This window comes from Citricoccus sp. NR2 (assembly GCF_027594385.1).
Taxonomy (GTDB): Bacteria; Actinomycetota; Actinomycetes; order Actinomycetales; family Micrococcaceae; genus CmP2.
This window is the reverse complement of the sequence record NZ_CP115154.1, coordinates 1,027,704-1,143,046: the sequence shown is the minus strand read 5'-3', so window position 1 is coordinate 1,143,046 and position 115,343 is coordinate 1,027,704. Positions and strand designations below refer to the sequence as shown.

The following is a 115,343-nucleotide window of genomic DNA, read 5'->3' as shown; positions in this document are numbered from 1 at the left end:
GGATGTACTCGACGAGCGATTCCTCGTCGTCGCCCACCTCGGGGCCGGGGAACAGTTCGGTGGCACCCCATTCCTCGGTCAGCGGAGCCTGTGCGGCGATGGAGCGGCATTGGCGCAACGAGAACAGCATGGAGTCCAGGTCGGTACGCTCGGCGTAGGCGTTGAGGTCCACGCGCACCGGGTCCTCCGGGGCGGGCCCGGACAGCGTCAGGGCGCCGCGCGAGAGCGGGCGCACCATGCCGGCCAGCAGCGAGAACCCCTCCTCCGGTCCTTCCATCAGCATGCCCGCTGTGTTGGTGTACATCGGCACCGAGAACAGGATCGGCTGGGTGTCGGGCACGGGCAGCTCGGGGTCCGATTTCGACCAGAAGTGCACCTGCGCGGCCGCCACCTCGGGTGGCCCCTGGGGCTTTTCGGTGGTGCAGATCACGGGCACCAGCAGATGATCATGCAGGTTCTGGCCGACGCCGGGGAGGTCGTGAGTCACCTCGACGCCGACCTCGTTCAGATGCGCGCTCGGGCCGATCCCGGAGCGCAGCAGGATCTCCGGGGACCCCAGCGCCCCGGCGGTGAGCACCACCTCGTCCGCGGTGACTGTGAGGGTCTCGCCGTCGGCGTCAGTAAATTCCGCTCCGGTCACGGTGTCGCCGTCGAGTAGCAGCCGCCGCGCCGTCGCACCCGTCAGCAGGGTCAGGTTCTCGTGGTCGGCCATCGGCTTGAGATATGCCCGCCAGGTGTTGAGCCGCTTCTGGTCGCGCATGGTGAGTTGCATCCAGCCCACGCCTTCGACGTCGCCGGAGTTGTAGTTAGGATTTTCGGGCACCCCTTCGGCCACCACCGCATCGTAGAGGCTCTGTTGGATCGCGTGGTGTGGGTATCCGTCCTCAGTGATGTCCAGGTTCGACTCGGCCGCCTCGAAATAAGGCACGACGTCGTCCCAGCCCCAACCGGTGCAGCCCTGCTCCGCCCAGGTGTCGTAGTCCCAGCGGTCGCCGCGCACCCAGATGGTGGCGTTCAGCGCGTGGGATCCCCCCATCACCTTGCCGCGCGGCAGGTGGATGCTCCGGCCGTTGAGTTCGGCCTGCTCGGTGGTGAAGTAGTTCCAATCCTCGGCAGCGCCCCACAAGAAGCCCAGCCGGGAGACATCGTCGATGTCCGGGTTGGTGTCCGCGCCTCCGGCCTCCACCAGGGTGACCCGGTGTCCGGCGTCCAGCAGCCGCCGCGCCAGCACACAGCCGGCAGACCCGGCGCCGATGATGAGGTACTCGGTGGTTTCGTTTCTCGACATAGCATCCTCCTGAAGTCGCTCCGATGATCCCAGACTAAGGTGATGCTGATCACGTCGGCTTGGCTTTGCGCGCAGGGTGCTTGACGATGCGGCCATCCGCGCCGATCTATACCCCTAGGGGGTACTTGCGCGCGGCGGGACTCCGTGCGCATGATGGAGACCCCACCCCAGGAGGCACCACCATGAGCCACAGCCACGGCCACGGGCACTCACATAGCGCCGGGAGCACACGCGGCCGCCTCGCCATCGCCTTTGTCGTGACCACCCTGGTGCTGATCATCGGGGTGATCGGTGCCTGGATCACCGGTTCGCTGGCCCTGCTCGTCGATGCCGCCCACATGCTCACGGACGCCGGTGGGTTGCTCGTCGCGCTGATCGCCGCCACCCTCACCCTGCGCCCGGCCTCGGGCCAGCGCACCTGGGGCTGGCTGCGCGCCGAGGTGCTGGCCGCGGGCGCCCAGGCCACGGTGTTGCTCGGGGTCGGCGGCTTCGCCCTGGTGGAGGGTGTGCGCCGTTGGCAGGATCCGCCCGAGATCGCGGGCCCGGAGCTGCTGATTTTCGGCGCCATTGGCCTGGCCGGCAACCTGGTCTCGCTCCTGGTCTTGCTCTCCGGGCGCAACGCCTCACTGAACATGCGCGCGGCTTTTCTCGAGGTGCTCAACGATGCCCTGGGATCCGTGGCGGTGATCGTCTCCGCCGTCGTCATCACCACCACCGGCTGGACGCGGGCCGACGCCGTAGCGGGCATCGTGATCGCCCTGCTGATCATCCCGCGCGCCTTCGTCATCCTGAAAGAAGCTGGCTCCGTACTGCTGGAAACCGCGCCGAAGGGGCTCGACGTCGAGGCGGTGCGCGGGCACATGGAACGCAAGGACGGTGTCCTCGACGTGCACGACCTGCATGCCACCCGCATCGACACGCGCACCGTGGTGGTCACCGCCCATGTGGTGGTCGAGCCGCAGCGCTTCCACGACGGCACTGCCCCGCAGATTCTCGACGATCTGCAAGAGTGCCTCACCGAGCACTGGGGTATCCCGGTGGACCACGCCACCATTCAGCTCGAACCCCCGGAACACCAGCGCCACGAGCCCGAGCTCAATCACTGATCCAGGTCCTGCACCATCGCATCCACGGTGCGGATCAGCACCACCAGCCAGGCGAAGATGATCCCGGCGAAGGCCAGCTCCAGCGCGGTCAGGTTGTAGTACCCCAGCGGCTCCCACAGCACAACCGCCACCACGCCCAGCCCCAGCATCAGGTAGCTCATCGCGTACAGCGCCGCCGGCACCCCGGGCAACCAGATCGGGATGGTGAGCAGCATCAGAATGAACACCACGGCCAGCACTTGAACAAAAGCGGTGTGAATGGGGTCGTTCACGTTGATCTGCACCCAGGACAGTCCGATCATGCACACACCGATGATCATCATCCCGCCCTTGAGCACGCGCACATGCGCCCGGCGGCCCCCGGTGGCACGCCGATGCTCCGCCCAGGCGTAGAGGTCCTGGGTGATGAAGTTCGCCAGGGTGATCAGCATCATCCCGGAGACGGTGATGGTGGTGTTGAACGTCCAGAAGGAGAGCACTCCGGCCTGCCCGGTGCCCAGCTCCGAGAAGAACGCGTGCCACCAGTAGGGGTTCTCGGCCAGCAGCATCGAGGCGAGCATGCCCGCGCCCATGAACAGGGCAATCAGAATAGACAGTGACGACGTCGACGCCCGGGCCGCAGAGTTGAAACCAAAGTACGAGGCCGCCGCAGAAACCACCGCCAGCATCACCGTCGCCGCAATCGCATCGACTTCGAGACCCTGGAACGCCTGCTGGAACAGTCGAAAAGTACTCAGGGCGGCCAGCGTTGCAATAGCAGCGTGGATGATAACCAGCCCGATGAGGTCGACCATCCACCACACCCAGAGCCGACGGCGCATCCACCCCAGGGTGCCCAACTGCGGTCCGGTGACGATCAGCAACCCGATGAGCGACGAGATGCCTGCTCCGATCGCAGCCGACCAGCCGGCCACGGTGCCCACCGAGAACGTCGCAGACAGCGGAGTGAGCTGACCTCTGAACAGCAGGGTTCCGAGCCCGGCCGCCAGTACGGCCGCGGCGATGGCCACCCAGATCGCCCACGATTCCAGCCGCGAGGAGGATTCGTGGGTGGAGTGCGCCGTGGGCACGGCCCGGTCCGGGCCGCGGTAGCCGGCAATATGCTCGGTCTCGGCAGGCGTTGTCTCCACGCCCCCCATCCTAGAACCTGAAATCCGCCCCACCTCAACCCCTCACTGGTCCGTCACCTGGGCTCGACTTAAGACCCCCTAGGGGTATACGATGGCAGCGTGAGCACCACCGAACCCGCCCCACCGCACGGCTACACTCCCGCCAAGGACGCCTACCTGAAGCGCCTGCGCCGCATCGAGGGTCAAGTCCGCGGCATCTCCCGCATGGTCGAGGAGGACCAGTACTGCATCGACGTCCTCACCCAGGTCTCCGCGGCCACGAAAGCGCTGCACGCCGTGAGCCTCGGCCTGCTCGAAGACCACCTGGGTCATTGCGTCACCGAAGCCGCACAGCAGTCCGCCGCCAGCGGTGACGACACCCTTATCGCCGAAAAAATCGCCGAGGCCACCGCCGCCATCGGCCGCCTCGTCCGCTAATTCACCACCGACCGAAGGAACCACCCATGAGCACCAACACCACCATCTCCATGACCGGCCTGACCTGCGGTCACTGCCAGCAGGCCGTCACCCGTGAGCTCTCCGCCCTGAACGGCGTCACCGACGTCGCGGTAGACCTGGTCCCTCATGGGGTCTCCACCGCCACCGTCACCTCGGCATCCCCGCTGAGCCAGGAACAGCTGCGGGACGCCGTCGCCGAAGCCGGCTATACCCTCGCCTGAATTCCCCTACCTTCTGGAAGGTCGGACTTGTCCCGATGAACACCTCGACTCCGACTCCTGACACCAGCCGCCAGCTCACCCTCGACATCACCGGCATGTCCTGCGCTTCGTGCGTCGCCCGCGTCGAGCGCAAGCTCACCGGCCTGCCCGGGGTCGAAGCCACCGTGAACCTGCCCTTGAACCGGGCCTCGGTCACCGCCCCGTCAGACATCGACGACAACGCCCTGATTGCGGCGGTCGGCCGTGCCGGCTACGAAGCGCGCGTCGCCCCCGACCCCCACGCCCGCCACCAGCACGGCGAGCATCACCACCAGCACGGCGAGCATCACCACGAGCACGGTGACCACAGCGAGCACGGTGAGCACGACCCGCACGACCATATGAACCACGGCCCCTCAGCGTCCACGCTGCAACCGCGGCTCATCGTCGCCGCCGCGCTGACCCTCCCACTGTTCATCATCTCGATGTTCCCTGGCGCCCAGTTCCCGCACTGGGCCTGGGTCGCATTGGTCCTGGCCACCCCCGTGACCTTCTGGGCGGCCTGGCCCTTCCACCGCGCCGCCGCCAAAGCAGCCCGCCACCTCTCCTCCACCATGGACACCCTCGTCTCCATCGGCGTCACCGCGGCCTGGCTGTTCTCCACCGTCGAGCTGATCCTCGATCCAGCCATGACCGCCCACGCCGGTGCCCACACTGACGCCGCCTGGTGGGACATGTCCGCCATGGCGCACCACCAGCTCTACTACGAGACCGCGGCCGTGGTGACCACGTTCCTACTGCTCGGCCGCTGGCTCGAAGACCGCGCCAAAACCCGCGCCGGCGCCGCGCTGGACTCCCTACTCAGTCTCGGCGCCCAAACCGCCACGGTGCTGCGCGACGGCGTCGAAACCACCATCCCCGCCTCGGAGCTCCAGGTCGGCGACGAGTTCATCGTGCGCCCTGGCGAAAAAATCGCCACCGACGGCACCGTCGTCTCCGGCCGCTCCCACGTGGACGCCTCCCTGGTCACCGGCGAGTCCCTGCCCGTCGACGTCGCCGTCCACGACGACGTCATCGGCGCCACCATCAACACCTCCGGCCGCCTCGTCGTTCGCGCCACCCGCACTGGCGCCGACACCACCCTGGCGCAGATGGGCCAACTCGTCTCCGATGCCCAGTCCGCCAAGGCCCCCATCGCCCGGCTCGCCGACCGCATCTCCGCGGTTTTCGTGCCCATCGTCCTCGTCATCGCGATCATCACCGTGGTCGCCTGGCTCGCCTTCTCCGGCGACATCCACGCCGCCTTCCGCGCCGGGGTGGCCGTGCTCGTCATCGCCTGCCCATGCGCCCTTGGCCTCGCCACCCCGGTCGGCCTGCTCGCCGGCACCGGTCGGGCCTCCCAACTCGGCATCCTCATCCGCGGCCCCGAAGTCCTCGAAGACACCCGTTCCGTCGACACCATCGTGCTCGACAAAACCGGCACCGTCACCGAGGGCGTCATGGCGGTCTCCGCAGTGCAGTCCCTGCCCGATTCGCCCGTCGACGACGACGCCCTCCTGTTGCTGGCCGGCGCCGTGGAGTCCTACTCCGAGCACCCGATCGCCCGCGCCATCGCCGACGCCGCACGCGAGCGCACCACCGATACCGCCCTGCCCGAGGTCAACGATTTCGTCTCCACCGCCGGCGGGGGCGTCACCGGCACCGCCACCCTCAACGGCACCGAGCACCGGGTCGCCGCGGGCCGGTCCACCTTTATCACCGAGCAGCTCACCGCCGGCGACCTCACCCAGGCCCAGCACCAAGCCCTCGCCGACGCCGAGGCTCAGGGCGCCACCGCCGTCTGGGTGAGCATCAATGGCACCCTCGCCGGGATCATCTCCCTGCAGGACACCATCAAGCCCACCTCGGCCACCGCCATCGCCGAATTCCGCGAACTCGGGCTCCGTCCCATCCTGCTCACCGGCGACAACGCTTCCGTCGCCCGCCAAGTCGCCGCCGAGGTGGGCATTCACCCCGACGACGTGTTCGCCGGGGTCCGCCCCGAAGACAAGGTGGCCAAGGTCCGCGAGCTCCAAGAATCCGGGCGCGTGGTGGCCATGGTCGGTGACGGCGTGAACGACGCCCCGGCGCTGGCCCAGGCCGATCTCGGCATCGCCATGGGCTCCGGCACCGATGTGGCCCGCGACGCCGCCGAGATCACCGTGATGGGTTCCTCGCTCACCCAGGTCGCCCAGTCGGTGCGGCTGTCCCGGAAGACCCTCGGGGTGATCAAGACGAACCTGTTCTGGGCGTTCCTCTACAACACCGCCGGCATCCCCGTCGCCGCCCTGGGCTTCCTCAATCCCATGCTGGCCGGCATCGCGATGGCTGCGAGTTCGGTGCTGGTCGTCGCCAACTCCCTGCGCCTCACCCGCTTCGGCCGGGGCTGAGCCCACGTCAATTTCTGAAGGCTGCCTCCAGAACTCACTCCCGGCATCTTGTGGTCTGACCACAGAGTGATATGATGCCAATCACAGTACGGGAGTCCCACGTCTAGGAGGCAGCCTTCACCATGATTCGTCGTCAGATTCCGCAGCCCAAGGAGCTTCTCGAGCTCATGCAGTTCAAGAAGCCGAGCCTGGACTTTACCGGCAACCGCCTGCAGAAGGCACAGTCCATCGCCGACCTGCGCCGCATCGCCAAGCGCCGCACGCCGGCTGCGGCCTTCGACTACACGGACGGCTCCGCCGACCGGGAAATCTCGCTGACCCGCGCCCGCCAGGCCTTCGAAGACGTCGAATTCCACCCGAGCATCCTCAACGACGTCTCCCAGCTCGACACCACCACCACGGTGCTCGGCAAGGAGTCAGCCCTTCCATTCGGCATCGCCCCCACCGGCTTCACCCGCCTCATGCAGACCGAGGGCGAGTTCGCCGGTTCCACCGCGGCTGCTGATGCCGGTATCCCCTTCACCCTCTCGACCCTGGGTACCACCTCCATCGAGGATGTGAGAGCCGCTGCACCCCACGGCCGCAACTGGTTCCAGCTGTACGTGATGCGGGATCGCTCTATTTCGTACGGTCTGGTGGAGCGCGCCCGCGACGCCGGTTACGACACCCTGTTCTTCACCGTGGACACCCCGATTGCGGGCAACCGCATGCGCGACGCCCGCAACGGCTTCTCCATTCCGCCACAGCTCACCTTCAAGACGGTGCTCAACGCCGTGCCGCGCCCGTGGTGGTGGATCGATTTCCTGACGACGCCGACGCTGGAGTTCGCCTCCCTGCAGTCCACCGGCGGGACCGTCGGCCAGCTGCTCAACAACGCGATGGATCCCTCGATCAACTTCGGCGATCTCAAAGAGATCCGCGCCCTGTGGCCCGGCAAGATCGTGATCAAGGGCGTGCAGAACATCGAAGATGCGAAGACCCTGACCGAGATGGGCGTGGACGGCATCCTGCTCTCCAACCACGGCGGACGCCAGCTGGACCAGGCCCCGGTGCCGTTCCATCTGCTACCTGACGTGGTGCGCGAAGTCGGACAGGACACCGAGGTGATGGTCGACACCGGCATCATGCACGGCTCCGACATCGTGGCGGCCATGGCGCTCGGTGCAAAGTTCACCTTCATCGGCCGCGCCTACCTGTACGGCCTGATGGCCGGCGGACGCCGCGGTGTGGATCGCACCATCGAGATCCTCAGCGGCGAGATCGAGCGCACCATGAAGCTGCTTCAGGTGGGCGCCATCGACGAGCTGGAGCCACGCCACGTCACCCAGCTGCGGTCACTGACCGCGGTCGAGCGCCGCATCGGCGAGACCTCGGCACACTGACCGCCGCCACTATCACCTGAGACACAACGGGGCGCCGCACTTTCGAGTGCGGCGCCCCGTTGTTCTAGTTTCGTGTCGCGACGGTCAGGTCGATGGAGACGCAGTCCGGGCAGCGGTGACGAAAGCGCGGATTTTCGCGTGGTCCTTGGTGCCGCGTTCGGCTTCCACACCGGAGGACACGTCCACGCCCCAGGGCCCGGCCTCGGCAATCGCCTCGGCGACGTTCTCTGGGGCAAGACCGCCGGCCAGCATCCACTGACCGGTGGGGGCGGACTCCAGCCGGCTCAGGTCCCACCGGGATCCGGAACCGGGCGTGGCAGAATCCAGCAACAGTGCCTCTTCGCCCAGCGCACCGACGTCCAAGGGTCCGTGATCGATCGAGGCGGCGCGCCACACCCGCGGCAGCTCGGCGCAGGCTCGGCGCACGTCCGGCTCGGAGTACCCGTGCAGCTGGACGACGTCGACCCCGGTGCTGCGCGCGGCGGCCACCACGTCGTCGATGCTCAGATCATGCACCACCAGCACGGTGGTCAGCTCAGGAGTGCCCTCCGCGATGAGCTCCCGAGCCGTCTCCTGAGAGACAGCGCGCGGGCTGGTCTGCGAGAGCACCACGCCCATGGCGTCAGCCCCGGCGTCACGAACCACCGCCACGTCGTCGAGCGTCTTCAGCCCGCAGATCTTAACGAACATGCTCAGAGTTTAGGCCAGGACGTCAGCCTTAGGCGAAGGGAGCGGAGGCGGCGTCGAGGCGGGACAGCTCGTCGTCGCTGAGCTCGACCTCCACCGCTGCCACCAGCTCGGCCAGCTGCTCCGGCGTGCGCGCCGAGACGATCGGGGCGGTGATGCCGTGGGCAAGCTGCCAGGCCAGGGCGATGGCGGCGGGCTGCACGGCATGCGTCTCGGCGACCGCCACGAGCTCGGAGACCACCTCCAGCCCCTGCTCGTTGAAATAGCCCTGCACCATGCCGGCACGATCGGCGCCTTCAAGATCGGCTTCGGTGCGGTATTTGCCGGTAAGGAAGCCGGCCGCGAGCGCGAAGTACGGGAACACGGCGAGTCCGTGCTGCTCGGCGATGGGGCGGTAGTTCGTCTCGAATTCCTGACGGAACACCAGGTTGTACTGAGGCTGCAGCGCCACCGGCTTCGCCAGGTTCTCGGCCTCGGCCACCTCCAGCCAGGCGTTCAGCCGCTCCACCGAGTAGTTGGAGACGGCGATGTGGCGGATCTTGCCGGCGGTGACCAGCTCGTCGAAGACGCGGGCGATCTGCTCGATCGGGGTGACCTCGTCGTCGCGGTGGGCGTAGTAGAGGTCCACGTAGTCGGTCTGCAAGCGCTGCAGCGAAGCGTCGATGGCACCGCTAATGTACTCCGGGTCCTGAGTCTTGTGGTTCGGGTGGTCCCCGACCTTGGTGGCCAGCACGATCTGGTCGCGGTTGCCGCGGGCGGCCAGCCAGGTGCCGATGATGGTCTCGGATTCGGTGCCGGTGTTGCCGGGAACCCAGGCGGGGTAGGACTCGGCGGTGTCGAGGAAGTTGCCGCCAGCGGCCACGAAGGCGTCGAGGACGGCGTGGGCGCTGGCCTCATCGGAGGTCCAGCCGAAGGTATTGGTGCCGAGGTTGATGGGGTATACCGAGAGGTCGGTGCCGGGAATCCGCACGCGTGCGCTGGTCATGAAAGTCCTCCATCGTCGGGTTTGATCGTCCGGATGATCCGGCGTCAACCATGGCAACGTCGACGACGACGCTTCTATTTCCGGTGCGGAGACTACTGCTGGCGCCGGACCATCTCGGTGATCCATTCCGGGGCGAAGGGGGAGGTACAGTTCGGCGGGGTCGAGTAGTCCTTGAGCACCTCGAGCCGCTCACCGATGTCCAGGGCACGGGCGCGCAGGGACTCATGGTGGATCCCGATCATGGCCAGGGTCGAGTTCATCTCCCACTGCGGGCGTTCGTCGGCGTCGGTCATCTCGGCCTCGAGGGTGTCGAGGAGGCCGGGAAGATCGAGGCGGTCCGGGTGCTTCACCACGGTATCGGCGGTGAGCGCCCACCCGGCGGCGTACACCTCGGGGTGCTCGGGCTCGGCCAACCACCGAGTGCGCAGTTCCTCGATGTGGGCGGACTTCAGCACGAGATAACCGGTGAGCCAGGCGGTGGTCTTTGCGGCACGGGATTCACGCAACATCGCGTCGAACTCGTCGGCGGTGAAGTCACGCGGGCGCACGATCAGCAGGGCGACCAGCCGCAGCGGGGTTTCTCCGGTGTTCCACAGGGCGAGACCGACCTCATGCACGGCGGCGGTGGCGGTGGCGGTGGCGGCTGTGGCGCCGTCCGTGGTTGCGGCGTGGGCTTTCACCTCGGCTTTGAGGTTCTTCGCCACGGCGCGCAACTTCGTCAGGTTCACCCCGTGGTCATCCCCATGGCGCTCGTTCACCGCGCGGATCTTGGGATCCTCCAGCGCTGCGAGCTCGTCGCGGGTCTGGGTGACGAAGTGATCGGGAGCTGCGACGTGATCGGTGCTCATGGGTTCACTGTAGGCTCACTCCAGCCCGCGGGCCACCAAGGCGTCTCCGACGTCGTCGGCGTGTTTGAGGGTGAGCACCAGCACGGGCACCACCCAGGCACTGCCGAAACGCCACACCGACAGTTTTGCCCCGCGGGAGCGCTGCGCCATGCGCACCTGGGCGATCACGGCGGAGAGGTGGCCGATGGAGGTCATGGCCAGGGCCAGGGCGAGCCCGACCTTCTCCGGGACGTGGGGGCGCAGCCCGACACGGTGAGCCCCGGGAATGCGGGTGAGCGGGGTGAGGATGCGCACCACGGTCTCCACCATCACGGAGACGCGCGTGGTGTGTGTGAGCAGCCCGGCCAGCAGCACGAGTCCGATGACCCGGGAGGTGTTGGCGGCGGCGTGCACGACGTCGAGAAAGATCAGCTGGGTGGCCAGCAGGAACGCGAGCAGGAACACCAGCTGGCGCAGGTTCAGCCAGAGGTGACGCAGCGGGATGCGAGCGATCGCGTAGCCGGCCACCGGCAGCGCCAGACAAACCAGGGCGGTCCACCAGGCGATGGGCAGCAGGGACACGGCGACGGCGATCAGCGCCAGTCCGAGCAGTTTCGCCCCCGCGGGTGCGCGATGCAGCACGGAATCCCCGTCGAGGTACAGCGACAGACTCATCGGCTTACCGGACTTCCCGGGCGAGCACCTGCTCGTACTCTGCGATGACGTCGTCGGGGGCACCCTGGGCGGCGAGTTCGCCGTCGTCGATCAGCACCGCCTCCTCGCAGCGGCGTGCCAGCTCGAGATCGTGGGTGACAAGCAGCAACTGCGGAGCGTGCTCGAGCAGCCGGGCAGTGACGAGGCGGGAGTGCCGGGCGTCGAGCAGGCTGGTGGGCTCGTCGGCGATCACCAGGGACGGCTCCCCCACCCACACGGAGCACAGGGCGAGGCGCTGCAGCTGCCCGGAGGACAGGGAGAGGCAGGGGCGGTCGGCGAGCTCGGTGAGTTCGTGCTCAGCTAGGGCGTGCTCCACCCGCGCGCTGACCTCGGCTTTCGCCAGGCCACGGCCGCGCAGGGTGAGGGCGACGTCCTCGCGCACGGTGGGCATGATGACCTGTGCGGCCGGGGAGGCGAAGATGAACCCGACTTCACGGCGCAGCTGCTTGGCCTGGGACACCGTGTCGATCCCGTTCACGCTGATGCTGCCCGACGACGGCGCCTGCAAGCCGCCGATCGCCCGGGCGAGGGTGGACTTGCCGGAGCCGTTCTCCCCGATGACCGCGGTGGTGCGGGCGGTGAGCTCGGCGGTGATCCCGTGCAAGAGCTCGGTGGAACCGGTGCCGGAGCTGGGGTCCTCGACGGCGACGCTGAGCTGTTCAATTCGGATCATGGCAGGGCCCCTGGTTCGCCGGGGTCGCGGGGCTGTCCGGATTCTCGGGGGTCCATACGCTCGAGCAGCAGGGCCGCACCCATGCCCCCGCCGATGGCGCAGGCGGCGAGCCCGAGGGTGCCGGGCGGGGTGTCGGCGAGGCGGTCCAGTAACTGCACCACCGCGACCGCTCCGGAGGCGCCCCACGGGTGGCCCAGGGCCAGCGCCCCGCCGTGCGCGTTGACGCGGGGGTCCACGGCGGCGGAATGCTGCGGACCGGTGAGGCCGAGTTCGTCGAGACAGGCCAGGGCCTGAGCGGCGTAGGCCTCCACGATCTCGATCGCGGCGACGTCGTCGAGATTCCGCCCGGCGGTGGCAAGTACGGCGCGCACGGCAGACACCGCGGCGATGCCCGGCACGTCGGTGCTGGCCCCGGTGAGCTGGCTGGCCAGCACTCGGCAGGGTGTTGGGGTGGTGAGTTTCGCGGCGTCGCGGGCGGGCAGCATCAGCACGGCGGCGGCACCGTCGGCGATGCGGGCGGTGTTGCCGGGGGTCACCGTGTGGTCTGAGTTCTCGCCGAACAGCGGGGCGAAGCGGGCCAGGGTCTGCGGCGTGAGGTCACGGGGTCCATCGTCGACACTGATGCTCGCTGTCTGCACTGTCTGCACTGAGCTCTGGGCGGCGCGGGCCAGTCGGTGGCTGCGGGCGGCGAAGTGGTCCTGCCGGGTGCGGGAGATTGTGCGGATCCGGGCCAGCTCGTCGGCGGCCTCGGTCATATCCGGGTCGGGGAAACCCTCGGGGACGAAACGGGCCTGGGTGATCGTACGGCCGGTGGTGACATCGATGCGCTGCGGGGCGGTTGAGGGGCTCTCCGCTCCCCCAGCGATCACCGCGGATCCGGTGCGCTGCACGTGCTCGAGCCCCTGCTGGATGGCCAACAGCCCGGAGCCGCACTGCGCGTCCACACCCCAGCCCACCACGGCTTCGCCGCAACCGGCACCCAGGGCCGCGAGCCGACCGATATTGCCGCCGGGTCCGGTGCAGTTGCCCAGGATCACCACGCTCGGGCTCACCCCGAAGGCCGACACCAGCTCACGCACGACGGTCGCACCCAGCTGATCGGCGCGCAGCTCGGCCTGGGCACGCGAGCGTCCCGTGATCGGGGTGCGGGACCCCGCCACGATCACGACGTCGTCATTCATCGTCGCTCCCTGACTGGTCTGATGGGGCGGTCTGGACTGTAGCCGCCACCCGCAGCACCTTACCGGAGGCGGTGCGCGGCAGGACATCGGTGAGTTCCCAACGACGCGGCCGCTGCGCCGGGGTGAGCCGATCCCGGGCGAATCGGCGGATCGCGCGCAGAATCTCATCAGGTGCTGCATCGGTCGCGGAGTCTGTCGCGCCGCCGGAGCGTAGCTGAATCCGGGCGCACACCCGCTGCCCCAGCACCGGATCATCGTGGCCGTACACCAGCGCCGCCGCCACCTGCGGGTGCCGCGTCAGCACGGCCTCCACGTCCTCGGGCACCACGGTGGCCCCGGCGGTCAGAATCGCGCCGTCACTGCGCCCTTGCGGAACCAGCGCGCCGTCGTCGTCCCAGCGCACCCGATCGCCGACACTCGCCCAGCCGCGCGCATCCACCACCGGTTCTGCCCCGGCCGGAGTCACTCGGGCCAGGGCGCACTGCTCACTGCGCACCCACAGCACGCCGTCGCGGTCGTCGAGCTCCACCCCGGGCCAGGCGCGCAGCCCGGAACCCTGATCCACCGCCACCAGCGACAGTTCGGCCGCCCCGTAGTACGACACCACCCGCAGTCCGCGCCGTTCGGCCCGAGCCCGCAGTTCCGGTGCCAGCCGGGCCCCACCCACGAGCGCGACGCGCAGGGTGGTGCGCGCGCCAGAATCCAGCGCATCTAGCTCGTCCAATTCGTCCAATTCGTCCAGAATCTCCCCGAGCTGCAGGGGCGTGCAGTGCACCGCACTCGGTCCGTACAGATCGGCGGCACGCACCCGGTGCCGTCCGGGCACGGCGATCTCCAACCCCTGGTGGTGGGCGTGTGCGGCGGCGAACAGCGCCATCGATGAGACCGGGTGCACCGGAATCAGCATGGTCTCCCCGGCGCGCACCCCGAGCATCCGACTCAGCGGCGCGAACGCCACCTGCCACGATTCCGCGGTGCGCAGCACCACTTTCGGCGCCGCCGTGGATCCCGAGGTGAAACTCAGCCACCTGCGCTCCCCTGCTGCGGCGTCGGCGAGCGCCTCCTGTTCCAGCCCCGCCTGCTCCAGCCCGGCCCGCACCTGCGCCACCACGGCTTCCCAGTGTTCAGCGCTCCAGCGTTCGTCGCCGACCAGCGGTAGCCCGCCGTCCTCGTGCACCTGCAGCGCCCGCGACAGCACCTCCCGATGGTCCGCACCGCGCAGCGGCACCAGCTCCAGGGCGCTCACCGCCCCACTCACACCCGCCGGAACGCCCGGGGGTAGGCCCGCCACAGCGCCATGGTCACCACCGCGGCGAGTGCCACCTTGATCAGGTCCCCGGGCAGAAACGCGAGCGAGGTGAGCGCGGTCGGTCCCAGGCCGAGCCCGGTCACCATCGCCTGCACCGGAATGCCGAACGCGTAGATCACCAGGATGCCACCCACCGCGGAACCGAGAATGCTCTTCAGCCAAGTCGGACGCACGGTCCGCGACGCGCGCACTCCGTGCACAATAAGCCCGACGACGACGGCGCCCGCAATCCAGCCGATCAGGTAGCCCACCGACGGACCGACGAAGACACCGAGTCCGCCGCGGCCCCCGGAGAGCACCGGCAGCCCCACCGCCACGAGCCCGAGCAGCAGCACCACGGCGGCACCGCCACGCCACGGTCCGAGCACGGCCCCGGCGAGCATCACGCCCAGGGTCTGCGCGGTGATCGGCACCAGCCCGGGCACCGGAATCGCGCCCATCAGCCCGAGCGCGGCAATCAGCGCCGCGAACACCGCCACTTGCGCCACGGCCCGACCCGCACCGGCACCAGCACCGTCGCCGGCGTCGGGGACCCCTTGGGGACCGTGAGAGTTCGATGTTGCCGGAGTCGCCGGAGAAGACGTCATGGATGCTCCTGGTCGAGATGTGGTGAAAAGTGAGTGGAGTACACCGTTGCTGAACAGTGTTCAATGAACGGTGTTCAGTACACTGTAGAACCATGGCACGACACAGCACAACACCGGCCATCTCGGTGGAGTCCCTCGTCGGCACCGCGCTGCAGATTCTGCAGGACTACGGGCTGGCGGATCTCTCCATGCGCCGCGTGGCCGGCCAGCTCGGCGTCCAGCCCAGTGCCCTGTACTGGCACGTGCCCGACAAGCAGTCGCTCCTGGCGCTGGTCTGCGATCGGATTCTCGACGACGTCGCCACCCCCGAGCTCACCGGCGACTGGCGCGACGACGTCCGCACGCGCGCCTTACTGCTCCACGATGCCCTGCTCGCCACCCGCGACGCCGCCGAACTCACCGCCTCGGTCGTGGCGCTCGGCACCGGCGGACATCGGCTGCGCGAGCTGATTCACGACGCTGCCGCCCCATCTAGTCAGCCCAGCCAGCCCGAAGAACCCGAACAGCCCGCCGACACCGCAGTGCTCATCGACGCGCTCGTCGCTCTCCTCCTCGGTGACGCCATGATCGCTCAGCAACGCAGCCAGGCGCAGCTCCTCGGTCTGTTGCCTGCAGAACCTGAGCCAGAACCTCAGCTGTCTCCGAGCCCCATCACGGCCGATTTCTCCGCCCGACTCGCCCTGCTGCTCCGCTAGCGCTGCATTCAGGACGACGGCGGCCCCGACATGATCCGCAGGCCGGGTTTGCGCTGGTGCACCGTGAGATAGCAGAGCCCCTGCTTCCCCGTCTGAAACCCGCGCGTCGAGCGCTTCGGCAACCACACGATGTCGCCCTCAACCAAGGGAATCTCCGTCGCGTCGCCGTCGTCGTTGTGCGTCAGCAGCACGCCGGCCCCACGCAGCACCGTGATCAGCACGTCCAGCTCCGGCCCTGTGTGCGGCGCAATAGCGTCCCCCGGAGGCAGCACGATCACGTTGGAGTCCAGATCCCGGGCGGGCCGGTCGAGGTTCCACACCGCTCCGCCCTGCGGGGACGCAACGTTCGCCGCCTCCCGGTCATCCATGAGTTTCTGCGCGTTGGTGAGCACCTCAGGAGTTTCGGTCATACCTGCACCCTAGCCCTCACCCCCTAGACTGGCTCCATGCCTGACACCCCCGACCGCGCTTCCGAGCACGAGCACCGCATCAATCCCGACACCGGTCTGCCCCAGACGTCACCGCAGGCCGCCTGGCCCGAGCGGGTGGAGGCCGGGACCATGGCGATCAGCTACGCGATCACCGTGAACGCGGACGCCGACGAGTTGTGGCGCCTCCTCGCCGACCCGCACCGTCACCACGAGGTCGACGGCTCCGGCACCGTGAAGCCGAAGGTCACCGGCCCGCACCAGCTCAGCGTGGGCGACGAGTTCTCGGTGCACATGGTGATGTACCGGGTGCCCTACGTGATGAAGCTGGTCACCACCGCCGCCGAGCCCGGTCGCCTCATCGAGTGGAAGCACCCGGGCGGGCACCGTTGGCGCTGGGAGTTCGAAACGCTCGACAACGACACCAACGATGCCGAGGCCGCCCCGCGCACCCGGGTGACCGAGACCTTCGACTACAGGCAGGTGAAGCCCGTGGTGGCCCGCGGATACCGGCTGCTGCGCCGCACGAACGAGAACGACAAGGGCATCCGCTCCTCACTCACCCGGCTGGCCGGATACTACCTGTGAATCCGCCGGAGCTCAGCGCTACCCGCAGCACGAGATAGCCTTCCCGGTCGAGCGGATCCGCACCCACCAGCTGTTCCACCCGTCGCAGCCGCTTGCGCACGGTGTTGATATGCACGAACAGCAGCTGTGCGGTCAGATTCAGCGACCCCTCCGACTCGATGAAGGCGGACACGGTCCGCACCAGATCTGCTCGGTGAACGGCGTCGTATCGTCGTAACGGGTCGAGAAGATGCGTCCGGAACGGTGCCACCTGCTCGGGCGTGAGCGCCATCAACAGTCCGTCAACGCTGGCCAGGTCGTGACCGTGGGCGGCACGCCCCCGTCGACGAGCGATCTCGGCGGCGTACCAGGCCTCCGCGAGCACACCGCGCACGAGCGTCCAGGGCTGCGGTGATCCCACACCGTAGGGGGCTTGCATCGGGTCCAAGCACCTCCTGCGGTATTCGTCCAGCGCGTCCGGTGTTCCCACCACGATGATCTGACGATCTCGCTCACCCCAGATCAGCGCGCCTCGGTATTCATCCAGGCACCGTTCGGCGACCGCCATCCGCCCGTCACTCAGCAGATCCGCGGCGTGGCACACCGCGCCGACCGCACGCTGAGATGCGGACCAGCCGGGGGCGGCGTCGGAGAGAATCGACACGTCCGCATGGCCTCGCCGCACATGCTGCAGCAGCGCCCCAACCTCCCGTCGCTGCGATCGCGAGCGCCGCGCCTTGGCGTGGGCGGCATCCACCCATTCCACGATGCACAAGAACGGCGTGCTGATCGGCACGTGCACGAGCGGCACGCCCCGCTCACGCGCCGCCTCCACCAACGGCAGGGGCAGACTCGGTGCCCACGGACCGGTACCGAATCCCACCGCGGCGACACCGACCTGTGCTGCCGCGTGGATCATCGTCCGAGCGGCCTCAGCGCGGCGCGTCTCGGTGACACCCCAACCGATTCCGGTGGTCAGTAGCAGTTCGCCTCCGCGCAGAAACTCGCTCGGATCCGTCATCTCCGAAGCGAAAGCCACCCGTAACCCACGGTGCGCCACCGCTTCCCCATGAACCAGGCGCACGTCAATCCGCTCGTCGTTGACCATCTGCTGCACGGTCGGCCAGAGCCATTCCTCCGACAGCACCGACATGGATGCTTCCGCGGAGGCCCTGTCATGAATCACGGGTTCGGGCATGTTTCCACGGTAGGGGCCGAGTGTTTCCCCCCCGTTTCCGCGCGGTGTCGATCTGCACACCATTCGCGCACAACAGTGTTCGCACCTCTCCATTGTGTTTCATCACGCCCCGCGAGCTGCCCGTCACCCCTAGCGTTCACGGAGTCAGAACTCACCGCACGCCCCCCACGATCCCAGGAGACGTCATGACCACCCTCTCCACTCGACGCCGACCGCCGTCCACGGACGGTCCAGGTGGTACTGCTCCCGACTCGACTCTCACCCCGGTGATTGACACCGACTACCCGGACGGCCCCGTCCCTCGCTCCGCGCGACGGCCCACCCTGTCCCTGGTGATCGTCGTCACCGGGTTCTTCTTCTACACCCCCACCATGGTCACCGGCGGCACCGTGGCGGCCCAGTTCGGGTTCGCCCCGTACCTTGGACTTGCGCTAATCGCCACGGTGATTCTGGCGGCCTACATCGCGCTCCTGGCCGTCGCCAGTGCTCGCACCGGACTCACCACGGTGTTGCTGGCCCGCCTAGTCCTCGGACGATGGGGCGGCAAGTGGGCCTCGCTCATTCTCGGCGGCACCCAGGTCGGGTGGTACGCCATCACCATCGGCATTCTCGGCGACCTCGTGGCGGCGGCCTTCGGCTGGTCGATCAGCTGGCCGGTGATCCTGCTCGGCGGGGTGCTCATGGCCACCACGGCCTACGTCGGATTCAAGGGGATCGAAGCGCTGTCTTGGATCTCGATTCCGGCGATGGCGATTCTCTGCGGCATCGTCTTCGTTCGCTCCATGGACCACGTCGGCGGCTGGTCCGGGCTGATGGCCACCACCGGTCTCGGCGAGATGTCGGCCGGCCTCGCCATCACCCTGATGATCGGCACCTTCGTCAGCGGCGGCACTCAGATCGGCAACTGGAGCCGGTTCGACCGCGGTTCCACCACACGCGTCCTGCTCATGACGGCGGCCGCCGTGATCGTGGTGCAGTTCGGCATGCTGTTCTTCGGCGGCATCGGCTCCGCCGCGTTCGGGGAAGCCGATTTCGTCACCCTCCTGATGACGATGGGCATGGTCGGGGCGGCCGTGGTGCTGCTGGTCGCCAACCTGTGGACCACCAACGACAACGCCGCCTATGCCTTCGGCGTGGCTGGGGCAGAACTATTCGAGCGCCCCAGCAAGAGTCCGTTCATCATCGGCGGTGTCGCCGTGGCGATCACCCTCGCGCTCACCGGAGTCGCCGATGCGCTAACCGGATTCCTCGTGCTGGTGGGGATCCTCATTCCGCCGCTGGGCGGAGCACTCATCGGCACCTTCTTCCTGGCCTGGCGCGGCGTCGCCCCTCAGGACGGTGCCCTCGCGGCAGCACCACGACTGCGCGTCCCCGGCGTCGTCGCGTATCTGGTCGGCGCGGCCTCCGCACTGGCATCGAACCTCATCGGCTGGGGCAGCCCCGCCTTGCTCGGCATCGTCAGCGCCACCGTGATCGCGGGTGCAGTCGGCCTGGCTCAGTTCGTGAGCGAGCGCAGCTCAGACCACCATAGCTAACAGCAGTTCCTCCGTCGCTTTTTCGCTGCCTTCTGTTTTCTGATTTCTGACTTCTGATTTCTGACCACGTTCCCCCGAAGGAAAAGGACCCTCTCATGTCACTGTTGATCCGCGACGCCGACGTCATCACCCTGGCCGATCCGACGTCCAGCACACCGGAGCGCTTGGATCTGCGCATCTCCGACGGCGTCATCACGGACCTGGGCACGACACTGGTTCCCCGTGACGACGACGAAATCATCGACGGTCGGGACCGCCTAGTCACCCCCGGATTCGTCAACGCGCACACGCATTCCTGGGAGGTTCCCTTCAAAGGGCGCTACGACAATATGCCGCTGGAACTGTGGATGTTGTACTCCTACCCCTTGCTCGGCTCCGGCCCCTGCTCACCGGACTTCATCCGGGCCCGATCTCAGCTTTTCGCACTGGAGAACCTGAAATCGGGGGTGACCACCGTCGTCGACGACGTCCTCGAGACCCCGACGCAGGACCTCGCTCAGCTGGCGGCCGTGATTGACGCCTACGACCGCATCGGCATCCGGGCGAACGTCTCCGGTCATGTCATCAACCTGCCCTTCATCGACACGATCCCGTACGTAGCCGACCGGCTTCCGGGGGAGGTCACCGATCAGATCCGTGCCTCGAGCCTGGTCACCGCAGCGGAATATCTGGACTACAGCCGCCAGGCCATGGAGCTGGTGCAGAGCACCGGGCAGGACCGGCTGCGCTACATGCTGGCACCGTCGGCTCCCCAGCGCTGTTCGGCTGATCTGCTCGCCGGCGCGACGGAGATGGCCATGCGGCACAATCTCGAATGCCATGTCCATCTTCTGGAGACCAAAACCCAACTCGTCACGGGCACCGAGTTCTACGGGAGATCTCTGCCTCAGTACTTGAGCGATATCGGCGCGCTCTCGCCCCACACCACCTTCGCCCACGGCATCTGGGTCGACGACGCGGACATCGAGTTGATGGCGACGCACGGAGTCTCCGTGTCGCACAACCCGCTGTCGAACCTCAAACTCGGTTCCGGCGTGCTGCCCTGGCGGCGCTATCAGGAGGCCGGCGTCAACCTGGGGCTCGGCACCGATGGCTGGTCCAGCTCGGACACCCCGCGGTTGCTGGAGGTGATCAAAATGGCCTCGCTCCTACACAAGGTTGCCGACCCGGATCCGACGGCGTGGCCGACTGTCACCGAAACCCTACGCGCCGGGACCGTCGGCGGGGCGGCCTCGGCACGCCTTGCCGATCGAATCGGCACCCTCGAAGTGGGCAAACGGGCCGACGTGCTGATGTGGGACCTCAAGACGTTGAACTTCACACCCCGGCAGCGGCTGGATCACCAGCTGGTGTACTCAGAGAACGGCAGTTCCTTGGAGCGTGTGATCGTCGACGGCGTCATCGTCGTCGAGCATGGCCGGCTCCTGACGATGGACGAACAGCAGATCGTCGACGAATTCAACGCCTACCTGCCCGAGATCCACGCGTGGCAGGACCGCACCGACCAGCTGAACCAGGTCTTTCACCCGGCCTTTGCTGCCTCCTATGCGGCCTGCAGCCACGCTCCGAGCCGGATCAACCGCTGGATTGACGATCCGGCCCACCGCACCCCGGCTCCCGTTGCGCTCCGGTGACACGATCCGCACCACGGCAGGATGGTCCGCCTCAGCGCAGCACCTGATCAGCGCAGTAGTCCGAGTCGCAGGGCGCGCAGCACTGCATTCGTTCTGTCGCGGGCACCGAGCTTGAGCAGGATCGCCGACACGTGGTTTTTCACGGTACCCTCGGCCAGGAACAGTACCCCCGCAATATCTCGGTTGCCGTATCCCTCGGCCATCAGCCGCAGCACTTCGAGTTCCCTTTCGGTGAGTTCGGCCGCCGGTCCGACGTCGTGAGCGCTCGTTCGCGTATCCGGAAATTCGCGCAGCGCCCGTAGCATCCGATCGGTAATCGAGGGCGCGATGAACGTTCCGCCGGCGGCCAGGGTCTCCACGGCACGGGTGAGCTGCTCGACGGTCACATCCTTCAGCAGATAGCCACGAGCCCCGGCCCGCAGTGCCTGGAGCACCAGCGCGTCGTCGTCGAAGGTGGTGAGCACCAGCACCGGCGGCGCCAGCTCCCCGTCGTGATCCGCCCCGTCCCGCTCCCTCTCCGCCAGCCGTTCCAGCGTCCAGATCCCGTCATAGCGGGGCATCCGCAGGTCCAGCAGCACCACATCGGGGCGACTCCGGTCGATCACATCGAGGGCACCCTGCCCGTCGTCGGCCTCGCCCACCACCTCAACCTCGGCGATGTCGAGCAGGGTGCGGATCCCCTGCCGCACCAGCGTCTGGTCATCGACCACTACCACCCGCGTCATCGCGCCGGCACCCGGGCGGTCACCCGAAATCCATCGGTTCCGCCTGTTCCATCCACGCTCACGCTGCCGCCCAGCGCCTCGAACCGCTCGCGCAGTCCGCGCAGCCCGTTGCCCGGCTCGGGATGCGGGTCCCCCACGCCGTCGTCCGCGGCGCGCAACACCGTCTCCGGTTCGCTCCGTCCTTGCTGCATCTCCGCTCTCTCGGGCATCTCCGCCGTCACCGCGATGCTCAATCGTCGCGCCTGCGCGTGCCGCAGCGTGTTCGTCAGGATCTCCTGCACTCCGCGCACCAGGGCGGTCTGCAGGGACTCATCCACCCGCACCGCCTCGTCCACCTCAATCGTGACGTCGAGGTCGGGCAGATCACGAGCCATGCTGCGCAGCGCCTCCGTAAGGTCCGATGGCGTCTGCCGCAGCTCCCCCACCGTGGTGCGTACGCTGTCGAGCAGCTCGCGAGCCACCCGGTCGGCACGGTCAATATGATCGACGGCGCGGTCGCCGCGGCGGTGCCGCGCCGCCTCCAGCTCGAGGGTGAGCACCGTGAGCTGGTGCCCCATCGTGTCGTGCAGCTCGCGGGAGATCCGCAGCCGCTCCTCGGTCCGCGTGGATTCCGAGAGCAGCACCGTGGCCGCGCGCAGCTCCACATGCGCCTCGGCGAGCTGCTGCCGCAACGCCATCTCCCGCATCAGGGTGGCCGAGCTAAGCACCGTGGCCGCCTGGATGAGCAGGTAGAACCCAAGCAGCAGCCACCCCTCGAGGAGCGGGAAGCCGAACAGTAGCGCCCCCGCCCCGAGCACCGCACAGTTCGCGACAATCAGCAGCGCGGACCCCCACAGCGGCACCTGCCCCACACTGACGGCGGCCGTGATCACCAGCAGAATCGGCACCAGCCCCATGCCCGGTAGCGTCAGTATCACCGCCCACGACACCACCACCGCCACCGCGAGCAACACCCGCGCCGCCACCGGACGGTGGCTCCAGCTCGCCGAGAGCCCCACGCACATCAGGAAGCCCAGGTACAGCACCACCCAGAACGGTCGCGGCAGGAGGGGGTCGACGTAGCCGAGCAGCGCCGGCAGACCCACCATGACGGCGACGACCACCATGGTCAGCCCCGCCCAGATCCCGGTCTTGGTTTCCCGCATGGCTTCGAGTCTAGGCCCGGCGCCCGGCCGCAAGGGCAGTAGGCTCGAGGAACGGTTCGAGGAGACCGGGTGCCGACTGCCGGGCCAGGTCGAGGCTGTCGCCGGCATCGACGTCGACGGCGTCGTACCGGCCGTCGCCCGCCGCGGTCATTGCGGCCACCGTGCGCAGTTTCAGTCGCCGCTGGAAGAGCGATTCGCGGATCATGATCGTGCTGACGGCGGAGCGCTGCAGCACCGCCGTCGTCCGATTCAGCGCCCCGGACCGGGTGATGAGATAGTCGTCGGTGAGCCGATGCCCCAGTGCCCGATATCCGGCCGCCGCCAGCAGCAGCCCGAGCACCCACACCCCGGCCGTCGTCCCGAACACCAGCGTCCAGTCCAGCCACGCCAGCTCCACCACTGGCTCCAACGCTGATTTCAGCAGCACGCCGACGGTCAACACGGCCAGCGCCACCACGGTGGCCCACACCAGACGACGACGCAACGCCCGGATCGGATGCCTCCGCAGCCGCAGCGTCATCGGGTTCGCATCACCACCAGCACCGCCGAAACCACCGAGCACCTCGCCCGCCACCGCACGCGCCCGCGCCACCGGACCTCGGGGTAGCACCGCCGCCGGGTCTGCGAACGACCACGCATCCAGACCGGTGGTGATCACGTGCGTATCGCTCACGCCCATCCAGCGCCACAGCACCGGCTCGGTGATCGCCACCCCGCGCAGCCGATTCTCGTCGCGGTTCACCTCGCGGGTGGTGAACAGTCCCTTGCGCGTGCGCAGCATGGTGCCCTCGCGGCTAGGGACCCGGTCCAGTTCGAAGCCCCAGTTCTCGATGAAGTAGTTCACCCCGAGCCCGACCGCTCCGAAGGCGCCCACCGCCACGACGGCGATCGCCACCGTGGCCGGTACTCCGAGCGCCTCCCAGTCTGCCGCCGACATCACGAATCCCACGAGGTCCACGCCGACGGTGCTCAGCGCCCAGAGTCCGCCCCAGAGCACTCCCAGGGCCATCACGTACGCCCAGATACTGAACATGTTGTAGATGAACCAGCTCGGCTCGAACCGGGCGAGAACACGTCGCGGTGCCTCACCAGCCGGCGCCGGGGCCGGGTCTTCCTCCGTCACAGTCACCGGAGCATCGTTCAGCAACCGCTGCTGCAACTCCAGGGCGTCCTCACGCCCCAGCGCGTCCAGGGAGAATGCCGATTCTCCAGCCGCCGATTGTTGTCCGGCGCCGATGGCCACCACCCGGAGCCGAGCCACACGGTGACGAAGCTTCGCCTCGATGTCCACGCTGCGGATCCGATCGCGCTGCACCGATCGGTGCTTCCGCACGAACAGCCCGGTCTTCAGCTCCACGTGCCGCGGCGACACCCGGAATCGGGTCACAGCCCAGCGCACAATGTCGGCGAGCGCGCCGAACACCCCAAACGCTGCCAGCCCGATGAGCGGCCACAACTGCCCTGCCCCTGCCTCGACGTCGAACACCACGATCGCCACCAGCGCTGGGAGTAGCGCGAGCACGCTGATCACCAGGTCGACCCAAATGATGCGCGGGCTGAGTCGTTGCCATTCGGCGGTCATGTCGCATCTCCGGGGGTCTGCTGGGTGATCTGTGTCAGTTCTTCGGCCAAGCGGGTCGCCGTGGCGTGGTCCAATCCGCCGATGTCGATGGCGCCGTAGGAGGAGGCGGTGGTGACGCGTAGCGTGGCCAGCCCCAGCATCTGCTCGATCGGTCCGCGCACCGCGTCCACCGTCTGCACGCGCGACAGCGGCGCCGCCCGCCATTCCTGCACCACCCAGCCGTTGCGCGCGTAGACCGCTTCTGAGGTGGTCTCCCAGCGGTGCACCCGGTAGCGCACCAGCGGTTCGATGACGACGGCGACCACTAGCAGCAGCGCCGCCACACCGATCGCAACCAGCGTCCACGGCCGCCCGGCCTCCCACCAGAAGAAGACGACGATGGTCGCGGCGAGCAGCGGCACCATGAGGATCAGCGACTGCAGCATCCACCAGCCGATGGCGCGGCGCTGGACCCGGTGCTCCGGTAGCCGCAATCGGAGCGCCGCGTGCTGTGGTCCTGAATCAGAAGCGTTCATGTTTTCACTGTAGGAATTCGGGCGCGCCCGCACAGGTGCCGTTGGTCATGCTTTCGTCGGTCGTGCCATCATGCGTTCGCGCCGGACCGCCAGTAGGTGTTGCGGCGCGGGGTCTGCCAGGGGTCATGGTAGATCGGCGCCCGGAAGTAGGGGACGTCGTCGATGAACTCGATCTGCCAGTCACCGCGATCGGCCAAGGCATGGTCGTGCCGGCACAGCAGCACCCCATTGTTGACGGCGGTCGCTCCACCCTCGCGCACGGGTTGATGATGATGGGTCTGACACCAGGAAATCGGCGCCGTGCATCCCGGGGCCGCGCAGCCGCCATCGCGAGCGGCCACTGCCGCCCGGAGATGCCCGTCGAAGAACCGCTTTCTGGTTCCGACGTCGAGCACCTGGCCCGCGCCGCCGAGCACCACCGGCATCAGATCTGCCTCCACCAGCAGTTCCCGGAGGTGAGCGGGACGAATCGGCCCCGAGTACTGCCCCTCCGAGAGAAACAACTCAGGCTTCCGGTACGGTTCGATCACCGAGAGGTCGAATCCGGCCGGCAGCAGGTTTGCCGCGTGCGCCTGGCGCATCATCGTGGCGTAGTCCATGGTGACCATGACCACCGGCCGAGTGGTTCCGTGGTCGGGCAGCTTGTTCGACGGCGAGCGCAGTCCGGCGTGCAGCACCATGAGCACGGCGTGCAGGGCTCGCTGACCCCACGTGCGCCGGTCCATGTCACCCACCGGGTCGCCCTCGGGGGTCTCGGCTGCCGCGGTCTGTCCCCCGGGAATCTCGGGAGCTTCCGCGCCGTCGTTGATGAACGGGGTCTCCCCCTCGAGGGTCCGGCCGGCCGGGTTGTTCGCGGCCTGACACATGGTCTCCATCAGCTCGTGGCTGACGTCGTCGAGGCTCATTTCCCAGTCGTGATTGCCATCCCGGTTCCGACCGCGATACCGAATCCGGCATTTCTGCTCCCGATGCTCATCTTCGGGCAGCTCGCCATCGGGGTTGATGAGGTTCTCGGCCAGCTGACGCCAGCGTGCCGCGGCCTGGAAGAAATTGTCGTCGTCGAGATCGCGCGCGGATCCGGTGAGTAGCGCCTCGCCCTGTTTCAGCAGTGAATTCGCCTTGCCCCGGTCATAGGAGACTTTCTCCGCGGTGTCAGCGGCCCCAGCCATCGAGGTGATCACCGATCGCAGGGCCCGCTCGGTGACCTCGCCCCGATGGAACGCCTGCGCCGCCGTCGACAACAGGAAGTCCCGCGGGTTCGAGACGTCATCGCGCGCTCCTTGGGCAGCATCTGCCGTGCCCATGCCCGCGCCGTCTGCCGCAGCGCCGCGTTCCGTCGTCACACCGGGATCACCCGCGCCCTTAGCAGAATTCTCGACGGCGTGCGCAACGAGCAGCGCTCCGGCGGCGGGGTTCCGATACAGGCGGCGTGCCGTGTCGAGGCGCTGTGCGATCTCCTTGCCACCCACGTGGGTGAGATGACGCAGGTAGGCAGTGTGGTGTTTGTACATCACCCGTCCGGCCGGCACCCCGAGGAACTCCGGCCGATCCGCCTCGTGGTTGAAGGTGTCCGCGACCAGCCCGGTGAGCCGAATCTGCAGGGCATCGACCCGGCGGGCCATCGACTCGACGGTGCGCACCGCCTGCGGCAGCGACGCCTCCGGATCCTCACAGTGATACGCGGGAATCCGCGTCGGCACCGTCTTCTCCGCAAAGGGATCATCCGCCGGAGTCTCGTCCGTGTCCACACCGTCAGCAGCACCGTCAGCGCTCCAGCCGGTACCCCAATCCTGGGCCGAGGGACCGGAGCGAACCTCACGGAAGACGGCGAATCCCCGTAACGCTTCCGGATCCACCAGCCGATCGGTGAGTTCCTGTAGCCCCACCGAAACCAACTCCAACAGTTCCGCGGTGGAGTGACCGCTCAGATTCCGAACCTCCGAGTCACGCGCATTCGCGTCGCGCCCCGACCGCGGTTCCGGCGCGGAAGGCAGCGCCTCATCACTCAAGGGCAGTGCCGCCACGCTCATCACCTCACTCCAGGATGCCGTATCACCATCGAACAACAAACGAGATCTTTGGAGATCTAATATCAGCTATCCATAATTCATACGTTCTACATCTAGAGTACACACTTTCGCATGAAGGCACAAGTGGTCTCGAACATTTTTCTGGACTGGAGTTCAGGACCGCCAGATTCCGCGGCCTGACCTGGCACACAGCACCCACCCACAGCCCCAACACAGCACAGGGCCCGGCCACCGCACGCAGGCGGCAGCCGGGCCCTGGAACAGACGGCGGAATCGGCTCCGCCGCCGTCGTCCGTCGTGATCAGTCGACGGTGTTCACCACTTGATCAGTATTCGATCACCACGCGCCCTTCGATCTTGCCGTGCTTCATCTCTTCCAGCACGTCGTTGATGTCCTCCAGCGGGCGCCGGTGGTAGGTGGGGTGGATCTTGCCGGCGGCGTAGAACTCCAGCGCCTCCACCATGTCCTGACGGGTGCCCACGATCGAACCGCGGATCGTCAGACCCTTGAGCACGATGTCGAAGATCGGCGCCGGGAAGTCGCCCGGGGGCAGCCCGTTGAACACGATGGTGCCGCCGCGACGGGTCATGTTGATCGCCTGGCCGAACGCCTTCGGGTGTACCGCGGTCACCAGCACGCCGTGTGCACCGCCGACCTTCTCCTGGATCACCAGCTCCGGGTCCTGCACATTGGCGTTCACCGTGATCTCGGCACCGTGCTTCTCGGCCAGCGCCAGCTTGTCGTCGGCAATATCGACGGCGATCACGCGCATACCCATCGCCACCGCGTATTGCACCGCGATGTGGCCGAGTCCGCCGATTCCGGAGATCACCACCCACTGACCGGGGCGGACCTCGGTGCGCTTCAGGCCCTTGTACACCGTCACCCCGGCACACAGCACCGGACCGACTTCGTAGGGGTCCGACCCCTCGGGAATGATCGGGGCGTAGCGGGCGTCCACCAGCATGTACTCGCCGAAGGAGCCGTCCGTCGAGTACCCGCCGTTGAGCTGCGACTCGCACAGGGTCTCCCAGCCGGTCCGGCAGTGTTCACAGTGGCCGCAAGCGCTCCACAGCCAGGCATTGCCCACCGTGTCGCCCACTTTGACTTCGGTGACGTCGGGACCGACTTCTTCCACCACGCCGACTCCCTCGTGTCCGGGGATGAACGGGGGAGAGGGCTTGACCGGCCAGTCACCCTCGGCGGCGTGCAGGTCGGTGTGGCATACGCCGGTAGAGATCAGGCGAACCAGCGCCTGGTGCTGCCCCGGCGTGGGGCGTTCGGTCTGAGTGACGTGGAGATCATCGCCGAACTTCTCGACGACGGCGGCTTTCATGGTGCTCATCATGACTCCTTAATGACTGTTTTTTCTCGGCGCAACAACCTAGGGCAGGTGTTGCTGACGGTCTTTCAGGTGGTGCCCGGTGGCCGGGCGGCAGACGGGGCGATCAGGTTTAGAAGAAGCCCTGCTTGTTCTCGGTGTAGGAGACCAGCAGGTTCTTGGTCTGCTGGTAGTGGTCCAGCATCATCAGGTGGTTCTCACGCCCGATGCCGGAGGACTTGTACCCGCCGAACGCGGCGTGGGCCGGGTAGGCGTGATAGTTGTTCACCCACACGCGTCCGGCCTGGATTTCGCGGCCGGCACGGTAGGCGGTGTTGCCGTTGCGGGACCACACGCCGGCGCCGAGGCCGTACAGGGTGTCGTTCGCAATGGACAGCGCGTCGTCGTAGTCGTTGAACGTGGTAGCCGAGACGACGGGACCGAAGATCTCCTCCTGGAAGATTCGCATGCTGTTAGACCCCTTGAAGATGGTGGGCTGCACGTAGAACCCGCCGGCCAGATCGCCGTCGAGCTCGGCGCGTCCACCGCCGGTGAGTACCTCAGCGCCCTCCTGCTTGCCGATATCCAGGTAGGAGAGGATCTTCTCGAGCTGATCGTTGGAGGCCTGCGCACCCATCATGGTGTCGGTGTCCAGAGGGTTGCCCTGCACGATCTTCTGGGTGCGGGCGACGACGGCGTCGAGGAACCGATCCGCAATGGACTCCTGAATCAGCGCGCGGGACGGGCAGGTGCAGATCTCACCCTGGTTCAGCGCGAACATGGTGAAGCCTTCCTGGGCCTTATCCCAGAACGCGTCGTCCTGCGCTGCGACGTCCTCGAAGAAGATGTTCGGCGATTTGCCACCCAGCTCCAGGGTGATCGGGATGATGTTCTCGGAGGCGTACTGCATGATGAGCCTGCCGGTGGTGGTTTCACCGGTAAACGCGATCTTGCGGATCCGCTTGTTCGAGGCCAGCGGCTTGCCGGCTTCCAGGCCGAACCCGTTGACAATATTGACGACGCCGGGAGGCAGCAGGTCGCCGATCAGGTCGATGAGCACCATGATCGACGCCGGAGTCTGCTCGGCAGGCTTGAGCACGACGGCATTGCCGGTGGCCAGTGCCGGCGCCAGCTTCCAGACCGCCATCAGGATGGGGAAATTCCAGGGGATGATCTGCCCGACCACGCCGAGCGGTTCGTGGTAGTGGTAGGCCACGGTGTCTTCGTCGATCTGGGAGAGCGAACCCTCCTGGGCGCGGATGGCCGAGGCGAAGTAGCGGAAATGATCGACGGCGAGCGGAATGTCTGCGTTGAGGGTTTCGCGGACGGCCTTGCCGTTGTCCCAGGATTCGGCGACGGCGATCTTTTCGAGGTTGGCCTCGATCCGGTCGGCGATCTTGTTCAGAATACCGGCGCGCTCGGCCACGGAGGTCTTGCCCCAGGCGGGTGCGGCAGCCCAGGCGGCGTCGAGGGCCGCTTCGATATCTTCGGCGGTGCCGCGGGCGACCTCGCAGAAGACCTGACCGGTGATGGGAGTGACGTTTTCGAAGTATTGTCCCTTTACGGGGGCCACCCACTCCCCGCCGATGTAGTGCTCATAGCGGGACTTGAACTCGACGACAGCGCCGTCGGTGCCGGGGTTCGCGTAGACAGTCATGATGTGCTCCTGTAGCTCGGTGACCGGGTTGGCACGGGGCCGCCTCGGCACTGGCAGCGGGTCTCAGAAGGAACGGCGTCCAAGCTGCGCCTCCGAAGCGACCCCGTATAAGTGTGAGCCTAGTCACAGTAACGTTGCGGGGAGGTTGCTCGACGACGACGCAACAGGTTGCATCAGGGAGTTTCAGGGCGCGACGAACGGCAACGTGCCAGGTCAGCGCTGGGCGCGGAGGCGTTCCAGGGTGCTCACCACGAGCGAGCGGCGGGGCGATTCCGCGGGCAGCAGGCGCAGCGCCATCAGCCACAGTTCCTCATCATCAGCCGCCTCCGGGCGGGTGAGGTAGTGCCAGAGTTGGGTGGCATCGGCGTCCTGGAGCACCGCTTCGCGCAGGGCACCGGCGAGTTCTTCGCGGATCTGCACGATGCCGGGGGCGTCCGAGTGCGGCAGCACGGGTCCGACGGCGGCGGCGAGCGCGTCCTGCACATCGCCGTCGCGCAGTGATTCGCGAGCCAGGGCGGCGTCGGTGCGGATCTCGCCGTCGAGCCGGTAAGGCCGGGCGGAGACAGCCAGCGGGCAGTCCTGGGAGCTCAGCGCCCGGCGCAGGCGATGGATCTCGGCACGCAACGTGATGGCCCGGGACTCGACTCCGGGCGCGGCCTCCCCGTACAGCAACTCTTCGAGGGCGGCGCCGTCGAGTCCGGCGCTGTGCCAGTCGAGCAGCGTGAGAATTTCAGCGTGGCGCAGGCTCAGTTCGCGTCGGCTCACCCGCGGGGGCAGCTGGCCAGTCACGTGAATCACCGCTGCGGACGGCGGGGTGGTCGACGACGTCGGAGCGGCCAGCGGGCGGGCGACCCCGCGAGCTTCGGCACGACCGGGCCGCGGTACTGGCGGCCGGGACAGCGAGGAGGCAGGCGAAGAGAGGGGCAGGATCATCTGGTGCAGGCTCAGCCCGTACTCCGGATCAGTGTGCAGCTCTTCGGTGGTCAGCTGGTTGCGCCACAACGATTCCACCGCGGTCACAGTGGCACGTAGCAGTGAGAAAGCGAGCGGACTGACGGCGTCGTCGCCGCCGGTGACGTCGATGACGCCGACAATCTCACCGGTAGCGGGGTTGCGCACCGGCATGGCGGAGCAGCTCCACGGGTGGACCAGGGGGCTGAAGTGTTCGGCGCGGCTGATCTGCGATGGACGGCCGGTGGCCAGTGCGGCTCCGGGGGCGGCGGTGCCGACCGAGGCTTCCGACCAATCGGCCCCGGGGACAAAGCCCATCAATTCGGCCCGGCGCGCGGCGAGTTCGTCGCCCTCCACCCAGAGCAGGTGACCGTCGGCGTTGCCCAGGGCAGTGATGAGTCCGGCGTCGGCCGCGGGGTCGATGAGCAGGGTGCGGATCACCGGGAGCGCTGCGGCCAGGGCGTGCTGCCGACGCGCGGAATCCAGGTCGGCCGTCGGCACGGCGAAGGGCACGGAGACGCGCTGCGGGTCACGGTGGGCCTCCAGGGAGCGTTGCCAGGAGGCGAGCACATCGGGGCGCACCGAGCGCAGGGCCTCCGAGGGGGGACGCGGTGAGCCGCGAGACAGGGTGCGCAGGGCGTCGCGGGCCAGCTCCACCCGGTGCTGGTAGGCGTCGGCCGAGGGCTGCTGGACGCTCACGGCGCGCTCGGGTCGGGCTCAGCAACTCCAGCAGTATCAGCCGTCTCGGCGGGGTTCATGAGTCGCGAGCGGATCAGGAAGCGTTTCCCTTCGGGCGCCTCCACCGAGAACCCGGCCCCGCGTCCGTCGACGACGTCGAGGGTCAGGTGGGTGTGCTTCCAGTACTCGAACTGCTCCCGGCTCATCCAGAACGGCAACTCTCCGGCACCCCTGGCGTCACCCGCGACGTCGTCGGAGGCATCCGAGGTGTCAGCGGCGGGCAACTCGAAGGTGCCGAGCAGGATGTCGGAGTCACCGGTGCGGAAGTCGCCCTCCGGATAGCACATGGGCGAGGACCCGTCGCAACAGCCCCCGGACTGATGGATCATCAGCTCGCCGTGGATGCCGCGCAGCTTCTGGAGCAACTCGAGGGCCTCGTGGGTCATCGCCACGCGGGAGATGGACTCGCCCTCCACCTCCGGGCGCGCCTCCAGCGCGACGGCGGGCGCAACAGGGTCAGCATGATCGGTACTCATGCCGCCGAGACTACCAAACCAGTGTGGCCTGCGTCACTGTGCAGCCGTCCTCGTTGCGCCGTCGTCCGCTCCGGCTCAGCTCGTCAGTCAGTCGGCTCAGTACGCCTTCTTGCGCTGCTCGACCACCAAGTGGATCAGGGCGAAGCGGCCGTCGTTGTCAATGGCGCTCAGCGCGGCTTCGAGCGCACCCGGGATCTCGGAGTTCTCGGTCACCTTGACGCCGAAGCCGCCGAACGCCTCCGCCATGGCGGCGAAGTCGGGGTTCTTCAGCTGGGTGCCGGAAATCCGGTTCGGATAGTCGCGCTCCTGGTGGGTGCGGATCGTGCCGTATTCCTGGTTGTCCATCACGATCACCAGCGGGGTGGCGCCGTACTGCGTCGCCGTCGCCAGCTCCTGGCCGTTCATCAGGAACTCGCCGTCACCGGCGATGGTCACCACGCGGCGACCGGGGTAGTTCAGCGAGGCGGCCACGGCCGAGGGGACCGAGTAGCCCATGGAGCCGTTGCGTGCGGAGATCATCGAGGCGTAGGACTCCGTCGGGAAGTACCGGTGCGCCCAGTTGGTGTGCTCGCCGGCGCCGAAGGTCACCATCGAATCCTCGGGCAGCGAGGGCACCAGGTGCGACATCATCATGTCCATGGTGGCCGGGCCCTCGAGCGGTTCGGCGGCGGGCAGCGCGGCGAATTCCTCCTGCTGGGCGCGCATCTTCGCCGTCCAGGTCTTCCAGGAGTCCTTCACCTCCAGATCCATCAGCACCAGGTCGCGCACGAACACGTCTGGCTTGGCCACGATCTGAAACGACACCGGGCCGGAGCGGCCGCGCAGGGACGGGTCGATGGTGACGATGAAGTTCTTCTTCTCCCAGTTCTGGCGGATGTTGAACCCGTCGGTGATCACGTCGCCGGGAACGGTGCCGACGAAGACGATCAAATCGGTCTCTTCCAGCAGGTCGTAGGTGGGCTTGGGGCGGCCGTAGCCGATGGGGCCCACATACGACGGCGAATGGAACGGCACGGTGCCCTCGGTCCGCCACTCCGCGGCCGCGGCGATGTGGTGGTCCTCCAGCCAGGCGGTCAGCGATTCCGCGCCGTCGCGGGTCCAGTCGTTGCCGCCAGTGATGAACAGCGGCTTCTCTGCGTTGCGCAGCGCGTCGTGCAGCGCCTTCCAGTCGGTGACGGTCATGCCGCCGCCGGCGATCGGGATCTGCGGGTGCAGCTGATTCTCCACCTCGACCTTGATGACGTCTTCGGGCAGGCCGACGACGACGGGGCCGGGGCGCCCGGAGTTCGCGGCGAACATGGCCTCGGCCACGATCTCAGAGGCGCGCTCGGGGTGGTCCAGCACCATGACGCGCTTGGCACCGGTACCGAACCAGGCGTGCGGGTCGAACTCCTGGAACGCTTCCCGGTCACGGTGCTCGAAGGGGATCAGACCGACAAAGAGCACCATGGGAGTGGAGTCCTGCCAGGCGGTGTGCAGGCCCACGTGGGCGTTGGCGGCACCGGGGCCGCGGGTCACCATGGCCACACCGGGCACGGAGTTCATCTTGCCGTCAGCCTCAGCCATGTACGCCGCGCCACCCTCGTGACGGCAGATCACGTTCTCGATGGGCGAGTCATGCAAACCGTCGAGCACGTCCAGATAGGACTCTCCGGGAACCGAATAGATGCGCTGGACGCCGTGGGCCACCAGAGTATCGACGATGAGGTGACCGGCCGATTTTTTCGACGGCTGGGCAACGGACTCGGACATGGATTCTCCTTGGGTGTGGTTCGGCGCAGGTTTGGATCAACGTACACCAGATTCCGCGCCCGTCCCGTCGCTGTGGCAATGTGTGTCACGAACCGATTATGCTGGTGCGCAACGTCCACACCCGGACTCCTCGGGCCAGCCACCTTGCCTGGCCGCTCGCGCCGACGCCGATCCGCGTTGTTTCGCTTTTCTGCTGCGCCGTCTCGCATCAGCGCGCACCATCCCCGTTTCATCAGGAGTTCATCGTGTCGTTTCCCGTGGCCACCGCAGAGTTCACCACCACACCGGGTCAGAAGCTGACCGCCGATCTTGCCCGATCCTGGCTTCTCGTCAACGCCGTCCAACCGGAACGGTTCGCTGCCGCGGAAGAATCCCCCGCCGACGTCGTCGTGTTGGACATTGAGGACGCCGTTGCCCCGCAGGGGAAAGATGCCGCTCGGGCGCATGTGCTCGACTGGCTCGCATCCGGTCACACCGGGTGGGTGCGTATCAACGGCTACGGGAGCAGGTGGTGGGCGGACGACGTTGAGGCGCTGGCGCAGGTGATCAGCTCCCGACTGGGTGGTCCGCAGCGTGAGGGCGGACTGCTCGGGGTGATGCTCGCGATGGTGGAGTCCACCGATCACGTCAACGAGACCGCCGCGAAGCTGCCCGGCGTGCCGGTGGTTGCGCTGGTGGAGACCGCGCGCGGACTGCAGCGGATCAATTCGATTGCCGCCGCCAAGGGCACGTTCCGGCTGGCGTTCGGCATCGGCGATTTCCGCCGCGATACCGGGTTCGGGGAGTCGCCGATGGCCCTGGCCTACGCCCGCAGCCAGTTCACCATTGCCGCGAAGGCCACGGGCCTACCGGCGGCGATTGATGGGCCGACGGTCGGTTCCACCGGCGTGAAGCTGGCCGAAGCGACCGCGGTGACGGCGGAGTTTGGCATGTCGGGCAAGCTGTGTCTGACCCCGGAGCAGTGCGCCGCTATTAATGAGGGGCTCTCGCCGTCGCAGGAGGAGCTGGGCTGGGCGCACGAGTTCTTGGTGGATTTCGAGGCCGACGGCGGTCAGATTCGCAACGGTTCAGATTTGCCGCGCCTGGCGCGGGCGAACAAGATCACGGCTCTGGCCGAGGCGTTCGGGGTGACGTGGCGACCGGAGTCCTCCGGAGACGATGCCTCCACCACGGCGCCGTCAGATACGTTCCATTACTAGGGTGTGTCTCTTTATTCGGTTAATGCTGAACTCCACACCACCACCGTGGCCCGGTAGGTCAGCGCGAGCTTGTCGTAAGACACTGGCCGCCCGCCGGCTGACCCCTTGCGCTTCCGGTTCGGTATTTGGTCTGATCGTTCCGGGATCACGCATTTGATGTTTTGTTGCCTCAGGTACGTGCGAATTGCCTTGGATGAGTACGCCTTGTCCGCCAGGGCTTTCTCGGGCCGTTTCCTTGCGGCCCCGGAACCTTGTTTCTCCATCTTCACGACATCCATGAGGTTCGGGAATATCGGGGCATCCCGGGACTGTCCTGGCCCCAGCATCAGTACCAGGGGTCGGCGGTTGCCATCGATCAGGGCATGGATTTTCGTGCTCAGGCCACCGCGGGAGCGGCCCACGGCGTGGCCTTCAGGCTCGGTCAGCAGATTCTTGTGATTCGATAAGTCCCCCTGTGGTGCGGGTGAGGTTAGTGCCATGCTGATGGGCGCGATTGATAGTCGAGTCCACCGACACCTCCCAGTCGATCAGTCCGCGCGCTCCGGCTTGCGAGAGCAAGGCACCGAGGAGGGTGTCCCAGGTACCGTCGTTGCTGAAGCGGCGGTGGCATTTCCACACGGACTGCCTCGGGCCGTCGCTGATGGTCGTTGAAGGGACGACCGCGCCGTCCGGTGGAATCTGGCATGAAGCCAGCGATCAAGTCCCATCGAGCGTCAGTTAGCAGACGATATCGAGAACTGACGATTCCAGCGCCTCAAAGAGCATCACGACTATCTAAGAGACACGCCCTAGCGCAGCGCTGGGGAACAGGCCTGCTGGCATCCGTTGACGGGATGCTGTTCGTGGTGCCGGTGGCCACCGTCAACGCCGGGGCGAATCCGCGCTACTTCGTCCCGGGGCGCGGCCTGACTTGGCTTAACTATCTCAACGATCAGGTCTCCGGCCTGGGTGCCGTCGTCGTCCCGGGAACGGTCCGCGATTCCCTGCACATCCTGGATGGGCTACTCGATCTTGACGGCGGTCAAAGCCCCGAGATGGTCGCCACCGACACGGCCTCCTACTCGGACCAGATTTTCGGGCTCTTCACCCTGCTCGAATACCGGTTCTCATCCCGTCTGGCAGGGTTGCCGGACCAACGGTTCTGGCGTATCGACACCCCAGCTGACTACGGAAAGCTGAACGCGGTAGTCGGCCGCAACCGCATCAACATGGAGCTCATCACGGCCAACTAGCCGGACACGCTCGGCTTTGCCGGATCCCTGACTACAGGGACCGTGCGCGCCTCAGAAATCCTTCGGGTCACCCAGGGCAGCGGGACACCAAGCCTGCTCGGAAAAGCATTGGCGGAGTACGGCAGGATAGCCAAGACCGAGCATCTGTTGGACTTCATCGATATTGATGAGAGCTACCGCCGGCACATTTATACCCAGTTGACGCTGCAGGAATCCCGGCACGCCCTGGCCAGATTCATTTTCCACGGCCGGAGGGGTCAGATACGCCAGTCCTACCGGGAAGGGCAGGAAGACCAGCTCGGTGCCCTTGGGGTGGTCCTGAACGCGATCATCCTGTGGCACACCCGCTACCTGGGGTCGCTTACTGGCAACGGTCTGCATTTGCCGGGTTTGCTGTGGTTGGCACACGGCCAGTTGGTTATGTCCCAGCGACTCATGCCTGTCCCGCAGCTCACGTCCAAGCGTGAGCCTACTCAGTTCGAATGCTCCAAGCATGTCACCGAACGCTTACAGATTAAGCTGTAGTCCGAGGTTCGAATCAGATTAGCTGAGAGGTCTGTGGATGCGGAGTGCTCAGTGCAGTGAACTTAGCCGTTTCGACGAAGGTTCGTGCTGCCCAGTGTTCATTGTCCTGCCTCCAAGCGATGCTGACCACGGAGGGAGCGAGTCCCGTAACGGGGATGAAGGACAGGCCGGGCCGGCTGTAGAAGCGCTGTGTAGAAGCCTGGGTGAAAGCGATGCCTTTTTGGCTGAGGATCGCCTCGAAACACTCGTCGACGGTGCTGACATCGGATCCGATGACTGGTGCATGGCTGTGACGCGCTTCGGTAGCCAACCAGAAATCTCTCCAGAGATCCGGAGCGTTCCTCGCCACGAAGGGCTCCTCGAGGAGTTCATCTACGTGCACTGAGGATCGCGACGCCCAGTTGGACTCATTGGACACGGCCAGAACCCTGGGCTCAGTGAAAAGGGTCGCCACGCGGAGGTCCTTGAACGGTGGCAACGGGGGCCGAACGAATGCCACGTCGGAACTGCCATCTGCCAAACCCGCGGTCGGGTCGCTGAAAGGGAATGAGCGCATTTCTACCTCGACAGCTGGGTTGCTGTAGCGATAGGCCTCCAAGATGGTGCGGGTGAGTTCGGCTGCGGCATTGGACTGAAACCCCACGACCAGCTTTCGGCTGGGCTCTCGGGCAGCCTGTTTGGTGAGGGATGCTGCTACCTCAGCGGCCATCAAAAGGTCCCGTGCGTGCCCCAAGAGAACCTCCCCGGCCGGGGTAAGGGTCACACCGCGGCCGGTGCGGTTCAGCAAAGGCGTGTTTAGGGAGCGTTCGAGATTTCGAATCTGCACACTGAGGGACGGCTGGGCGATGTGGAGCCGGGTGGCAGCGCGTCCGAAGTGCAACTCTTCAGCGACAGTGACGAAGTAGCGCAAAACCCGTAGCTCGAAAGGTGGTTGCATAGGCCCAGGGTACGACCGAGTCACTGTACTGAGCAATAGCCTGGGCCTATCGGCCCATCGAAAAGACGTCTTGGACTTTGTGACCTGCGTCACGTTTTACTTGAAGAGGTGAACACCACGGACTCACAAACGTTAGGCGGGAAGGACTACAACATGACTGCCACCACTAAAGCGCCCTCGGCCCAGGAATGGGTCGAGGCCTTCACGCAGGCCAATGACAACGACCCGGAAATCGGGGCACATGGGAAATATTTCACTTGTTCCTACCTTTTGGACATGGAGGATCACCTCTTCGTCATTCGGATGAACGCCGGCAAAGTCGCCGAGATCACCATCGACCCCGGTCCACTGGATGTGGCGTACCAGTTCGCCATCAAAGCCAGCTCAGCGACCTGGAGGGAATTTGGTGCGGACATGCCCAAGCCGATGTTCCACGGCATCTGGGCCGCCACGTTCCAGCGGGACATGCGCTTGGAAGGCGACATCCTCGTGCTCATGCAGAACCTGCGCTGCGTGACTCGCCAGATTGAACTGCTCCGCACCACTGGCATCCCCTGCCTCAATGCCTAACTGACCCCTGAACCAGGAGGAAAACTTATGTCTCGCATCTCACCAGTAACCGGGCACTATGTCACCGTCGACGTCGACGGACTGGAATACAAGGTGTTCTACCTCGAGAACGGCACCGGGCAGCCGCTGATCTGTCAGCACACCGCCGGCGCTCACAATCACCAGTGGCGCGGCCTACTAGAAGACGAGGAGATCACCGCAAACTACCGGGTCATCGCCTACGATCTGCCCCGCCACGGAAAATCAGACCCACCGGAAAACACCGAATGGTGGACTGAGGAGTACAAGCTCACTGCAGACCACTACGCCAACTTCATCCTCGCCCTGTGCGACGCACTGGAATTGGAGAACCCGATCTTCATGGGCTCTTCCTTCGGCGGTAACATCGCCCTCCAGCTCGCGCACCGACGCCCGGATCGATTCGATGCGGTAATCCCCGTCGAAGGGGCGGATTACTCTCCCGGCTTTTACTTGGACTGGTGGAACCATCCCCATGCCAACGCCGCCCAGGTGTGCGCGAGTGGAACGTGGGACCTCATGGCCCCACAGTCGCCCGACGCGGACCGGTGGAAGACATGGTTCTACTACTCCCAAGGCTCCGAAGCGTTCAAGGGAGACCTGCACTTCTACTCCGTCGACCACGACCTGCGCGGGAAGCTCGGAGAAATCGACACCGATCAGTGCGCTGTCGTACTTATGACCGGAGAGTACGACTACCTCACTACCCCCGAAGATGGGGCCCGGACCGCCGGTGAGATCCGCAACGCGGAGTTCATCGAAATGAAGGAAATCGGCCACTTCCCGATGAGCGAGAACTACCCCGTGTTCGGGACCTACCTCAAGCAGGCCCTCGAAATCGTAAAGAACAAGAAGGCCACGGCCAGCGTCTAATCAGCGCTGTACCAACCAGCACCAGCCACACCTGCGTCGCTCCACACGCACCAGGTGACATCCGGTAGCTGGAATCGAGCCGCGGACCCCCCCCCAACACGGGCGGTCCGCGGCTCGCGTACCTCAAACCCCACCCAGATCTTTACTCGCGCCCGTCGCCCTTTCACCTCGCCCCCAACCGTCTGACGAGGACTCTGAACCGTCCCAGGTTTGATGCCGTATCTTTTCGAGCTGAGAGGATGGCTTCATGCCGAAGAAGATTGATGCCCAGGTCCGCGAACGAGCGGTCAGGCTGGTGCTCGAGCACCGAGCGGAATACCCATCGAACGCGAAGGCGATCGCAGCCGTTGCCCGTTAAGAAGGCGTGGGAGCTGAGTCGCTTCGCCGGTGGGTAGTCCAAGCCGAGATCGATGCCGGTACCCGGGAAGGTCAGACCAGCGATGAACATGCCGAGGTCAAGCGGTTCAAAGCTGAGAACCGTCGACTGCGTGAAGTGGTGATGCTCCTGCGCGCGGCAACGACTTTCTTCGCGGCGGAACTCGACCCCCGCACCCGCTGATGATGGGCTTCAACGACCAGATGTGCTCGGAGGGCTTCGCCGTCGAGTCGATCGTACGCGTCATGCGTGAGCTGGGAGTGAAGATCGCGGCACGCACCTACCGGGCCACGGTGGTGTGGTGTTCAGCATTAACCGAATAAAGAGACACACCCTAGAGCGGCAGCCCCACCGCTCCGCACCTACTGTGCTGCGCCGTCCTGATCATGGGGGCGGCGCTGACCGTAGGTAGGCTCGCTGTCGCCCTGGGCACGGCGCTGTTCAGCTTCGCGCTCTTCGCGCAGTTTCTGGCGCTGTTTGGCGATCGCCGCCCGGTGCAGTTCCGCAGAGGACCGGTTGATGCCGGATCCCTCGGAGAGGTGATTCGGGTTGTCCTTCGAGGCCAGTTGCAACATGGCGACCACCACGAGGGAGACCATGAAGAAGACGCCGAAGGCGATGAGGCCGATATCGATGCGCAGCGGCTTATCCGTGCCGCCGGTGGTGGCGAAGGTGGCAATAGCGCCACCGACCAGGCCCAGCACGGCGGAGAAGATCAGGGGTGCCTTGATCGATGCGGTGAAGCCCTTCTTCTTCGAAGGCTGACCCACGGTTCACACTCCTCGGCTCGGCAGATAGTGCCCGGTGAAACGGCACCCGGCCAGTCTAGTCGTTGAAGACGGGGGAAGACGAAACGAGACGGGGCAGTTCCGCCGTCAGCGTGGGATCAGCGCAGACCGGTCTGCTTCTTCGCCTCGGTATGTCCGGCCTTCGCGGCTGCGCGGGCGTCGAGCCAGAAACCGATGCCGGCCACCGCGGTGATCACGGTGATGATGAATGCCACCGCGCCGGTCAGCCCCAGGACCTGGTGGTCGTTGAAGGTGGTGCACCAGATGATCAGTCCCAGCCCGGCCAGGGTGTTGACACCGCCGGCCAGGATCTGGTCGCGCGCCGGGATGAAGTCCCTCCGGTGGCGCACACCGGCCACCAGTTCCGCGACGCCGCCCACGAGGTAGGCCGCCCCCACGGCCACCGCCGTCGCCCACATCGGGGCCTCAAACAAGTGCACACCCACCACGACGATGGCGCCGAGACACCAGGCTGCGCAGGCCATCGACAGCGGCGAGCGCATCGCCTCGGGCACCGGTTCGCGCCGCAGGTACTCCCACAGGGCGGTGCCGGAGAGTAGCAGGTAGATGGCGACACCGAAGCTGGTGACGGCGTGGCTGGGTTCCTGGATGATGAACGCGACCACCGCGAAAATCAGGGACACCCCGGCGCGGATGAGCACCGGTTTGAACAGGACGGATGAGATCGCGGGGTCAATTTTCGTTACAGCCACGGACCCAGTCTAGTGGTGGGCGCAACCGCCCGGGATCAGTTGTAGTAGATCTTCGAGTAGTACTGGGGCATGTACCCGATGTACTGTTCGCCCCTGCAGTAGGACTGCACGCTGACGGTGTAGCCGGAGGCGCGGTAGTGGGCCACGCGCGCGTCGGTGGCCTGCTGGCAGATGCTCTTGTTGTTGAACCACTCCGCGTGGGTGTCAGCCTGGGCCGGTAAAGCCATCGCCAGCATGCCCGCGGCGAGGCCGAGAGCGGCGGTTCCGGTGGTGCCGTGGTGTTCAGGCAACAAACAGCATCGAACCTTTCACGAGGTCGGCGCGGGCCTCAAGGGCTCTTTCCCGCCTCGGGTTCGACACTCAGCAGATTCACAGGTGCTCGGCGCCCAGGCGGATCCATTTGTCGCCGCGGATCCGCCACCACAGGGTGACCCCACGGGCGGCCAGGTACAGGCCGGAGAAGCCCAGCCAGAGCAGCCCCACGAGCGCAGGCGTACTCAGCGCGGATATTCCGCCGTCTCCCCCGCTGTCGGCGGTGAGCCACCAGGCGAGCAGGGCGAGACCGGGCAGGTACACCACCAGGTTCACCACCGAGGCCAACGCCAAGTAGCGGGCGTCTCCAGCGCCCATGAGCACGCCGTCGAGCACGAACACGTATCCGGCCAGCGGTTGGGTGACGGCGATGACGAGCAGCCCGGCCGTGGCGGCGGCGCGCACCTCGGGGTCGGGGGTGAAACCGGCGGGCAGCACCCAGGCGAGCGCGGCGAGCACCACCCCGGTGATCACCCCGAACCACAGCGACCAGCGGATCATGGTGCGGGTGAGCTCCCGGGCGGTGGCTTCCCGAGATGCACCGAGTTCACGGCCGATCAGCGCCTGGGCGGCGATGGCCAGGGCGTCCAGGGCGAAGGCCAGGGTGGAGTAGACGATGAACACCAGCTGATGGGCGGCCAGCGTGGTGGTGCCCATCCAGGTGGCCATCAGCACGGTGGCTAAGATCGCAGCACGCATGGCCGCGTTGCGCACCAGCAACCAGGACCCGAATTGGGCGGTGGCCCGGATCCCGGACCAGCGCGGCCGCCAGCTCAGCCCCGTGAGTTGGTCGGAGCGTACCCGGCCCACGATCACCCCGAGGAATGCCAGCAGCATGCACCACTGAATAGCGGAGGTTCCCGCGGCGGAGCCGGCCACACCCCAGCCGAATCCGTACACGAAGAGGAAGTTGGTGGCGATGTTGATGCCGAATCCGACACCGGCCACCACCAGCGGAGTGCGGGTGTCTTGTAGCCCACGTAGCACCCCGGTGGCGGCGAGCACGCCCAGCATGGCCGGCAAACCGAACATGGAATAGCGCAGATAGTCGACGGCGTGGCCGTGCAGTGCTGTGGCCGGGTCGGCGCCGAGGACGGCGATCAATCCGGGCGCGGTGAGCCAACCCACCAGACCGAGCAGCGCACCCAGCAGCACCCCGAGCCAGATGCCGTCGCGGCCGCGGGCCAGGGCGTCGGCCATCCGGCCGGATCCGACCAGGCGCGCCACCGCAGGCGTCGTCGAATAGGCGAGGAAGATCAGCAGTCCGGTGGCGGTGTGCAGCACGGTGGTGGCCAGCCCCACTCCCGCGAGCTCTGCGGTGCCGAGGTGCCCAATAATGGCCGTGTCGGCGAGCAAGAACAGCGGTTCGGCGACCAGTGCGCCGAGCGCGGGAACCGCCAGGGCCAGAATCTGGCGGGACAGCGGCCGGGCGTCGTCGTGCACCGAGGTCGGCTCCGACTGTTCCGTCTGCTCAGACTGCTCAGACACCGGTCATCAGGCGCAACGCGCTCACCACCCCCGGCAGCGTGCCATCCGGCAGCATCTCCCGGTACTGCTCGAGCACCGGGTACACCAGGTACAGCATCAGCACGGCCACCAGATTGTTGAAGAGGTGCAGGGCGTAGGCATAGGCCAGTGAAAATCGGAACGCGATATACGTTCCCGTGATCACGGCGCCGAGGACGACGTACGGCACCGCGGCGATGACGTCGAACGTCCCGGAGCCGAGGAAGTGAATCCCGCCGAACAACAACACCGACAGCGGGGCGGTGACCCACACGGTGAGGTAGCGGGAGAGCTTGCCGACCAGTAGGTGGCGGAACAGGTACTCCTCCACGAAGGGCCCGAGCACCACAGTGACCAGCAGCATCATCCACATCGGCACCACCGTGGTCATGCCTTCCAGCGCGGCTTGGTTGTCGGAGGTGACCGGGTCCCCCAGGAACATCACGATCAGCATGGAGAGGGTGATGCTGCCCAGCCACAACCCGGGGATGAGTAGCAGCTTCAGGCCCCAGAGCCGACGGAAGGTGGCCATCGACTGGATCAGGTGCCCCCCGCTGGCCAGCAGTGCCAGCAAGGCGAGCAGTGAGTAGTTGACCAGGTTGACGAAAAACAGGGCGGCCGACGACGACGCCGACCCCGGATCGGCGACCATCTGCTCGGGCGTGGTGGGTTCGGTACCGGCGATCGCGGCCGCCACGTCCATCGCGCCCGGGATGGCAATGAACAGGGACCCCAGCCCGATGACGAACAACCCGATGTAGGCGAGTACGGCGAGCAGGTCCCGCCACAGGAATCGGCCCGGGCGCACATCCGGGGCCCAGGGGGTGCCCGGCTGCGGCTTCCCGTAGCCGCCGGATCCACCGCGCCGATATGACGGCGGCCAGCCCGCGGGGATCGCCGGACCGGCTGTGGTCGCCGTCGTCGAGGTAGGTTCGGGCGCGCCGTACTCGGGCGGATTCGGGTTGGGAGTGCTCATCCGGCCATCCTATCGACCGGCGCTGAGCTCATCGTCGGTGAGGCGCGAGTACTCCCGTCGCTCGGCTTCGCAGGTGGTGCGCCGGCGGGGCCGCACCGACGTGATCAACAAGCTCAACCCGCGGTTGAAGGGGCGTCAGGGCTGACGTCGCCTTCAGCATCATTGGATCCGCTGGTACCGACCGTCGGCGTCGCGCCCGTCACCACGGGTACGGCGCCGGTGGCCAGTGCCTCCTCGTCGGGGTCCACGCCGTCGGTGAACTGCGACTGGTAGAGCCGGTAGTAGGCGCCTTCGCGCTCCAGCAACTGGTCATGGTTGCCCTGCTCCACGATGCTGCCGTCCTCCATCACCAGGATGAGATCGGCGTCGCGGATGGTGGAAAGCCGGTGGGCGATCACGAAGGAGGTGCGCTCGGAGCGCAGCGCGCCCATCGCCTCCTGGATCAGCTTCTCGGTGCGGGTATCCACCGACGACGTTGCTTCGTCGAGGATGAGCAGTGCAGGGTCGGAGAGGAACGCGCGGGCAATGGTGATCAGCTGCCGCTCGCCTGCGGAGATCGCTTCGGAATCCGAAGACACCTCCGTCTGGTAGCCCTCGGGCAGGGTAGAGACGAACCGATCCACGAAGGTGGCTCGGGCCGCCGCCATCACTTCCTCGTCGGTCGCGTCGAGGCGGCCGTAACGGATGTTATCCATGATGGTGCCGTCAAAGAGCACCGCGTCCTGGAGCACCATGCCGATCTGAGCGCGCACCGCCGAGCGGTCGAGGGCGCCGATATTAATACCGTCGAGACGAATCTGGCCGGAGTCAATCTCGTAGAACCGCATGATCAGGTTCACCAGCGTGGTTTTACCCGCACCGGTGGGCCCGACAATAGCAACCACCTGGCCGGGCTGGGCCACCAGGGAGAGATCGGTGATCAGCGGCTTCTCCCGGGTATAGGAGAACGCCACGTGGTCGAACTCGATGTGGCCGGCCACCGGGTCCGGCAGCTGTGCGGCCGAGCCTGATGCTTGCGTCGTTTCGGTACGCCGTGCGTCGTCGTCGAGGAGCTCATCGAGGGCCGGGTCCTCTTCCTCGTCGGCGTCGAGCAGCTCGTAGATCCGCTCCGCCGAGGCGACCGCGGAGATCACCATGTTGGACATGCCGGCGATCTCACCCAGCGGCTGGTTGAATTCGCGCGAGTACTGAATGAACGCGGTGACCGAGCCCAGGGTCATCTGCCCGGAGGCGACGCGCAGCCCGCCCACCACGGCGATGCCCACGTAGCCCAGGTAGGTCACCCACTGCATGATCGGCATGATCATGTTCGAGTAGAACTGCGCCTTGAAGCTAGCTTCGTAGAGTTCCTCGTTGCGCTCATCGAACCGGGCGCGCATGTCCTCCTGGCGCCCGAAGACGGTGACCAGCTCGTGGCCGGTGAAGGATTCCTCGATGTGCCCGTTCAGTCGGCCGGTGTTGCGCCACTGGGCGGTGAACAGCTTCTGCGATTTCGAGCCGATAATCCCGACGACGACGCCGGAGATCGGCAGCGCGACCAGCGCGATCAGGGCCAGCTGCCAGGAGAGCCAGAACATCATCACGGTGATGCCCACCAGGGTGAGCGCGGCGTAGATGAACCCGGTGAACGCCTGTTGGAAAGCGGTCTGTACGTTGTCGACGTCGTTGGTGGTGCGGGAAAGCAGGTCGCCGCGCTGGCGGGTGTCGAAATAGCTCAACGGCAGTCGGTTGACCTTGGCTTCGATCTGCTCGCGCATGCGGTAGACGATGCGCATCACGATCTTATTGATGAGCAGCCCCTGCAGATACATGAAGATCTGGGCGACGAAGTACATGGCCAGCACCACGGCGATGAGCCGGGCCAGCAGCGTGAAGTCGATGCCCTGTCCCGGCACGAAATCCATGCCGGAAAGCATGTCGGCGAATTGATGCTCATTCTGGGCGCGTAGCCCCTCGATCACCTGCTCGCGGCTCACGTCGACGGGCATGTCCGCGGCGATGGCGCCACCGAAGATCACGTTCATGGCGTCGCCGAGGATCTTCGGCGCCCACACGCTGAACACGACGGCGATCAACACGAAGGCGACGGTGAGGCTCAGCCCGATCTTCTCGGTGCGGAACTCCCCCATCAGTCGCTTAGCGGTGGGCCAGAAGGCCTTCGCCTTGCGCGGTGCGGCCCCCTCGCCCCAGTCGTTGGAGATGGAGTCCTGCATCTGCAGGATCTCGTCCTCGGAGAGTTCGACGGGGTCCGGGGTCTTCTTCTCGGCGCTCATGCCAGCTCCTCTGCGGTGATCTGTGAGTCGACGATCTCGCGGTAGACCTCGGAGGTCTCCAGCAGCTCGTCGTGGGTGCCGCGGCCGACGATGCGTCCGGCATCGAGCACCAGGATCTGATCGGCGTCGGTAATGGTGGAGACACGCTGGGCCACCATGATCACGGTGGCGCCATCGGTGTAGTCGCCCAGGGCGGCGCGCAGTTGTGCATCGGTGGTGACGTCGAGCGCGGAGAACGAGTCATCGAAGAGGTAGATGCGCGGCTGACCCACCAGGGCACGGGCAATGCAGAGGCGCTGACGCTGGCCACCGGAGACATTGGTGCCACCCTGGGAGATGCCGGAGTCGAGTCCGTGGCGGGCGGAGTGGCCGTCACCGGTGGTGCGCTCTCGCACGAAATCTGCGGCTTGGGCGGTCGTGAGAGCTGACCAGAGCTGGGCTTCGTCGGCGTCGGGGGCGCCGAAGCGCAGGTTGTCGGCGACGGTGCCGGAGAACAGGTACGGCTTCTGGGGCACGTAGCCCAGCGCGGCGGTGATCTCGGTGCGGGGCAGTTCAGTGACGGGCACCCCGTCGATGAGCACCTCGCCTGCGGTGACGTCGTGGAGCCGGGGAATGAGACCGAGCAGGCTGGTTTTGCCAGCACCTGTGGACCCAATAATCGCCGTGGTCGTGCCCGCTGGTGCGGTGAAGCTGATGTTTTCGAGCACGGCGGCGTCGGCACCAGGGAAGGCGAAGGAGACGTCGCGGAACTCGACGGTGCCGGCGGGCCGCTGCGCTCCGGCGGGAACCTGCGGGGTGCGCGGATTGCTGGGCTCGGACATGGATGGCTGGGTCTTGAGGACTTCGCCGATACGGCGGGCACAGACCACGGCGCGCGGCAGCATCATGAACATGAAGGTGCCCATCATCACTGCCACCAGGATCTGCAGCAGGTACTGCATAAAGGCGGTCAGCGCGCCGACCTCAACCAGCCCGTCGGACACCCGGTGACCACCGAACCACAGTACGGCGGCCGTGGCCCCGTGCAGGATGATCATAATCAGCGGACCCATCAGCACGAAGATCCGGCCGATGCGCACCGAGGTGTCGGTGAGCACGGCGTTGGCATCGGTAAAACGCTGGGTTTCGTGAGCCTCACGGACAAAAGCCCGCACCACACGGATGCCCATGATCTGCTCGCGCAGCACGCCGTTGACCGCGTCAATGTTGTTCTGCATGCGCTGGAACATCGGCAGCAGCATGGCCACCAGGATCGCCACGAAAATGAGCAGCACGGGCACGGACACCCACACCAGCCAGGACAGGCCGGGGTCTTCGCGCACCGCCATCACGATGCCGCCGATGGACATGATCGGCACCATCACCATGAAGTTCAGCGCCATCAGCATCACCATCTGAACCTGCTGGACATCGTTGGTACCGCGGGTGATCAGGGTGGCCGCACCGAAACGGTTGACCTCAGCGGTTCCGAACCCGTCCACGCGGCGGTAGACCGCCTGGCGCAGGTCGCGGCCGAGCCCCATGGCAGCGCGGGCGGCGAACCAGACCGCGGTGATGGCCGAGACCAACTGCATCAGGGCCACGACGAGCATGATGCCGCCGGTGCGCCAGATAAAGTCGGTGTCACCCACTGCCACGCCCTCATCGATGATGCGGGCGTTCAAACTGGGAAGGTAGAGGGTCGTCATCGTGGCGACGAACTGCAAGAGCACGACAGCGATGATCGAACCCAGATAGGGGCGCGAATAACGGGTCAACAAAGTCCAGAGCATGGAGGATCACTTCCGTGGCTGGGGAGAAAGCTCCGATGGGAGCGTGGTCCAATCTACTCCCTCTGGGAACCAGACGCCTATGAGGCCTGCCTGGCTGACTGCTGATCCATGCACGCGATACGATCATGCCCACCTCGATCAACGATGAGGAGATCGCTCAGCTCGCGCAATTTCTGGCCGTGTCCCCCCGGCCGACCTCACTGCCTATAAAGCGCGAATCGCCGCTAGCCGCGACGAATTTCTGACCCGCCAGACACGAGAGGCCGCTCAGAATGACGAGTACTTCGCCATGCCCGACGATCATGAAACGCGGTAGCGATAGCCTTCCCACTTCTCCTGGATGCCTCTGTCCTCGTCCCCATGCCAACCCTGGACCTCTTGTTGCGACGAGGAGCGGCCCAACAATTCCCACCACTATGGTCTGCAGAGATCCTCGAGGAAACAGAGCGAAGCCTGGTCAACAAACTCGGCGCACCGCCGCAGTTCGCTCTGGTGCAGAACTCATTGTCACGTTCAATACGAAGGACTTTCCTGTCGCGTCATCTACGCTCTTCGACATCGACGTGCGCACACCAGACGATTTCCTCTTGGACCAGTTGGATCTGGACCCGGATGCGGTTGTCAGTGCAGTCAAAAAGATTCTCGCGACGATGCAGCACCCGCCCATGTCTTAGAACAAGTATCTTCAAGGCCTGGCACGATGCGGCCTGCCACTCTTTTCGAGCAGTCTCGCCATCACCTGGAGGCAATTGCATCAGTGAGTCAGCGACGACTCACACGCTCAACTGCGCGCCCATTCATAGACGACGCGGTTGCGTAGCTCCACGAGATCAACGCTCATCTTCTCGAGGACCTTTTCCTCGGCTGTGGTTGCCTCCCACGCAGGCACTTCTCGTGCTTTACCGTCAGGTCCGGTCGACACCATGACCGACACACCATGAGCGAAGGAATGCATCTCGCGGGAAGTGCGGGAACCGGTGCGCGCCCGGATCACGACGTAGACAGACCGCTTCGTGGTGTGCACAAGACGTGCTTCGATCTCCACCAAGTCCCCCGACCGGACCTCCCGCAGAAAGCGCACCCCGCCAGCGAACACCGCGACGACGGGGGCACCCACCCACCGGGCGGCGCAGACATCGGCCGCAGTGTCGATCCAGCGCAGCACCGTGCCGCCGGGGACCTTGCCGCCGCGCGGGACCTCCTTAGTGGAGGCCACGAACCGGAGAGTGACAATCTCAGCTGAGGTGTCTTCCGGTTCTGGGAACACGGCGGTATCAAGAGCGTCCTCCCCCGCGCGGTGCTCGACGCCGCGGCGCTCCGCGAGAGCACGACGGGCCAACCCGCCTTCGGTCGTGGGCTCCCAGGGGGGCACCGGGACAGGGTCACCGGCATCGTTCACCGCGGTGTAGATGAGCACGCACTGGGTGGCGACGGTGGGCTGGCCGTCCTCATCGAGCTGCTCGGGCAGCAGCAGCCGCGTCTGCACGTGCACGGTCTTCTTGCCGGTGCGAATCAGTCGAGCCTGCACCACCACGGTGGACTCCACCGGCACGGAATGTTGGAAGCGCATATTGCCGACGTAGGCAGCGACCACGTTGGTACGGGTCCAGGTGGCAGCCATGGCGTATCCGGCCTTGTCGAGCCAGCTCATCACGGTACCGGCGTCGACGCTGCCGTCGGGAAAATCGTAGGCTTCGGCCCGGAAGTTCAGGGCAATCGACGTTCGCGCGGGCATACTTAAGAAAATATCATTCCCCACCCTCCAGGAGGTTGCGACGGTGTTGCCTGAGGAATCCCCGACGCCCGAGTCTGCCCACATCACCCCGACGTCTGCCACCATCACATCCGGGCCACGGCCCGATCCAGTGGCCGAGCGAGTAGAAGCCGCGGCGCTGCGACTGGGGGTGAATCCGTTGGTCGATTGGGCCACGCGCCTGCTCACCGGGGCCGCGCAGCCGGACGACGACGGCGACCCGAGCATCGAGCTCCTCGGCGGAATGCCCGCCCTGGAACCCTGGATGGCGCGGGTCTGGGCGGCTCAGGTGCTGCTGCACCGCTGGCATCACGCCGCAGCGCCTGCCGTACTCGCCGGGCTATCGGATGAGGCCTGGCAGGTACGCTCCGTGTGCCTGAAAGTCGCCGCGCTCCGCGATATCACCGACGCCGAGTTGACCGTCGTCTCCCGGCTCGATGACCCGGAACCCTCGGTGCGGGTGGAGGCGGCAACGACCCTGGGCGAACTCGGGTCTGTGGACACCTCCGGCACCATGATCGGGTTGAACAACGCCGTGATGTCCACAGATTCTGTGATGGCCGATGCCGCCGAGCGCGCTTTGGAACGATTGGCGGAGCGCTTCGATCGACCCGACGTCCGCCCCGCGTCCCAGTACTGAGCCGGTCTGACGATCAGACGGCGGTGAAGGTATCGGCCACGCGGGCCATGCCGGTCGCTGACTGCACGTCCTCGACCACCAGTCCGGTCTGAAACAGCGGCACCTCCGGCAGCCGTTCCCGCGCCCAGGTCAGGTGCTCGCCCTCGGAGCGGGCACGCGCCGCCAAAAAATCGCCTTGGTCGGCGGGTGAGCGCCGATTCACCACGGCCCCGACGATCGGCACCCCGGTGTGGCGCAGCTGCTCATGCAGTGCGATGGTCTCCAGCAGCGGCATCCGTTCGGCCAAGGCCACCATCACGAACCCGGTTTGCTCGGTGTCGTGCAGCAGCTCGCTATAACGCAGGAACAGCTCACGACGCCGCTCCAGCACCCGTCGGATGGTGCCGTCGCGCGAAGCACCCGGGTCCTCATCACCCTCGGAGCCGGGCAGCGCGTTGAGTGCGGCCGCATAGCGTTCGGAGCGCCGTCGGCGAGACAGCATCCCCTCTACCCACGTGGACATCAGCTGCGGCAACTCGAGCAGCCGAGTGGTATGTCCCGTCGGCGCGGTGTCGAAGATGACGACGTCGAACGGCTCCGTCTGCTCCGATACCCGCCGGGTGGTGGCGATCTGCGCCATCCGCTCCATCAGCGCCGCTTCGTGCGCCCCCGGGGAGGCGTCGGCGGCAGCGAAGTAACGGTTCACCTCGCCGTGCAGGTGCTCCGGCATCAGCGGGGTCACTGTGCGGGCGACCGCCTCGAAGTGGTGGCGCGCGGTGGCCGCGGGGTCGATCTCCACCCCGGTCACACTGCCCCCGCTTCCGGATTCGTGCAGCAGAAGCGGAGCCTGCCCGATGTCTCGGTCCCAGAGGTGGCCGAGGTTGTGTGCCGGGTCGGTGGAGACCACCAACACCCGAGCACCGTTCTCCGCGGCCGACCACCCGGCGGCAGACGCCAGGGTTGTCTTGCCCACGCCGCCCTTGCCGCCGAAGAACACCACACGACGCGCGCCGATCAACTCCTGGTGCACCAGGGCCTCTCTTTCTGTCGGACCAGCAGCAGGCTCAGCAGCACGACACCGAATCCAGCGGCGAGCGTTCCATGCCCATACGCCGGTGCCAGTCGTGGAACTGCTCCCACATGGCCGGCATCAGCTCGGCGGTGTAATAGGTGGCCGGGTTGGGCACGCCGAGCGCCTCGGAGAACACCATCATCATGAACAGGTCCTCCTCGTCTCGGCGTGCCCGGGCGAAGGTGCGGCGGTACGGGCCCGCGTAATACTGCCGCAGCAGCTCACCGAATCGCGTCATCGCCGGATCAAGATCCCTTACTTCTCGGCCGGTTCCAGCTCGTCGTCCTCGGGCAGGAACTCCGCCACCGGGGGCTCCTGGCGCGCCCGGACCATGGCCCGGAACGCCTCGATGATCACCCACAGGGCGCAGATGAGGATGACGATGTCCATCACCAGCAGCAGCCAGTTGCCCTGCTGGTAGAAGGTTCCCAGCTGGACGATCAAGGCGTAGACGCTGACCACCAGCACGAACAGCAGCGGGATGAACACCGGCCAGATCGGACGGCGTAGCTGCAGAAGAATCACCGTCAAGATCGACAGCGTGAGCGCGGCCAGCAGCTGGTTGGTGGTACCAAACAGCGGCCAGATGACCATGCCGCCCGAACCGTCCGCACCGGCACCAAAAGCGAGGCCCATGGTGACCACCAGGGCGATGATCGTGGCCAGCCACGGCTTCAGCTTCACCCCGATCATTTCGCCGATCTCGCCAACCACGAAGCGTTGCAGACGTACGCCGGTGTCCATGGTGGTGGCCGCGAACAGCACCGCCATGGTGGCCAGGATCGTGGCCGACAGTGACGGCGGGATGCCGAGTCCGGCGTTGATGATGGTGCCGCCACCCTGAACGAAGGCAACCACGCCGCCCTCGTTGAATGCGGAGTACACCTCTTCCCAGGCGGCCAACGTCTGGTAACCGGCGGTGACGGCGATGATGGTGCCGAGGGCAAGCAGCCCCTCACCCACCGCGCCGAAGTAGCCGACGAATCGTGCGTCGGTCTCCTTGTCGAGCTGTTTGGAACTGGTACCGGAAGAGACAATCCCGTGGAACCCGGATATCGCGCCACAGGCGATCGTGACGAACAACAACGGGAAGATCCCCGGCGTGCCGTCAGGCACGTTCTCATTCAACGCCGGAGCCACCACGGTCGGCTGTGAAATCAGGATAGAGAGGTAGAGGATGCCCAGGCCGATGAAGAGTTGCAGGCCGTTGATGTAGTCGCGCGGCTGAAGCAGCATCCACACCGGCAGCGTCGAGGCGATGCCCGCGTAGATGAACAGCACCACGATCCAGAAGGCGTTGGCGCTGAGCCCCAGTATCGTCTCCGGCAGCTCGATCGGATACCGGTCGCCAAGCAAGATCAGCGCGTAGAGTGCCACCACACCGACGATGGACACCCAGGCCAGGTTCCACTTGAACCGGTAGATCGCCTGACCAACCAGTAGCGCCACCACGATCGCACCCCAGGTGGGGATTACCGCGGTGGGCGTGGAGACGAGCAGATTCGAGATCACGACGGCGAACGCGGCATTCACCATCAACAGCAACAGGAAGATGACCACCAGGAACAGGTTCCGACCGTGCTTGCCGATGTAGCGACCGGACAGGGTGCCAATGGACTGGCCCTTGTTGCGCGCCGAAGCCCAGAGCGCTCCAAGATCATGCATGCCGGCGAAGAAGATGGTGCCCAAGGTGACCCAGAGGAAGGCGGGCAACCAGCCCCAGATCACCGCCACGGCGGGGCCGACAATGGGTGCCGCACCGGCCACCGAGGTGAAGTGATGCCCCCAGAGCACCAGCTTGTTGGTAGGAACGTAGTCAACACCGTCGTTGTAGCGATGCGACGGTGTTTCGAAATCCGGATCGAGCCGATAGATCTTCTTGGCCAGGAACCGGGAGTACAGCAGGTAGCCGGTCACGATCATGACGACCCCGACCACAGCCATGATGAGTGAGCTCATGGTGTCCTCTTCATCTCGTCGTTGAGTTCCGTGGCGCAAAAATGTGAGTGTCGCACGCCACTGACCACAGTGTAACGCGCGTCATATTATTCACCAGGGACCCCGGCAGAGCGTGGTCACTCTGACCTGGGATCGAGCTCCAGGTGCTGGCGACGGATGAAATCTGACATTCCGGGGACAGTAAACGCCAACTGACCGTGGGCTGACCCCGTTTTCTAGGTCCATTCGTTATGTGAGTCCTGACCCCCGCGCTCGCGGGGAGAATGGATCACACGATGAGCAAACAAAGAAGGCGTCACACCCCGGAGCAGATCGTCCGGAAACTCGGGCAAGCCGACCGGCTCCTGGGCGAGGGCAATACGATCGCCGATGCCTGCCGCGAGCTCGGGGTTACCGAGCAGACCTATTATCGGTGGCGAAACCAGTACGGCGGCATGAAAGCCGACGACGCGAAACGGCTCAAGGAGCTCGAGAAGCAGAACGCGACCCTGAAGCGGTTGCTTGCCGAAGCAGAGCTCGAGAAGGCTGCTTTGAAGGAGTTGGCTGAGGGAAACTTCTAGGCCCGGGTAGGCGTCGCGCCGCTATCACGCACCTGATTCGCACCTTGCAGATCAGTGAGCGCATGGCGTGCCGCCTGGCCGGGCTTTCCCGCTCCGCATGGCGGCGGCCGCTCCGAGGCGACACCCCGGCAGACCCTGACCAGGCGCTGCGCGACTGGCTCCGGAAGTTTGCGAAGAACCACCCACGTTGGGGGTACCGACGTGCGTACCATGACGCGCGTGCTGAGGGCTGGAATGTGAACCACAAGAAGGTACAACGCTTGTGGCGTGAAGAAGGGCTCCGGGTGCCGCAGAAACGTCGGCGGAAGCGGGTGGGGTCATCAACTGCTGACGCCCCCAAGGCGGCTGCGCCGGGCGTGGTGTGGGCGGTTGATTTCCAATTTGATGTCGATGAGCGCGGCAAAGCGATCAAGATCTGCTCCATCGTGGATGAGCACACCCGCGTGTGTTTGGGTGGTCTTGTGGAGCGGTCGATCACCGCAGAGCGATTCATCGAGCATCTCGAGGAACTCGTCGCTGAGCATGGGGCACCGATGATGCTGCGAAGTGACAACGGGCCGGAGTTCATCTCGGATGCCGTTGCAGACTGGGCTGGCACGAGAACCGGGTTGTCGTACATCCCGCCCGGTCAGCCCTGGCGAAACGGATACGTTGAGTCGTTCAACTCGAGGCTCCGCGACGAGTGTCTGAACATCAACAGCTTCTACTCGCTGCTCCATGCACGGGTCGTGATCAGCGACTGGAAGCACGAGTACAACCACGAGCGCCGACATTCCTCGCTGGGGTACCTGGCCCCGGTCGAGTACGCTCGATCCTGCACCCACACGTTCGAAGAAACCGACTCGCATACTGAGCGGACCTAACTACGGGGGCGGCCCAACCGTGCTCCGGCGAGTAGACCAAGCCCTTGTCCATGAGTTGAGCTCGAATTGGTCCAAGAGCAGTGGATTTAGCCCCCAATCGATCCGCGATGGAACGAGTAGTCGAAGAATTCTCGCCATCCTCAGCCATCGCGGTCATGTATTCCCTTTCCCGGCGCGTGGCACGATCCCATCGAGACGGGAAGAAGCCCGAGTCCAGTCGTTCCCGAGCAGCAATGGCAGCAGCTTCGGCATCCCCCTCAGAAAATGGCGACTCCATGGCGATCTCCCAGATCGCATTGCCAAACTCCTGGATGAAGTAGGGGTAGCGCCCCGACGCTTCGACCATCATGTGCAGCGCCGATTCGGAGAAAGTCTGCCCCATGCGCTGCGCCGGAATGGTGAAAGCGCCCTCCGCATCTTGCACGCCAAGTTTGCCAATGGACCGGTAGTCGAAAAGTCGTTCCGCATAACTACGCACTTCAGCGAGTCTCGCGGGCAAATTTGGAAGGCCAGCACCGATCACAAAAAACGGCAACTCCTTCTGAATAGCATGGTGCTGAACCGTAACGAGCGCACTTAATAGTTCATCCTTAATAGTTCATCATCGAGATCCTGCATTTCGTCGATGAATAGAGCAAACCCTTTGCGCAACGAGCGCATAGCTCCGCCAACATCTTCCACCAAGTCGCGGAGGTCAATATCCATAAACCCCGTGCAGGCTCTAGACGGATCAACCTCCACCCCTAGAGAAATGCCCGCCGCCCCGACAGTTGCGCTGAAGGAGGAAACCGTTCGCAGCGATCGCCGAACTGAGTCACCAGCCCCCTGAGACGCATACTTCCGTGATGCTATCTGGAGTTCCCGGGCCAAGGTCTTACGTATGTCTTGGGCGCCCGCTTCCCCCGGTCGTCCTTCAAGCTTGATCGTTAGCCAATCATGAGACTCCGCCAAGCCAAGGAAGCGATTGAGCAGAACCGTCTTACCCACACCTCTCAAGCCACTGAGGACGATGGGGCGACTGCGCCTTGAAAGCTCCGTGCGCGCCACCAGTAAATCGAAAGCGTCAATCTCAGGTTGACGGCCACCCAAGTGCGGTGGCGCCACCCCCGACCCTGGACTATAAGGATTCAGCGCTGGTTCCAGGGGACGATTATGACACTTTATAGGCGAGTATAGGAAAAATCCTATACTCGCCTATACGGGCCCATACATCCCTATAAACTCCTATAAACCGCTTCCGGCAGGCTGCGGTTTAGAGCATGGTGAAGTTGGAGGTGGCGGGGTCGGCGCCGACGCGCTCGTCGGTGTCCAGCCCGGAAATCTGGGTGATCTCATCCTCGCTCAGCGTCACGTTCACGGCATTGAGGTTTTCCTCCATGCGCTCACGGTGTGTGGACTTCGGGATCACGATGGTGCCCTGCGCCAGATGCCAAGCCAACACGACCTGGGCCGGGGTGGCGTCGTGCGCGGCGGCGATACTGGTGACGACGCCGTTCGTCAGATCCTTGCCCTGGCCGATGGGCGAGTACGCCTCTACGGCGATGCCCGCTGCCCGAGTGGCCGCCTGGGTTGAGGTCTGCTGGAAGGTGGGGTGCACCTCGATTTGGTTCACCGCCGGCACCACGTCGGAGGCGCCCAGCAGGCGCTCCAGGTGCTCGGGCAGGAAGTTCGAGACGCCGATGGAGGTCGCCAGGCCGTCTTGGCGTGCGGTGACGAGCTGCTCCCAGGCCTGCAGATACAGATCCTGCGCCGGGGCCGGCCAGTGGATGAGGTACAGGTCGACGTGGTCCAAACCAAGGGCCTGCAGCGAATTCTCGAACGCCTCGCGGGCGATATTCTGCTCGCCGTTGCGCAGCTTGGTGGTGATGTACAGCTCGTCGCGAGCGATGCCGGAGGCGGCAATGGCGCGGCCGACGCCTTCTTCATTGCGATAGGCGGCGGCGGTGTCGAGGTGGCGGTAGCCGGCCTCCAGCGCCTGCTCGACCGCTTTCTGCGTTTCTGCCGGCGGCACCTGGAAGACGCCGAAACCGAGCTGCGGGATGGAGTGGCCGTCGTTGAGTTTGACGGTGGGAACGGTGGGGATGGTCGTCATGAGAGGTGCCTCCGAAGCGGTCGGGTCGACGTCGTTGCGCGAGTGGCAACACGGTGGTGCTGGTCCAGAAATGACAGTACTCCGCACCCGCACCGTCTGCGAACCCCCGCGTCCGTTGTGTTCGCCGTGGGCCGATCCGGGGTGCGGCGCGGACCTAGAATGAGGACATGCGCTGCCACCATTTCACCTCGGGTGCGTGTCGATCCTGCCCGCACATCGGCGTGGGCTACCGGCACCAGGTGGCGGCCAAACAGCATGCGGTGCGCGAGCTGCTGGACCCGCGCGTCCGCGCCATCGACGTCGACCCCGATCAATTGTGGGTGGATCCGGCACTCTCCCCCGAGGCACGGTTCCGGAACAAGGCGAAAATGGTGGTCACCGGCACCGCGGAGCAGCCGAAGCTGGGCATTCTGGATCAGCACCAGCACCCCAAGCATCATGATGGCTCCGGCGTCGACCTCACCGACTGCCCGCTCTACGAACCCGGGTTGGAAGCGGCGTTTGGTCCTATCGCGGAGGCCATCTCCGAGGCTGGACTGGTTCCGTACAACGTGGGGAAGCGCACCGGGGAGCTCAAGCACGTGATCGTGACGATCTCGCCCCAGCAACAGCTGATGATCCGGTTCGTGCTGCGCTCCACCGACCAGCTCCCTGCCCTGCGCACGGTGGTGCCGGCCCTGCGAGACCGGTTGGCTCAGCTACAGACCCCCGCCGCCGTCGTCACCGCCAACCTGTTGCCCGTGCACCAGGCGCTGCTGGAGGGCGAGGAGGAGATCCCCCTGGCCGGGGACGAGACGCTGCGGATGCTGCTCAATGGGGTGCCGCTGAACCTGCGCCCGCAGGGGTTCTTCCAGACCAACACGGTGATTGCCGCGGAGCTCTACGCCCAGGCCACCGCCTGGGTGGATGCGCTGCCGCCGCAGGACCAGCCACGCTCGGTGTGGGATCTGTATTGCGGGGTGGGTGGATTCGGCTTCTCCCTCGCCCAGGCACAGAGCGGGCCCGCGAAGGGTCAGCGGCGTCGTGTGTGGGGCGTGGAGGTGTCGACCGAGGCGATCCGAGCCGCCCAGCGGACATCAGCCGATCTCGACTGCGCGGACACGGTGCGCTTCGTGGCCGGGGATGCGACCGCGCTGGCGCAGGATCATCCCGACGATGTGCCGGATCTCGTGGTGGTGAATCCGCCGCGGCGCGGCATCGGGGCAGACTTAGCGCGCTGGCTGAACAGTACCGAGGAGATCCGGCATGTGCTGTATTCCTCGTGCAATGCGAAGACCCTGGCGGCCGATCTGGAGCACCTGTCCGGTTTCGCCCCCGTACACGCCCGGCTGCTCGATATGTTCCCGCAGACCGACCACTACGAAGTGCTGATGTTGCTCAGCCGCCGCTGACCCCGGTTCCTTCCTCGTTCTCTCCTCGTTGACTCATGTCAAGATGCCCGCGTGGTTCGAGTCGTTGACTCATCCAAAGATGCCCGCTTGTCGAGCTTGGTCCCGGAGACGTAAACACGGTTGCGTTTAGCTCGTTGTTGTACCGGTGCGCGGCGTTTAGCTAGTTCGAAGAGGTTGGCTTGGATGAGCTCGATGTGATCGCCGAGCTCGATGGGATTGACGGTATCGAGGCGGTGTTGCAGGGCGTCGCGTTCTTTGGTGTCTAAGACCTCGGCGTGATCACGTAAGAGCCTGTCGGCTGGGGTCGTCGCGGTGTCGTAGCGTTTGGTGACTTTCGCACCGTGACGTGTCTTGGAGATGAGTTTCTGGCTGGGCATTAACAGGTTGTTTCGGTCATTTTGAGCGGGCCAGAGCTGGTTGAGGAGATCGAGCTCTCGGGCGGTGTCGTAGCGCCAGTAGCCCACCGCTCGGCGCACGATAGACCAGTTTTTCTGTTCTACGTGGCCTTGGTCGTTGGAATGAGAAGGCCGGCCACGGGTGAAGGTCAGTTGCCGGAGTCTGCAGTATTTGGCCAGGTGATGGTTGATGAACTCGGAACCGTTATCGGAGTGGATGCCCATGATCAGAAAGGGGAATCGGTTGATGAGGTTGTCGAGGCCGGTGGCAACGATGCGTTCGCCTTTGGAGCGCACTGTGCAGGTTTCGGTCCATCCGGTGGCGACGTCGGTGGCGTTGAGGCTGTAGTAGAAACATCCGTTGTTATCACCGCCTTCGTGGCCGACGAGATCGATCTCGATGAATCCGGCGGTGGTGTCGTCCCACTCGGCCCAGGTTTTCATCGGGATCGAGGACTTCAATAAGCTGCCGGGTTTCGTGTGAGCGATACCGCGGGTGGCAATGAGTCCCTGTCGGTAGGGCTTCAGGTGTCGGTCCATGGTGGCCGGGGACATGGACAGGAGTTGCTGTTGTGTCTCGGGGCTCATCTCGAGACGATCTAAGCGTTCCAACGCGGTGAGTAACCGTGGCAGGGCTGCGGTGAGGCGTTTAGCCGTGATTCCATCGAGCAGGGCCCAGCAGCGTACGAGTGCTTCGGTGGTTTCTTGGCTATAGCGACGCACGGGCTCTCGTGTTTTACGGGGGCCTGGGGTTTCGCCGGTGGCGGCGCGGCGTAGCATTTTCCGGGCGTGGTCGCGGTGCCAGCCAGTGACGTGGACGACCGCGTCAAGGATCGCTGCTTTTTCGGTCTTAGTTGCTTTGGGCCAGGCTTTGGCTTGAGCTGCTGTGATTGCCTTGCGCTGGGTCATCGTCAACTCCATGCTTGTAGCTTGCCGCTACGCGGGCATTTTGAGATGAGTCAACGACTCGGCCTACGCGGGCATTTAGCATGAGTCAACGCGCTCTCCTCCACGCCCGCGCTTCCGGCGTAAACTAATGCCATGGGTATGACCAGCGCACTACCGCGCTCGGTGCTTCGCGAGCGTCGCAGCGCTCTGATAGAGGTGCTCAGACGCTTCCATGTCACGCGCGCCGGAGTATTCGGTTCAGCGGCACGAGGCGAGGACACTGCCGACTCTGACATCGATCTCGTGGTCGATTTCGCTCCGGGAGCGGACAAGGACTTGATCCGGTTATCCGAGCAGCTCAGCGCCGCCGCAGGCGTCCCCGTCGATGTTGTTGATGCTCAGACCGTGTATCAGCGTGCCAAAGAGACGGGAATCGGCACGACCATCCTGCGCGATACGGTGCCGCTGTGAATCCGAAGACAGCAGAACTCGTCCTCGCCCTTGAGTACGAACTACGTAAGTCTCAGGCCCTCATCAGCCGCATGGCCGACCGCACCGACGACATCGCTGCCGAAGAGTCCGTCATCATCGAGCTCGCGGCTGAGCGCATCATGGAACGAATCTTCCAAGCGACGTCGGCCTTACCTGAGCAAATACAAGAGAAGTATTTCGGGCTCGAACCGCTGCGGTTCTTACGAGGAATGAGAAATCGGCTCGCTCACAACTACTTGAGCGTCGATCTCAGGATCGTGGAAGACACGATCCAACACGACCTGCCGTTGGTTCTCGAGCGAATGGAAGACGACATCAAGAAGGCGCGAAAATTCGTCGCGACCGCTCAAGCCGAGATCAAAGACCAGAGCACATGGACACACGATCACCTCGGGGAAATCTAACGTTGGATTCACAACCATCAAGGCACTCGACTCAATGGAGCACCCGGGCCGAGCGTCCGGGCGAGGTGCAGGACCACGACGCGGTGCGGGCTATCAACATTGCCGCTTTTCCGACCCCGGATGAAGCCAACCTGGTGGATGCGCTACGTGCTGATCCGGACGCGTGGATCGAGGGCTTGTCGATGCTGAGCCTCGCCGATGACGGCACGCCGGTCGGCCACGCCCTGCTCACCCGATGCACGGTGGGCGGACAGCCTGCTCTGGCGCTGGCACCCTGCGCCGTCGATCCGGCACACCAACGTCGCGGCGCCGGAGCCGCAGCCATTCGCGCCGTCCTGGACGCCGCCCGCGACCGGGGCGAAAACCTGGTGGTGGTGCTCGGTCACGCCGACTACTACCCCCGTTTCGGGTTCGCCCCCGGCGTCTGGCCTCGGGGTAACCGCCCCCTTCGAGGTGCCCGACGAGGCGTTCATGGCGCTGGCGTTGCACCCATCGCGGCCCACGCCGCGCGGCGAGATTCGGTACCCGGAGGCCTTCGGAGACTGAGCCCGGGTACCGCGCAACGGCAGGTTCACCAGTAGCAGTGACCTAACCGGTGCCGACGAGACTAATTCATCACGTTCCTTGACCGCATCATGCTCATGGCCGAAGCGATCATGAGGAGGCCCGAGACTCCTGCAGTGGCGAGGCCGACGAGCATCGGTATTGTTTCACTAGTCCACCGGTCAACCATGAGCAGGACCACAGCACTGCTCAGGACAGATCCCAAGAGTCCGGCTGTCAGGCTAGGTGCCAAGGCAGCGCTTTGCGCTGTTGCGGGAGCCCAGCGGCCTGTCGTTCTCAGCTGCGATACACGGGCTCCAATGCGGCCGCGCTGCAAGGAGACGCCCACCCACATCAACACCAGGCCCGCTAACAGGCCACACACCACGATACCGCTGTAAGGGATCATGGCAGCGGAACCGGCAATAGATCCCAAACGCGTCACACCGAGACTCGATTGCATTTCGATCAATACGGCGCACATCAATGCGGCGCCGCTGCTCAGAACCACAGCGCCGGAGACCTGCAGCGAAATCGCCGCCGCGTCTCGAAGAATGAACCGTGCTGCGACCGTACGCGATCGAGTTGCCTTCGACGTCAAGCTAGCGGTCTTTCGCGGCATTGGATGACGGCGTCTCCAGCGGACAGTAGATGGGGCTCGGGATACAGATAACGCAACCGTGCCTGCAATCACCAAGGTCAGTGTCATTGCGACGAGTCCCAACCGGGCAAGTTGACCTCCCAGATCAACCGCCCAAATCAATCCCAGCCCACCGCACGCGGCCACGATAAACACGCCCCATACATCGGAAGCGTAGAACCAGCGGCGCTGTTCTGCAGTGGACCAGCCGACGATCCTCAATGTTTCGGAGGACGCACGACGCGCAGATACGCCCAGTCCAAACATCGCCGCCAGTGTGAGCACCAGTAGGACTAGAACGGTGACGCCGAGAACGGGTCCAGTCTCCAATATCAGGGCCTCCGCGCTCGTAGCGGCCCCGATCGTCGTGAAGTCGGTGGTCACCCAACCGAGGTCGCCCACCGTCTGAGTGTCGGCGCCCGGCTCAGCGCCAAATGCATAGTCAGGCACATGGATCTGCACCGACTGTAACGACGATCCAGCAACGATGTGGGCTTGTACGCCCAAAGATCGGAAATCTTCAGCAACATGGTTCAGACGCGCCACAGCGTCCGGACCGTACTCCGGTACGTCTGACACTACGATGCGCACCGCGGTCACTGGCTCTGTATCGCCGAAGATCCGGGCACCTTCCAGGCTGGTGAGTGCCGAAGAAGCTTGTGCCGCAAGCCCCAGCCCGTGAGAGGTGGGCTCCAAGATCGACCCTTCGTCCCCAGATTGCAATTGCACGGCGCTAGGGTCGTAGGCACCGAAAGGTACATAGGCCGCATGGTCCTCGTCGACGTCAACCAAACCAGCCTGATAGGTACCTACTTCGACTGGGGCTGCACCCATGCTATTTGCTGTTCCCAACTGCAGTCCGGGGACGGGCTCCGCCTCGCGGTAGGTTTGTTCCTGACCGATCTCTCGGCCGTCTAATTCCGCGCCTAACTGTGGAATGGGCCGTACGAAACCTTGTGGCTGGGCGGCAATACTGATCAGACGGGGATCTGGTGCGGAACCAGACCGTTCCGTGTCGACCTCATCGACGACAAGCGGACTCACTGTGGTCGTCGCCGGCTGAGTCACGAAGTACGTTTTGGGGCCAACAGATTCTCCGGGCCACGGAATTTGGAGGGAACCAGATGAAAAAGGCCGACGCTCCGCGGTGATGTCGACACGCGTCTCGCCAATCGGCTCACGACGTCCCTCAGGTTGGACGAGTTCTTCAATATTGACGTGCATCTCAAGGGGAGGATACGAATCGGGATTGCGGATGAATGCGGTCAAGGGGCTGTCCGGTCCGTATCCACCGTTGAGAGCCGCTTGCTGGTCTGCCGGACCGGCAAGAGCTTCGATGGCCCGACCGAGGTCAGAATCGGCCCCGGCGTCGCGAACCTGCCGGGCAGAGAGCCGAAGGTCTTGGGTGTATTCGGCCAACAGCGCGTCAAATTCCTCAAGTGGGGCAAGGAAATCCCCCTGTTCTCCCAGGAGGGCCCGTTCGGCGGCGGGGTCGACCGCAAACAGCGTGGACGCTGTCACTGGCAACGGCCATAAGGAGAGCAGAATCGTTTCGTCCAGGACACTCGCATCGACGGCGATGTCCCCGCCGATTCTGATCCCAACATCGGCAGCGTTTCCGACATCACCGTCGTAGTCAGTGGTATCGATGGTGAGCACGGGGCTCTCACGCTGTACGTCACGGGACCCCAGCCCATCGTCCGCTGTGACACGCCAGTCCAGTGCAAAGGTCCGTTCAGGATCATCGTCAAACAAATGAAGTGGAACCGACAGGATGGGCCATTCCATCGTATTGCCGAAACGCCCCACGAATCCGATGGGTGCGGCAATATCGACATCGGGGTGCTCTTGAATGGCGGCGACGATGTCCTGGTCTATCGATGCGGCGGTCACATTGGCAAAATTGGGGTCAACCAGCGTTCGGCCTTCAGCGTCTGTCAGAGCGACTTCAGTCGAAGACTGCTCCTCCTGGCCCAGGACCAGGATGTCGTATCCACCTCGCCATTGCTCACCGAGCGCGGCGACTGATCCAGTCGCCGCCTGCCGCTCAATCAAAGGCAGAAGCAGCATTACCGCACCGAGTAAAAGGATGAGTAGAACGCGGGCTCGTTCCCTCAAGAACCGTTGGAGTGAATTCGGGGGCCGAGTCATTGTCAAGGATCACCGATAGGAACTACTCGGTCCGCCCATTCCAGAACGTGAGCATCGTGAGAAGCGAGAAGCACTCCAGCGCCGGTCGCACCGATGAGGTCGAAGACATCCGTCACATTCTGGGCCAGCGTAGCGTCGAGACTGGCGGTCGGCTCGTCGAACACATAGAGGCTCGCCGGCGCCAGCAATGATCGCGCCAAGGCAGCACGCTGACGTTCCCCGCCCGATAGTGTGGCCGGCTTCGCCGCGAGCAAAGGGGCGATGCGCAAATCATCGACAATCCGCTCGAAACTCAGTGCACCCCCGGCAATATCTGACCGAGGCCCCTTGGTTCGGGGCGCCGCGAGTCCGATATTCTCGGCCACGGATAGTTCCCCCAGCAGGGAAGCATCCTGGTCCACATAGGACACATGACGCCTACGTAAGTCGTCCAGCCCTGATTTAGAGAGCGCGTCAAGCCTCCGCTCACCCCACTCAACGTACCCAAAATCGGGACGTTGCAAGCCGGACGCGATCCGAAGCAACGACGATTTCCCTGACCCGCTTCTTCCTCTCAGGCAAACCACTTCACCAGGTTGTACCGTGAGCGAGAAAGACTCGACAAGTGCGGCCTGCGCGGCCGCACCGTTTCTGGATTCATAGGACACTCCGACGGCGTCCAAGCGCACGATGGCGGAAGCCTGCGAGGTGTCGAGGCTTCCATTCATCGTTCAAGAATAATCAGCGCAACGGCAGGTTCACCAGGATTTAATGGCGGACATGGCGCCCAGGACTTCTGCGCCTCCCCCGTGATCCGCATACGATGGCACCATGCATGCGTTGAATCGCCCCGCCCTGCAGGACACCGACACGCGCCGTCACTACGTGCGCAGCTACCGTGCCGTCATCTTCGACATGGACGGGGTCGTCACGGACACGGCCCAGATCCACGCGCTGGCGTGGAAGGAGCTGTTCGACGACGCCCTGCCGAAAGTCGGTGCCCTGCCCGCGAACGTGGAGGCGACGACGGCGAACCCGGACCGGCTCCGCCAGTTCGACCTGGAGCTGGACTACCTGCACTACGTGGACGGCAAGCCCCGAGAAGACGGGGTGCGCTCCTTCTTCGCCTCCCGTGGGCTCGAGGTCCCGGAAGCGGACGAGGCGGAGGCATCGGGCGCAGACCACCAGCTCACCGTGGACGCCCTCGCCGAGCGCAAACAAGCCTTTTTCGAGACCGTGCTGGAGCGCGACGGCGTCGCAGTGTTCCCGGAGACACTCGCCCTGCTCGACGAGCTGCGCGCCCAGGAGATCCCCACCGCGCTGGTCACCTCCTCCCGCAACTCGTCCGCCGTGCTCACCGCGGGCGGGGTGCAGGACTACTTCGACGTCATCGTGGACGGCAACACCGCCCTCGAGCACGGGATCCCGGGTAAGCCGGCGCCGCAGATGTTCCTCACCGCCGCCGCCCAGCTGGAGGTGGAGCCCCAGGACGCCATCGTGCTGGAGGACGCCGTGTCCGGGGTGCAGGCCTCGCGTGCGGGTGACTTCGGTTTGGTCGTGGGCGTGGATCGGGCGAACGACCGGCAACGACTTCTCGACGCCGGGGCTGACGTCGTCGTCGCCAATATCTCGGTACTGCACCTGCACCGGCGGGTGACGAAACCGTTCGATGCGAACTGGGTGTTGCGCTACGACGACTTCGACCCCACCCAGGAGGGCACACGCGAGGCGCTGTGCACGCTGGCCAACGGCTACTGGGGCACTCGCGGTTCGATTCCGGGCACCGTGGCGGGCGACGTGCACTACCCGGGCACGTATCTGGCCGGGGTGTTCAACCGACTCACTTCCTCGGTGCAGGGCCGCGAGGTGGAGACCGAGCACATGGTCAACACCGCCGACTGGACCGTGATGACCGTGACGCCCACCGACGGCGCCCCGCTGCTGCCGACCTCGGCCGAGCTGCTGGAGTACCGCCAGGACCTGGACCTGCGACGCGGGCTGCTGACGCGCACGGCCCGGTACCGTGACCTGCATGACCGCGTTACCCGGGTGACCACCCGGCAGTTCCAGTCGATGGCTGGGCACCACTTGGCCGCCCTGGAGCTGACGGTGGAGGCCGAGAACTGGTCGGGAGATGTCACGGTGCGGTCAGTGATCGACGGGCGGGTGGCCAACCAGAACGTTGCTGACGATCGGCAGCTGGCCGCCGTGCACCTGGCCACGGTGGGCTCCCGCGAACTCGACGGACACACCGTGCTGCTGGAGACCGAGACCAACCAGTCCGAGGTGCGCATCGCCACCGCCACCCGCACCCGGGTATTCTCGCCGGAACCCGGCCAGCCGGAGCCGATCCGCCGGCCCGTGGAGGACTCCGATTCGGTGGTTGGTCACGACATCTCCGTGCACCTGGAGCAGGGCAGTCCGGTGCGCATCGAAAAGGTCGTCGCCGTCGCCACCTCGCGCGATCACGCCGCCTCCACGGTGTGGCACAACGCCGCCAAGCGGGTCGCCCGAGCCGGTTCGTTCCGCACCCTGTTGACCTTCCACGATGAGGCCTGGGGCATCAACTGGCAGCGTTTCGCCGTCGAGCTCGACCAGCCCGCCGACGGCACGCCGAACCCGCAGCTCTCCCGGGCGCAGCTGGCCCTGAACCTGCACACCTTCCACGTGCTGCAGACCTCGTTCGGCTCCCGCCGTGAGCTCGACGCTGGGCTCGGCGCCCGCGGCCTGCACGGGGAGGGCTACCGCGGGCACATCTTCTGGGACGAGATGTACATGTACCCGATGCTCACCCTGCGTCGGCCCTCGCTCACCCGCGGCTTGCTGATGTACCGGTTCCGCCGCCTCGGCGAGGCCCGCGAGATGGCGCGCCAGGAGGGTTATGCCGGGGCCATGTTCCCGTGGCAGTCCGGGTCCGATGGGCGCGAGGAGACCCCCACCGAGCTGTGGAATCCGCGCTCCCAGATGTGGATGCCCGACAACTCGCACAACCAGCGCCACGTCTCCCTGGCGGTGGCCTACTCGGTGCTGCGCTACTTCGAGGCCTCGCACGATGAGGCGTTCATGTCGGACTACGGCGCCGAAATGCTGGTGGAAATCTGCCGGTTCTTCGCCTCCATGGCGTTCTTCAACGAGGAATCCGGGCGCTGGGAGATCCACGGGGTGATGGGCCCGGACGAGTACCACGACGGCTACCCGGAGACCCCCGGCTCCGGACTGCGCAATAATGCCTACACCAACGTGCTGACGTCCTGGATGCTCACCCAGACAGCTGAGCTACTGCGCTGGATGGACGGCCGTGGCGACCCGCTCTCCGAATGGCTCGACGTCTTCTCCGATGAGCTCGACCAGTGGGATCGCATTGCCTCCGGGCTGAAGATCGCCTTCATCGACCACCCTACGGATCACGGCGTCGATCATATTATGAGCCAGTTCGAGGGATACGAAGACCTCCTCGAGTTCGATTGGGACGCCTACCGGGCACGCTACGGCAACATCGGACGGCTGGACCTGATTCTGCAGGCCGAGGGCGATGCGACCAACCGGTACAAGCTGTCGAAGCAGGCAGATACCCTGATGCTCACCTACCTGTTCTCCGCGCAGGAGCTCACGGAGATTCTCGAGAACATGGGATACTCCTTCGACGCCGAGGACTTCAACGCCACCGTCGAGTACTACCTGGCGCGCACCTCGCACGGCTCGACTCTCTCCCGCCTCGTGCACGGATGGGTGTCGTCGTGGGGCGACCCGGAGAAGTCCTGGGAGCTGTTCACTGAAGCGTTGGAATCGGATCTCTCCGACATTCAGGGCGGCACCACCCGTGAGGGCATTCACCTCGGCCTGATGGCAGGCACCGTGGATATGGTGATCCGCTGCTACGCCGGGGTTGAAACCCGCGACGAGGTGCTACGCATCAACCCGGTGCTGCCGGAGGCGCTTCCCGGAGTGAGCTTCGCTCTGCGTTTCCACCGTCAACCCGTGGAAGTGCACATCACCCACGACGAGGTGCGCGTGCACCTGCGCGAAGGCTCCTCGGCACCGATCAATCTGATGGTGGAGGGCCGCGAGAAGCTGATGAGCCCCGGCGAGGACTGGACGGTGCCGCTGCTGCACGCCGCGAACCAGAAGAAGCGCAAGACCGGCAATTCCATTACCGATGGCGAGGGGGCACGATGACCGCGGAGACCGAGCGCCAGGCGCTCCTGACACGACTGTTCCGCTCGCCGGTGTGGGGCGCACCCATGGCTGGCGGCCCGTCCTCGGTGGAACTGGCGGCCACCCTGGCCGCTGAGGGTGCCACCGCCCTGCTGGCCGGGGGCATGCGCGCCTGCCAACAGCTGATCGAGGACTACCGTGCCGCCAGTACCGGTGCGGAGTCAGCGCTCGCCGCGGCGGGTAGTGAGATCGCACCGGGCGTGATCGGGGTGAACCTCTTTGTGCCGGAGCCTGCCAACACGGCGATTCCGGAACAGCGCCGAGCTGCAGATTCGGAGGAGCGCCGGGAACGTGCCGCCGCGGTGGCTGCCTACCGGGAGACGCTGCTCTCGGATGCGGAGGCCGCCGAGGTCGAGTTACCGGCAGCTACCGACCTCAATCCGGACGATACGGACGGCTGGGACGAGAAGCTTGACGCCGCCGTCGCCGAGCGCTGGCCCCTGGTCACCTTCACTTTCGGCCTGCCCGCACCAGAGGTTTTCGACCGGCTCCGCGAGGCAGGTATTCTCACCGGCGTCACCGTTACTTCCCCGGCGGAAGCCGCAGCCGCGGTGCGCCACGGCGCCGATCTGCTGACGCTGCAGGGACCAAACGCCGGCGGACACCGATCGGTGCATGATCCGCAGGCTGATCCCGGACAGACCCCGCTGCTGGATCTGTTGGCCGAGGTCCGCTTCGTCGTCGGCCCCGATGTTCCGCTCATCGCTGCCGGCGGCATCATGAACAGCGGACAGGTCGCGGAGTCGCTGAAGCTCGGAGCTGCCGCTGTGCAGTGCGGTACCGCGTTCCTGCGTGCCCCTGAAGCGGGGACGAACCCCACCCACCGGCTGGCCCTGGAGCAGGCGTCGGCGCGGATGAACCTCACCCGCACCTCCCTCACCCGCGCTTACTCGGGGCGCTGGGCCCGCGGCATCGAGAACAGGTTCCAGCGGGATCACCGGGACGCTCCGGCCGCCTACCCGGAGATCAACCAGCTGACCGCTCCCCTGCGTGCAGCGGCTCAGCGCCGCGACGACGTTGAAGCGATCAGCCTCTGGGCGGGCGTCGGTGTGGCCAAGGCCGAGGCGAAGCCGGCGACAGAGATCCTGCGCAAACTGACAGAAAACCTTATATCTGAGTAGATATAAGGCTTCTCGCTGGGAGCGTTTAGTCGAGGGCCACTTCAATTTTGGGCGACGTCCAGAGCGGGCTGAGCCGTGCCACCACCGCGCACAAGAAGAACGTGATCGCCACAGCCCACATGGTCTCCGCTAACCCCAGCAATGACCCCAGCGCCCCAAAAAGCAGCGCGCCCACAGGGATAATCCCCCAGGTAATGAACTGGCTCACGGATCCCAGTCGGCCAAGCATCTCCGGAGGGCAGATCGCTTGGCGGGCAGCCCCGGTAATCACTGAGACCATGGCAATTCCAGCACCCAACGCCGCTGTCCCCAGCCCGTAGAGCACCACGCCAAAGATACCGTGTGCCAGAGCGGAGAGTGGAACGAGGAGCCCGACGATCGGAGCGAGAAGCAAAGACGTCCGCCACACGGCACCGCTCCCGAATCGATCACTGAGCCGCGACACCGCCAGCGCCCCCACCAACCCTCCGATACCGCCGACAGTAAAAGCGATGCCGATGAGGCCTTCTTCGACCCTTAGGATGTCCACGAGGAACGGCACGGCAATCGCGAACTGACCTGCCATCGCGACATTCCAGAGCACGTTTGTCGCCAGAATGGTCCGGAACGTTGGATGGCCCAGCGTGTACACGATTCCTGCTTTGAGCTCGCCCCAGAAAGTGGACGCATTCTCGGTCTGGATCGGCTGGCGCACAGTCTCACGCGTCGATTGGATCAAGAGCGCCGAGGCGAGTGACACGACCGCTTCCACGAAAATGGCGACCGGTGCTTTGATCGCCTGAATGATGAATCCTGCAATAGCCTGTCCCGCCGTGTCTGTCGCGGTTTCCACGACGGAGAGACGACTATTCGCATGAACCAAATGCTCCTTAGGCACCAAGGATGGCAAGTACGCCGTGTTCGCTGTCATGGTGAAAACGGAAATGAGCCCCGTACCGAAAGCTACAACAAAGAGCTGTATCAAGGTCAAGGCGGAAGTGAACCACGCCAACGGAATGGAGATCAGGAGTACTGCGCGGAGCACACCCCCGAGCACCAGGACTCGCTTGCGCGACCAACGATCCACGAGAACCCCAGCAGGGAGGCCAATGAGGAGCCAGGAAATCTGTTCAACCGCAATCAGTGCAGCGACGATGAATGCGCTGCTGTCGAGAACCGTGTAGGCGATAACCGGCATCGCGATCATGCTGATCACATCGCCGAAGGTCGTGAGCCCCGTGGCCGTGAGATATCGCCCGAATGCATATTTCTGCTTTGCTGACATCAACGAGCGCCTATCCGTCACACCGTTTTCCTTGCATAAGAAAACTCGTTGCGCTCCATTACCATCAGCGCTCGCACGTATGGGTCGCCAATCGGGCGCACGTGCGGTCCGAGCACGTAGTTGCTTGTAATTGCACCCATGATTTCAATCATCGCGGCAGTGCCAGCTTCGCGCCCTGGGCACATACCCCTCCCCCTGCCGAACGGAATGAAAAACTTAGATCTCTCCAAATTTCGATCCCTAAAGCGGTCTGGATTGAAGTCATTTTCAGCGACGTAAGCCTGAGAGCTTCGATGAATCACAGAAGTGGCAATAATAACTTCTTGACCCGCCTTTACGCGAAATTCACCGAGGCGGTGGTCCTTAACGGCCACGCGAACAAGTCGCCATGAAGTCGGGAAAAGGCGCAGCGTCTCCATGATCTCGGCACGCCCAATCGACCCTTGGCAGGTTGCCCCCCGCTGCGTAAGAGCCAGTATCGTCTCAAGCGCCGTGCCCGGAAAAGCGAGAATTGACTGAGTAATACGAAGAAACAACTCGCCCACTTCCTCAGGCTTTAGCGGGTAATCGAAGCTCGAGATTATGCCGATAAGATCATTGCGACTCTCGCCGATCATGGAAATTCTCTCCCCAAGCCGGCGATGCTGTCTTTCACGGAATCCTGAGGGTGCCTGACCCCACTTTCCTCGAACGTCTCTCCGTATCGTTCTAAAACGAACAAATCTATCGATTGTCGAATCAATGATGGGATCGCCTGGCCCAGTCAAGCACGCCCTAAAAAGCTCCCGCATTGCAAGAACGCCCCATTCTTGCGTTCGGGCAACGCCAAACTCTCCCCATGAACGAAGGATTGCCTGACTGGCATCATCCCGACGGTTGTTCACAAGGGAAACGAGCTGACCAGTCAGCCACCGTCGCTCGTCGAAAGGGAGCGGAGCGTGCTCCCGGGTGCGAAAGAACGCTGACTCCTCTGCATAGAACTCTGGCCTAGTGAGCACTTGATGCGCAAGTTCTCCATCTAGCACAAGCAAAGGACCACTCCTGAGCTCTAAAACGCTACGGCCACGAGACTCCAGTTTGCTCCAGCTCTCAGGATGCTGAAATAGATTAATTGATCGCAAAATAGTCTCCGCACGTAGCTGGGGCCCGCTACCTGATGGCAACGGGCCCCAACAAATCAAATCAAATACCGTACTTTTTTGAGTACTTAAGTTTAGTCACTCGACGTTCACTCATCTCCATGAAAAAATCACGCAATGCAACCATAGTAAAGTTTCCTTAGGTTGAATTGATCATTCGTTTACTCCGGAGTTCTGTCTAGTTTGTTGCACTTCGGTGGCAATGTCAAGCATCAGATCTAACTTTTTTATGTCGGTTCCTAAGCCATGCCAAGTTGAGGTGAACACCGTCCGTCATTGGCCATCGCGACTCACCAAGACAACTCAGCGTGCAAAGAATCAGCTTTGCGGTCGACTTTGATCGAGCGTAAGGCATCGGCGCGGATGAACCTCACTCGCACCTCCCTCACCCGCGCTTTCTCGGGGCGCTGGGCCCGCGGCATCGAGAACCGTTTCCAGCGCGACCACCAAGATGCGCCCGCCGCGTACCCGGAGATCAACCAGCTCACCACGCCCCTGCGGGCTGCCGCCCAACGGCGCGACGACACCGCAGCCACCAACCTGTGGGCCGACGTCGGGGTAGCGAAGGCCGCAGCGAAGCCCGCCGCGGAGGTCCTGCGCGATCTAACGGAAACACTTATATCTGGGAAAAATAAGGGTTATTGCCGCCGGTCCGGGTGGGCAGGCTGGTTAAACAGCCAGACCCCCAGATCCACGGGTGGTGGGGAGGTCTGCACTGTCAACACTAGACTTCGCGAACGATCACATCAACAGCCAGGCGAGGAGGGCTGCGCCGCCGGCGAGTCCCCAACTGGCCAGGGAACCGACCAAGAATTCCTCCGCCTTAGTGCCCGAGGCGACAGTGCCTGCGGCCTCGTCCTCGCGCCTCTCCTCGGCGCGCTTGGCCTCTGCTGAAATCTCGGGAAAGCGGACAATCCCCTTGGCCGCCATCAGCGCTGCCACCACATGGTAGGCACCCACCAACGCCAGCACCGTAATGAAAATCCGCTCGAGCGGACCGATCACACGCCCACCCTTGAGGGTACTGGCTGGCACCGATCCCCCGGCCGCGCCAGCGACACTGCGCCCGGAAAGTTCCAGGATGGCGCGGGTGATCCTGTTACCGGTCTGGGTCAGGAAGAGCACCACCGCCAGCCAGAGCAGCGCCGTCGGCGGCTGGACCTCGAGCAGCTCCAGGTCCAGCCACGCGCCACCGGCGAGCACCGCCACCAGGGCGACCGCCCACCACGACTGCATTTCCACGTGCGGGCCACTCTCCATGCGCGGGGCCACGGACCACCATCCCGCCGCTACCACGGCGCCGGCTAACCCTGCCCACCAGATCGGGGAAAACCAGAGCAGCCCCATCACGGTGAGGATGAGCCACCAGGCGGCCTGGACGAACACCCCGGCGCGTCGCGGCAGTCGGGGCTCGAGAAGGCGGAGCAGATCGGTCACCGCGACCGCCAGCAGGGTCATCACGCTCAGCATGGGAAGTCCTCTCGGTCGGCGTCCAGCAGGGCCATGGCTCCGGAACGATGCAGCGATTGGGAGACCGCCGCCTGGGAGATACCTTCGGCCCGAGCCGCCTCCTGTTGAGTGTCGCCGACCAGCAGGGCAGCGAAGAGGCGGCGCTCCCGCGCCTTCATGCGACCGAGAACGTGATCGCGCAGCGTCAGCATCTGTGCCACGCTCCCGGTGAGCACGGGATCCTCGGCCCGGAAGCCGGTCAGGATCTCATCGCGCTTACCCTGGCGCGATTCGGCATCGTCCAAAGCGGCGCGGGCATGCAGCCAGGCGGAACCGTCTTGAATGGGCGAGCCCTGATGTTCGCCGTCATCGATTCCTGTGGAGATCTCATTAATGACGCCGAGGCCGATACCGAAGCGCAGTCGAACCGAGTCCGGCAACAGCGCCTGCACGCGCAGGGTCAACTGCAGGGCGCTGCGAGCGTCGGAGGCGATCACCTGGAACTCATCGCCCACGGTGGCCCAGGCAGAGCGGAGCGCCGACACGGATTCTTCGGCGCGAGCGAAGGCCTCCATGATGTCGCGCTGGGCGGCGCGTCGGTCGGCGAGCGCACGGGAGGCCACGATATCCGCGATGATCCCGGCGACAGGGTGATCAGGCTGGGGCGAGCTCATGACACCACAATAACACTTATAAAGAGATGATTATAAGTTTTTGTGTCAGGATTCGGAGGTGACCAGCGGTCGGAACGATTCGATGCGCTGCAGCCGCACCACCACGACGGCCTGCGGCGGAGTCTTGCCTCGTTCCGCGCGCAGGCGTGCTGCCTCCTCGAACACCTCGCCGTCGTCATGCACGACCGGGGCACCCAGGAGGCGGTAGCCATTGCGCTGCTCGCGGTCCACCACGGCGACTTCCACGAGGGAGCCCGCGCGAATATTCGCTAGTGTCTGCCCGTCCTGGGTGTCGTGGAACCACAGCTCATTCTCGCCCCACACGTTCAGGGATCCCTTGGGTGCGACGTGCGGGGTGCGCTCATCGGTGACGGTGGCAACGAAGGCGAGCTGCGCGTCGAGCATCTGCTTCATGTGGTCGGTGAGCACGGGTTCGGTGATGTTGGTGGTCATCTCAGTACTCCTCGTGGACGTCGGGATCCTGGCCCCAGAGGCGGCCCTGTTCCAGGTGGTCGATGCGGATCATCTGCTCGCCGGACAGCTCGAAGCCCAGGCTGAGGTTGTCGCGTTGGCGCTCCGGGCTCGACGACGCCGGCAACGGGATCACACCGTGCTGGAGGTGCCAGCGCAGCACCACCTGTCCCGGGGTGACCCCGTGCTCGCGGGCGATCTCGTTAAGCACTGCATCATCGCGCAGCTCGGAGGCCCGTCCCAGCGGGCTCCACGCCTGGGTGACGATGCCGTGCTGGTCGTGCACGGCGCGCAGCTGCTCCTGCACGAAGTAGGGGTGCATCTCGATCTGGTTGACGGCGGGCATCACGCCGGTCTCCTCGTGAAGGCGACGCAAGTGCTCGGCGGTGAAATTGGAGACGCCGATACTGCGGATCAGCCCTTCCTCGCGCATCTCGATGAGTGCACGCCAGGTGTCGACGTAAAGGTCGAGTCGCGGCAGCGGCCAGTGGATGATTGCCAGATCGACGTAGTCGAATCGCAGGTTCTCGAGAGAGACGCGCAGGGATTCTCGGGCGCCGTGGTAGCCGTGGAAGCGGCCCGGGACCTTGGTGGTGACGAGGATGTCCTCGCGGCTCAGGCCGGAGGCACGCACCGCCTGGCCGACTTCGGCCTCGTTGCCGTAGCTCAACGCGGTGTCGAGCAGGCGGTATCCCTGAGTGATCGCACTGCGCAGGGAGCGCACCATGATGCCACGCTCGTTCTTGTTGTCGCCGCGAACGAGGGTGCCGAAGCCGATACCCGGCAGAGTGGTGCCGTCGTTGAGGGTGTGCGTCGGGATAGACGGGGCGGTCTGGTGTGCTTGGTCGCTCATACTGACGAGCCTATCGCCCCAGAACCCTCCTGCGGGAGGACGCCCGCGCGCACGCGTCCGGCTTAGAGTGGAGGGGTGAACCCGTTGCGCGCCATGGATCAGTTCTCGGCCCGTCACCCTGTCCTGGTGGACGGCTGTGTGGCCGGGCTGCTCTGGTTGGTTTTGGGCCCCGTCTTCACCCTGGGCTACGCGGGGTCCGCACTCGATGCGGCTTGGATGCTCGTACTGTCGCTGGCTCAAGCGTTGCCCTGGGCCGTGCGTCGCGTGCGACCGGTGGCGTCGGCGTCGATCACCGTGGGCGCGTTCCTGCTCCAGCTATTTACCGGGCCGCCGCTGATCGGCACCATTTTCTTCGCGCCCCTGACCGTGCACAATCTGGCGGTGCGTGCCCCGCGCTGGGCCTCCCGACTCGGACTGATCGTCGCGCTGGGCGGCGCGGTGGCCTACGGATTCCGCTTCGGCTACGTACCCTTCAGCACCACCGGTTTCGACGGAGTGCCTACGGTAATGTCGCCGGGCGGGCTGCTTGCCTTCATCATCGTCACTCTGCTGTGCGGGGCGGTGGTGACCGCTGCCTGGGCGTTCGGTGACCTGGCCCGCACCCGCCGTCTGGCCCTGCAACAGACCGCCGACCGCGCCCGGCAACTCGAAATCGAGGCCGCCCAGGAGCGCGAGCTCGCCGCCGCCGACGAGCGCAACCACATCGCCCGCGAGATGCACGACATCGTGGCCCATTCGCTGCAGGTGATCATCTCCCAGGCCGACGGCGGGCGCTACGCGGGTGCCGCCAACCCGCAGGTCGCCGTCGACACCCTGGAGACCATCGGCACCGCCTCGCGTGACGCGCTGGCCGAGATGCGCCGGCTGCTCGGGGTGCTGCGCGGCCCGGAGCAGGCCGAGCACCGGCCCCAGCCCACGCTGGCGGACCTGCCCGAGCTCATCGAGACGGTGCGGCTGACGGGTATGTCCATCGACGTCGCTTCCGAGGGCGAGGCGCGCGGTGCGCTGGCTGCTGGCGGCGAGCTGGTGGCCTATCGGGTGGTGCAGGAGGCGCTCACCAACGCAGCCCGGCACGCCGGACCCCGCACCCAGGTGCAGGTGGAGATCACCTGGACCGCACAGGGCATTCACCTGCGCATCGACGACGACGGTCGGGGTGCCGCCGCCCAGCGCGGAGACACCACCGGTGCCGGACAGGGGCTGCTCGGCATGCGCGAGCGAGTCGGCCTGTACGGGGGCGAGGTGTCCGCCGGGCCGCGCCCCGGTGGCGGGTTCCGCGTGGACGCGACCATCCCCTACCAAGAGACCTGACCGGACCTGACCGTGAGAACTGAGGACCGCACATGACCGCATCCCCGAGCATCCGCATCGCCCTGGTGGACGACCAGCACCTGATTCGCTCCGGCATGGCGATGCTGATCAGCTCCCAGCCCGATCTCGAGGTGGTGGCCCAGTCCGACAACGGGCAGGCCGCGCTCGACTCTCCCGAGGTGCGTGGGGCAGACATCGTGCTGATGGACATCCGCATGCCCGTGCTGGACGGCATCGCCGCCACTCGGGCACTGCTCGGCGGCAATGGATCGGCCAGCGTCGAGGACGGGCACACCCCGCGCGTCGTCGTGCTCACCACGTTCGATCTCGACGAGTACGCCCTCGATGCCATTGACGCCGGGGCCTCCGGGTTCCTGCTCAAAGATGCCCCGCCGGAAGAGCTGCTCGCCGGGATCCGGGCCGTGCACCGCGGCGACGCCGTCATCGCCCCCTCCACCACCCGGCGGTTGCTGGACCATCTAGCGCCGACCCTGCAGCCGGCCACCCCCACCACCCCGGAGGATGACGCCCGGTTGGCCGCCGTCGGTAGCCTCACCCCGCGCGAAAACGAGGTGCTGGTGCTGATGAGCGCCGGATTGTCCAACCAGGAGATCGCCGCGCAACTGTTCGTCTCCGAAACCACGGTGAAGACCCATGTCGGCCGGGTGCTGCATAAGCTCGGCGCCCGCGACCGGGTGCAAGCCGTCGTCACCGCCTACCGCACCGGCGTGGCCGCTCCGTGAGACGATGAACGCATGACCCACCCCACCCGTCGTCCTTCCCCGGCCACGCTGGGGCTCGTGATCCTGCTCGTCGTCGGCGGGCTCGTCCTTGCCACCGCGCTCGGCCTGAATTTCCTCACGCACGAGCTCAACCTGGTGCTGCTGGCGATCGGCATCGTGCTCATCGCGGCGGCGATCGTCGGGCTGATGCTCAAGGAAATGCGGCCGTGACGAACCGCCCTCTGGCCCGGGCTCGGCTGGTCGCCCAGGGCATCGTTGCGGGTTCCGGGATGGGATCCGGCACGACTCCCGGTTCGACGTCGCGCAATCCCACCCCGCACGAGGTCGCCCGCGCCTTCGCCGCCCTGCAGGGCCAGGACCTGCCCGGGGTGCTCTCCTCGATCGCCCTGCGCGCTGGCACCTCCGCCCAGACCGTCGTCGACGCGTTCAACCGGGGCGAGATCGTGCGCGCCTACCCCATGCGCGGCACCGTGTTCGCCCTGGCCGCCGAGGACGCGCTCTGGATCTCCCAGCTCTGCAACGCCGCCCCCGTGCGCGCCGCCATCAACCGCCGCGGCCAGCTCGGCCTCGAGAACCACCACGTGGCCACGGCCGCCGAGGTGCTGGAACGCACCATCACCGAGGCGCCGACCCCGGGGGTGCCCCGCTCCCAGGTCCTCGCCGCCTGGAACGCCGCGGGCATCGCCACCGACGGCGGGCGCGGCTATCACCTGCTGGTGCACTTCATCTCCACGGGCCACGCCGTCTACGGCACCCTGTCCACCGACGGCCACCGCGACCACGACGTCATGCTCGGCGCCCAGTGGCTTCCCGCCGGTTCCAACTTGGCCTCCCGGTTCAACGACGACGAGGTCGCCGCCACCGCCGAGCTGTTGCACCGTTACGTGCTCACCCGCGGACCGCTCACCCTGCGCGACGCCGCCTGGTGGACCAAGCTGCCCCTGCGCCTACTCCGCCCAGCCGCCGAGCAGATGTTGGCCGAGCACGACGATGTGGAGATCGGCACCTGGACCAATGCCGGGCCAACCTCGGCTGCTTCTGCCCACCGCGTCGACGAGCCCCAGTACTGGCGGGTTGGCCTACCCGAGGAGGTCGCTGCCGTCGGACGCCGCGTGGACGCACCCCTGTTGCTGCCCGCCTTCGACGAGGTGATCCTGGGCTACCCCGACCGAATGTACATCGTTCCGGAAGCCCACCACGAGGCCCTGGTGCCCGGTAACAACGGGGTGTTCCGCTCCGCCGCCGTGGCCGGAGCCCAGGTGATCGGCTTCTGGAAGCGTGGTCCTTCCGCCGCCTCCGGGGTGCGCCGCTTCGTCCACGAACCGTTCGGCACCGTCTCGGCCTCCCGCGCCGCCCAGCTCGAATCCCGCTACGCCGCCTTCCCGTTCCCGGGCTGACCCGCCCCACCACACCCGTACAGCGCCCCGACGCCGAATTTCAGACAGCGACTAGCCCTCCGGGCCTCGAATCTGTCTGAAACAGGGCGGCTCGGTATCCGGCACTGACCGGCCACCCTTCGGGGCCGGGTTACTCTTGGGCGAAGGCGGAGCGGATGCGTTCGACAGCGCCGAAACGTCGTCGTGGGACATCTCCTGGCGCGCACCCACCAGCTTGTAGGAGCGGCAGCGCAACCACAGGGAGTGAATCGAATCCACCAGCACCGGGTTATCCGGCGCACGGCATACACATTGAGCAGCTCGACGGCGGTGCTCAGAACGCCAGCACCATCACCAATCCGTAGATCACCATCGAGACCAGTACCAGCGGGATGAGCCGCGAGAGCAGTCGTCCGCGGGATACCTCGGGGCCGGGGGTGTCCGGGCGCTGGTACGGGGAGGCCAGCCGATACGCCAGCTCCAGGCGAGCCGGGCTCGCAATAATGGCCCAGTTCGCCGCCGAGTTCTGCATCGCCATCGACCACAGCGGGCTCACCCCCAGCTCGGCGCCCGCCGCCACCTGGGTTGCGCCCATCATGGCGTTCGCGCCGGTGCCAGAGGCGGTGATGTACCCGGAGAGCCCGGCCACGAACGGCATCAGGAACAGATAGATGTGCCCCAGCACGGCCAGGGATTCCGCCAGCACCGCAGCCAGTCCGCCGCCGGCCACTATCACGCCGAGCAAAACGTACAGCGCGGTGGGGATGGACACCTGCCACCACATCAGCCCGGCCTCGCGCGGCAGCCGCCGCAGGTCTCGGCGCTCGATCGGCAGGAACGTGAGCGAAGACAGCGCGGCTAGGGTCGACCACAGGGCCGGAGAGGAGATGATCTCGCCGAACACGCCCAGCTCGAGGTTGCGGTAGAGCATCTGCCCGGAGATCGTGCCCAACAGCAGCGCCACGTATGGAATGAGGGATCGACCCGGCCCCGGGGTGAGCCGCCCGCGGCGGATGATCAACAACCAGATCACGGCCACCAGCAGGGTCGCCGTTGCGCCTGCCACCGCGGCACCGAGCAGGAAGTTCGCCGTCAACACCAGCGCCCACAGCAGAATCCCGGAGCCGAGCCCGGTGGCGCACCATCCCAGGAATTCCTTCCAGGTGGCTTTCGTTGAGGTAGCGTCGTGGGCGGCGTGGCCCGCGATCACCGCCGCGGCAACTCCGGAAGCAACGAAGGCAATCACGTTGAACACGCCCGACGCCAGGCCCAGGTCGTTCATCGATACCCCGGCGATACTGGCACCGAGCAGCGTGCCCGGCCCCATGGATCCCCAGGGCCCGATCATCAGACCCACCAGGGTGAGCAGGGCCGCCCGGTAGGGCGAGAATCCGAACGACAACAGCAGGGGCAACCCGATGAGCACGGAGACACCGAACCCGGTGACCGTCTCGAGGAACGGCACGACCCCGTGCGCCATCAACAGCGCCGAAGCCACGGTTGGTCCACCCGCAGCCAACCATCCGGCCAGCTTGCGCTGCGCGCCGGTTCGGTCCATCACCCTGGAGAGCAGCACACCGCCGCCAATGATGGCAAGCACTTTCACCAGTGTCCAGAAGGAGCCGTTCCAGGCCTCCACCAGGTCGCCGCCCGGGGCGTGGAAATAGAAGACGGCGATCAGCGCGGCACTGATGGTGCCCAGCAGTGGCGGGATGGCCGCCGAGATGCGCGGCAGCGGCAACAGGCCCAGCGTGATCAGAATAGGCAGCACCGCCATAAACACTGACACGCTGCTGCTCCTTTAAACGACGCGATAAGAATCCGATGGATCTTCCAGGGGGACGACGTAACCGTCGTCCGATCAGCATAGTCCCGCGGTCAAGCGTACTCCGTCAGGTGTCGCTTCTCCGAGATCGGCCGAAGCGCTGACGTCCCGATCTCCAGAGGCCTGCCAGCCATAAGAAACCCGCTGCGGACATCCCCGCCTTCTTCGATCACCCCGGCACCAGCAACCGCCCCACCGAAGCAATCAACGGACGCCTCGAACACCTCCACGTACCAACGCACAAGGGGAAGCCGCCCAGGCCTTCAAGAAGCTGCGGCCCCAAGACCTTGAAGTCGCACGCTTGGTAGCCCTCGGGATGACAAATGCCCAGATCGCGGGCGGGGTCATCCTCTGGGAGGACTCTGAGAGTGGTTCGTCCACCTGAAAGGAACCTGGAAACCCACCTTCAGGACGATGTGCGCAGTGGTGCCGACGCGACACGATGGAACCATGAATCCAACGACTGCCCCCGCACCCACCGCGTCCGCCGTCTCCGCGCGGAACCTCATCAAGACCTACGGCACCGGCGACACCGAAGTCCATGCGCTGAAGAACGTCTCCATCGACTTCGCCGTCGGCGCGTTCACCGCCATCATGGGTCCATCTGGATCCGGCAAGTCCACCCTGATGCACACCCTCGCCGGGCTCGACACGGTCGATTCCGGCGAGATCGTCGTCGGCAATCAGACCATCACCGGAATGAGCGACAACCAGCTCACCAAGCTGCGCCGACAGCGCATCGGCTTCATCTTCCAATCCTTCAACCTCGTACCCACCCTGACCGCCCACCAGAACTTCGTGCTACCTCTCGAGCTGGCCGGCACCCGCCCGGACGAAGCCTGGCTGAAGGAGATCGTCGGGATCCTCGGACTCGGCGACCGCCTCAGCCACAAACCCCACCAGCTCTCCGGCGGCCAGCAGCAGCGTGTGGCGGTGGCCCGTGCCCTGCTCACCCGCCCGGATGTGGTCTTCGCCGATGAGCCCACCGGCGCCCTCGACTCCGCCACCGGCGCTGAAGTGCTCTCCCTGTTGCGCCGCTCGGCCCGCGAAATGGGTCAAACCATCATCATGGTCACCCACGACCCCAACGCCGCCTCCTACGCCGACCGGGTGGTGCTGCTCGACGACGGCGCGCTGCACGGCGAGCTGCTCGACCCCACCCCCCAGACCGTGCTGAACGCCCTGTCCCAGTTGGGGGTGGCCTGACATGTTGAAACTAGCCCTGTCCCAACTCCGCGCCGCGCCGCGCCGCTATGTGTCGGTGCTGCTGGCGATCCTGATCGGCGTCACCTTCCTGGCCTCGGCCATGCTGGTCGGCTCCTCCTCCAACGCCACGCTCCGAGACTCGCTCGGCTCCACCTATTCCCGAGCCGACCTGGTGGTCGTCCCCTCCCAGAACGACTTCGAGGCCAGCGACGCGCTCGGCCGTCTCGCCGGCCCGCCCGCCACCAGCGAGACGGTGACCGACGAGAACGGTGATCCCGTCAGCGATCTCGGCGCACTTCAGGACGTCGACGGCGTCGCCGAAGCCCACCCTTCCGTGGCAGCCGGCGCCGGGCTGACCCTGCCGCAGAACATCGTGGACTCCGGCCAGGAAGGCACCTACACCTCGACCTCCGACTTCGCGATGGTCGCCCCGGTGCCGCAGAATTCCGCCATGATCCCTGAGTCCCTGGCCGAGGGTGACTACCCCGCTGTCGATTCGAATGACGAGATCACGATCGACGCCGCCACCGCCGAACGCCTGAAACTCAGCGTCGGCGACCAGACCACTCTGCAGTTGCCGGCCTTCGCCGAAGACACCGTCGAGGAGTCCTCCCAGGGGCTGGCGGTGACCGTTGTGGGCATCACGGAGCGATCCTCCAACCCCTTCTCGATTGGCGCCGCCCAGCTGTACTCGGGCACCGACTTGTTCTCCTCGCTCAATCTGCAGCCGTTCCCCGGTGAGGAAGCGCCCATGGAGTACAGCACCACCGCGGACTACGTGCTGATCGACGTCGCCGACGGGGCCAGCCCGGCCACCGTGGCCGCCGCGGTGCAGGACCGACTCGACCAGGCCGGCGTGAACGCCACCGTAGACACCCCGGATGCCGCCGCCCAGGCACAAGTCGCCGACCTGGCCGGCTCCAACGTGTTCGTCTACATTCTGGCCGGCTTCGCCATCATCGCCCTGATCGTCACCATGCTGGTCATCTCCAACACCTTCTCCGTGCTGGTTGCCCAGCGCACCCGCCAGCTCGCCCTGCAGCGCGTGCTCGGTGCCACCCGCGCCCAAGTGCGCGGCGCGGTGCTCACCGAAGCCCTGCTCGTGGGGCTCGTCGGGTCCGTGCTCGGTGTGGCCCTGGCCACCGGCCTGGTGGCCGGGCTGGTCGCCATCGGTCGCAGCTTCGAGGACATGGCCGCGATTACCTTCGCCATCGACCCAGTGTCCCTGGGCATCGTGATCCTCATCGGCATCGTGATGACCGTGATCGCCTCGCTCGTCCCCGCAGCCCGCGCCACCCGGGTCTCCCCGCTGGCCGCGATGCGCCCCGTGGACGACGCCACCGTCGGCTCCCGCGCCGGCATCTTCCGCCTGGTGGTGGGCGGGCTGCTCACCCTGGCCGGCGTTGGACTGCTGGTGCTGGGTGCGGCCCAGGGCGAGTTGCTCATCGCCGTTGGCGGTGGCGCCCTGTCCTTCATCGGTCTGCTGATGCTGGCGGTGCTCTTCGTTCCGGGTGCGGTGTACTCGGTGGGCGGACTGGTCCGCGCCACGGGTGTACCGGGCCGCATGGCCCAGCTGAACTCGGTGCGCAACCGCTCCCGGACCACCGCCACAGCCACTGCGCTGCTGGTCGGCACCACGCTGGTCGCGATGATGCTCACCGGCGGCAAGATCGCCCAGGATCAGGCAGACTCGGTGCTAGGCGCTAACTACCCGGTGGACCTCTACGCCCAGCTCAACCCGGAGAATGTTTCCGGTCTCGACGACGCCGAGCAGGTTGCGGAGCAGATCGCGGCAGTGGAGCATGTCGAGGGCGCCCTGGCCCTGCCCCAGGTCGCCACCCTGAAGGACGGTATCTCGGTGTTCGCCATCGATCCCGACGACGCCGACACCTTCGCCGCCTCACTGCCCGCCGCCGACCGTGAGGCGCTGCGTGAGACCGGAACCCTGGTCGCTCCGAGCTGGGTTGCTGAGAACCTCGGCAACACCGTCACGGTCCCCGGTGCGTCGGGGGCCGAAACCGAGGTAACCACCCACGGCACCGAAGCCTCCTCCCTGGACGCGCTAGTCTCCCTGGAGACGGCCGAGCAACTGGGGCTGAATCCCCAGGACGGTATCAAGGACGGGATTTCACTGCTGTGGATCAACGTGAGCGATGACCTGAATATGGACTCGCTCAACGAGCTGATCGCTGACATCGGCCAGGCCGCGGACATCACTCCGGAGAGCATCTCCGGTCCGGTGGCCGAGCGCATCCTGTACACCCAGATCATCGACATGATGCTGCTGATCGTCACAGCGCTGCTGGCGGTCTCGGTGCTCATCGCGCTGATCGGCGTGGCCAACACCCTGTCGCTGTCCACGATCGAGCGGACCCGCGAGAACTCGCTGATGCGGGCGCTGGGGCTCACCAAGCAGGGACTGCGCGGCATGCTCGCCATGGAGGCCGTGCTGGTCTCCGGAGTGGCCGCGCTGATCGGCTCCGTGCTCGGTGTGGTCTACGGCTGGTTCGGCGCGCAGACCGTGTTCGGCGAGCTTCGCGTGGACTCCGGGCTCACCCAACTGGTCCCGGTCTCCGTGCCGTGGCTGAACCTGCTGGCCATCCTCGCCGTCGCCGTGCTCGCCGGCCTGCTGGCTTCGGTGGCTCCGGCCCGGCGTGCGGTGAAACTACAACCGGTCGAAGGACTCGCCGTGGAGTAAGCGAATACCCAAACACCTCAAGAAATACGACGGCGGGGTCGCCGAGCATCCCAGCTCGGCGACCCCGCCGTTGTACTCCCGCCCTGTAGTAGGCTCGATGAGGACGATCCACCTCGTCGTGAACCCTTGATTCATGCGACCGAAGGACGACCATGACAGGCATCATTCTCACCGGCGTTGACCGTAGCGAAACCGCCCTCCGAGCTGCTGAGAAGGCAGCCTCCCTGGCCCAGGCTCTGCACACCGAGCTACACGTGATCTCCGCATTCAGCGTGGACCTGACGCGCACCGTGCGCGCCAACATGAACGAGCACAACCCCTCCGCCACCGTCTCCGCCGTCAAGCGCGCCACCGAAGTGCGCGAGCAAGAGGCCCAGGAGACCGCCGAAGCTGTCGTCGCCCAACTCGCCAAGAAATTCGGCGATGTCGCCTTCGTTGCCCGCGCCGCGGAGGGTAGCCCCAGTTCCGTGCTGGTGCGCGAAGCCCAGGAGCACTCGGCCGAGGTGATCGTGGTGGGCAACAAGCGCGTGCAGGGTGCCTCCCGCATTTTGGGCAGCATCGCCCGCTCGGTGGCCGCCGATGCCCCGTGCGACGTCTACATCGCCCACACCCACGAGCGCTAACTCCAACACTGTGATGGCACCCGGCCTGAGTTGCTCAGGCCGGGTGCCTCCGTTTGCGTGACGGGCGCAGACCGCTCAGACCAGGGTGGCCAGCTGGTAGATCGCCAGCCCGGTGACCACCACCATGACGATCCCGCCGAGCACGTTGGCCACCACCCCGTTGCGGTGCGAGCCCAGCGACTTGGCTTTATTCATGGTGTAGAGCAGGAACCCGGTGACGATCGGTAGCAACAGACCGTTGGCTGCCTGCGCCACGATGATCACCTGAATGGGGTTCACCCCGGTGACGGCGATGACCACACCGATCAGTACCACGGCGACGGCAATGGCGCGGAACCGCTTGGACTTCATGTCTGTGCTCCAGCCCAGGATGCCCGAAATCGCGTAGGCGGCGCCCAAGGGACCCGCGAGCGCACTCGTCAGCCCCGCCGAGAACAGCCCGATCACGAACACCCAGTCCGCGGCCGGGCCCAGGAGCGGCTCCAACTGCACCGCCATGTCGGCGGCGGATTCTGCCGAGACGCCATGGACAAACAGCGTGCCCGCCGAGGTGGCCAGCACGGCCAGGGTGATCAGCCCGCCGATCGAGATCGACACCGTGTTGTCGACTTTCGCCTTGCGCAGCGACGTCTCCCGCTCCGGGTCCGCGCCCCACTTTTCTTGCACCAGCGAGGCGTGGAGGAACACGTTGTAGGGCACCACGGTGGTGCCGATCAGCGCAATCGTGGTCAGCAGCGCACCCGCGGGAATCGTCGGCACAAAAATGCCGCGGAACATGGCGCCGAAGTCCGGTTGCACCACCACGACGGTCAGGATGAAGACGACGGCCATCGCGATCACCAGCACCGTCATCACCCGCTCCACGATCTTGTAGGAGCCGGAGAGCAGCAGGAACAGCAGGATCGCGCCCACGATCAGTGCAATCACCGGGAATGGCAGCGGCAGCACGTGTTCGATCGCCAGAGAGGTGCCGGTGGTGTCGCCGCCGGCGTAGCTGGCCCCGCCCACACCGATCGCCGCCACGATGAGGATGATCATCAGGGTCTTAGCGACCGGGTGGTCGAACGTCTCGCGCATGATCTCGCCGAGGCCTTTGCCCGTCATCACGCCCAGCCGGGCGGACATCTCCTGCAGGATGATGGTGGCGATAATGGAGAACACCACCGCCCAGGTCAGGGCGAAACCGTAGTCGGCGCCGGTCACGGTGGCGGTGGTGATGGTCCCGGGACCAATAAACGAAGCGCTGATCAACAACCCGGGGCCGAGCCAGCTGCGGGAGGCTCCCTTGTTCAGGTTCTCGGGGCGAGGTGCGGGTGGAGTGTGATCGGACATGGATTCCTCCTTTGTCCGTCACGACGCTAAACCGCTCTCTGATGCAGGTCAACGGATCATCGACACCACGTTCGCTGTGCCGCCCTGCCACCCTTGACGTGACCCACGCCACCGACGGACAGTAAAACCCCCATCCCGGATCGACTTTCAGGAGCTCGTCATGCCCGCAGCACTGCACCCGTATCTCAACTTCAACGGCAACGCCCGCGAGGCGTTCGATTTCTACGGCGAAGCCCTCGGCAGCACGCCCACTTACGCCACCTTCGGCGAGTTCGGCGCCCTGCCCGAGGGACACCCGGGCATGGATCTGATCATGCACGGCTCCCTCGAGATCTCCGATCTCATTCGGCTCTACGTGTCCGACTACATCGAGGGAATGACCCCGGACGGTTTCGTGGTGGGCAACAATGTGACCCTCTCCCTGATGGGCGACGACGAGGCGACGCTGCGCTCCGCCTTCGAGAAGCTCTCCGCAGGCGGAACCGTCCAGATGCCCCTAGAAAAGCAGATGTGGGGCGACACCTACGGCGCGTTCACCGACCGGTTCGGTGTGAACTGGCAGGTCAACATCAGCTCGCCTGCTGGCGAGTAAGCGCCTCCCGGGTCTCCAGGTCCAGCTCGGAGGGGCGCCCGGATTTCGCGTCGAGGTTCACCATCACGCACTCGGCGTACACACAGCGCTGCCCCTGCTGTTCGAGCGTGTGGCAGATTGTGTAGGAGGTGCGCCCGATGCGCCCGACCCACACGGTGGCGCGCACGCCGCTGCCGTAATGCACGGCCCGGTCGAATTCGACCGTCAGGCTGCGTACCACACGGCCGCCAACCCCGGCTTTCCCGGACCCTGACCAGGCGATATCGGCCTGGACCCGGGCTTCTTCGATCAGGGTGAGCACGCGGGCGTTGTTGACGTGTCCGTTGAGATCCTGGTCCGACCAGCGCACCGCCAGCGCACAGGTGAAGGCCTCAGCGGGTGCTTCGGTCGATTGCGACGTCATGGACATCGTCCTTTCTCAGTGGTTGCTCCCATGGACCGGTCTCATCAGTGATACCACTCATCGGGATGCTGAAACTGTAGTAGTTCTCGGCGGATGCGCTCTGGAATCGGCGTCGGGGTTCCGTCCGCCTTCGACAGCATCACGATCACCGCCTCGGCATAGACGCCCACGCGCCCGTCCTGCACCAGCTCATGGCAGACGGTGTAGGAGGTGGTGCCGATCCGTGAGATCCACACCCGCGCCTCGATCATGGCGGTGCCATCGCCGTCGTCACGGTAGTTGAGTTCACGCTCATACTCGGTATACAGCGAGCGCACCACACGGTTTTCTCCAGAACCGCCGTCCGGAGTGGTGCCGGACCACACTCGTCCGGCACGGATTCGCGCCTCCTCGATGAGGGTCAGCACACGGACATGGTCGATGTGGTCGTGCAGAAGCTGGTCCGACCAGCGCAGCTGCAGCTGGCAGTTATACGCGTTCTCAGGGGCTCGTCTCGTCATCAGTGACCTTAGCGCCGCACGGACCGGGTGAACGCGCTGATGCCGGTGATGTCCCGGCCAACGATCAGTGCCTGCATGGAATCGGTGCCCTCATAGGTGGAGACCACCTCCATGTCCGTGAGGTGGCGGGCGACATGGTTCTCCAGCAGCATGCCATTGCCGCCCATCATGTCCCGGGCCTCGCGGCAGACGGCGAGCGCCTTGCGGGAGGTCACCATCTTCACCATCGAGGCCATGGGTGTGGTCAGTTCATCGCGTTCCTGCAGCTCCGCCATCCGGGAGCACAGCAGTTGCATCTGCGTGACGTCGGCCAGCATCGTGGCCAGTTTTTCTTGCACCAACTGGTAGGAGGCGATCGGGGCGCCAAACTGCTCCCGCTCGAGGGCGTACTGCGCGGCCAGCTCGAATCCGGCCATTCCATGCCCGACGGCCTCCCAGGAGGCCCCGCCCCGGGTGGCTTTCAACACCCGGTTCACCCCCGCGAAAGACTCGCAGTGTTCCAAGCGGTTCTCCTCCGACAACCGCAGATTCTCGATGACGATGTCCGCCTGGTTGATGGAGCGCTTGCCGATCTTGCCGCGGATCACCTCGGGACGGTAGCCATCGGGGTAGGAGCCGTCGTCGTTCTTCTCCACCACGAACGCCTTGACCTCGCCGTCGGCTTCATCACGCGCGAAGAGGACGATCACATCGCCGGCATGGCCGTTGCCGATCCAACGTTTGTGACCGTTCAAGATCCAGCCGTCACCGTCACGCCGAGCCGAGGTCTCCAGGGACACCGAGTCGGATCCGTGGTTCGGCTCGGTCAACGCGAATGCACCGATCTTGCGCAAGTCTGCCATCTCCGGCAGCCACCGTTGCCGCTGTTCCTCATTGCCCAGCAAGTAGATGGACCCCATGCCGAGGTTCGAATGCACACCGAAGAACGTGTTGATGGAACCATCAATTCGACCCATCTCACGGGCCACCAGACCGGCCGCCTGCCGGGACAGCCCAGGACAGCCATAACCGTCGATATAGGTGCCGGTGATGCCCAGACTGGCCAGCGGTTCTAGCACCGATTCGGGCAGGTCACCGCGCTCCCAGGCCTCGTTGATGACGGGCAGGACATGAGCCTGGCCGAAGAATCGAACCCGGTCGCGCAGCGCACGATCCTCATCACTGAGGTCGGTATCCAGCAGGAAGTAGTCGGGGTGATCAACAACCGACGTCATAGCGCGGCCTTCTTTCTGAGATCGTCGTGTGTAGCGGACGCGGGGTGGGCAGGGGTGTGGCGAATCCATTGTTCGACGGCGTCACCATCTGCTCCAAGGGCCGGCGGCGCTTTGTCATAGCGGATCGCAGACCGGCTCAACCCGATCGGGTTGCGCACGGTCGGGACTGCGTCGTCGCCGAGACCCGTCTCAACAACAGGTTCCAGACCGAGATCTTCGGCGAACTGAACGCCCTCCTTCACCGTCAGGATGGGCGAGCAGGGGACCCCGACCGCCTGGAGTCGGTCGAACCAATCCTCGGCGGTGGCCGCATTAAGCGCGGCTTCCATCGCCGTTCTCAGCTCGACGCGGTTCGCGTTGCGCGCCTCCACTGTGGCGAACCGGGTGTCATCAGCGAGATCGCCTCGGCCCAGGCAGTCGAGCATCCGCCGGAACTGGGAGTCATTGCCGCAGCAGATCACGATCTCGCGATCGTTGGCTTGGAAGGGACCATAGGGGAATAGACTGGGGTGCTCATTGCCCATCCGCATCGGATCGTTGCCGCAGGCCACCGCTCCCTCGGTCTGGTTGACCAGGCTAGACAGGGCTGACGACAACAAGTTGAGGCTGACGTGCTGGCCTTGGGAGGTGCGTCCGCGGTCGAGCAGGGACGCGAGAATCCCCACGGCCGCGTGCAGGCCAGCGACCACATCGAAGATCGCCACGCCAGTGCGCTGCGGGGGACCATCCTGGCTGCCCGTCACATGCATCATGCCCGAGACCGCCTGCGCCAGCAGATCGTAGCCCGGCATCGAGGCCCCGCCTGCGGTGCCGAATCCGGTGATGGAGGTGTGAATCAGGTGCGGCCAGCGCTCGGCGACCGCCTCTGCGTCCAGTCCGAACTGCGTAAGCCCGCCCGGCTTGAAGTTTTCCACGAAGACGTCCGCACGGTCGATGATCTGGTAGGCCGTCTCCAGGTCGTCCTGATCCTTCAGATCGAGCACGATGGACTGCTTGTTCCGGTTCACGGCCAGATAGTAGGTGCTCACCCCATCGCGATGCGGGGGAATCCACAGTCGGGTGTCATCCCCAACAGGAGCCTCCACCTTGATGACAGTGGCGCCAAGGTCTGCCAACAGCATGGTGCAGTAGGGGCCAGCCAGAACCCGACTGAAATCAGCGACCACCACGCCCTCAAGGGGACCGGCGGACGCGCTGCCGGTTCGGTCGGCGCGCTCCGGGCGAAAGTTTTCCATCGATGCCATCCCATCCATGTTTGTGTTCTGCATCACTGCGATGTAATCATGGTGATTATTACTTGTCCAATACCAAAATCCGGGCACTTATATGATCCATTAGCATCAATCTTGATTCCCCTCGGAGGCACCATGGAAGTTCATCAGGCTGAGGCGTTCCTCGTGCTTGCGGAAGAGCTGCACTTCGGGCGTGCCGCCGCACGGCTGCGCATGGCCCAGCCGCCGCTGAGTCGACTCATCAAGCAATTGGAGCGCGAACTCGGCTCGCCCCTGTTCGAGCGCACCACACGCTCCGTCACGCTGACCCCGGCCGGTGAGGCGCTCATTCGCCCGGCGCAAGGACTCCTCCGCGCCGCAGAGAATGCCCGCCAGGTCGTGTTGAACGCCGTGACCGGGGAGACCGGCCACGTGGATATCGGCTTCGCCGGTGCATCGACACAGAGTTTCGTGGGTTCGCTGGCGCACGAGGTGCGGAAGAACCACCAAGGCATCAACCTCGAATTTCACTCCTCTCAGTTCTCCCACACCGGCCTCCAACGCGTCTTGGACGGGTCCTTGGACCTGGCCATCGGACGCTGGGACTTCGTCCCGGCAGAGGTCGATTCCTATCTGCTCACCGTCGAAGAAGCGCTGGTCGTCGTCCCTTCAGGACATCCCCTGGCCAATGGATCGACAGTGCGCATGAAAGACCTCGCCCGAGACCCATGGGTCACTCTTCCCTCTGGCTTCGGTGCCGCGCTGCAGAATCGGTTAAATTCCTTGTCCATGGCCGCTGGCTTCACACCTCGAGTGGTGCAGACCGCCCCTGACTCATGGACGCTACTGGTTCTGGTCGCCGCCGGCATGGGAAGCGCCATCACCCTCGACTCGGTGCGCGATAACGCCCCGACCGAAGGGGTGTCCTTTTTGAACATCCGCGGCGGAAACACATCGCTGGAACTGCGGCTCATCTGGCGCAAGACGAATTCCAACCCTGCATTACCGCGCGTGCTCCAGGCAGCGCAAAAGCTCTACCCCTTGGAAGATGCGGCGCCAGGCGAAACCCCGGCGCCCTCGTCACCGTAGTCGTACCAACCACGGCCGGATTTTCGACCAAATCGACCCGCCTCATAGAGTTCCCGGATCAGCGGATGCGGCAGCGCCTCAGGGGCGCCGGTCTGCTCGTACTCCGCCAGTCGGATCAGGTGCACCACGTCGATGCCAACGAGATCCATGATTTCGAAGGGTCCCATCGGGTGGCCCAGGGCAGTCTTCGCCGCTGTGTCGATGTCCTCGAAGGAAGCGATGCCCGCGTCGTAGAGATCCAGGGCTTCACGCCGCAGCGCATTGAGCAGGCGATTCGCCACGAATCCTGGAATCTCCCGATTCAGGCGCACGACCGACTTTCCCATTGCCTCGGCCACGGTGACCGCCGCGTCGACCGTGACCTTCGAGGTGGCTTCGTGGGGCACCACTTCCACGCACTTCATCACCAGGGCGGGATTGAAGAAGTGCATGTTGCAGACCTTCTCTGGCCGCGACGTGGCATCGGCGATCCTGGAGGAGACGATGTTAGAGGAGTTCGTCGCCAGAATCGCGTGTTCCGGCGTGAGACGGTCGAGGTCAGCGAAGAGTTCTCTCTTGATCCCGAGATCTTCGACCGCCGCTTCGATGACGAAGTCAGCTTCGCTCAATGCCGCATCACGATCGGCGGTGAAGGAGAGACGGCTCCACGCCTCATCAACCTCAGACTGTGTTCTACGCCCCTTCTCGACGTCGCGGTTCGTCCGCTTCGTGAGCATTTCTCGGGCGGCATCGAGTTGCTCTTGGGACAGGTCAATGAGGTGGGTGCGATAGCCGGCCAGGGCCGACACTAAGCCAATTTGTGCGCCCATGGTGCCCGACCCGATGACGCAGATCTGATCAACATCCGACATACCGTCACTCCCCTTCGCGCGAGACAGCCGCGTGGCTACGATCGTGGCGCACCGCATCGAAGTCCGGGCGCCGTTTCTCCAGGAACGCCGTGGTCCCCTCCGCCTTCTCCTCGGTCGAGTACAACACGGCTTGGGCGAGCCGCTCCAGCAGGATCCCGGTCTGATGATCGGCGTCGAAACCGTGGCTGATGACCTGTTTCGCCAGTTTGATCGCCAGAGGCCCCTTGCGCCGGATGCGTTGCGCCGTTCGGTGTGCCGCGTCGAGGAGCTCATCGGGTGCGACGAGTTCGGAGATGAGCCCTGCCTGAAGGGCTTCGTTCGCATCTAGCCGTCGGCCGGTGAGAATCACGTCCGTCGCGCGGCCCACTCCAATGATTTTGGCGAGCCGCTGGGTGCCTCCGGCCGCGGGAATGATGCCGAGACCGGTTTCCGGCAGGGCGAATTGCGCCGCCGGCGACCCGATGCGAATATCGCAGGCCAAGGCGAGTTCGTGCCCACCACCGTAGGCGTAGCCATTGACAGCGGCGATCGTCGGCTTCGAGAAATTCGCAATCCGCTCGTAGAGTCGCTGCATCACGGCGCGGAGACCGTCCACCGGTGTCCTGGCGGCCAGTTCGTTGATGTCCGCCCCGGCCACGAAGGACTCGTCTCCTGAGCCGGTGAAGATGACAATGTCGACCGAGTCATCATGTTCCACCGCGTCCAGGTGCTCATGAACTCGGGCGATGACGTGGGCGTTCATCGCATTCTTCGCTTCGGGCCGATGGATGGTCAGTCGTGCCACGCCGTCGTCGTCGGCGCGGAGCACGAGATCGTCAGATGCGGTTGGTGTCATTCTCGGCACTCTCCAGTGTGTTCTTCTCGGTGGTTGTTGGTTCATCATGAGCGGCCTCGGTCGAGGTGGTGGCTCGGGAGCGTCGGGCCACGACCCAGGCGAGCGAGACCACGAGTGCAACGATCACCAGTCCGGAGATCGTGACTGTCGGCTGGGGCAGGAACATCATGAACCCGCCCACCACCAACGGGATACGGAAGAGCCAGGAGAGGCGCGTGTCCACGACGATGAGCCAGCCTGAGAAACCGCAAGCTAGAGCCGTGACGGCAACGATACTGGCCAGGGCGGCCACCGCGATCTCCCCAGCCGGTGCCTGGGCGACGAGAGCCGGGTTCAACGCGAACCCGAACGGGACGATGTACTTGACCGCCCCCAGACGCATCGCTTCCACACAGGTGCCCATCGGCGAGGCTTTGGAGATCCCGGCTGCGGCAAAGGCGGCCAGCCCCACGGGCGGGGTGATGTAGGAGACAGAGGCCCAGTAGATCACGAACAGGTGGGCCGCGATCGGGTCCACCCCCAGTGTGGTGAGGGCCGGGACCATCACGATGGCGAGAAAGACGTAGGCGGCTGAAATCGTCAACCCCATGCCCAGCACGAAGCACGCGAGCGCACCCGCAATCAAGATGAGCACGACGTTCTCCCCCACCAAGGCGACCAGGTCACGGGAGAGGGACAGCGCCACGCCGGTCGCCGAGAGGCCTCCGAGAATCAGACCGACGCCAGCAATGATCCCGATGATCTGCCCGAGAGTCTTACCAAGGTCTAGCAGCATCTCACCGATCTCCTTCGGACCGAAGCGCAGGCTTGGCTTGATGATGGCGATGAGGATCAGCAGCCCCACCACCCAGAACGGCACCTGAGCCTCGGAGCCGGTGGTGAACAACATGACCGTCAGCATGGCCAGGGCGGCCAGGTACGGCCAACCGGCGATGACCGCGGCACTAGCACGCGGAAGCAGGGACTTCGGGGTGCCGCGCAACCCGCGCAGGGCGGCGTAGCCGTCGATCTGGATGAAGATGCCGAGGAAGTAGAGGAACGCCGGAATCGCGGCGGCGATGATGATCTGGGTGTACGGCACTCCTACGAAGGACACCATCAGGAACGCGGCGGTGCCCATGATTGGCGGTGTGATGGAGCCCCCAGAGGAGGCGGTCGCCTCCACGGCGCCGGCGGTCTTCTTCGAGAATCCGCTCTTGATCATCGCGGGAATGGTCATCGGACCGGTGGTAAGCACGTTGGAGACGGCTGATCCCGACATCATGCCCATGGTAGCCGAGCTGGCGACAGCAACCTTCGCCGATCCGCCACGGTATCGTCCAAACAGCGCGGTCGACAGGTCGTGGAAGAAGTCAGCGCCTCCGGTGTGCTGCAGCACGACGCCGAAAAGCAGGAACCCGACCAGGATGGTGCCTGCCGTCTGCAACGGCAGCCCAAGAATGGACTCGGCGCCCATTACGTGCACGGTGGCCAGCGTGTTGATGTCGTAGGTGATGCCCTGCAGGAAGGCGATGGGCAACTCTCCGGCGATGACGGGATAGAGCGAGACGGCGAGCGCCAGCCCGGCTACAATCCAGCCGGCGGCACGACGCAGCACTTCCAGCACCAGCAGCCAGAACACGTAACTCAGCACTGTGGCCGTCACCGGCGAGACGAATGCCCAGCCATATTCGGCGATGTTGACCCCGTTGGCGGCGAAGTAGAGGCCGCTGCCGATGAAGATCAGCAGCAGGACGACGTCATACCAGGGAACACCGGGTTTGGCCCAGGCATGCGGAGTCTTGCGCAGCGGCTGCACGATCAGCACGATCGGGAGGAAGCAGACCGACAGCAGGTACAGGAACGAGTTGGTGAGGACCGCCAGGTCGAACAGGTTCCAGAAGAACACCTGATTCATGGTGATCAGCAGCCCCAGCAGGGTCAGGGAAACGATGACGATCCGCCACGGCGCCGTGAGCCGAGCGTTGACCGGATCATTCTCGGCGGCCCCCACTGCTGAAGCCGGGGTCGTTGCCGTCGTGTCAGCCAGTGCGTCGGCTCGCGTCAATGTTGTTCTCATCAGGATTCCTCACGCAGTCGTTTCGGAGCCGGGTTGGTCGTCGATGGCAGGCAGAGCCGGAAGGTTCTCGTTCTTCCAGGTCCGCCACTCGGTGCGCGGGCTGTCGGCATCGGCGTACTCCTCCCAAAAATCGGGCCAGGCGTCCCCCATCAGGCGCTCACGCTCCAGCAGCGCCTGATGCCGCCGCTCCATCCCGGGAGTCCACCGCCCCTGCTCCTCGAAGAACCGCACCGACCCGTCATGGAAGGGAATGACCATCGGGTCGAGGAGCACCTGGTCCAAGCCGAAGCTCTCGGCGTCTGGGGTGGCGTTCTTGAAAAGATCGAAATTCTCGTGCATCACCGTGAGCACCTGGTGCACCTCGTCCGCGGAACGATCGGCCAGAGTGGTTAGCGGAATGGAGTACTGCATGTTCACCGCCGACTCCCCGGCGGCCATTCCGGCTCCGCCGGTGAATTCTCCGGGTCGCACCATGGGCGAGAGCTCCTCCCAGGTGTCGTACCGGGAGCTGTCGTTACCCCCGAGGTCCAGCCAACGAATCGGGTACTGGCTGGCCAGCTCCTCCACGTGGGCACCCACCACGTTCTGGTACATCGCATCCAACTGGCCCGTTTTCATCGCTTCGGTTTGCTCACCGTAAGAAATATCGACGAGGGTGACGTCGTCGAAGGTCAGTCCTCCGTAGTTGAGGATCGCCAGCAGTTTGCGGTTCATCGATGTCGAGGCCACCAGCCGCGGGTACCGCTTGCCTTTGAGGTCCGCGACGGTCTCGATGCCGGAATCCTTCCGCACGAGCACCCCGTAATTGCCCGGAGGCGCCCAGATCTGCCGAATCGGCTGTGGGCCCCACACTTGCGAGGTGTACTCGTCGTCGCCCTCGAAGGCGTAATAGTACTCATCGCCGGCGCGAGCGTAGTGCGAGGTCCCGCTGATCAGGGGAGCCAGTCGTCCGATCCCGGTGTCGGAGGTCATTAACCGCACCTGAACTCCGGCGTGCTGAGTGAACATGTTCGCCACCGCCGCCACATCATTGTACGTTCCCGTGCCCGCAGAATAGGTGGACCACACCATCTGCTGGGGCAGTCCTGAGACAGTGGCGCCTCCGGCACTCGTACGAGCGCACCCCGATAGCGTGGCCAGCATTCCTGCGGCGCCCAGGCCTGCCAGGAACGTTCGACGATTCAGCGTCGGATCCATGTGCTGGTTCCTCTCTTGCGGTGACGGGCCCGAGAACCGGGCCGGAGGTACCGTCCTTTTATATCGATAGTTGTGTGATCTGCACCATAGTCGGCTTCGATTGATGACAGACGCGAAACAATTGTTGTCGTTCTCCATATAGGAGTCACGGCTGCACCGAGATCCGTTGAATCCACCCCGCATCGGTGCTTGAGTGGCACTAGTCACCCACTGTCGCACTCACCTGAGGAGCATCATGCCGAAGCACGTCACCGATCTCATGAACATCGAGGGTCAGCTCTCTACCTCCGAGCTGGAGGTCCGCGACGCGGTGGCCGATTTCGTGGACCGCCGGGTCCGTCCGAACATCGGCACCTGGTTCGATGAGGCGGTACTGCCCACCGAGTTGCTACCCGAGATGGCCGAGCTCGGGCTCTTCGGCATGCACCTCCAGGGGTACGGCTGCGCCGGAAAATCTGCCACCGAGTACGGCATCGCCATGCAGGAGATGGAAGCCGGTGATTCGGGACTGCGCACCGTCGTATCGGTACAGGGCTCGCTGGCCATGTCCGCTATCTACAAAAATGGCTCCGAGGAGCAAAAGCAGACCTGGCTGCCACGGATGGCCGCCGGCGAGGTGATCGGCTGCTTCGGCCTCACCGAGCCCACCGCAGGCTCGGATCCTTCCACCATGGCGACTCGCGCGGTATGGCGCGACGGCGCCTGGGTGCTGAACGGTGCCAAGCGCTGGATCGGGCTGGCGTCCATTGCTCAGGTGGCGATCATCTGGGCCAAGGTCTCTCACGACGACGCGCGCACCGCGGGCGCGTTGGATGAGTCCACGGTGAAGGACGGGGTGACTGAGACGGTGCGCGGATTCATCGTACCCACGGATTCCACCGGATTCACCGCTACCCCGATCACCCAGAAGCTGTCGATGCGCGCCTCCCTGCAGTGCGACATCGAACTCACCGACGTCGAGCTCGGCCCGGAGTCTCTCCTCACCGAGAACCCCGGGCTGCGCGGCCCGTTCGGCTGCCTCAACGAGGCCCGCTACGGCATCGCCTGGGGCGCGATGGGTGCGGCCCGCGACTCCGTTGAAGCCGCGATCGACTATGCGGGACAGCGCCTGCAGTTCGACAAGCCGCTGTCGGGATACCAGCTGACCCAGAAGAAGCTGGCCGATATGACCGTGGAACTGAACAAGGGTCAATTGTTGGCACTGCAGCTGGGTCGCGCCAAGGACGCCGGCACCCTGGAGAACCACATGATCTCGGTGGCGAAGCTCGCGAACTGTCGGGCGGCAATCGAGATCTGCCGCGAGGCGCGCACGATCTTCGGCGGCAATGGCATCACCACCGACTATTCACCGCTACGGCACGCGAACAACCTGGAATCGGTGCGCACCTACGAGGGCACCGACGAGGTGCACACCCTGATTCTCGGCCACCAGCTCACGGGCGTGCCTGCGTTCCGCTGAACCGCGAGCAACGTCAGGACTCAGCGGCGTCGACGGCAGTGTCGGCGGTGTCCAGCCATTCACGCAAGGTGACGCTATCGATGATGCCTTGCTGCGGGATGAGTCCACCGGAGGCGATGGTCGGCCCCAGGTAGGGGATCTCGATCAGCTTCTGGTTCTCCGCGCCCGGCAGCCGATCCGCGGCTTGCATGGCTTCTGCCACGCGCAGGGCGGTGAGCTCCTGGGGGCCGCGCACGGTCACCGTGCGCAGCGGGTGGCCCGGCCAGCGCTCGGCGTCTTCGAGCCGGTCCACCAGAATCCGGGCCACACTCGAGACCGACACCGGAGCCATTTTCATCACCGGCAGCGCGACCACCGGGCCGGCCGCCGCCATGGACACCATCACCGGGACCAGTTCGAACCACTGGGTAGAACGGATCACGGTGAGTGCGGTGCGCCCACGGCTGTGCCCACGATAGGCGCGCTCCTGGGCCGCTTTCGCCGCGTAGTACGGGTAGCCACGCCCCACTGCAGGTCGGTCGGCCTCAGCAATCGAGACCACCACCACGTGCGGCACCTGGGCGGCCTGCACGGCAGCCATGACTTCCACGGCCGCCGTCGTGAAGAACTCGCGAGCTCGGGCCGCGTTCAGGGTCGTCATGTTCAGCGTGTCGATCACTGCGTCACAGTCGGTGAACGCATCAATGAGCCGGTCGCGATCATCCGTGACATCGACCCCCATGCCCCGGTGGATCGGCACCGCCTCGTGAGCGCGGTACTCCAGCTCGCGGACGATCAATGAACCGAGGGTTCCGGTTGCTCCCAGGACGGCGATGCGCATGACCCCCATGCTACGCCCGGGACGTCATCTTCGCGAGAGTTATTGCAACTGATTCTCAGTTAAAGATAGATTGTGAGAATGAATCTCAACAAGACTCACTCATCCCGTCCATCTCACCCATCTCACCCGTCTCGACTGGCGTGGTCCGCCGCGGCATTGTCCTCCCTCTTATTCCTCTCGGCCTGCTCCCCCGGCAGCCCAGCGGTCGAAGACGACACCACCGCCTCCGCTGACACCGCAGGCGACGCCGAAGTCATTCGCGCCGAACCGCGCGAGGTCGCTTCCATTGCCCCGCGCGTGGTGATCAGCCACGAAGAGGGACTGGTCACCCTCGATGCCGAATCCGGAGAAACCCTAGACACCGTGGAGGAGCCAGGGTTCTTCCGGCTGAACAATGCCGGCGATGGCCAGCACGTGATGGTCACCGCGGGCAACGAGTTCCGCGTCTACAACGCCGGCGTTCAGGCACAGCCGCACGGGGACCACTTCCATTACTACGAGTCCGACCCGGGGCTCACCGGCGCGACATTTGACGCCGACTACGCCGGGCACGTGGTGCTGCACAATGGCCGCACCACCCTGTTCGCCGACGGCACCGGGGAGATCACCACCTTCACCTCGGCCGATTTGGCCTACGGCGAGCCGCGTGTGGACCAGACCGGGGCCGACGACCCGCACCACGGCGTGGCCATCGAGCTGACCGATGGCACGCTGCTCACCACGCAGGGCACCGAAGAGTCCCGCTCCACGGTGCAGCACGTGGAGGTGGCCGATGACGGCTCCACCGAGGTGCTCGCCGAGACCACCGACTGTCCCGGCGTGCATGGCGAGGCGGCCGCGGGGGCCGATGAGTCGGCAGAACCGAGCGACGTCGTCGTGTTCGGCTGCGAGAACGGTCCGGTGGTCTTCCGTGACGGGGACTTCCACAAGGTCGACGTCGAGCCCGAGTACCAGCGCTCCGGAAACCTGGCCGGCTCCGAGGAGTCGCCCATCGTGCTGGGCGACTGGAAGGTCGACCCAGATGCCGAGCAGGAGCGGCCCACCGAGGTGGCACTGATCAACAGCCTCGAGGATTCGGTGGAGACCGTGGATCTTGGTTCCTCCTATTGGTTCCGCTCGCTGGCACGAGGCGATGCCGGCGAGGCCCTGGTGCTCACGTACAACGGGCAGCTCAATGTGATCGACGAGCAGACCGGCGAGGTCATCGAGCGGATCGACGCCATCGAGTCATGGGAGGAGAAGGAGGACTGGCAGCAGCCCGGCCCGATTCTCAAGGCCGCCGACGGCAAGGCGTACATTACCGACGCCGAGAACCAGCAGTTGGTCATCATCGACCTGGACTCCGCCGAGGTGGAGCAGCGCATCGACCTGGACGTGACCCCGGTGGAGATGGCCGTGGTGACCGGCAGCGCCGAGGCCCCGAAGCACGAGGAATCAGCCAGCGAGGACCACGATCACGACCACGGTGGCGAGGACGAGGAACACGATCACGACCACTGACAGGTCGCATGAGCTCATTCAGACGCGCTGAGTACCTCGCGAGACAGCGGGGCGAGAGTGATCCCGGGAGCGGTTTTCGTTCCCGGGATCACCCATGTCTGCTCCTCGATTTCAGCGCGCACCCGCAACTCCTGTCCGGCCCAAGCGGGGGCGGGAAGTACGAACACCTCGGCGTGCAGGTCCCAGCCGGGCTCGTTCGCTGCGCTGGTCAGGCGACTCCCCTGGTACTGCAAGTGCTCCGGGGCCACGCGGATGCCGGTTTCCTCGAGCAGCTCGCGGACGGCCGCCTCGCGCGGGCTCTCGCCGGGTTCGGGCTTGCCGCCGGGGAACATGAAGGAGTCGGTGCCGCGTTTGCGCACCAGGGCCACCGCGCCGTCGTGACGATGCACCACGACTGCGGAGACGGTGATCGTTCCGGGGACTGCGCTCATGGCAGTCACTGTACCGGGATCAATGCAGGATCAGAGTGGTGACGATGGCGAGCATGATGCAGCCCACCGAGAAATCGATGATCCGCCAGGTGCGCGCGGTGTCGAGCACCGACGAGAGCGCGCGCCCGCCCACGGTCAGCACGCCGAGCCACAGCGACGAGGCCAGCACCGCGCCGACGGCGAACATCCAGCGCTGGGCACCGAAGGAGTTGGCCACGGTCCCCAGCAGCACCACGGTGTCGAGAATGGCGTGCGGATTCAGCAGCGAGACCGACAGCGCAGCCAGAACAACGTTGCGCAGCGAGGTTTTCCGCGGGGTACTGCGGCCCACCACCACGGTCATCTGCTGCGTGGTCGGCTGGGTGAGCACCGCAGTGCCGCCGCCCTCGTGAGGCGCTGCTTCGGAGCCGGTATTCGTCGACGGCGCCGGCGCCGGGGTGTCGTTCACTGAGAGCCCGGCGGCCCTCGGACGCCAGGCGGAGCGGAATGACATGGCGGCGAAGCCGATCAGGTAGACCACCCCGGCCCACTTCAGCACCATGAGCAGCCACGGCGCTTGCTCCGAAATCACGCCCACCCCGGCGGTGCCGGCGAAGATGAGGATCACGTCCGAGACCAGACAGATCGTCACGATCAGCGCCACGCGGTCTCGCCGAATGGACTGACGCAGCACATACGCCGACTGCGCCCCGATGGCGACGACGAGGGCGAGAGCAGTGAAGAATCCGGTCACGAGGAAGGTCATGCCTCCACGCTAAGAACGGATGCGAATCCGCACCAGCGCAAGATTCTTCAGGGTATTAAGCTTTACTTCATGAACACGGATCACCTGCGTGCGCTGGCTGCCGCTGTGGATGAGGGCACCTTCGACGCCGCCTCCGCCCTGCTCGGCGTCTCCGGCTCCGCCTTCTCCCAGCGCATCAAGGCGCTCGAGCGCGACGCCGGGCAGGTGCTGCTGGCTCGCACCATCCCGGTCACCGCCACCCCGGCCGGGGAAAAGATGCTGCGCCTAGCCCGTCAGGTCATCGCCTTGGAAGACGACACCCGACGCGCCCTGGGCCGGGGCACCGGTGGGCGAACCGTGTTGCCGGTGGCGGTCAACGCGGATTCACTAGCTACTTGGTTCGTGGAGGTGCTGCGCCAGGCCGCCACCTGGGACGACGCCGTGCTGCAGCTGCATATGGAGGATCAGGAGCACACCCACGACCTGCTGCGATCCGGGGCTGTGGTTGCCGCGATCACCGAACATCCGACGCCGGTGAGCGGCTGCACCGTCACACGCCTGGGCACCATGGACTACTACCCGGCGGCTGCCACCGCCCTGCTGAATCAGTTTCGCGACGGCAACGGCAACCCCGACTTCGGGCACCTCCCAGTGATCGACTTCGGAACCCGCGACGGGTTACAGCGATCCCGGTTATCCGAGCACGCCCGCACGATCGGAGTACCGCGGCTCGACCCGCCGCGCCACCTGGTGCCATCCTCCGAGGCGTATCTGCGCGCCGTCGAGGCCGGCCTGGGCTGGGGCATGCTGCTCACCGATCAGATCCCACCCAGCGTTACCGAAGGCACCCACCCTGATCTGGAGCTGATCACCGCGCTGAACCCCTCCCGAGTCACCCTGCACTGGCAACGCTGGACCTCCGGCACCCCCGCCTTGGACCGCCTCACCGAGGCAGTCCACCTGGCCGCCCGCCACATGCGCTGAGCGCGTCTGCTGGCCACCCGCGGACACTCGACGTCGCATTTTCTTCAAATTTTGATCACCTGAAGAAGGAGGAGTACGGTGGAGATGGCGTTGCCCACTCGGGCACACCTCGAACCCTGATCGCCCACGCAAGGGCGGTCACCGCAACGGAAAGAGGAATACTATGCAGATCACCGCCGCCATCACCCGGGGCACCGGCGAACCCTTCGAGATCACTACCCTGGAGCTGGATGACCCCCGCGCCGGGGAAGTGCAGGTCAAGCTCACCGCCACCGGCGTCTGCCATACCGACGCCATCGTGCGCGACCAGGTCTACCCCACTCCCCTGCCCGCCGTGCTCGGCCATGAGGGCGCCGGCGTCGTCGAGAAGGTCGGCGAGGGCGTCACCACCGTAGCCCCCGGGGACAAAGTGGTGCTGGGATTCAACTCCTGCGGCTCCTGCCCGCAGTGCCTGAGCGGCAAGCCCGCCTACTGCCAGCACTTCTACGACTACAACTTCGCCGGCACCCGCCCCGATGGCACCAGTGCGCTCTCCGACGGCGACACCGCGGTATCGTCGCATTTCTTCGGTCAGTCTTCCTTCGCCAGCCACGCCAACGTCTCCGCTCGCTCCGTGGTGAAGGTCGACGACGACGCCCCGCTCGAGCTGCTTGGCCCTCTGGGCTGCGGGCTGATGACCGGCGCGGGTTCCATCATCAACTCGCTGTCCGTGGGCGCCGGTGAGTCCGTGGCGATCTTCGGCACCGGTGCCGTGGGTTCCGCCGCCATCATGGCTGCCGCCGCCGTGGGTGCCACCACCATAATCGCCATCGACCTGGTGGATTCCCGCCTGGAGCGCGCCCGCGAGTACGGCGCCACCCACACCATCAACTCGGGCACCGAGGATCTGGCCGCGCGTCTGGCCGAGATTACCGCCGAGCAGGGCGTCAACGTTGCCCTGGACACCACCGGGGTGACCGCGGTGACCCGTCAGGCGGCCGATGCGGTGGGCATTAAGGGTCGCGTCGGACTGGTCGGCGCACCGGCACTGGGCGATGAGGCCACCTTCGAGGTGGGCGCCTCACTGCTGAAGGGCTGGTCGTTCCGCACCATCATCGAGGGTGACGCCGTGCCGCAGGACTTCATTCCGCGGCTGGTGCACTTGTGGCGCAACGGACAATTCCCGATCGAGAAGCTGATCAAGACCTACCCGCTGGATCAGATTAACCAGGCTTTCGAAGATTCGAAGTCGGGTGAGACGATCAAGCCGATCGTCACCTTCTGATCAGGAACTCAGGCCGCGCTGGGTGCGGCGCAGCTGGGCCAACTGTTCGGCCCGCTGCCGCCGCACCATGCGCGCGTCGATGATCACCAGGGCGATCACGACGGCGAAGCCGAGGAGTGCGAGCCCGGCCACGCTCCAGGCCTCGCCGGAGGTGTCGGGCAGGAACAGGTTCCGCGCCTCATCCTGCCAGGGCCAAAGGGTGCGCAGCCCGCCGATCATCACACCGGTCAGTACCGCCAGGGTGAGCGTGTGATAGTGCTCCAGCAGCCATTTCAGCACCTTGACCACCACGATCATCCCTAGCACCGCGCCCACGAAGAAGATGCCCAAATAACCGAAGTCACGCTCATCCACGGCGCGCAGCGTGGGCTCGTACAGCCCGAAGGTCAGCAGCAGGAACGATCCCGAGAGCCCGGGCAGCACCAACGCTGAGATCGCCACCGCGGCAGCCGGGATGAGCACCAGAGGGCTGGGCTCAACGTCGGTGGGCGGCAGGGAGACGAGGAAGAAAATTCCGACCGCGGCAACCACCCCGAGGGCAAGATGCCAGGGGCGCAACCGGATGTGGGTGGAGTCTTTCCCCAGAATTTCGTGCTGCACCCTGCGGAACGTCAGGTCCTCGAGCATCATGCGGGCGGGTACGGCCACTGAGGCCAGCACCATGCCGAAGAACAGCCCGCGCATGGTGACCGGGTGGTTTTCCATCGCGTCGGCCATCGGCCCGGCCACGGTGAACACCGCCAGCAGCATTCCGATCGCTACGGGCATCACCACGCGCCAATGCACACGGGCCAGCTCAGCGGTGAACCCGGCTTTGCGGTCGGGACCGGTCACCAGCTTCCTGAACGCCGAAATCACGGCCGAGGCGGAGTCGATGATCTGGTGGTAGATTCCCACCACGAGTGCCACAGTGCCGCCGGAGACGCCGGGCACGGTCTCGACGGCGCCGATGAGCGCACCGCGCACCAGATTGCCGACCACGGAAGTGCGGCGGTGGGGCGGTGTGGTGTTCTCAGGGGTCTCAGTCATCGTGCGGGGCTCCTCGGCGGCTGGGGTGGGCACGGTGCCCCAGTCTATCGATTTCGTGCCGGAACTCCGGGCTGGTGTGATGCGTGACGCTACGCGCAGCGGCATGACAGGCTAGGGGCATGACTATCAGGGTGTTGCTGTGGAGATTCGGAGCGATCGGGCGCCAGCTGGCGGATCAGTTGCGTCCGGAGCGTGAGTCCGGTGCGATGCACCTCACCGCGGTGGTACGCGACGTCGAAGCGCATCGTGAGCGGGGTGATCACGGGGTGGACCTCCGCCCGGGCGTCACCAACGTGGACTGGCAGGCGGCCCTGGACGACGTCGATCTGGTGGTGGAGTGCGCCGGGGTGTCCCCCGCCCGGCAGCGCGGCCCCGACGTGATCGGCTCCGGGCGCGTCCTCGTGCTCGCTTCGGTGGGGGCACTAGCCGATCCTGACACCGCCCGGGCGTTGCTGTCGGGCCCGGGGCGGCTGTGGGTCACCCACGGGGCGATCGGCGGATTCGACGTGCTCGCCTCGGCCGCGGAGGCCGGCGGGCTCGATACCGTGCGGATCCGCACTCGGAAGCTGGCATCGTCGCTGATCCGCCCGTGGATGGATACGGAGCAAACCCAGCAGCTGCGTCGCCTCGCCCCGGGCGAGGATCCGGTGACCGTGTTTTCGGGTCATCCTGCCGAGGCCATCGAACTGTTTCCGGGCAATGTCAATGTGGCGGTCGCCCTGGCCTGGGCCACCCGCGGCGGGTTTCCCGGTGACGACGTCGAGCAGTTGGCGGCGTCGTTGCAGCGGGTCGAGGTTGAATTGTTGGCCGATCCCGACGCCGAGTTGAGCACGCACGAAATGAGCGCCTCCGGGCCGGCGGGTCGGTTGATGTTCAGCTTCGAGTCCGCGCCGAGCCCGGAGAATCCGAAGACCTCCGGGCTCACGGCCCTCTCGGTGGCGCACACTCTGCGCATCGCCCTGGATCAGCGCAGGTCGGTGACGGAGACGAACTCGTAATCCAGCTCTTGGAGCCCTTCGACCATCTGGCGCAGGTAGTCGTGGTCGAGGAACGGGTGGAAGTAGAAGCTGGCGGTGGATTCGCGCACCACCAGGTTGTTTTCCGCGCGTTTCAAGAGTGACGATGGCGGCCGTGGGGCGTGGTTGTTTTGCTCGACTTCGGTGACGTTCTCGATGTTCTCCGGGTAGACGGTGGATCCGTAGATATCGTTTACCGAGTACGGGAACACCTGGCTGACGCTGTTTTCCGGGGTGATCTCGCCGTGGGAGATGGAGCCGCCGTAGTACTCGACCTGGTCGTAGCGGGCGTCGTATTCTTCGGCCATGGCCAGGTAGGAATTGATGGACCCGGAGTAGTGCGGGGTTTCGAAGACGGTGGGCTCGCCGAGCCCGGCCTCGATCATGATTTCCTTGCCGCGCTCCATGCGGGCCTTGTGGTCGTCAATGGAGTCGGCGGCAACCGGTCCGAGCTTACGAATCCAGGAGTCCTGCTTGCATTCTTCCCATTCGTAGGGCGGTTCCTCGGTAGCCGAGCAACGGTGGGCGTAGAACTCGTAGTCCTCACCGGAACGCACCGAGTAGGGGTTACGGTCCGAGGAATATTGGTGCGTGGTGCCGTGCTGGATCAGGGTTCCGCCTCGCTCCTGCATGTACTTCAGCGCCTCCACTACCTCGGGGGAATCCAGCAGCGACAGTCCGTAATAGTCATCGCCGTCCGGGGTGACGTCCACCATCACCGGCACCACAGCCACTTGGAAGGGCACATCAACAGAGGAGAGGTAGTCCGCAATGTCGCGCAGGTGCTGGGGGTTGGCTTCCGGGCCCACGTCTTCGAATCGCACCGCGGCCTGGCGGACGGGCTCAATGTCCGAGTCGAGTAGCTCGTAGTAGAGGTCGGAGTAGATGGTGTAGAGCCCGTTGGTGTTGAGGTAGTGGAACGGGATCTCGGTGACCACGGTGAGGTTATCCGAGCGGAACACCCAGGGGGCGCTGGTCTCGTCGAGGCCCTCGGCGCACACCACTGGCTCGTTTTCCTGGTGGCAGTATCCGGTGGCCAGCACGTCGACGTCGTCGGAGAGCTCACGGGGCACGTTGACGGATCCACCGGTTTCCACCGCACGGGTCACGGTGTGCTCACCGTACTCGAGCTCGTCAACCACGGTGCCGTCGACGGCGACGCGGTTCATCGGGTCCCAGCCGTACTGATCCACGAAGGAGACACCCGCTTCGGCATCACGGTCGGCGAGCTGGGACACGTTGTAGCCCAGCCACATCACCGGTACCTCTCCGGCCCGCACGTCGTCGAGCAGGGCGGTCGGCACCTCGGTGGAGTAACTCGCGCCGACGTAAATCAGGGCGTCGTAGGCGTTGATGTCGCCGGCCTTGTACTCGTCCAGCTGCCGGATCTCGGTCATGCCGAAGTGGGTGGCCAGGTTAGCCGCCAGGATGGCGTAAATATCGGCCTTGACGTCTTCGGGGGCGTTTTCGTCATAGACCACCAGGGTTTCGGTGCCGCCTTCGTTGCCGTAGCGGGTGTCCAGGATGGGGCTGGTGTCTTCAGCGGCCACGCCGGCGGGCACACCGTGGATGAATTCCTCGGTGAGCGCGGAGTTTTCGAAGGGAACCAGGGAATCGTCGGTCACCCAAAAGATGGCGCCGACGGCGATGATCGGCACGAGCAGGGCGGCCGAAATCCATCCGAATTTTGTCTTGCGGGAAAGTCGATATGACGGACTGTCCATGATGTTCTATCTGTCCTTGTGTACTGGAGCGTTCGTGGTGGGCTGCGGCCTAGCCGGTGGTGCGAGCGCAGTCGGGGAGCTCGAAATCGGAGAAGCGCACGCGCGCGTCTTCCGTGTAGAGGCCGATGCTTCCGTGGAGGTAGGGCTGGTCTTCGTCGGTGTAGGAAACCAGTTCCTCGCCGTCGACGAACACGGTGGCCGTGGCACCGTCCTGTTCCACGGTGAGGCGATAGTCCTGGCCGATGGGGAAGGTGCGGTCCGAGCCAGAGGCGAGGAACCTCTGATTGCCGGGGTAGTCGGCGTCTTGCTTGGAGAGTTCCCAGCCGTTGGGTTTGAGCACGACGGCGTAGAAGTGGGTGTCATCGGTGAAGTTCCACAGCACCCAACCGACTTCCCACACATTCGGCTCGCCCTGGCGGACGGCAGCCTCGGTGTGGACGGTCACGGAGAATTCGGGACTGTCGCACTGGCCGACGGTGTGCACCAATCCACCGTGGGTGACGTCCCAGGATTCTGCGAATTTCGGTTCGAGGGTGACCGACGTTTCATCCCCGGTCACAGTGCCGTGCCCGTTATAGCGGACCTGCCAGGTGCCGTGGGTTTCCCCCTCGTGCCATTCGTTTTCAGCGCGCATCATCATGACGATGACCAACGTGACGACCAGGATCAGGGCAGCTACCGCCGCCCAGATCGCGGTTCGCCGTCGGGTGCGTGCAACCATGCGGTAGGCCCCTCGCTTTCTCGGTCGTCATCATGGTCATCGTCCTCACGCTTTGGCGTGGTGGTCCACCGGGTCTTCTGCGGCATCTTCGACGGCGTGCTCTTCGATGCGTTCGGTCTTGGACCAACCCATCTCTCCGCGCAGGGTCTTCCAGGTGGCGCGCCATCCGGCGAGGAACCACAGCGTGGAGTAGAGGGTGAAGACGTGCATCAGCAGGAAGGTCTTGAGCAGACCGCTGCCGTCGTCGCGGTTGTGCTGCCAGTAGACGATCCCGTAGAGCAGCGGCACCCCGAAGGCGATCAGGTACGCGGTGATCCACCAAGGGGAGAATTCCAGGGTCATCGTGACCGCGGCGACTACCAGGTAGACGGTCCACAGCGCGAAGGCGACGGACAGCAGCGAGCCGATCAGCAACAGGATGGGCGAGCTGAGGTGGTAAGTCAGGTCCACGCGCCGTCGGCCCGAGAGATTACGCATGACCCACGGGATCATGGTCCAGCTCTGCAGGTGCCCCTGGAACCAGCGGGTGCGCTGTTTCACCCAGCGTTTGATGTCTTCCAGCCCCTGCTGATGCACGGCAACGGAGGATTCAAACTCCGTGTTCCACCCGTTGACCATCAATTGCACGCCCAGATCAAGATCTTCGGCGAGGCTGCGCGACCACGGCTTTTCGCCCAACATGTTCAGCGCCGCCAGGCGGACGAACTGGCCGTTGCCGCCCAAGCCCACGCTATTGAAGTGGCGTCGGCCGCGCTGAAAGACCTTGGTGTAGAGCACGAACTCAATGTCCTGCATCCGAGCCAGCAGATTGCTGGAGCGGTTATTGATGCGCACCCCGACCTGCACCGCGCCCAGATCCGGGTCGATGAACAGCGGCAGGACCTTCTCCATGCTTTCAGGATCCAGCCGTCCGTCGGCGTCGATCACGCAGACGATCACCTTCTCCGGATCCGCACCGGGGGCGATCAGACCGCGGCCAATCAGTGGAATGGCTGCATTCAGCGCTTCACCCTTGCCTTGCCGTGCATTGGGTGCCACCCGGCGCAGCAGCTTCACGCGCTCGTCCGGGTGCGCTTCGACAATGGCCGCCGTTTCATCGTCCGAGCCGTCGTCGATCACCAGGAAGGTCATCCGATCGCTCTCGAACGAGCTGAGCCGATCGAGGCTGTTGCCGATCACCCGCTCCTCGTTCAGGCAGGGGATGACGAAAACGACGTGCGCCTGCTCGGCAAAGGCCGCAGCCGCTTCAGCATTCTCATCCGCCGGGCGACCTTTGCGCTCAAAGCGCGACAGAATCAAGAGCGTGACACCGTAGGCGACGGCACTGACGATCAGCAGCAACGCGATCATCAGGACCACATCGACCCGGTGGCCGAAAAGCATGATCACAGCGATGCGCCCCCTTGAGCGCTGGACGGCTGGAACGTACGGTTAGGTGTGCCGTAGCTGTGCTTCGCGGCCGAGGTGCGCGCAAAGGCCGGTGCGGCAGAGCGGCCCTCGAGAACCGGCGCCGACACGGTTACCGGGCGCTTCGATGGAGAAGCAGGGCTATCGCCGTCGCGACCGGTGGTAACTGTCTTCGGGGACAGCCGATCACGCAGAGCGAACAACAGCAGAGCTCCGCCGAAAAACAGGACGTACGCGGCAAAGAGGCCCGCAGAAAGTGTCATGAGAAAACGCCCGACTGCCATCATGACGTCGAAGCTCGTCGATGAGATTACACATGCCTGATCCAGGCATTCCGATACAGGGGTCACTGTGATCTTTTCCTCTTGTTCAAGGTGATGAAGGCGCGACGAAGTAAGGTCTTATCTATCGCTGAGCGCTATGCGCGCGGAAAAAGGCCAGACGCGTGAGTCTTCAATTAAGTGTGCCACTAAGTTGGCAATTACAACAGCCCTGCGAAGCATTACCGGTGAGTAGTTAATTCTCGCCAGTAACATACTGTGAAGTAGCGCTGGAATACCGACAGGCACGTGAGGCCAAGGGCCTTTCAAAGGCGTCAGAAAGTATCGCCGAACGGCGCTCGCACACATTGTGGTGCCGAGTTGAATCCAAGCCACTCGACGCGGTGCCGAGTTACTAATTTACGCACAGCAGCCGTCGCCTCCTTCGCTGGTGCCTCATCTTCGCCCCTACCTCAAAGCGGGCAGGGCATTTTTGTCCAGACACCATTTACAGACGACGTCGCGAGCAAATCCTCACAAAAAAACTTCATCTAAGCTTCAGTGAATCGCGTCACAAGCCTGAGGATCGTTGCAATACTGCGGGAGCCGGGATGCTCCACCGCTGAAAAAGCTCGTGCAATAGATCGTCAATATCGAGGTACACACGCTGAGAACCGGTCGCCGACCGCAAGACCCAGGTATCCCCCTGCGCGGTGAGCGCCCACCCTCGAGGCAGTTCAGCGCGCAACGCAACCAGCACGGTGTTTTTCACACCGTGCTGGTTGATCAGGGCGGTGGTCGCCGACACCGGTCGACCACCGCCGCAAGCGCCACACATTAGGGCATCACATCGCCACTGTTCGGGCCGAGGGTCTGCCCCGTGTAGAGGTTCCCGCCGGGCGAGGAAGCGAGCAAGAGCGCGGTGGGCGCCACTTCTGCCGCCGTACCGAAGCGACCGATGGGCAGCTCGGCTTGTTTTGCCTGCTTCCATTCCGGACTCAGCCCGTCCACCAGGGGGGTCTCGATGGGCCCCGGAGCGATGGTGTTCACCAGGATGTGGTGTGGCGCCAGTTCCAAGGCCATGGCCTTGGTCATGCCGATCACCCCAGCCTTGGCGGCCACATAGTGGGTCAGCCCCACCCCGCCCTTGATGCCCAGCTGCGAGGCGATGTTGATGATGCGCCCGCCGCCGCGCTCGATCAGGTGCGGCAGCGCCCAGCGTGATGCTAGGAAGACACCGCGCAGATCCACCGCGACCGTGCGGTCGAAGGTCTCCACGCTCATCTCCGCCAGCGGGGTCTCATCCAGAATCCCCGCTGCGGCAACCACGATGTCGATGCCACCCAGCAGCTCTGCGGCCCGGTCCATGCCGGCCTGCACTGAGTCGGAGTCCATCACGTCCACAGCGACGGCGTGTGCCGTCCCTCGCTCCGACAACCGGCTGGCGATCGCCTCAGCGCGCTCCCGGTTCAGGTCCAACACCGCCACGGCTGCGCCTTCGGCGACGAACAGCTCGGCGATGGCTTCTCCGATGCCGCTGGCGGCCCCGGTGATCACCACTGCCTGCCCCTTCAGGCTCTGTTCTGCCATGTGTCCTTTACCCTCTCCTTCGTTGATGTTTCGTTACGGTGCCGTGGTTCAGCTCGGCCAGCGGATGGTGAGTCCGCCGTCGACAATCAGCTCCTGACCGGTGACATAGGCGGCATCGTCGCTGGTCAGGAAGCGGATGGTGCGGGCGCATTCGTCCACGGTGCCGACCCGTCCCCAGGGGATAATCCCTCCGGCGGCGTCGAGCCCGTCCTTGCCCAGCGAGTTCTTCTCGTCGAGGGACTGCGGGCTCTCAATGAGCCCGGGAATCACTGCATTGACGCGGATCCGGCGCGGTGCCAACTCCACGGCCAGCGAGCGGCAGAGTCCGAGCACCCCGGACTTCGCCGCCGCATAGTGGGCATGTTCCTCCCAGCCATACACGCCGCCGGCGATGGAGGAGGTGGCCACCATGGCGCCGCCGTCGTTCATCGCCGCAGCTGCGGCACGAAAGATGCGGAACACCCCGTTCAGATCGACGTCGAGCATGTCGTTCCAGGCAGCGTCAGTCATCTCACCCAGAGCGCTGCGGCGCAGGATCCCGGCGGCGGCCACGGCGATGTCGAGACGGCCGAATTCGCTGATTGCGGCCTCGACCATCGCGGCGCATTCCGCCTCAGAGCGCACATCAGCGGGCACGGCCACACAGCGGGCACCAGCCGCTTCCACCGCGGCCACCGTGGCCTGCACGTCGTGGTCATCACCCGGGAAATAGTTGACCACGCTGTGTGCGCCCGCGCGGGCGTAGGCGACGGCGAGCGCCTGGCCGATCCCGCTGGCGCCACCCGAGATCAGGGCAACCTTGCCGCCCAGTCCGTCGTCGCGTGTCGTCTCGGGTGTCATTAGAGGTGCTCCTTCATGTGCAGATCAGAAGTCGAAGAATCTTCGGGGGCAGTTAGGGCGGCAGCGGACTCATCGGTAGCCGTCTGGTCGATACGCCGGGTGCCCATCATGCATAATGCGGCCAGCAGCAGCCCGATGGTGCCCGAGCACAACGCCGCCCAGGTCATCTCCAGGCCCAGGAACAGCAGCAGACTCAAGAGCCCGGATCCGACGATGCCACCCAGTGGGGCCATCACGTGGGCCACATTGGTGCCCATGCCGCGCACATGGGCCGGGAACGATTCGCCCATGTAGTAGAGCAGCGCGGCGAAGGGGCCGGTGAGGAAGAACAGGGTCAGGCCGTAGAGGGCCATCACGAACCAGGTGGATCCGGGCACCAGCAGCATGATCAAAGAGGACAACGCACCGGCGAGCCAGCCCAGCACCACGGTTTTCTGGCGCCCGATCGCATCACCGAGCCAGCCGTGGAAGAGGTAGCCGACGAAGCCGACGGCGTTGGCGCCCACCAGGATGACGAGTGCGTTTTCGAAGCTGACACCCTTGGCTTCCACGAGCACGGTGGTTCCGAGCACGGAAAACACCTGGATGCCGATCCAGCTGAACAGCCAGGCGGCGGCCAGCAGGGTGGTGTGACGCCACAGGTCACGGGTGAACACGTCTTTGACGCCGGTGCGGGCGTGCGATTCGGCTTCCAGGCCGTGCTGGTCGAGCAGGCGCTGGGCGCCGTCGTCGTCGCCCACTTCTTTACGGCGTCGTGCTTCCTTCATGGCAGCGAACACCGGGGATTCCGGAAGACGCGTCGCCCACAGCGCCACGCACAGTGCCAGCACGCCGGCCACGGCGAAGCTCCAACGCCAGCCGATCACGGGCAGCAGCAGGGCCGACATGCCGGCAGCCACCAGAGCACCGATCGGGTAGCCGGCCTGGACCACGGAGTAGAAGAGGCCCTTGTTCTTCACCTTGCGATAGATCTCGGAGAGGTAGACCGCGTTGACGACTTCCTCGGACAGCGAGAGCCCGGTGATCGAGCGGATGATGATCATGGTGACCGCACCGGTGGCCATACCGGTGAATCCGGAGGCCAGGGCCCCACCGAGCATCAGGATCACCAGGGCGTTGCGGCGTCCCAGCCGGTCGATGATGGGGCCCACGACCAACGAGACGATAAAGACACCTACGTGGGCCAGCGTATTGATGCTGGTGGACTGGGCGGTGGACCAGCCGAAGTCCTCGGCGATGACGGGCAGCAGGGTGCCGAATAGCGTGAAGTCGTACACGGAGACGACCCAGGCGACGAAACAGACCAGGGAGACTTTCCGAATCAGTTTCGGCGTCATCTCCACATCCCACGGGGCAGGTGCCGTGGACACAGGTGTGGTGCTGGAGGTGGTCATGGTGGCTCTTTTCGGTGAGTTTTCGGGAGAGTCCGGCTTCTCGAGTGACTACTGGGCGCGAGGGAAACGCTGTGCGAAATCGGCGGCAACGTCCTTCATGAAGGCGAATTCGACGCCGTCGTGGGAGGCGATGTGGTCGAAGAGGCGCTCCAGCATCAGCAGGTTCTGCGGGCGGCCCGACACATCGGGGTGAATGGTGATGGGGAAGACGGCGTAATCCATCTCGCGGTAGACCCAGTCGAACTGGTCGCGCCACAGGTCCTCGATGTCGCGCGGGGAGACGAAGCCGTGCGAGTTCGCGGAGGACTTGATGAACATCATGGGCGGCAGATCATCGAGGTACCAGGAGGCCGGGATCTCGATCAGGTCTGTTTCCTGGCCACGGACCAGCGGCTTCATCCACTCGTGGGCGGAGGCGGCGTCGTAGTTGATCTTGGTCCACTCATCGCCGACGCGCACGTAGTACGGGGTGTGGTCGTCGTGCATCAGCGAGTGGTCGTAGAGGAAGCCGCGCTCGGCGAGCAGTTCGTTGGTGACGGTGGAGAACTCCCACCAGGGGGCCACGTAACCCACGGGCTTGGTACCGGTACGGGTGGTGATGAGATCGGTGCAGTAATCGAGGATCTCCTCTTCCTGCGTGCGCGTCATGGCCAGCGGGTTCTCGTGCGAGTAGCCGTGCACGCCGATCTCGTGGCCCGCGGCAACCACCTGGTCGAACTGTTCCGGGAAGGTTTCGATGGAGTGGCCGGGCCAGAACCAGGTCACCGGCATCTCGCGGCGCTGAGCTAGCTGCAGCAAACGGGGGACGCCGACTTCACCAGCGAACAGGCCCCGGGAAATATCGCCGGGAGAGTCCTCGCCGCCGTAAGAACCGAGCCATCCGCCGACAGCGTCGACGTCAATGCCCACGGAAACATAGATCTTCTTCGTCATGGTGACTCCTTACTCGGATGGGTGTTGCGGGGTGGATGATGGTTTGAGGTCAGTGGCATCGGCTGCAAAAGCCGCGGCCACATCTGGTTCGCTGACGCCGTGGGACAGCAACAGCGCCATGAGCATGCGGGCTTGGAAGGGGTGCAGTGCACCGGTGGGGATCGCTCCGGCGGCCACCAGATCCACTCCCCCGCCGTTGCCATAGATTGGAACCACGGGGCCGTAGGGCACACGGGTGGAGAGAGCGACGACGACGCCGGCAGCGCGGGCACGCCGCACCGCCTCGACGTACCCTGCACCCGCGTTGCCCGAGCCCGTGCCGGCCAGCACGATGCCCTGGGTACTGCGCTCCACCAGCAGATCGAGCAGCTCCGGGTCGGAACCGGGATAGATCGGAACGATGTCGACCCGGGTGGTGTCGAATTCTGCACTCGGGCGCCCCAGGGTTGCTCGACGCACGGGGTCGGCGACTGGCGAGAGCCGGCCGGAGTGCACGCGTCCCAGCAGCGCACCCCCTGCAAAGGGAGCGCTGGCCAGGGTGTGCATTTTCGCGGTCTGTGTGGCTGCGCGTACCTCGCCGTCGAAGCAGATCACGGCACCCCAGTTCTGAGTACGTGGATCGGCCGCTGTGTGCACGGCATCGGCCAAATTCCGTGGACCGTCGGTATCGGTGGCATCGGCGGAGCGCTGGGCGCCGGTGAACACCACCGGCACGCGCTCGGCGAGCACCAGGTCAACCAGAAATGCGGTCTCCTCCATGGTGTCGGTGCCATGGGTGACGACGATGCCGTCGTTCTCAGACCGGGCGGCTTCGTCGAGTACGGACTCGGCGATCAGCCGGATGTCACGCAAGGTCAGCCGATAGCTGCCGGTGGTCATCACATCTCGGGAGCGCACGGTCACCTCTGGATCCACACCGTCGAGCAGGTTCTCGACCGGCTCGGACGCCACGGCGCCGTGCCCGTCGACTGCACGGGAGGCGATGGTTCCGCCCGTTCCCAGAATTTTGACCGTGGTCACGTTGTGTCGCCCTGCTTTCTGTGGCTGTTGAACCGATGGACACACGCTTACCCAATCGAATGCCGCAAACGTTTGTGTAGCGTGTGCAATGATGACATTAGCTCACGAGTATGTGAGGCGCAACACAAAAGTTTTCGAACATGTTTCGAGCGTGTAAAGGTTTCAGTGTGAACAGTCGGTCCTCCGTCACCCTCAAAGCTCTCGCCGAAGAGCTGGGCC

The 115,343-nt window shown here is 65.3% G+C and carries 104 protein-coding genes and 5 pseudogenes (2 of these 109 cut by a window edge); 39 read left to right on the top strand and 70 right to left on the bottom strand.

The genetic code is table 11. The features are described from left to right. Positions 1-1,288, bottom strand: the 5' portion of a protein-coding gene (locus tag O1A05_RS05330; protein WP_270107016.1) for a GMC family oxidoreductase. It extends 224 nt beyond the left edge of the window; 1,288 of the gene's 1,512 nt are visible here — the first part of the coding sequence; the start codon lies at positions 1,286-1,288; the stop codon falls past the left edge of the window. Positions 1,289-1,470: 182 nt separating this feature from the next. On the opposite strand from O1A05_RS05330, the gene O1A05_RS05325 reads away from it, so the two are divergent. Then, positions 1,471-2,394 carry a cation diffusion facilitator family transporter gene (locus O1A05_RS05325; RefSeq protein ID WP_270107015.1) on the top strand — a complete coding sequence of 308 codons (924 nt, stop codon included), beginning with the start codon at positions 1,471-1,473 and terminating at the stop codon, positions 2,392-2,394. Here O1A05_RS05325 and O1A05_RS05320 read toward each other — a convergent pair. After that, a complete protein-coding gene (locus O1A05_RS05320) occupies positions 2,388-3,524 on the bottom strand; it encodes a hypothetical protein (protein ID WP_270107014.1) in 1,137 nt (378 codons plus the stop codon). The genes O1A05_RS05325 and O1A05_RS05320 overlap by 7 nt on opposite strands. Positions 3,525-3,623: 99 nt before the next feature. Between O1A05_RS05320 and O1A05_RS05315 the strand changes: the two genes are divergently transcribed. From O1A05_RS05315 to O1A05_RS05300, 4 genes are all read left to right on the top strand, one after another. After that, positions 3,624-3,941 (top strand): metal-sensitive transcriptional regulator, encoded by a 318-nt coding sequence (locus O1A05_RS05315; RefSeq protein WP_270107013.1) that lies wholly within the window; start codon positions 3,624-3,626, stop codon positions 3,939-3,941. Positions 3,942-3,967: 26 nt separating this feature from the next. Then, positions 3,968-4,183, top strand: coding sequence for a heavy-metal-associated domain-containing protein (locus O1A05_RS05310; RefSeq protein WP_270107012.1), 216 nt, complete (start codon positions 3,968-3,970; stop codon positions 4,181-4,183). A gap of 35 nt (positions 4,184-4,218) precedes the next feature. Beyond that, a complete protein-coding gene (locus tag O1A05_RS05305; protein ID WP_270107011.1) occupies positions 4,219-6,591 on the top strand; it encodes a heavy metal translocating P-type ATPase in 2,373 nt (790 codons plus the stop codon). Between the two features lie 122 nt (positions 6,592-6,713). Further along, complete coding sequence (locus O1A05_RS05300) at positions 6,714-7,973, top strand: alpha-hydroxy acid oxidase (protein ID WP_270107010.1); 1,260 nt, start codon at positions 6,714-6,716, stop codon at positions 7,971-7,973. 84 nt (positions 7,974-8,057) lie between these two features. Here O1A05_RS05300 and O1A05_RS05295 read toward each other — a convergent pair whose 3' ends face one another. From O1A05_RS05295 to O1A05_RS05260, 8 genes are all read right to left on the bottom strand, one after another. After that, positions 8,058-8,663 (bottom strand): phosphoribosylanthranilate isomerase, encoded by a 606-nt coding sequence (locus O1A05_RS05295; protein ID WP_270107009.1) that lies wholly within the window; start codon positions 8,661-8,663, stop codon positions 8,058-8,060. 28 nt (positions 8,664-8,691) lie between these two features. After that, positions 8,692-9,645 carry an aldo/keto reductase gene (locus O1A05_RS05290; protein ID WP_270107008.1) on the bottom strand — a complete coding sequence of 318 codons (954 nt, stop codon included), beginning with the start codon at positions 9,643-9,645 and terminating at the stop codon, positions 8,692-8,694. A 92-nt stretch (positions 9,646-9,737) separates the two neighbouring features. Further along, entirely contained in the window at positions 9,738-10,493 is a 756-nt protein-coding gene (locus tag O1A05_RS05285) for a DNA alkylation repair protein (protein WP_270107007.1), read from the bottom strand. Positions 10,494-10,508: 15 nt separating this feature from the next. Then, a complete protein-coding gene (locus O1A05_RS05280) occupies positions 10,509-11,147 on the bottom strand; it encodes an energy-coupling factor transporter transmembrane component T family protein (protein ID WP_270107006.1) in 639 nt (212 codons plus the stop codon). A 4-nt stretch (positions 11,148-11,151) separates the two neighbouring features. Continuing rightward, positions 11,152-11,859 (bottom strand): energy-coupling factor ABC transporter ATP-binding protein, encoded by a 708-nt coding sequence (locus tag O1A05_RS05275; RefSeq protein WP_270107005.1) that lies wholly within the window; start codon positions 11,857-11,859, stop codon positions 11,152-11,154. Next, positions 11,856-13,040: a thiolase family protein gene (locus O1A05_RS05270; protein WP_270107004.1), complete on the bottom strand. Its 1,185-nt coding sequence runs from the start codon at positions 13,038-13,040 to the stop codon at positions 11,856-11,858. The genes O1A05_RS05275 and O1A05_RS05270 overlap by 4 nt, the downstream gene beginning before the upstream one ends. Beyond that, the gene (locus tag O1A05_RS05265) at positions 13,033-14,286 is read right to left on the bottom strand and encodes an ANL family adenylate-forming protein (RefSeq protein ID WP_270107003.1); all 1,254 of its coding nucleotides are present in this window, start codon (positions 14,284-14,286) and stop codon (positions 13,033-13,035) included. The genes O1A05_RS05270 and O1A05_RS05265 overlap by 8 nt, the downstream gene beginning before the upstream one ends. A gap of 8 nt (positions 14,287-14,294) precedes the next feature. Further along, positions 14,295-14,936, bottom strand: a complete 642-nt coding sequence (locus tag O1A05_RS05260; protein ID WP_270107002.1) for a biotin transporter BioY — start codon at positions 14,934-14,936, stop codon at positions 14,295-14,297. Positions 14,937-15,028: 92 nt separating this feature from the next. On the opposite strand from O1A05_RS05260, the gene O1A05_RS05255 reads away from it, so the two are divergent. Next, on the top strand, positions 15,029-15,631 hold the full coding sequence (locus O1A05_RS05255) for a TetR/AcrR family transcriptional regulator (protein WP_270107001.1): 603 nt from the start codon (positions 15,029-15,031) through the stop codon (positions 15,629-15,631). Positions 15,632-15,639: 8 nt separating this feature from the next. Here O1A05_RS05255 and O1A05_RS05250 read toward each other — a convergent pair whose 3' ends face one another. Further along, the gene (locus tag O1A05_RS05250; protein WP_270107000.1) at positions 15,640-16,041 is read right to left on the bottom strand and encodes a cupin domain-containing protein; all 402 of its coding nucleotides are present in this window, start codon (positions 16,039-16,041) and stop codon (positions 15,640-15,642) included. Positions 16,042-16,077: 36 nt separating this feature from the next. On the opposite strand from O1A05_RS05250, the gene O1A05_RS05245 reads away from it, so the two are divergent. Beyond that, the gene (locus O1A05_RS05245) at positions 16,078-16,647 is read left to right on the top strand and encodes an SRPBCC family protein (protein WP_270106999.1); all 570 of its coding nucleotides are present in this window, start codon (positions 16,078-16,080) and stop codon (positions 16,645-16,647) included. Here O1A05_RS05245 and O1A05_RS05240 read toward each other — a convergent pair. After that, positions 16,619-17,824, bottom strand: a complete 1,206-nt coding sequence (locus O1A05_RS05240; RefSeq protein ID WP_270106998.1) for a helix-turn-helix domain-containing protein — start codon at positions 17,822-17,824, stop codon at positions 16,619-16,621. The genes O1A05_RS05245 and O1A05_RS05240 overlap by 29 nt on opposite strands. Before the next feature lie 185 nt (positions 17,825-18,009). On the opposite strand from O1A05_RS05240, the gene O1A05_RS05235 reads away from it, so the two are divergent. Continuing rightward, positions 18,010-19,359: a cytosine permease gene (locus O1A05_RS05235; protein ID WP_270106997.1), complete on the top strand. Its 1,350-nt coding sequence runs from the start codon at positions 18,010-18,012 to the stop codon at positions 19,357-19,359. Positions 19,360-19,454: 95 nt separating this feature from the next. After that, entirely contained in the window at positions 19,455-20,993 is a 1,539-nt protein-coding gene (locus tag O1A05_RS05230) for an amidohydrolase family protein (protein ID WP_270106996.1), read from the top strand. Positions 20,994-21,040: 47 nt separating this feature from the next. On the opposite strand, the gene O1A05_RS05225 is transcribed toward O1A05_RS05230, so the two are convergent. From O1A05_RS05225 to O1A05_RS05180, 10 genes are all read right to left on the bottom strand, one after another. Further along, entirely contained in the window at positions 21,041-21,718 is a 678-nt protein-coding gene (locus tag O1A05_RS05225; RefSeq protein ID WP_270106995.1) for a response regulator, read from the bottom strand. Further along, complete coding sequence (locus O1A05_RS05220; RefSeq protein ID WP_270106994.1) at positions 21,715-22,863, bottom strand: sensor histidine kinase; 1,149 nt, start codon at positions 22,861-22,863, stop codon at positions 21,715-21,717. Before O1A05_RS05220 ends, O1A05_RS05225 begins: the two co-directional genes overlap by 4 nt. 10 nt (positions 22,864-22,873) lie before the next feature. Continuing rightward, positions 22,874-24,445, bottom strand: a complete 1,572-nt coding sequence (locus O1A05_RS05215; RefSeq protein WP_270106993.1) for a PH domain-containing protein — start codon at positions 24,443-24,445, stop codon at positions 22,874-22,876. Continuing rightward, positions 24,442-24,960, bottom strand: coding sequence for a PH domain-containing protein (locus tag O1A05_RS05210; RefSeq protein WP_270106992.1), 519 nt, complete (start codon positions 24,958-24,960; stop codon positions 24,442-24,444). Before O1A05_RS05210 ends, O1A05_RS05215 begins: the two co-directional genes overlap by 4 nt. A gap of 68 nt (positions 24,961-25,028) precedes the next feature. Next, on the bottom strand, positions 25,029-26,990 hold the full coding sequence (locus O1A05_RS05205; protein ID WP_270106991.1) for an HNH endonuclease signature motif containing protein: 1,962 nt from the start codon (positions 26,988-26,990) through the stop codon (positions 25,029-25,031). A gap of 326 nt (positions 26,991-27,316) precedes the next feature. After that, a complete protein-coding gene (gene adhP / locus O1A05_RS05200; protein WP_270107509.1) occupies positions 27,317-28,336 on the bottom strand; it encodes an alcohol dehydrogenase AdhP in 1,020 nt (339 codons plus the stop codon). Positions 28,337-28,445: 109 nt separating this feature from the next. Next, on the bottom strand, positions 28,446-29,969 hold the full coding sequence (gene adh, locus O1A05_RS05195) for an aldehyde dehydrogenase (RefSeq protein WP_270106990.1): 1,524 nt from the start codon (positions 29,967-29,969) through the stop codon (positions 28,446-28,448). A 213-nt stretch (positions 29,970-30,182) separates the two neighbouring features. Beyond that, positions 30,183-31,619: a GAF domain-containing protein gene (locus tag O1A05_RS05190; protein WP_270106989.1), complete on the bottom strand. Its 1,437-nt coding sequence runs from the start codon at positions 31,617-31,619 to the stop codon at positions 30,183-30,185. Beyond that, positions 31,616-32,134: a DUF779 domain-containing protein gene (locus O1A05_RS05185; RefSeq protein ID WP_270106988.1), complete on the bottom strand. Its 519-nt coding sequence runs from the start codon at positions 32,132-32,134 to the stop codon at positions 31,616-31,618. The genes O1A05_RS05190 and O1A05_RS05185 overlap by 4 nt, the downstream gene beginning before the upstream one ends. A gap of 96 nt (positions 32,135-32,230) precedes the next feature. Then, positions 32,231-33,886 (bottom strand): thiamine pyrophosphate-dependent enzyme, encoded by a 1,656-nt coding sequence (locus O1A05_RS05180; protein ID WP_270106987.1) that lies wholly within the window; start codon positions 33,884-33,886, stop codon positions 32,231-32,233. 245 nt (positions 33,887-34,131) lie between these two features. On the opposite strand from O1A05_RS05180, the gene O1A05_RS05175 reads away from it, so the two are divergent. Beyond that, positions 34,132-35,085 (top strand): HpcH/HpaI aldolase/citrate lyase family protein, encoded by a 954-nt coding sequence (locus O1A05_RS05175; RefSeq protein WP_270106986.1) that lies wholly within the window; start codon positions 34,132-34,134, stop codon positions 35,083-35,085. Between the two features lie 11 nt (positions 35,086-35,096). Here O1A05_RS05175 and O1A05_RS05170 read toward each other — a convergent pair. After that, positions 35,097-35,770, bottom strand: a pseudogene (locus O1A05_RS05170) (IS5 family transposase). 103 nt (positions 35,771-35,873) lie between these two features. On the opposite strand from O1A05_RS05170, the pseudogene O1A05_RS05165 reads away from it, so the two are divergent. After that, positions 35,874-36,668, top strand: a pseudogene (locus tag O1A05_RS05165) (Tn3 family transposase); the annotation flags it as partial. A 187-nt stretch (positions 36,669-36,855) separates the two neighbouring features. On the opposite strand, the gene O1A05_RS05160 reads toward O1A05_RS05165, so the two are convergent. After that, entirely contained in the window at positions 36,856-37,779 is a 924-nt protein-coding gene (locus O1A05_RS05160; protein WP_270106985.1) for a LysR family transcriptional regulator, read from the bottom strand. Positions 37,780-37,932: 153 nt separating this feature from the next. Between O1A05_RS05160 and O1A05_RS05155 the strand changes: the two genes are divergently transcribed. From O1A05_RS05155 to O1A05_RS05145, 3 genes and pseudogenes are all read left to right on the top strand, one after another. Beyond that, positions 37,933-38,349 carry a hypothetical protein gene (locus O1A05_RS05155; protein ID WP_270106984.1) on the top strand — a complete coding sequence of 139 codons (417 nt, stop codon included), beginning with the start codon at positions 37,933-37,935 and terminating at the stop codon, positions 38,347-38,349. Positions 38,350-38,376: 27 nt separating this feature from the next. Then, a complete protein-coding gene (locus O1A05_RS05150; RefSeq protein ID WP_270106983.1) occupies positions 38,377-39,240 on the top strand; it encodes an alpha/beta fold hydrolase in 864 nt (287 codons plus the stop codon). 247 nt (positions 39,241-39,487) lie between these two features. Then, positions 39,488-39,906, top strand: a pseudogene (locus O1A05_RS05145) (transposase); the annotation flags it as partial. Between the two features lie 72 nt (positions 39,907-39,978). Here the strand turns inward: O1A05_RS05145 and O1A05_RS05140 are convergent. From O1A05_RS05140 to O1A05_RS05120, 5 genes are all read right to left on the bottom strand, one after another. After that, on the bottom strand, positions 39,979-40,386 hold the full coding sequence (locus O1A05_RS05140; RefSeq protein WP_270106982.1) for a hypothetical protein: 408 nt from the start codon (positions 40,384-40,386) through the stop codon (positions 39,979-39,981). Positions 40,387-40,502: 116 nt separating this feature from the next. Then, positions 40,503-41,117, bottom strand: coding sequence for a hypothetical protein (locus tag O1A05_RS05135; protein WP_270106981.1), 615 nt, complete (start codon positions 41,115-41,117; stop codon positions 40,503-40,505). 35 nt (positions 41,118-41,152) lie between these two features. Then, positions 41,153-41,407 (bottom strand): hypothetical protein, encoded by a 255-nt coding sequence (locus tag O1A05_RS05130; RefSeq protein WP_270106980.1) that lies wholly within the window; start codon positions 41,405-41,407, stop codon positions 41,153-41,155. Positions 41,408-41,486: 79 nt separating this feature from the next. Beyond that, entirely contained in the window at positions 41,487-42,917 is a 1,431-nt protein-coding gene (locus O1A05_RS05125; protein WP_442867666.1) for an MATE family efflux transporter, read from the bottom strand. Then, on the bottom strand, positions 42,910-43,911 hold the full coding sequence (locus tag O1A05_RS05120; protein WP_270106979.1) for a CPBP family intramembrane glutamic endopeptidase: 1,002 nt from the start codon (positions 43,909-43,911) through the stop codon (positions 42,910-42,912). Before O1A05_RS05120 ends, O1A05_RS05125 begins: the two co-directional genes overlap by 8 nt. 64 nt (positions 43,912-43,975) lie before the next feature. On the opposite strand from O1A05_RS05120, the pseudogene O1A05_RS05115 reads away from it, so the two are divergent. Beyond that, positions 43,976-44,056: pseudogene (locus O1A05_RS05115) on the top strand (50S ribosomal protein L36); the annotation flags it as partial. Here O1A05_RS05115 and O1A05_RS05110 read toward each other — a convergent pair. The 3 genes from O1A05_RS05110 to O1A05_RS05100 all read right to left on the bottom strand — a co-directional run bounded on the left by O1A05_RS05110 (position 44,025) and on the right by O1A05_RS05100 (position 49,691). Further along, a complete protein-coding gene (locus O1A05_RS05110; protein ID WP_270106978.1) occupies positions 44,025-46,184 on the bottom strand; it encodes an ABC transporter ATP-binding protein in 2,160 nt (719 codons plus the stop codon). The pseudogene O1A05_RS05115 and the gene O1A05_RS05110 overlap by 32 nt on opposite strands. Continuing rightward, on the bottom strand, positions 46,181-47,956 hold the full coding sequence (locus O1A05_RS05105) for an ABC transporter ATP-binding protein (protein ID WP_270106977.1): 1,776 nt from the start codon (positions 47,954-47,956) through the stop codon (positions 46,181-46,183). The genes O1A05_RS05110 and O1A05_RS05105 overlap by 4 nt, the downstream gene beginning before the upstream one ends. 781 nt (positions 47,957-48,737) lie before the next feature. Continuing rightward, entirely contained in the window at positions 48,738-49,691 is a 954-nt protein-coding gene (locus tag O1A05_RS05100) for an acyl-CoA thioesterase (RefSeq protein WP_270106976.1), read from the bottom strand. A gap of 46 nt (positions 49,692-49,737) precedes the next feature. Between O1A05_RS05100 and O1A05_RS05095 the strand changes: the two genes are divergently transcribed. Next, positions 49,738-50,349 (top strand): HEAT repeat domain-containing protein, encoded by a 612-nt coding sequence (locus O1A05_RS05095; RefSeq protein ID WP_270106975.1) that lies wholly within the window; start codon positions 49,738-49,740, stop codon positions 50,347-50,349. 13 nt (positions 50,350-50,362) lie between these two features. Here O1A05_RS05095 and O1A05_RS05090 read toward each other — a convergent pair whose 3' ends face one another. From O1A05_RS05090 to O1A05_RS05080, 3 genes are read right to left on the bottom strand one after another with little or no spacing between them, the layout of a single operon-like run. Continuing rightward, a complete protein-coding gene (locus O1A05_RS05090) occupies positions 50,363-51,358 on the bottom strand; it encodes an ArsA family ATPase (RefSeq protein WP_270106974.1) in 996 nt (331 codons plus the stop codon). A gap of 34 nt (positions 51,359-51,392) precedes the next feature. Beyond that, complete coding sequence (locus O1A05_RS05085) at positions 51,393-51,638, bottom strand: cory-CC-star protein (RefSeq protein WP_270106973.1); 246 nt, start codon at positions 51,636-51,638, stop codon at positions 51,393-51,395. Positions 51,639-51,655: 17 nt separating this feature from the next. Then, positions 51,656-53,359: a carbon starvation CstA family protein gene (locus tag O1A05_RS05080; protein ID WP_270106972.1), complete on the bottom strand. Its 1,704-nt coding sequence runs from the start codon at positions 53,357-53,359 to the stop codon at positions 51,656-51,658. Between the two features lie 275 nt (positions 53,360-53,634). On the opposite strand from O1A05_RS05080, the gene O1A05_RS05075 reads away from it, so the two are divergent. Beyond that, positions 53,635-54,782, top strand: a protein-coding gene (locus O1A05_RS05075; protein WP_270107484.1) for an IS3 family transposase whose coding sequence is annotated in 2 segments (ribosomal slippage) — positions 53,635-53,905 and positions 53,905-54,782 — 1,149 coding nt in all. Because the reading frame shifts where the segments join, the coding sequence is not laid out codon by codon here. 576 nt (positions 54,783-55,358) lie between these two features. Here O1A05_RS05075 and O1A05_RS05070 read toward each other — a convergent pair. Together O1A05_RS05070 and O1A05_RS05065 are read right to left on the bottom strand one after the other, a co-directional pair. Continuing rightward, positions 55,359-55,829, bottom strand: a complete 471-nt coding sequence (locus O1A05_RS05070; RefSeq protein ID WP_270107507.1) for an ATP-binding protein — start codon at positions 55,827-55,829, stop codon at positions 55,359-55,361. A 205-nt stretch (positions 55,830-56,034) separates the two neighbouring features. Further along, the gene (locus O1A05_RS05065) at positions 56,035-56,874 is read right to left on the bottom strand and encodes an aldo/keto reductase (RefSeq protein ID WP_270106971.1); all 840 of its coding nucleotides are present in this window, start codon (positions 56,872-56,874) and stop codon (positions 56,035-56,037) included. Positions 56,875-57,041: 167 nt separating this feature from the next. Between O1A05_RS05065 and O1A05_RS05060 the strand changes: the two genes are divergently transcribed. Then, a complete protein-coding gene (locus tag O1A05_RS05060; protein ID WP_270106970.1) occupies positions 57,042-58,265 on the top strand; it encodes a methyltransferase domain-containing protein in 1,224 nt (407 codons plus the stop codon). A gap of 38 nt (positions 58,266-58,303) precedes the next feature. On the opposite strand, the gene O1A05_RS05055 is transcribed toward O1A05_RS05060, so the two are convergent. After that, complete coding sequence (locus O1A05_RS05055) at positions 58,304-59,569, bottom strand: DDE-type integrase/transposase/recombinase (protein ID WP_270106121.1); 1,266 nt, start codon at positions 59,567-59,569, stop codon at positions 58,304-58,306. 132 nt (positions 59,570-59,701) lie between these two features. Between O1A05_RS05055 and O1A05_RS05050 the strand changes: the two genes are divergently transcribed. The 3 genes from O1A05_RS05050 to O1A05_RS05040 are packed head-to-tail and all read left to right on the top strand — an operon-like array spanning position 59,702 to position 61,025. Continuing rightward, a complete protein-coding gene (locus O1A05_RS05050; protein ID WP_270106969.1) occupies positions 59,702-60,019 on the top strand; it encodes a nucleotidyltransferase family protein in 318 nt (105 codons plus the stop codon). Then, a complete protein-coding gene (locus O1A05_RS05045; RefSeq protein ID WP_270106968.1) occupies positions 60,016-60,444 on the top strand; it encodes a HepT-like ribonuclease domain-containing protein in 429 nt (142 codons plus the stop codon). Before O1A05_RS05050 ends, O1A05_RS05045 begins: the two co-directional genes overlap by 4 nt. 2 nt (positions 60,445-60,446) lie before the next feature. Beyond that, on the top strand, positions 60,447-61,025 hold the full coding sequence (locus tag O1A05_RS05040; protein WP_270106967.1) for a GNAT family N-acetyltransferase: 579 nt from the start codon (positions 60,447-60,449) through the stop codon (positions 61,023-61,025). Between the two features lie 26 nt (positions 61,026-61,051). Here O1A05_RS05040 and O1A05_RS05035 read toward each other — a convergent pair whose 3' ends face one another. Further along, on the bottom strand, positions 61,052-63,697 hold the full coding sequence (locus O1A05_RS05035) for a hypothetical protein (RefSeq protein WP_270106966.1): 2,646 nt from the start codon (positions 63,695-63,697) through the stop codon (positions 61,052-61,054). 83 nt (positions 63,698-63,780) lie between these two features. Beyond that, entirely contained in the window at positions 63,781-64,485 is a 705-nt protein-coding gene (locus tag O1A05_RS05030) for an ABC transporter ATP-binding protein (protein ID WP_270106965.1), read from the bottom strand. Between the two features lie 103 nt (positions 64,486-64,588). On the opposite strand from O1A05_RS05030, the gene O1A05_RS05025 reads away from it, so the two are divergent. Together O1A05_RS05025 and O1A05_RS05020 are read left to right on the top strand one after the other, a co-directional pair. Further along, positions 64,589-67,933 (top strand): beta-phosphoglucomutase family hydrolase, encoded by a 3,345-nt coding sequence (locus tag O1A05_RS05025; protein ID WP_270106964.1) that lies wholly within the window; start codon positions 64,589-64,591, stop codon positions 67,931-67,933. Further along, positions 67,930-69,093 carry an NAD(P)H-dependent flavin oxidoreductase gene (locus tag O1A05_RS05020; RefSeq protein WP_270106963.1) on the top strand — a complete coding sequence of 388 codons (1,164 nt, stop codon included), beginning with the start codon at positions 67,930-67,932 and terminating at the stop codon, positions 69,091-69,093. The genes O1A05_RS05025 and O1A05_RS05020 overlap by 4 nt, the downstream gene beginning before the upstream one ends. A gap of 25 nt (positions 69,094-69,118) precedes the next feature. On the opposite strand, the gene O1A05_RS05015 is transcribed toward O1A05_RS05020, so the two are convergent. Further along, positions 69,119-70,357 carry an MFS transporter gene (locus O1A05_RS05015; RefSeq protein ID WP_270106962.1) on the bottom strand — a complete coding sequence of 413 codons (1,239 nt, stop codon included), beginning with the start codon at positions 70,355-70,357 and terminating at the stop codon, positions 69,119-69,121. 17 nt (positions 70,358-70,374) lie between these two features. After that, the gene (locus tag O1A05_RS05010; RefSeq protein ID WP_270106961.1) at positions 70,375-70,974 is read right to left on the bottom strand and encodes a cytochrome P450; all 600 of its coding nucleotides are present in this window, start codon (positions 70,972-70,974) and stop codon (positions 70,375-70,377) included. A gap of 885 nt (positions 70,975-71,859) precedes the next feature. Between O1A05_RS05010 and O1A05_RS05005 the strand changes: the two are divergent. Beyond that, positions 71,860-72,048 (top strand): annotated as a pseudogene (locus O1A05_RS05005) (nitronate monooxygenase); the annotation flags it as partial. Between the two features lie 189 nt (positions 72,049-72,237). On the opposite strand, the gene O1A05_RS05000 reads toward O1A05_RS05005, so the two are convergent. The 4 genes from O1A05_RS05000 to O1A05_RS04985 are packed head-to-tail and all read right to left on the bottom strand — an operon-like array spanning position 72,238 to position 74,943. Further along, complete coding sequence (locus tag O1A05_RS05000) at positions 72,238-72,966, bottom strand: hypothetical protein (protein WP_270106960.1); 729 nt, start codon at positions 72,964-72,966, stop codon at positions 72,238-72,240. Continuing rightward, positions 72,960-73,619, bottom strand: a complete 660-nt coding sequence (locus O1A05_RS04995; RefSeq protein ID WP_270106959.1) for a SatD family protein — start codon at positions 73,617-73,619, stop codon at positions 72,960-72,962. Before O1A05_RS04995 ends, O1A05_RS05000 begins: the two co-directional genes overlap by 7 nt. A 45-nt stretch (positions 73,620-73,664) precedes the next feature. Continuing rightward, a complete protein-coding gene (locus O1A05_RS04990) occupies positions 73,665-74,072 on the bottom strand; it encodes a pyridoxamine 5'-phosphate oxidase family protein (RefSeq protein WP_270106958.1) in 408 nt (135 codons plus the stop codon). A gap of 1 nt (position 74,073) precedes the next feature. After that, positions 74,074-74,943, bottom strand: coding sequence for an aldo/keto reductase (locus O1A05_RS04985; protein WP_270106957.1), 870 nt, complete (start codon positions 74,941-74,943; stop codon positions 74,074-74,076). Positions 74,944-75,018: 75 nt separating this feature from the next. On the opposite strand from O1A05_RS04985, the gene O1A05_RS04980 reads away from it, so the two are divergent. The 4 genes from O1A05_RS04980 to O1A05_RS04965 are packed head-to-tail and all read left to right on the top strand — an operon-like array spanning position 75,019 to position 78,394. Continuing rightward, positions 75,019-76,254, top strand: coding sequence for a sensor histidine kinase (locus O1A05_RS04980; RefSeq protein ID WP_270106956.1), 1,236 nt, complete (start codon positions 75,019-75,021; stop codon positions 76,252-76,254). Positions 76,255-76,286: 32 nt separating this feature from the next. Continuing rightward, entirely contained in the window at positions 76,287-76,997 is a 711-nt protein-coding gene (locus O1A05_RS04975; protein ID WP_270106955.1) for a LuxR C-terminal-related transcriptional regulator, read from the top strand. 12 nt (positions 76,998-77,009) lie between these two features. Then, positions 77,010-77,207 (top strand): hypothetical protein, encoded by a 198-nt coding sequence (locus tag O1A05_RS04970; protein ID WP_270106954.1) that lies wholly within the window; start codon positions 77,010-77,012, stop codon positions 77,205-77,207. Continuing rightward, positions 77,204-78,394 carry a winged helix DNA-binding domain-containing protein gene (locus tag O1A05_RS04965; RefSeq protein WP_270106953.1) on the top strand — a complete coding sequence of 397 codons (1,191 nt, stop codon included), beginning with the start codon at positions 77,204-77,206 and terminating at the stop codon, positions 78,392-78,394. Before O1A05_RS04970 ends, O1A05_RS04965 begins: the two co-directional genes overlap by 4 nt. A 313-nt stretch (positions 78,395-78,707) precedes the next feature. Here O1A05_RS04965 and O1A05_RS04960 read toward each other — a convergent pair whose 3' ends face one another. Beyond that, a complete protein-coding gene (locus tag O1A05_RS04960) occupies positions 78,708-80,162 on the bottom strand; it encodes an L-lactate permease (protein ID WP_270106952.1) in 1,455 nt (484 codons plus the stop codon). Between the two features lie 486 nt (positions 80,163-80,648). Here O1A05_RS04960 and O1A05_RS04955 point away from each other — a divergent pair, with 486 nt between their 5' ends. The 3 genes from O1A05_RS04955 to O1A05_RS04945 all read left to right on the top strand — a co-directional run bounded on the left by O1A05_RS04955 (position 80,649) and on the right by O1A05_RS04945 (position 84,725). Then, positions 80,649-81,404 carry an ABC transporter ATP-binding protein gene (locus O1A05_RS04955; protein ID WP_270106951.1) on the top strand — a complete coding sequence of 252 codons (756 nt, stop codon included), beginning with the start codon at positions 80,649-80,651 and terminating at the stop codon, positions 81,402-81,404. A gap of 1 nt (position 81,405) precedes the next feature. Beyond that, a complete protein-coding gene (locus tag O1A05_RS04950; RefSeq protein ID WP_270106950.1) occupies positions 81,406-84,102 on the top strand; it encodes an ABC transporter permease in 2,697 nt (898 codons plus the stop codon). A 152-nt stretch (positions 84,103-84,254) separates the two neighbouring features. Further along, positions 84,255-84,725 carry a universal stress protein gene (locus O1A05_RS04945; RefSeq protein WP_270106949.1) on the top strand — a complete coding sequence of 157 codons (471 nt, stop codon included), beginning with the start codon at positions 84,255-84,257 and terminating at the stop codon, positions 84,723-84,725. A 75-nt stretch (positions 84,726-84,800) separates the two neighbouring features. Here O1A05_RS04945 and O1A05_RS04940 read toward each other — a convergent pair whose 3' ends face one another. Next, positions 84,801-86,057: an Nramp family divalent metal transporter gene (locus O1A05_RS04940; protein ID WP_270106948.1), complete on the bottom strand. Its 1,257-nt coding sequence runs from the start codon at positions 86,055-86,057 to the stop codon at positions 84,801-84,803. A gap of 160 nt (positions 86,058-86,217) precedes the next feature. Between O1A05_RS04940 and O1A05_RS04935 the strand changes: the two genes are divergently transcribed. Further along, on the top strand, positions 86,218-86,649 hold the full coding sequence (locus O1A05_RS04935; RefSeq protein ID WP_270106947.1) for a VOC family protein: 432 nt from the start codon (positions 86,218-86,220) through the stop codon (positions 86,647-86,649). On the opposite strand, the gene O1A05_RS04930 is transcribed toward O1A05_RS04935, so the two are convergent. Genes O1A05_RS04930 through O1A05_RS04915 form a run of 4 tightly spaced genes read right to left on the bottom strand, consistent with a single transcriptional unit; the run spans position 86,627 to position 90,001 of the window. Next, entirely contained in the window at positions 86,627-87,052 is a 426-nt protein-coding gene (locus tag O1A05_RS04930) for an acyl-CoA thioesterase (RefSeq protein ID WP_270106946.1), read from the bottom strand. The genes O1A05_RS04935 and O1A05_RS04930 overlap by 23 nt on opposite strands. Positions 87,053-87,096: 44 nt before the next feature. Beyond that, positions 87,097-87,552, bottom strand: coding sequence for an acyl-CoA thioesterase (locus tag O1A05_RS04925; protein WP_270106945.1), 456 nt, complete (start codon positions 87,550-87,552; stop codon positions 87,097-87,099). An 8-nt stretch (positions 87,553-87,560) separates the two neighbouring features. Further along, entirely contained in the window at positions 87,561-88,766 is a 1,206-nt protein-coding gene (locus O1A05_RS04920; protein ID WP_270106944.1) for an acyl-CoA dehydrogenase family protein, read from the bottom strand. Beyond that, positions 88,763-90,001, bottom strand: coding sequence for a CaiB/BaiF CoA transferase family protein (locus tag O1A05_RS04915; RefSeq protein WP_270106943.1), 1,239 nt, complete (start codon positions 89,999-90,001; stop codon positions 88,763-88,765). Before O1A05_RS04915 ends, O1A05_RS04920 begins: the two co-directional genes overlap by 4 nt. Before the next feature lie 132 nt (positions 90,002-90,133). Here O1A05_RS04915 and O1A05_RS04910 point away from each other — a divergent pair, with 132 nt between their 5' ends. Further along, complete coding sequence (locus O1A05_RS04910) at positions 90,134-91,066, top strand: LysR substrate-binding domain-containing protein (RefSeq protein WP_270106942.1); 933 nt, start codon at positions 90,134-90,136, stop codon at positions 91,064-91,066. Here O1A05_RS04910 and O1A05_RS04905 read toward each other — a convergent pair. The 4 genes from O1A05_RS04905 to O1A05_RS04890 are packed head-to-tail and all read right to left on the bottom strand — an operon-like array spanning position 91,012 to position 96,008. Then, entirely contained in the window at positions 91,012-91,917 is a 906-nt protein-coding gene (locus tag O1A05_RS04905) for a 3-hydroxyacyl-CoA dehydrogenase family protein (RefSeq protein ID WP_270106941.1), read from the bottom strand. The genes O1A05_RS04910 and O1A05_RS04905 overlap by 55 nt on opposite strands. A 4-nt stretch (positions 91,918-91,921) precedes the next feature. Beyond that, positions 91,922-92,752 carry an enoyl-CoA hydratase/isomerase family protein gene (locus tag O1A05_RS04900; RefSeq protein WP_270106940.1) on the bottom strand — a complete coding sequence of 277 codons (831 nt, stop codon included), beginning with the start codon at positions 92,750-92,752 and terminating at the stop codon, positions 91,922-91,924. After that, positions 92,733-94,811, bottom strand: coding sequence for a TRAP transporter permease (locus O1A05_RS04895; protein WP_270106939.1), 2,079 nt, complete (start codon positions 94,809-94,811; stop codon positions 92,733-92,735). The genes O1A05_RS04900 and O1A05_RS04895 overlap by 20 nt, the downstream gene beginning before the upstream one ends. Before the next feature lie 9 nt (positions 94,812-94,820). Beyond that, positions 94,821-96,008: a TAXI family TRAP transporter solute-binding subunit gene (locus O1A05_RS04890; protein ID WP_270106938.1), complete on the bottom strand. Its 1,188-nt coding sequence runs from the start codon at positions 96,006-96,008 to the stop codon at positions 94,821-94,823. 235 nt (positions 96,009-96,243) lie between these two features. Between O1A05_RS04890 and O1A05_RS04885 the strand changes: the two genes are divergently transcribed. Beyond that, entirely contained in the window at positions 96,244-97,467 is a 1,224-nt protein-coding gene (locus O1A05_RS04885) for an acyl-CoA dehydrogenase family protein (protein WP_270106937.1), read from the top strand. Between the two features lie 13 nt (positions 97,468-97,480). Here the strand turns inward: O1A05_RS04885 and O1A05_RS04880 are convergent, their stop codons facing one another. Further along, positions 97,481-98,287, bottom strand: a complete 807-nt coding sequence (locus O1A05_RS04880; protein WP_270106936.1) for an SDR family oxidoreductase — start codon at positions 98,285-98,287, stop codon at positions 97,481-97,483. 156 nt (positions 98,288-98,443) lie between these two features. Between O1A05_RS04880 and O1A05_RS04875 the strand changes: the two genes are divergently transcribed. Next, the gene (locus O1A05_RS04875; protein WP_270106935.1) at positions 98,444-99,787 is read left to right on the top strand and encodes a hypothetical protein; all 1,344 of its coding nucleotides are present in this window, start codon (positions 98,444-98,446) and stop codon (positions 99,785-99,787) included. Between the two features lie 14 nt (positions 99,788-99,801). Here O1A05_RS04875 and O1A05_RS04870 read toward each other — a convergent pair whose 3' ends face one another. Both O1A05_RS04870 and O1A05_RS04865 read right to left on the bottom strand, forming a co-directional pair. Continuing rightward, on the bottom strand, positions 99,802-100,218 hold the full coding sequence (locus O1A05_RS04870; protein WP_270106934.1) for an NUDIX hydrolase: 417 nt from the start codon (positions 100,216-100,218) through the stop codon (positions 99,802-99,804). A 19-nt stretch (positions 100,219-100,237) separates the two neighbouring features. Beyond that, positions 100,238-100,963, bottom strand: coding sequence for a LysE/ArgO family amino acid transporter (locus O1A05_RS04865; RefSeq protein WP_270106933.1), 726 nt, complete (start codon positions 100,961-100,963; stop codon positions 100,238-100,240). A 69-nt stretch (positions 100,964-101,032) separates the two neighbouring features. On the opposite strand from O1A05_RS04865, the gene O1A05_RS04860 reads away from it, so the two are divergent. Both O1A05_RS04860 and O1A05_RS04855 read left to right on the top strand, forming a co-directional pair. Continuing rightward, positions 101,033-101,926 (top strand): ArgP/LysG family DNA-binding transcriptional regulator, encoded by an 894-nt coding sequence (locus O1A05_RS04860; protein WP_270106932.1) that lies wholly within the window; start codon positions 101,033-101,035, stop codon positions 101,924-101,926. A gap of 163 nt (positions 101,927-102,089) precedes the next feature. After that, on the top strand, positions 102,090-103,190 hold the full coding sequence (locus O1A05_RS04855; RefSeq protein WP_270106931.1) for an NAD(P)-dependent alcohol dehydrogenase: 1,101 nt from the start codon (positions 102,090-102,092) through the stop codon (positions 103,188-103,190). On the opposite strand, the gene O1A05_RS04850 is transcribed toward O1A05_RS04855, so the two are convergent. Beyond that, positions 103,191-104,219, bottom strand: a complete 1,029-nt coding sequence (locus O1A05_RS04850) for a DUF368 domain-containing protein (RefSeq protein WP_270106930.1) — start codon at positions 104,217-104,219, stop codon at positions 103,191-103,193. A 119-nt stretch (positions 104,220-104,338) separates the two neighbouring features. On the opposite strand from O1A05_RS04850, the gene O1A05_RS04845 reads away from it, so the two are divergent. Further along, positions 104,339-105,217, top strand: a complete 879-nt coding sequence (locus O1A05_RS04845; RefSeq protein ID WP_270106929.1) for an aspartate dehydrogenase domain-containing protein — start codon at positions 104,339-104,341, stop codon at positions 105,215-105,217. Here the strand turns inward: O1A05_RS04845 and O1A05_RS04840 are convergent. The 10 genes from O1A05_RS04840 to O1A05_RS04795 form a co-directional block, all read right to left on the bottom strand. After that, the gene (locus O1A05_RS04840) at positions 105,184-106,959 is read right to left on the bottom strand and encodes a DUF2334 domain-containing protein (protein ID WP_270106928.1); all 1,776 of its coding nucleotides are present in this window, start codon (positions 106,957-106,959) and stop codon (positions 105,184-105,186) included. The genes O1A05_RS04845 and O1A05_RS04840 overlap by 34 nt on opposite strands. Positions 106,960-107,008: 49 nt before the next feature. Then, complete coding sequence (locus O1A05_RS04835) at positions 107,009-107,680, bottom strand: calcium-binding protein (RefSeq protein WP_270106927.1); 672 nt, start codon at positions 107,678-107,680, stop codon at positions 107,009-107,011. Positions 107,681-107,725: 45 nt separating this feature from the next. Beyond that, the gene (locus O1A05_RS04830) at positions 107,726-109,063 is read right to left on the bottom strand and encodes a glycosyltransferase family 2 protein (RefSeq protein ID WP_270106926.1); all 1,338 of its coding nucleotides are present in this window, start codon (positions 109,061-109,063) and stop codon (positions 107,726-107,728) included. A gap of 2 nt (positions 109,064-109,065) precedes the next feature. Beyond that, positions 109,066-109,437, bottom strand: coding sequence for a hypothetical protein (locus O1A05_RS04825; protein ID WP_270106925.1), 372 nt, complete (start codon positions 109,435-109,437; stop codon positions 109,066-109,068). A gap of 481 nt (positions 109,438-109,918) precedes the next feature. Further along, complete coding sequence (locus tag O1A05_RS04820; RefSeq protein WP_270106924.1) at positions 109,919-110,155, bottom strand: hypothetical protein; 237 nt, start codon at positions 110,153-110,155, stop codon at positions 109,919-109,921. A 29-nt stretch (positions 110,156-110,184) separates the two neighbouring features. Beyond that, positions 110,185-110,937: an SDR family NAD(P)-dependent oxidoreductase gene (locus tag O1A05_RS04815; protein ID WP_270106923.1), complete on the bottom strand. Its 753-nt coding sequence runs from the start codon at positions 110,935-110,937 to the stop codon at positions 110,185-110,187. Between the two features lie 48 nt (positions 110,938-110,985). After that, positions 110,986-111,777: an SDR family NAD(P)-dependent oxidoreductase gene (locus O1A05_RS04810; protein ID WP_270106922.1), complete on the bottom strand. Its 792-nt coding sequence runs from the start codon at positions 111,775-111,777 to the stop codon at positions 110,986-110,988. Then, positions 111,777-113,171: an MFS transporter gene (locus O1A05_RS04805; RefSeq protein WP_270106921.1), complete on the bottom strand. Its 1,395-nt coding sequence runs from the start codon at positions 113,169-113,171 to the stop codon at positions 111,777-111,779. Before O1A05_RS04805 ends, O1A05_RS04810 begins: the two co-directional genes overlap by 1 nt. Before the next feature lie 48 nt (positions 113,172-113,219). Beyond that, a complete protein-coding gene (locus O1A05_RS04800) occupies positions 113,220-114,104 on the bottom strand; it encodes a polysaccharide deacetylase family protein (RefSeq protein WP_270106920.1) in 885 nt (294 codons plus the stop codon). 9 nt (positions 114,105-114,113) lie between these two features. Beyond that, a complete protein-coding gene (locus O1A05_RS04795; RefSeq protein WP_270106919.1) occupies positions 114,114-115,124 on the bottom strand; it encodes an asparaginase in 1,011 nt (336 codons plus the stop codon). Between the two features lie 167 nt (positions 115,125-115,291). On the opposite strand from O1A05_RS04795, the gene O1A05_RS04790 reads away from it, so the two are divergent. Then, positions 115,292-115,343 carry the start of a LacI family DNA-binding transcriptional regulator gene (locus tag O1A05_RS04790; RefSeq protein WP_270106918.1) on the top strand. The gene runs 950 nt beyond the window's last position, so 52 of the gene's 1,002 nt are visible here — the first part of the coding sequence; it begins with the start codon at positions 115,292-115,294; its stop codon lies off the right edge, out of view.

Coding starts and splice junctions, on each gene's coding strand:
- O1A05_RS05325 (WP_270107015.1), top strand. CDS start 1,471: ATGAGCCACAGCCACGGCCACGGGCACTCACATAGCGCCGGGAGCACA.
- O1A05_RS05310 (WP_270107012.1), top strand. CDS start 3,968: ATGAGCACCAACACCACCATCTCCATGACCGGCCTGACCTGCGGTCAC.
- O1A05_RS05305 (WP_270107011.1), top strand. CDS start 4,219: ATGAACACCTCGACTCCGACTCCTGACACCAGCCGCCAGCTCACCCTC.
- O1A05_RS05300 (WP_270107010.1), top strand. CDS start 6,714: ATGATTCGTCGTCAGATTCCGCAGCCCAAGGAGCTTCTCGAGCTCATG.
- O1A05_RS05295 (WP_270107009.1), bottom strand. CDS start 8,663: ATGTTCGTTAAGATCTGCGGGCTGAAGACGCTCGACGACGTGGCGGTG.
- O1A05_RS05290 (WP_270107008.1), bottom strand. CDS start 9,645: ATGACCAGCGCACGCGTGCGGATTCCCGGCACCGACCTCTCGGTATAC.
- O1A05_RS05285 (WP_270107007.1), bottom strand. CDS start 10,493: ATGAGCACCGATCACGTCGCAGCTCCCGATCACTTCGTCACCCAGACC.
- O1A05_RS05280 (WP_270107006.1), bottom strand. CDS start 11,147: ATGAGTCTGTCGCTGTACCTCGACGGGGATTCCGTGCTGCATCGCGCA.
- O1A05_RS05275 (WP_270107005.1), bottom strand. CDS start 11,859: ATGATCCGAATTGAACAGCTCAGCGTCGCCGTCGAGGACCCCAGCTCC.
- O1A05_RS05270 (WP_270107004.1), bottom strand. CDS start 13,040: ATGAATGACGACGTCGTGATCGTGGCGGGGTCCCGCACCCCGATCACG.
- O1A05_RS05260 (WP_270107002.1), bottom strand. CDS start 14,936: ATGACGTCTTCTCCGGCGACTCCGGCAACATCGAACTCTCACGGTCCC.
- O1A05_RS05255 (WP_270107001.1), top strand. CDS start 15,029: ATGGCACGACACAGCACAACACCGGCCATCTCGGTGGAGTCCCTCGTC.
- O1A05_RS05250 (WP_270107000.1), bottom strand. CDS start 16,041: ATGACCGAAACTCCTGAGGTGCTCACCAACGCGCAGAAACTCATGGAT.
- O1A05_RS05245 (WP_270106999.1), top strand. CDS start 16,078: ATGCCTGACACCCCCGACCGCGCTTCCGAGCACGAGCACCGCATCAAT.
- O1A05_RS05240 (WP_270106998.1), bottom strand. CDS start 17,824: ATGCCCGAACCCGTGATTCATGACAGGGCCTCCGCGGAAGCATCCATG.
- O1A05_RS05235 (WP_270106997.1), top strand. CDS start 18,010: ATGACCACCCTCTCCACTCGACGCCGACCGCCGTCCACGGACGGTCCA.
- O1A05_RS05230 (WP_270106996.1), top strand. CDS start 19,455: ATGTCACTGTTGATCCGCGACGCCGACGTCATCACCCTGGCCGATCCG.
- O1A05_RS05225 (WP_270106995.1), bottom strand. CDS start 21,718: ATGACGCGGGTGGTAGTGGTCGATGACCAGACGCTGGTGCGGCAGGGG.
- O1A05_RS05220 (WP_270106994.1), bottom strand. CDS start 22,863: ATGCGGGAAACCAAGACCGGGATCTGGGCGGGGCTGACCATGGTGGTC.
- O1A05_RS05215 (WP_270106993.1), bottom strand. CDS start 24,445: ATGACCGCCGAATGGCAACGACTCAGCCCGCGCATCATTTGGGTCGAC.
- O1A05_RS05210 (WP_270106992.1), bottom strand. CDS start 24,960: ATGAACGCTTCTGATTCAGGACCACAGCACGCGGCGCTCCGATTGCGG.
- O1A05_RS05205 (WP_270106991.1), bottom strand. CDS start 26,990: ATGAGCGTGGCGGCACTGCCCTTGAGTGATGAGGCGCTGCCTTCCGCG.
- adhP (WP_270107509.1), bottom strand. CDS start 28,336: ATGAGCACCATGAAAGCCGCCGTCGTCGAGAAGTTCGGCGATGATCTC.
- adh (WP_270106990.1), bottom strand. CDS start 29,969: ATGACTGTCTACGCGAACCCCGGCACCGACGGCGCTGTCGTCGAGTTC.
- O1A05_RS05185 (WP_270106988.1), bottom strand. CDS start 32,134: ATGAGTACCGATCATGCTGACCCTGTTGCGCCCGCCGTCGCGCTGGAG.
- O1A05_RS05180 (WP_270106987.1), bottom strand. CDS start 33,886: ATGTCCGAGTCCGTTGCCCAGCCGTCGAAAAAATCGGCCGGTCACCTC.
- O1A05_RS05160 (WP_270106985.1), bottom strand. CDS start 37,779: ATGCAACCACCTTTCGAGCTACGGGTTTTGCGCTACTTCGTCACTGTC.
- O1A05_RS05155 (WP_270106984.1), top strand. CDS start 37,933: ATGACTGCCACCACTAAAGCGCCCTCGGCCCAGGAATGGGTCGAGGCC.
- O1A05_RS05150 (WP_270106983.1), top strand. CDS start 38,377: ATGTCTCGCATCTCACCAGTAACCGGGCACTATGTCACCGTCGACGTC.
- O1A05_RS05120 (WP_270106979.1), bottom strand. CDS start 43,911: ATGAGCACTCCCAACCCGAATCCGCCCGAGTACGGCGCGCCCGAACCT.
- O1A05_RS05110 (WP_270106978.1), bottom strand. CDS start 46,184: ATGAGCGCCGAGAAGAAGACCCCGGACCCCGTCGAACTCTCCGAGGAC.
- O1A05_RS05105 (WP_270106977.1), bottom strand. CDS start 47,956: ATGCTCTGGACTTTGTTGACCCGTTATTCGCGCCCCTATCTGGGTTCG.
- O1A05_RS05100 (WP_270106976.1), bottom strand. CDS start 49,691: ATGCCCGCGCGAACGTCGATTGCCCTGAACTTCCGGGCCGAAGCCTAC.
- O1A05_RS05085 (WP_270106973.1), bottom strand. CDS start 51,638: ATGACGCGATTCGGTGAGCTGCTGCGGCAGTATTACGCGGGCCCGTAC.
- O1A05_RS05080 (WP_270106972.1), bottom strand. CDS start 53,359: ATGAGCTCACTCATCATGGCTGTGGTCGGGGTCGTCATGATCGTGACC.
- O1A05_RS05065 (WP_270106971.1), bottom strand. CDS start 56,874: ATGACGACCATCCCCACCGTTCCCACCGTCAAACTCAACGACGGCCAC.
- O1A05_RS05060 (WP_270106970.1), top strand. CDS start 57,042: ATGCGCTGCCACCATTTCACCTCGGGTGCGTGTCGATCCTGCCCGCAC.
- O1A05_RS05055 (WP_270106121.1), bottom strand. CDS start 59,569: ATGACCCAGCGCAAGGCAATCACAGCAGCTCAAGCCAAAGCCTGGCCC.
- O1A05_RS05050 (WP_270106969.1), top strand. CDS start 59,702: ATGGGTATGACCAGCGCACTACCGCGCTCGGTGCTTCGCGAGCGTCGC.
- O1A05_RS05035 (WP_270106966.1), bottom strand. CDS start 63,697: ATGCTGCTTCTGCCTTTGATTGAGCGGCAGGCGGCGACTGGATCAGTC.
- O1A05_RS05030 (WP_270106965.1), bottom strand. CDS start 64,485: ATGAATGGAAGCCTCGACACCTCGCAGGCTTCCGCCATCGTGCGCTTG.
- O1A05_RS05025 (WP_270106964.1), top strand. CDS start 64,589: ATGCATGCGTTGAATCGCCCCGCCCTGCAGGACACCGACACGCGCCGT.
- O1A05_RS05020 (WP_270106963.1), top strand. CDS start 67,930: ATGACCGCGGAGACCGAGCGCCAGGCGCTCCTGACACGACTGTTCCGC.
- O1A05_RS05015 (WP_270106962.1), bottom strand. CDS start 70,357: ATGTCAGCAAAGCAGAAATATGCATTCGGGCGATATCTCACGGCCACG.
- O1A05_RS05010 (WP_270106961.1), bottom strand. CDS start 70,974: ATGATCGGCGAGAGTCGCAATGATCTTATCGGCATAATCTCGAGCTTC.
- O1A05_RS05000 (WP_270106960.1), bottom strand. CDS start 72,966: ATGCTGAGCGTGATGACCCTGCTGGCGGTCGCGGTGACCGATCTGCTC.
- O1A05_RS04995 (WP_270106959.1), bottom strand. CDS start 73,619: ATGAGCTCGCCCCAGCCTGATCACCCTGTCGCCGGGATCATCGCGGAT.
- O1A05_RS04990 (WP_270106958.1), bottom strand. CDS start 74,072: ATGACCACCAACATCACCGAACCCGTGCTCACCGACCACATGAAGCAG.
- O1A05_RS04985 (WP_270106957.1), bottom strand. CDS start 74,943: ATGAGCGACCAAGCACACCAGACCGCCCCGTCTATCCCGACGCACACC.
- O1A05_RS04975 (WP_270106955.1), top strand. CDS start 76,287: ATGACCGCATCCCCGAGCATCCGCATCGCCCTGGTGGACGACCAGCAC.
- O1A05_RS04970 (WP_270106954.1), top strand. CDS start 77,010: ATGACCCACCCCACCCGTCGTCCTTCCCCGGCCACGCTGGGGCTCGTG.
- O1A05_RS04955 (WP_270106951.1), top strand. CDS start 80,649: ATGAATCCAACGACTGCCCCCGCACCCACCGCGTCCGCCGTCTCCGCG.
- O1A05_RS04950 (WP_270106950.1), top strand. CDS start 81,406: ATGTTGAAACTAGCCCTGTCCCAACTCCGCGCCGCGCCGCGCCGCTAT.
- O1A05_RS04945 (WP_270106949.1), top strand. CDS start 84,255: ATGACAGGCATCATTCTCACCGGCGTTGACCGTAGCGAAACCGCCCTC.
- O1A05_RS04940 (WP_270106948.1), bottom strand. CDS start 86,057: ATGTCCGATCACACTCCACCCGCACCTCGCCCCGAGAACCTGAACAAG.
- O1A05_RS04935 (WP_270106947.1), top strand. CDS start 86,218: ATGCCCGCAGCACTGCACCCGTATCTCAACTTCAACGGCAACGCCCGC.
- O1A05_RS04930 (WP_270106946.1), bottom strand. CDS start 87,052: ATGACGTCGCAATCGACCGAAGCACCCGCTGAGGCCTTCACCTGTGCG.
- O1A05_RS04925 (WP_270106945.1), bottom strand. CDS start 87,552: ATGACGAGACGAGCCCCTGAGAACGCGTATAACTGCCAGCTGCAGCTG.
- O1A05_RS04920 (WP_270106944.1), bottom strand. CDS start 88,766: ATGACGTCGGTTGTTGATCACCCCGACTACTTCCTGCTGGATACCGAC.
- O1A05_RS04915 (WP_270106943.1), bottom strand. CDS start 90,001: ATGGAAAACTTTCGCCCGGAGCGCGCCGACCGAACCGGCAGCGCGTCC.
- O1A05_RS04910 (WP_270106942.1), top strand. CDS start 90,134: ATGGAAGTTCATCAGGCTGAGGCGTTCCTCGTGCTTGCGGAAGAGCTG.
- O1A05_RS04905 (WP_270106941.1), bottom strand. CDS start 91,917: ATGTCGGATGTTGATCAGATCTGCGTCATCGGGTCGGGCACCATGGGC.
- O1A05_RS04900 (WP_270106940.1), bottom strand. CDS start 92,752: ATGACACCAACCGCATCTGACGATCTCGTGCTCCGCGCCGACGACGAC.
- O1A05_RS04895 (WP_270106939.1), bottom strand. CDS start 94,811: ATGAGAACAACATTGACGCGAGCCGACGCACTGGCTGACACGACGGCA.
- O1A05_RS04890 (WP_270106938.1), bottom strand. CDS start 96,008: ATGGATCCGACGCTGAATCGTCGAACGTTCCTGGCAGGCCTGGGCGCC.
- O1A05_RS04885 (WP_270106937.1), top strand. CDS start 96,244: ATGCCGAAGCACGTCACCGATCTCATGAACATCGAGGGTCAGCTCTCT.
- O1A05_RS04880 (WP_270106936.1), bottom strand. CDS start 98,287: ATGCGCATCGCCGTCCTGGGAGCAACCGGAACCCTCGGTTCATTGATC.
- O1A05_RS04870 (WP_270106934.1), bottom strand. CDS start 100,218: ATGAGCGCAGTCCCCGGAACGATCACCGTCTCCGCAGTCGTGGTGCAT.
- O1A05_RS04865 (WP_270106933.1), bottom strand. CDS start 100,963: ATGACCTTCCTCGTGACCGGATTCTTCACTGCTCTCGCCCTCGTCGTC.
- O1A05_RS04860 (WP_270106932.1), top strand. CDS start 101,033: ATGAACACGGATCACCTGCGTGCGCTGGCTGCCGCTGTGGATGAGGGC.
- O1A05_RS04855 (WP_270106931.1), top strand. CDS start 102,090: ATGCAGATCACCGCCGCCATCACCCGGGGCACCGGCGAACCCTTCGAG.
- O1A05_RS04850 (WP_270106930.1), bottom strand. CDS start 104,219: ATGACTGAGACCCCTGAGAACACCACACCGCCCCACCGCCGCACTTCC.
- O1A05_RS04845 (WP_270106929.1), top strand. CDS start 104,339: ATGACTATCAGGGTGTTGCTGTGGAGATTCGGAGCGATCGGGCGCCAG.
- O1A05_RS04840 (WP_270106928.1), bottom strand. CDS start 106,959: ATGGACAGTCCGTCATATCGACTTTCCCGCAAGACAAAATTCGGATGG.
- O1A05_RS04835 (WP_270106927.1), bottom strand. CDS start 107,680: ATGGTTGCACGCACCCGACGGCGAACCGCGATCTGGGCGGCGGTAGCT.
- O1A05_RS04830 (WP_270106926.1), bottom strand. CDS start 109,063: ATGCTTTTCGGCCACCGGGTCGATGTGGTCCTGATGATCGCGTTGCTG.
- O1A05_RS04815 (WP_270106923.1), bottom strand. CDS start 110,937: ATGGCAGAACAGAGCCTGAAGGGGCAGGCAGTGGTGATCACCGGGGCC.
- O1A05_RS04810 (WP_270106922.1), bottom strand. CDS start 111,777: ATGACACCCGAGACGACACGCGACGACGGACTGGGCGGCAAGGTTGCC.
- O1A05_RS04805 (WP_270106921.1), bottom strand. CDS start 113,171: ATGACCACCTCCAGCACCACACCTGTGTCCACGGCACCTGCCCCGTGG.
- O1A05_RS04800 (WP_270106920.1), bottom strand. CDS start 114,104: ATGACGAAGAAGATCTATGTTTCCGTGGGCATTGACGTCGACGCTGTC.